Origin of the sequence: Zunongwangia mangrovi (genome assembly GCF_900112105.1) — a bacterium.
Taxonomy (GTDB): Bacteria; Bacteroidota; Bacteroidia; order Flavobacteriales; family Flavobacteriaceae; genus Zunongwangia; species Zunongwangia mangrovi.
On sequence record NZ_FOKV01000009.1, the window covers coordinates 57,672 to 173,014 of the forward strand.

General features: G+C 35.5%; 105 protein-coding genes, 1 other RNA gene and 1 pseudogene (2 of these 107 cut by a window edge). 57 read left to right on the plus strand and 50 right to left on the minus strand.

What is annotated here, in order from left to right; genetic code table 11:
- The 3 genes from BM201_RS15835 to BM201_RS15845 form a co-directional block, all read left to right on the plus strand.
- Positions 1-410, plus strand: the end of a protein-coding gene (locus BM201_RS15835; protein WP_092544380.1) for an L-dopachrome tautomerase-related protein. The gene continues 715 nt to the left of window position 1, outside the view; the window shows 410 of its 1,125 coding nt (coding positions 716-1,125); its start codon lies off the left edge, out of view; it ends in the stop codon at positions 408-410.
- A gap of 97 nt (positions 411-507) precedes the next feature.
- The gene (locus tag BM201_RS15840) at positions 508-924 is read left to right on the plus strand and encodes an organic hydroperoxide resistance protein (protein ID WP_092544382.1); all 417 of its coding nucleotides are present in this window, start codon (positions 508-510) and stop codon (positions 922-924) included.
- A gap of 215 nt (positions 925-1,139) precedes the next feature.
- On the plus strand, positions 1,140-1,580 hold the full coding sequence (locus BM201_RS15845; protein WP_092544384.1) for a MarR family winged helix-turn-helix transcriptional regulator: 441 nt from the start codon (positions 1,140-1,142) through the stop codon (positions 1,578-1,580).
- Positions 1,581-1,658: 78 nt separating this feature from the next.
- Here BM201_RS15845 and BM201_RS15850 read toward each other — a convergent pair whose 3' ends face one another.
- The gene (locus BM201_RS15850) at positions 1,659-3,329 is read right to left on the minus strand and encodes a mechanosensitive ion channel family protein (protein WP_092544386.1); all 1,671 of its coding nucleotides are present in this window, start codon (positions 3,327-3,329) and stop codon (positions 1,659-1,661) included.
- Between the two features lie 77 nt (positions 3,330-3,406).
- Positions 3,407-4,225 carry an AraC family transcriptional regulator gene (locus BM201_RS15855; protein WP_092544388.1) on the minus strand — a complete coding sequence of 273 codons (819 nt, stop codon included), beginning with the start codon at positions 4,223-4,225 and terminating at the stop codon, positions 3,407-3,409.
- Positions 4,226-4,640: 415 nt separating this feature from the next.
- Between BM201_RS15855 and BM201_RS15860 the strand changes: the two genes are divergently transcribed.
- Positions 4,641-5,465: a sugar phosphate isomerase/epimerase family protein gene (locus tag BM201_RS15860; RefSeq protein WP_092544390.1), complete on the plus strand. Its 825-nt coding sequence runs from the start codon at positions 4,641-4,643 to the stop codon at positions 5,463-5,465.
- A gap of 16 nt (positions 5,466-5,481) precedes the next feature.
- Here the strand turns inward: BM201_RS15860 and BM201_RS15865 are convergent, their stop codons facing one another.
- Both BM201_RS15865 and BM201_RS15870 read right to left on the minus strand, forming a co-directional pair.
- On the minus strand, positions 5,482-5,958 hold the full coding sequence (locus BM201_RS15865; RefSeq protein WP_092544392.1) for a nucleoside deaminase: 477 nt from the start codon (positions 5,956-5,958) through the stop codon (positions 5,482-5,484).
- 168 nt (positions 5,959-6,126) lie between these two features.
- Positions 6,127-6,537, minus strand: coding sequence for a hypothetical protein (locus BM201_RS15870; RefSeq protein ID WP_092544394.1), 411 nt, complete (start codon positions 6,535-6,537; stop codon positions 6,127-6,129).
- 325 nt (positions 6,538-6,862) lie between these two features.
- Here BM201_RS15870 and pyrR point away from each other — a divergent pair, with 325 nt between their 5' ends.
- From pyrR to BM201_RS15910, 8 genes are all read left to right on the plus strand, one after another.
- Positions 6,863-7,402 (plus strand): bifunctional pyr operon transcriptional regulator/uracil phosphoribosyltransferase PyrR, encoded by a 540-nt coding sequence (gene pyrR, locus BM201_RS15875; protein WP_092544396.1) that lies wholly within the window; start codon positions 6,863-6,865, stop codon positions 7,400-7,402.
- Between the two features lie 8 nt (positions 7,403-7,410).
- Complete coding sequence (locus BM201_RS15880; protein ID WP_092544398.1) at positions 7,411-8,340, plus strand: aspartate carbamoyltransferase catalytic subunit; 930 nt, start codon at positions 7,411-7,413, stop codon at positions 8,338-8,340.
- 41 nt (positions 8,341-8,381) lie between these two features.
- Positions 8,382-8,714 (plus strand): ribonuclease Z, encoded by a 333-nt coding sequence (locus tag BM201_RS15885; RefSeq protein WP_092544400.1) that lies wholly within the window; start codon positions 8,382-8,384, stop codon positions 8,712-8,714.
- A gap of 44 nt (positions 8,715-8,758) precedes the next feature.
- Positions 8,759-9,664: a ribonuclease Z gene (locus BM201_RS15890; protein ID WP_092544402.1), complete on the plus strand. Its 906-nt coding sequence runs from the start codon at positions 8,759-8,761 to the stop codon at positions 9,662-9,664.
- A 203-nt stretch (positions 9,665-9,867) separates the two neighbouring features.
- Positions 9,868-10,512: a pyridoxamine 5'-phosphate oxidase gene (gene pdxH / locus BM201_RS15895; RefSeq protein WP_092544404.1), complete on the plus strand. Its 645-nt coding sequence runs from the start codon at positions 9,868-9,870 to the stop codon at positions 10,510-10,512.
- A gap of 2 nt (positions 10,513-10,514) precedes the next feature.
- The gene (locus BM201_RS15900) at positions 10,515-11,009 is read left to right on the plus strand and encodes a SixA phosphatase family protein (protein WP_092544406.1); all 495 of its coding nucleotides are present in this window, start codon (positions 10,515-10,517) and stop codon (positions 11,007-11,009) included.
- 2 nt (positions 11,010-11,011) lie between these two features.
- Positions 11,012-13,120: a polyphosphate kinase 1 gene (gene ppk1 / locus BM201_RS15905; RefSeq protein WP_092544408.1), complete on the plus strand. Its 2,109-nt coding sequence runs from the start codon at positions 11,012-11,014 to the stop codon at positions 13,118-13,120.
- The gene (locus BM201_RS15910) at positions 13,117-14,004 is read left to right on the plus strand and encodes a Ppx/GppA phosphatase family protein (RefSeq protein WP_092544410.1); all 888 of its coding nucleotides are present in this window, start codon (positions 13,117-13,119) and stop codon (positions 14,002-14,004) included. Before ppk1 ends, BM201_RS15910 begins: the two co-directional genes overlap by 4 nt.
- An 84-nt stretch (positions 14,005-14,088) precedes the next feature.
- On the opposite strand, the gene miaE is transcribed toward BM201_RS15910, so the two are convergent.
- Together miaE and BM201_RS15920 are read right to left on the minus strand one after the other, a co-directional pair.
- Complete coding sequence (gene miaE, locus BM201_RS15915; RefSeq protein WP_092544412.1) at positions 14,089-14,670, minus strand: MiaE family protein; 582 nt, start codon at positions 14,668-14,670, stop codon at positions 14,089-14,091.
- A gap of 2 nt (positions 14,671-14,672) precedes the next feature.
- Positions 14,673-16,532: a DNA polymerase III subunit gamma/tau gene (locus tag BM201_RS15920; protein ID WP_092544414.1), complete on the minus strand. Its 1,860-nt coding sequence runs from the start codon at positions 16,530-16,532 to the stop codon at positions 14,673-14,675.
- A 446-nt stretch (positions 16,533-16,978) separates the two neighbouring features.
- Between BM201_RS15920 and rnpB the strand changes: the two genes are divergently transcribed.
- Positions 16,979-17,300: RNase P RNA component class A (gene rnpB, locus BM201_RS15925), an RNA gene on the plus strand.
- 59 nt (positions 17,301-17,359) lie between these two features.
- Here rnpB and BM201_RS18365 read toward each other — a convergent pair.
- From BM201_RS18365 to BM201_RS15945, 5 genes and pseudogenes are all read right to left on the minus strand, one after another.
- Positions 17,360-17,965, minus strand: a pseudogene (locus BM201_RS18365) (glycoside hydrolase family 16 protein); the annotation flags it as partial.
- 3 nt (positions 17,966-17,968) lie between these two features.
- Positions 17,969-18,133, minus strand: a complete 165-nt coding sequence (locus tag BM201_RS18260; protein ID WP_245758673.1) for a hypothetical protein — start codon at positions 18,131-18,133, stop codon at positions 17,969-17,971.
- Positions 18,120-18,671 carry an RsmD family RNA methyltransferase gene (locus tag BM201_RS15935; RefSeq protein WP_092544416.1) on the minus strand — a complete coding sequence of 184 codons (552 nt, stop codon included), beginning with the start codon at positions 18,669-18,671 and terminating at the stop codon, positions 18,120-18,122. Before BM201_RS15935 ends, BM201_RS18260 begins: the two co-directional genes overlap by 14 nt.
- Entirely contained in the window at positions 18,672-19,520 is an 849-nt protein-coding gene (locus tag BM201_RS15940) for a DUF3822 family protein (RefSeq protein WP_245758674.1), read from the minus strand. It lies immediately after the preceding gene.
- A complete protein-coding gene (locus BM201_RS15945; protein ID WP_092544418.1) occupies positions 19,471-20,121 on the minus strand; it encodes a hypothetical protein in 651 nt (216 codons plus the stop codon). Before BM201_RS15945 ends, BM201_RS15940 begins: the two co-directional genes overlap by 50 nt.
- A 120-nt stretch (positions 20,122-20,241) precedes the next feature.
- On the opposite strand from BM201_RS15945, the gene BM201_RS15950 reads away from it, so the two are divergent.
- The gene (locus BM201_RS15950; protein WP_092544420.1) at positions 20,242-21,681 is read left to right on the plus strand and encodes an ATP-dependent DNA helicase; all 1,440 of its coding nucleotides are present in this window, start codon (positions 20,242-20,244) and stop codon (positions 21,679-21,681) included.
- Positions 21,682-21,745: 64 nt separating this feature from the next.
- On the plus strand, positions 21,746-22,498 hold the full coding sequence (gene kdsB / locus BM201_RS15955) for a 3-deoxy-manno-octulosonate cytidylyltransferase (RefSeq protein WP_092544422.1): 753 nt from the start codon (positions 21,746-21,748) through the stop codon (positions 22,496-22,498).
- A gap of 105 nt (positions 22,499-22,603) precedes the next feature.
- On the opposite strand, the gene BM201_RS15960 is transcribed toward kdsB, so the two are convergent.
- From BM201_RS15960 to BM201_RS15970, 3 genes are read right to left on the minus strand one after another with little or no spacing between them, the layout of a single operon-like run.
- Entirely contained in the window at positions 22,604-23,917 is a 1,314-nt protein-coding gene (locus BM201_RS15960; protein WP_092544424.1) for a cryptochrome/photolyase family protein, read from the minus strand.
- Positions 23,917-24,615 carry an SDR family NAD(P)-dependent oxidoreductase gene (locus BM201_RS15965; RefSeq protein ID WP_092544426.1) on the minus strand — a complete coding sequence of 233 codons (699 nt, stop codon included), beginning with the start codon at positions 24,613-24,615 and terminating at the stop codon, positions 23,917-23,919. The genes BM201_RS15960 and BM201_RS15965 overlap by 1 nt, the downstream gene beginning before the upstream one ends.
- A gap of 1 nt (position 24,616) precedes the next feature.
- A complete protein-coding gene (locus BM201_RS15970; protein WP_092544428.1) occupies positions 24,617-25,123 on the minus strand; it encodes an SRPBCC family protein in 507 nt (168 codons plus the stop codon).
- Between the two features lie 180 nt (positions 25,124-25,303).
- Between BM201_RS15970 and BM201_RS15975 the strand changes: the two genes are divergently transcribed.
- Complete coding sequence (locus tag BM201_RS15975) at positions 25,304-26,143, plus strand: DUF2911 domain-containing protein (RefSeq protein WP_092544430.1); 840 nt, start codon at positions 25,304-25,306, stop codon at positions 26,141-26,143.
- 130 nt (positions 26,144-26,273) lie between these two features.
- Here BM201_RS15975 and BM201_RS15980 read toward each other — a convergent pair whose 3' ends face one another.
- The 10 genes from BM201_RS15980 to BM201_RS16020 form a co-directional block, all read right to left on the minus strand.
- Positions 26,274-27,245, minus strand: a complete 972-nt coding sequence (locus BM201_RS15980; protein WP_092544432.1) for a Gfo/Idh/MocA family protein — start codon at positions 27,243-27,245, stop codon at positions 26,274-26,276.
- 1 nt (position 27,246) lies between these two features.
- Complete coding sequence (locus BM201_RS15985; RefSeq protein WP_092544434.1) at positions 27,247-28,941, minus strand: sodium:solute symporter family protein; 1,695 nt, start codon at positions 28,939-28,941, stop codon at positions 27,247-27,249.
- Positions 28,942-29,052: 111 nt separating this feature from the next.
- Positions 29,053-31,545, minus strand: a complete 2,493-nt coding sequence (locus BM201_RS15990; protein ID WP_092544436.1) for a PIG-L family deacetylase — start codon at positions 31,543-31,545, stop codon at positions 29,053-29,055.
- A 95-nt stretch (positions 31,546-31,640) separates the two neighbouring features.
- Entirely contained in the window at positions 31,641-32,180 is a 540-nt protein-coding gene (locus BM201_RS15995; RefSeq protein ID WP_092544438.1) for a mechanosensitive ion channel domain-containing protein, read from the minus strand.
- Complete coding sequence (locus BM201_RS18265; protein ID WP_245758675.1) at positions 32,177-32,629, minus strand: hypothetical protein; 453 nt, start codon at positions 32,627-32,629, stop codon at positions 32,177-32,179. The genes BM201_RS15995 and BM201_RS18265 overlap by 4 nt, the downstream gene beginning before the upstream one ends.
- Before the next feature lie 20 nt (positions 32,630-32,649).
- A complete protein-coding gene (locus BM201_RS18270) occupies positions 32,650-33,036 on the minus strand; it encodes a hypothetical protein (protein ID WP_245758676.1) in 387 nt (128 codons plus the stop codon).
- A 249-nt stretch (positions 33,037-33,285) separates the two neighbouring features.
- Positions 33,286-33,885, minus strand: a complete 600-nt coding sequence (locus BM201_RS16005) for a Maf-like protein (protein ID WP_092544440.1) — start codon at positions 33,883-33,885, stop codon at positions 33,286-33,288.
- A gap of 7 nt (positions 33,886-33,892) precedes the next feature.
- Positions 33,893-34,804: a geranylgeranylglycerol-phosphate geranylgeranyltransferase gene (locus BM201_RS16010; RefSeq protein ID WP_092544442.1), complete on the minus strand. Its 912-nt coding sequence runs from the start codon at positions 34,802-34,804 to the stop codon at positions 33,893-33,895.
- Between the two features lie 25 nt (positions 34,805-34,829).
- Entirely contained in the window at positions 34,830-35,339 is a 510-nt protein-coding gene (locus BM201_RS16015; protein ID WP_092544444.1) for a KdsC family phosphatase, read from the minus strand.
- Entirely contained in the window at positions 35,323-36,084 is a 762-nt protein-coding gene (locus BM201_RS16020) for a Rossmann-like and DUF2520 domain-containing protein (RefSeq protein ID WP_092544446.1), read from the minus strand. The genes BM201_RS16015 and BM201_RS16020 overlap by 17 nt, the downstream gene beginning before the upstream one ends.
- Before the next feature lie 127 nt (positions 36,085-36,211).
- Here BM201_RS16020 and ccsA point away from each other — a divergent pair, with 127 nt between their 5' ends.
- Entirely contained in the window at positions 36,212-39,412 is a 3,201-nt protein-coding gene (gene ccsA / locus BM201_RS16025) for a cytochrome c biogenesis protein CcsA (protein WP_245758677.1), read from the plus strand.
- Positions 39,413-39,605: 193 nt separating this feature from the next.
- Here the strand turns inward: ccsA and fumC are convergent, their stop codons facing one another.
- A complete protein-coding gene (gene fumC, locus BM201_RS16030; RefSeq protein ID WP_092544448.1) occupies positions 39,606-41,003 on the minus strand; it encodes a class II fumarate hydratase in 1,398 nt (465 codons plus the stop codon).
- A 186-nt stretch (positions 41,004-41,189) separates the two neighbouring features.
- Here fumC and BM201_RS16035 point away from each other — a divergent pair, with 186 nt between their 5' ends.
- Positions 41,190-41,369 carry a hypothetical protein gene (locus BM201_RS16035; protein ID WP_092544450.1) on the plus strand — a complete coding sequence of 60 codons (180 nt, stop codon included), beginning with the start codon at positions 41,190-41,192 and terminating at the stop codon, positions 41,367-41,369.
- A 116-nt stretch (positions 41,370-41,485) separates the two neighbouring features.
- Here BM201_RS16035 and BM201_RS16040 read toward each other — a convergent pair whose 3' ends face one another.
- The 7 genes from BM201_RS16040 to BM201_RS16070 all read right to left on the minus strand — a co-directional run bounded on the left by BM201_RS16040 (position 41,486) and on the right by BM201_RS16070 (position 49,475).
- The gene (locus BM201_RS16040; RefSeq protein WP_092544452.1) at positions 41,486-44,014 is read right to left on the minus strand and encodes a TonB-dependent receptor; all 2,529 of its coding nucleotides are present in this window, start codon (positions 44,012-44,014) and stop codon (positions 41,486-41,488) included.
- Positions 44,015-44,135: 121 nt separating this feature from the next.
- Positions 44,136-44,510, minus strand: a complete 375-nt coding sequence (locus BM201_RS16045) for a hypothetical protein (RefSeq protein WP_092544454.1) — start codon at positions 44,508-44,510, stop codon at positions 44,136-44,138.
- Positions 44,511-44,540: 30 nt separating this feature from the next.
- The gene (gene arsC, locus BM201_RS16050) at positions 44,541-44,882 is read right to left on the minus strand and encodes an arsenate reductase (glutaredoxin) (protein WP_092544456.1); all 342 of its coding nucleotides are present in this window, start codon (positions 44,880-44,882) and stop codon (positions 44,541-44,543) included.
- A 102-nt stretch (positions 44,883-44,984) separates the two neighbouring features.
- Positions 44,985-46,082, minus strand: a complete 1,098-nt coding sequence (gene prfB / locus BM201_RS16055; RefSeq protein WP_092544458.1) for a peptide chain release factor 2 — start codon at positions 46,080-46,082, stop codon at positions 44,985-44,987.
- A 63-nt stretch (positions 46,083-46,145) separates the two neighbouring features.
- Positions 46,146-47,009 (minus strand): transglutaminase-like domain-containing protein, encoded by an 864-nt coding sequence (locus BM201_RS16060; protein WP_092544460.1) that lies wholly within the window; start codon positions 47,007-47,009, stop codon positions 46,146-46,148.
- A 45-nt stretch (positions 47,010-47,054) separates the two neighbouring features.
- Positions 47,055-47,999 carry an alpha-E domain-containing protein gene (locus BM201_RS16065; protein WP_092544462.1) on the minus strand — a complete coding sequence of 315 codons (945 nt, stop codon included), beginning with the start codon at positions 47,997-47,999 and terminating at the stop codon, positions 47,055-47,057.
- A 9-nt stretch (positions 48,000-48,008) separates the two neighbouring features.
- Positions 48,009-49,475: a circularly permuted type 2 ATP-grasp protein gene (locus tag BM201_RS16070; protein WP_092544464.1), complete on the minus strand. Its 1,467-nt coding sequence runs from the start codon at positions 49,473-49,475 to the stop codon at positions 48,009-48,011.
- Positions 49,476-49,674: 199 nt separating this feature from the next.
- On the opposite strand from BM201_RS16070, the gene BM201_RS16075 reads away from it, so the two are divergent.
- The 3 genes from BM201_RS16075 to BM201_RS16085 all read left to right on the plus strand — a co-directional run bounded on the left by BM201_RS16075 (position 49,675) and on the right by BM201_RS16085 (position 53,722).
- Entirely contained in the window at positions 49,675-52,074 is a 2,400-nt protein-coding gene (locus BM201_RS16075; RefSeq protein ID WP_092544466.1) for a zinc-dependent metalloprotease, read from the plus strand.
- Between the two features lie 18 nt (positions 52,075-52,092).
- Positions 52,093-53,121: a threonine aldolase family protein gene (locus BM201_RS16080; protein WP_092544468.1), complete on the plus strand. Its 1,029-nt coding sequence runs from the start codon at positions 52,093-52,095 to the stop codon at positions 53,119-53,121.
- An 85-nt stretch (positions 53,122-53,206) separates the two neighbouring features.
- On the plus strand, positions 53,207-53,722 hold the full coding sequence (locus BM201_RS16085) for a redoxin domain-containing protein (protein WP_092544470.1): 516 nt from the start codon (positions 53,207-53,209) through the stop codon (positions 53,720-53,722).
- Between the two features lie 119 nt (positions 53,723-53,841).
- Here BM201_RS16085 and BM201_RS16090 read toward each other — a convergent pair whose 3' ends face one another.
- Entirely contained in the window at positions 53,842-54,168 is a 327-nt protein-coding gene (locus BM201_RS16090) for a YbaB/EbfC family nucleoid-associated protein (RefSeq protein ID WP_092544472.1), read from the minus strand.
- Positions 54,169-54,304: 136 nt separating this feature from the next.
- Here BM201_RS16090 and BM201_RS16095 point away from each other — a divergent pair, with 136 nt between their 5' ends.
- The 3 genes from BM201_RS16095 to BM201_RS16105 all read left to right on the plus strand — a co-directional run bounded on the left by BM201_RS16095 (position 54,305) and on the right by BM201_RS16105 (position 58,901).
- A complete protein-coding gene (locus BM201_RS16095; protein ID WP_092544474.1) occupies positions 54,305-56,365 on the plus strand; it encodes a S9 family peptidase in 2,061 nt (686 codons plus the stop codon).
- Positions 56,366-56,454: 89 nt separating this feature from the next.
- The gene (locus BM201_RS16100) at positions 56,455-57,495 is read left to right on the plus strand and encodes a cysteate synthase (RefSeq protein ID WP_092544476.1); all 1,041 of its coding nucleotides are present in this window, start codon (positions 56,455-56,457) and stop codon (positions 57,493-57,495) included.
- A 140-nt stretch (positions 57,496-57,635) separates the two neighbouring features.
- The gene (locus BM201_RS16105; RefSeq protein ID WP_092544478.1) at positions 57,636-58,901 is read left to right on the plus strand and encodes a cysteate-C-fatty acyltransferase; all 1,266 of its coding nucleotides are present in this window, start codon (positions 57,636-57,638) and stop codon (positions 58,899-58,901) included.
- Positions 58,902-58,975: 74 nt separating this feature from the next.
- Here BM201_RS16105 and BM201_RS16110 read toward each other — a convergent pair whose 3' ends face one another.
- Entirely contained in the window at positions 58,976-59,917 is a 942-nt protein-coding gene (locus BM201_RS16110; RefSeq protein WP_092544480.1) for a transporter, read from the minus strand.
- A 107-nt stretch (positions 59,918-60,024) separates the two neighbouring features.
- Between BM201_RS16110 and BM201_RS16115 the strand changes: the two genes are divergently transcribed.
- Genes BM201_RS16115 through BM201_RS16130 form a run of 4 tightly spaced genes read left to right on the plus strand, consistent with a single transcriptional unit; the run spans position 60,025 to position 65,551 of the window.
- Positions 60,025-60,321, plus strand: a complete 297-nt coding sequence (locus tag BM201_RS16115; protein WP_092544482.1) for a DUF4834 family protein — start codon at positions 60,025-60,027, stop codon at positions 60,319-60,321.
- 58 nt (positions 60,322-60,379) lie between these two features.
- Positions 60,380-62,794 (plus strand): YfhO family protein, encoded by a 2,415-nt coding sequence (locus tag BM201_RS16120; protein WP_175487068.1) that lies wholly within the window; start codon positions 60,380-60,382, stop codon positions 62,792-62,794.
- 3 nt (positions 62,795-62,797) lie between these two features.
- Positions 62,798-64,087: a glycosyltransferase family protein gene (locus BM201_RS16125; RefSeq protein ID WP_092544484.1), complete on the plus strand. Its 1,290-nt coding sequence runs from the start codon at positions 62,798-62,800 to the stop codon at positions 64,085-64,087.
- A gap of 3 nt (positions 64,088-64,090) precedes the next feature.
- Complete coding sequence (locus tag BM201_RS16130; RefSeq protein WP_092544486.1) at positions 64,091-65,551, plus strand: oligosaccharide flippase family protein; 1,461 nt, start codon at positions 64,091-64,093, stop codon at positions 65,549-65,551.
- Between the two features lie 103 nt (positions 65,552-65,654).
- On the opposite strand, the gene BM201_RS16135 is transcribed toward BM201_RS16130, so the two are convergent.
- Together BM201_RS16135 and uvrA are read right to left on the minus strand one after the other, a co-directional pair.
- A complete protein-coding gene (locus BM201_RS16135; RefSeq protein ID WP_139219263.1) occupies positions 65,655-66,896 on the minus strand; it encodes a hypothetical protein in 1,242 nt (413 codons plus the stop codon).
- A 171-nt stretch (positions 66,897-67,067) separates the two neighbouring features.
- Positions 67,068-69,857: an excinuclease ABC subunit UvrA gene (gene uvrA, locus BM201_RS16140; protein ID WP_092544491.1), complete on the minus strand. Its 2,790-nt coding sequence runs from the start codon at positions 69,855-69,857 to the stop codon at positions 67,068-67,070.
- A 228-nt stretch (positions 69,858-70,085) separates the two neighbouring features.
- Between uvrA and BM201_RS16145 the strand changes: the two genes are divergently transcribed.
- Together BM201_RS16145 and wrbA are read left to right on the plus strand one after the other, a co-directional pair.
- Positions 70,086-70,670: an RNA polymerase sigma factor gene (locus tag BM201_RS16145; RefSeq protein ID WP_092544493.1), complete on the plus strand. Its 585-nt coding sequence runs from the start codon at positions 70,086-70,088 to the stop codon at positions 70,668-70,670.
- 343 nt (positions 70,671-71,013) lie between these two features.
- On the plus strand, positions 71,014-71,613 hold the full coding sequence (gene wrbA / locus BM201_RS16150) for an NAD(P)H:quinone oxidoreductase type IV (protein WP_092544495.1): 600 nt from the start codon (positions 71,014-71,016) through the stop codon (positions 71,611-71,613).
- A gap of 80 nt (positions 71,614-71,693) precedes the next feature.
- Here the strand turns inward: wrbA and BM201_RS16155 are convergent, their stop codons facing one another.
- A complete protein-coding gene (locus BM201_RS16155) occupies positions 71,694-72,362 on the minus strand; it encodes an endonuclease III domain-containing protein (RefSeq protein ID WP_092544497.1) in 669 nt (222 codons plus the stop codon).
- A gap of 31 nt (positions 72,363-72,393) precedes the next feature.
- Here BM201_RS16155 and bcp point away from each other — a divergent pair, with 31 nt between their 5' ends.
- Positions 72,394-72,843, plus strand: coding sequence for a thioredoxin-dependent thiol peroxidase (bcp, locus tag BM201_RS16160; RefSeq protein ID WP_092544499.1), 450 nt, complete (start codon positions 72,394-72,396; stop codon positions 72,841-72,843).
- 122 nt (positions 72,844-72,965) lie between these two features.
- On the opposite strand, the gene BM201_RS16165 is transcribed toward bcp, so the two are convergent.
- The 6 genes from BM201_RS16165 to porX all read right to left on the minus strand — a co-directional run bounded on the left by BM201_RS16165 (position 72,966) and on the right by porX (position 77,673).
- The gene (locus BM201_RS16165; RefSeq protein ID WP_092544501.1) at positions 72,966-73,346 is read right to left on the minus strand and encodes a DUF4258 domain-containing protein; all 381 of its coding nucleotides are present in this window, start codon (positions 73,344-73,346) and stop codon (positions 72,966-72,968) included.
- Between the two features lie 28 nt (positions 73,347-73,374).
- Positions 73,375-74,574, minus strand: coding sequence for an alanine dehydrogenase (locus tag BM201_RS16170; RefSeq protein WP_092544503.1), 1,200 nt, complete (start codon positions 74,572-74,574; stop codon positions 73,375-73,377).
- A 67-nt stretch (positions 74,575-74,641) separates the two neighbouring features.
- Entirely contained in the window at positions 74,642-75,199 is a 558-nt protein-coding gene (locus BM201_RS16175; RefSeq protein ID WP_245758678.1) for a hypothetical protein, read from the minus strand.
- A complete protein-coding gene (locus tag BM201_RS18165) occupies positions 75,162-75,305 on the minus strand; it encodes a hypothetical protein (protein ID WP_175487066.1) in 144 nt (47 codons plus the stop codon). Before BM201_RS18165 ends, BM201_RS16175 begins: the two co-directional genes overlap by 38 nt.
- A 296-nt stretch (positions 75,306-75,601) precedes the next feature.
- Positions 75,602-76,006, minus strand: coding sequence for a tRNA (adenosine(37)-N6)-threonylcarbamoyltransferase complex ATPase subunit type 1 TsaE (gene tsaE, locus BM201_RS16185; RefSeq protein ID WP_092544507.1), 405 nt, complete (start codon positions 76,004-76,006; stop codon positions 75,602-75,604).
- A 116-nt stretch (positions 76,007-76,122) separates the two neighbouring features.
- A complete protein-coding gene (gene porX / locus BM201_RS16190) occupies positions 76,123-77,673 on the minus strand; it encodes a T9SS response regulator signal transducer PorX (RefSeq protein ID WP_092544509.1) in 1,551 nt (516 codons plus the stop codon).
- A gap of 124 nt (positions 77,674-77,797) precedes the next feature.
- Here porX and BM201_RS16195 point away from each other — a divergent pair, with 124 nt between their 5' ends.
- From BM201_RS16195 to BM201_RS16310, 24 genes are all read left to right on the plus strand, one after another.
- Positions 77,798-79,027, plus strand: coding sequence for an HD domain-containing protein (locus tag BM201_RS16195; protein ID WP_092544511.1), 1,230 nt, complete (start codon positions 77,798-77,800; stop codon positions 79,025-79,027).
- Positions 79,028-79,051: 24 nt separating this feature from the next.
- Complete coding sequence (gene lpxD, locus BM201_RS16200) at positions 79,052-80,080, plus strand: UDP-3-O-(3-hydroxymyristoyl)glucosamine N-acyltransferase (protein WP_092544513.1); 1,029 nt, start codon at positions 79,052-79,054, stop codon at positions 80,078-80,080.
- Positions 80,073-81,473, plus strand: coding sequence for a bifunctional UDP-3-O-[3-hydroxymyristoyl] N-acetylglucosamine deacetylase/3-hydroxyacyl-ACP dehydratase (locus BM201_RS16205; RefSeq protein ID WP_092544515.1), 1,401 nt, complete (start codon positions 80,073-80,075; stop codon positions 81,471-81,473). Before lpxD ends, BM201_RS16205 begins: the two co-directional genes overlap by 8 nt.
- A 6-nt stretch (positions 81,474-81,479) precedes the next feature.
- Positions 81,480-82,265 (plus strand): acyl-ACP--UDP-N-acetylglucosamine O-acyltransferase, encoded by a 786-nt coding sequence (gene lpxA / locus BM201_RS16210; protein WP_092544517.1) that lies wholly within the window; start codon positions 81,480-81,482, stop codon positions 82,263-82,265.
- A 13-nt stretch (positions 82,266-82,278) separates the two neighbouring features.
- On the plus strand, positions 82,279-82,845 hold the full coding sequence (gene efp / locus BM201_RS16215) for an elongation factor P (protein WP_092544519.1): 567 nt from the start codon (positions 82,279-82,281) through the stop codon (positions 82,843-82,845).
- Between the two features lie 68 nt (positions 82,846-82,913).
- Entirely contained in the window at positions 82,914-83,846 is a 933-nt protein-coding gene (locus BM201_RS16220) for a UDP-3-O-(3-hydroxymyristoyl)glucosamine N-acyltransferase (RefSeq protein WP_092544521.1), read from the plus strand.
- Between the two features lie 130 nt (positions 83,847-83,976).
- Positions 83,977-84,342, plus strand: a complete 366-nt coding sequence (locus BM201_RS16225) for a BlaI/MecI/CopY family transcriptional regulator (protein ID WP_092544523.1) — start codon at positions 83,977-83,979, stop codon at positions 84,340-84,342.
- A gap of 6 nt (positions 84,343-84,348) precedes the next feature.
- Positions 84,349-86,496 carry a M56 family metallopeptidase gene (locus BM201_RS16230; RefSeq protein ID WP_092544525.1) on the plus strand — a complete coding sequence of 716 codons (2,148 nt, stop codon included), beginning with the start codon at positions 84,349-84,351 and terminating at the stop codon, positions 86,494-86,496.
- 587 nt (positions 86,497-87,083) lie between these two features.
- Positions 87,084-87,956, plus strand: coding sequence for a succinate--CoA ligase subunit alpha (sucD, locus tag BM201_RS16235; RefSeq protein WP_092544527.1), 873 nt, complete (start codon positions 87,084-87,086; stop codon positions 87,954-87,956).
- A gap of 102 nt (positions 87,957-88,058) precedes the next feature.
- Positions 88,059-91,022, plus strand: a complete 2,964-nt coding sequence (locus BM201_RS16240) for a M16 family metallopeptidase (protein WP_245758679.1) — start codon at positions 88,059-88,061, stop codon at positions 91,020-91,022.
- A 110-nt stretch (positions 91,023-91,132) separates the two neighbouring features.
- Positions 91,133-91,879 carry a 3-oxoacyl-[acyl-carrier-protein] reductase gene (gene fabG, locus BM201_RS16245; RefSeq protein ID WP_092544531.1) on the plus strand — a complete coding sequence of 249 codons (747 nt, stop codon included), beginning with the start codon at positions 91,133-91,135 and terminating at the stop codon, positions 91,877-91,879.
- Positions 91,880-91,965: 86 nt separating this feature from the next.
- On the plus strand, positions 91,966-93,999 hold the full coding sequence (locus tag BM201_RS16250) for a VWA domain-containing protein (protein ID WP_139219265.1): 2,034 nt from the start codon (positions 91,966-91,968) through the stop codon (positions 93,997-93,999).
- A gap of 12 nt (positions 94,000-94,011) precedes the next feature.
- Positions 94,012-94,827: a prohibitin family protein gene (locus BM201_RS16255; RefSeq protein ID WP_092544535.1), complete on the plus strand. Its 816-nt coding sequence runs from the start codon at positions 94,012-94,014 to the stop codon at positions 94,825-94,827.
- Positions 94,828-95,077: 250 nt separating this feature from the next.
- On the plus strand, positions 95,078-95,941 hold the full coding sequence (gene hisG / locus BM201_RS16260) for an ATP phosphoribosyltransferase (protein ID WP_092544537.1): 864 nt from the start codon (positions 95,078-95,080) through the stop codon (positions 95,939-95,941).
- 155 nt (positions 95,942-96,096) lie between these two features.
- The gene (gene hisD / locus BM201_RS16265; protein WP_092544539.1) at positions 96,097-97,380 is read left to right on the plus strand and encodes a histidinol dehydrogenase; all 1,284 of its coding nucleotides are present in this window, start codon (positions 96,097-96,099) and stop codon (positions 97,378-97,380) included.
- Between the two features lie 314 nt (positions 97,381-97,694).
- A complete protein-coding gene (locus tag BM201_RS16270; protein WP_092544541.1) occupies positions 97,695-97,973 on the plus strand; it encodes a GIY-YIG nuclease family protein in 279 nt (92 codons plus the stop codon).
- A 128-nt stretch (positions 97,974-98,101) separates the two neighbouring features.
- Positions 98,102-99,151, plus strand: a complete 1,050-nt coding sequence (gene hisC, locus BM201_RS16275) for a histidinol-phosphate transaminase (RefSeq protein ID WP_092544543.1) — start codon at positions 98,102-98,104, stop codon at positions 99,149-99,151.
- Positions 99,152-99,156: 5 nt separating this feature from the next.
- Positions 99,157-100,296 (plus strand): bifunctional histidinol-phosphatase/imidazoleglycerol-phosphate dehydratase HisB, encoded by a 1,140-nt coding sequence (hisB, locus tag BM201_RS16280; protein WP_092544545.1) that lies wholly within the window; start codon positions 99,157-99,159, stop codon positions 100,294-100,296.
- A gap of 82 nt (positions 100,297-100,378) precedes the next feature.
- The gene (gene hisH / locus BM201_RS16285) at positions 100,379-100,972 is read left to right on the plus strand and encodes an imidazole glycerol phosphate synthase subunit HisH (protein WP_092544547.1); all 594 of its coding nucleotides are present in this window, start codon (positions 100,379-100,381) and stop codon (positions 100,970-100,972) included.
- 43 nt (positions 100,973-101,015) lie between these two features.
- Positions 101,016-101,363, plus strand: coding sequence for a four helix bundle protein (locus tag BM201_RS16290; protein ID WP_092544549.1), 348 nt, complete (start codon positions 101,016-101,018; stop codon positions 101,361-101,363).
- A gap of 49 nt (positions 101,364-101,412) precedes the next feature.
- The gene (gene hisA / locus BM201_RS16295; RefSeq protein WP_092544551.1) at positions 101,413-102,144 is read left to right on the plus strand and encodes a 1-(5-phosphoribosyl)-5-[(5-phosphoribosylamino)methylideneamino]imidazole-4-carboxamide isomerase; all 732 of its coding nucleotides are present in this window, start codon (positions 101,413-101,415) and stop codon (positions 102,142-102,144) included.
- A gap of 227 nt (positions 102,145-102,371) precedes the next feature.
- Positions 102,372-103,127 (plus strand): imidazole glycerol phosphate synthase subunit HisF, encoded by a 756-nt coding sequence (gene hisF, locus BM201_RS16300; RefSeq protein WP_092544554.1) that lies wholly within the window; start codon positions 102,372-102,374, stop codon positions 103,125-103,127.
- Positions 103,128-103,137: 10 nt separating this feature from the next.
- Complete coding sequence (gene hisIE, locus BM201_RS16305; RefSeq protein ID WP_092544556.1) at positions 103,138-103,755, plus strand: bifunctional phosphoribosyl-AMP cyclohydrolase/phosphoribosyl-ATP diphosphatase HisIE; 618 nt, start codon at positions 103,138-103,140, stop codon at positions 103,753-103,755.
- Positions 103,756-104,400 carry a thiamine diphosphokinase gene (locus tag BM201_RS16310; protein ID WP_092544558.1) on the plus strand — a complete coding sequence of 215 codons (645 nt, stop codon included), beginning with the start codon at positions 103,756-103,758 and terminating at the stop codon, positions 104,398-104,400.
- A 131-nt stretch (positions 104,401-104,531) separates the two neighbouring features.
- Here BM201_RS16310 and BM201_RS16315 read toward each other — a convergent pair whose 3' ends face one another.
- From BM201_RS16315 to BM201_RS16340, 6 genes are all read right to left on the minus strand, one after another.
- On the minus strand, positions 104,532-107,282 hold the full coding sequence (locus BM201_RS16315) for a DUF5695 domain-containing protein (protein WP_092544560.1): 2,751 nt from the start codon (positions 107,280-107,282) through the stop codon (positions 104,532-104,534).
- A 96-nt stretch (positions 107,283-107,378) separates the two neighbouring features.
- Complete coding sequence (locus tag BM201_RS16320; protein ID WP_092544562.1) at positions 107,379-108,233, minus strand: pirin family protein; 855 nt, start codon at positions 108,231-108,233, stop codon at positions 107,379-107,381.
- A gap of 82 nt (positions 108,234-108,315) precedes the next feature.
- Positions 108,316-109,059 (minus strand): NYN domain-containing protein, encoded by a 744-nt coding sequence (locus BM201_RS16325; RefSeq protein ID WP_092544564.1) that lies wholly within the window; start codon positions 109,057-109,059, stop codon positions 108,316-108,318.
- An 84-nt stretch (positions 109,060-109,143) separates the two neighbouring features.
- Positions 109,144-110,304 carry a baeRF7 domain-containing protein gene (locus tag BM201_RS16330; protein ID WP_092544566.1) on the minus strand — a complete coding sequence of 387 codons (1,161 nt, stop codon included), beginning with the start codon at positions 110,302-110,304 and terminating at the stop codon, positions 109,144-109,146.
- A 109-nt stretch (positions 110,305-110,413) separates the two neighbouring features.
- Entirely contained in the window at positions 110,414-111,286 is an 873-nt protein-coding gene (locus BM201_RS16335; RefSeq protein ID WP_092544568.1) for a cation diffusion facilitator family transporter, read from the minus strand.
- 141 nt (positions 111,287-111,427) lie between these two features.
- Entirely contained in the window at positions 111,428-112,261 is an 834-nt protein-coding gene (locus BM201_RS16340) for a DUF1853 family protein (RefSeq protein ID WP_092544570.1), read from the minus strand.
- Positions 112,262-112,589: 328 nt separating this feature from the next.
- Between BM201_RS16340 and BM201_RS16345 the strand changes: the two genes are divergently transcribed.
- On the plus strand, positions 112,590-113,297 hold the full coding sequence (locus BM201_RS16345) for a hypothetical protein (protein ID WP_092544572.1): 708 nt from the start codon (positions 112,590-112,592) through the stop codon (positions 113,295-113,297).
- Between the two features lie 55 nt (positions 113,298-113,352).
- A complete protein-coding gene (truA, locus tag BM201_RS16350) occupies positions 113,353-114,141 on the plus strand; it encodes a tRNA pseudouridine(38-40) synthase TruA (RefSeq protein ID WP_092544574.1) in 789 nt (262 codons plus the stop codon).
- Between the two features lie 2 nt (positions 114,142-114,143).
- Here truA and recQ read toward each other — a convergent pair whose 3' ends face one another.
- On the minus strand, positions 114,144-115,343 hold the 3' portion of the coding sequence (recQ, locus tag BM201_RS16355; RefSeq protein ID WP_092544623.1) for a DNA helicase RecQ. 909 nt of this gene lie beyond the right edge of the window; the window shows 1,200 of its 2,109 coding nt (coding positions 910-2,109); its start codon lies beyond the right edge, outside the window; its stop codon occupies positions 114,144-114,146.

Consider the following 115,343-nt stretch of genomic DNA (forward strand, 5'->3'; position numbering starts at 1 on the left):
ACTTCTATTTTAAACCGATTAATAAGCTGAATTTATACAGAATTGAAACCAAATATTTGGCTGATGCTTCCCTTTCTGAAGAAAGTCTCGCAGCAAAAGTTGAAGATCTGGGCGAAGTTGGGATTACGCACGGACTTATAGCCGATAAAAAAGGACGTGTTTATTTAACCAATTCTACCGATTATTCGGTGAAATATTTTGATCCTGAAGATGGGGAAGTACATAATTTGGTACAAGATTCTCGTTTGCTTTGGCCAGATTCTCGTTTGCTTTGGCCAGATTCTTTGGGCATTGGCAACGATGGTTATTTGTATTTTTCGTGCTCGCAATTACAACGCCAGCCGGTTTGGAATGATGGTAAATCGAAAGTAGAATTTCCTTATCAGATTTTTCGGGTAGAACTACCATAAAAAACTTTCAGAGAAGCTTAACACACTTGTTAGGCTTCTTTTTAATATATTTGTATCGTGAACGATTTAATTGTAAAAGATTTTAAAATTTATTATTATGAAAACACAATATCAAACAACTGTTTCTGCCACAGGAGGTAGAAACGGACACGTAAAAAGTGAAGACGGATTTGTAGATTTTGACGTTTTAATGCCGAAAGAATTAGGCGGAAAAGGCGGAGCGACCAATCCTGAGCAATTATTTGCAGCAGGTTATGCAGCTTGTTTTGATAGCGCTTTGAATCTGGTAATAGGGAAAGCCAAAGTAAAACCAGAAGGCGAAACTACCGTAAAAGCAACTGTAGGAATTGGGCCTAACGATGCTGGCGGTTTTCAATTGGCTGTAAAACTTTCGGTAGAAATTCCCGGAGTAGAGAAGGAGAAAGCGCAGGAATTGGTAGAAGAGGCGCACCAGGTTTGTCCTTATTCTAACGCAACTCGCGGAAATATCGATGTAGAATTAGAAGTGATTTAATTCTTTTTTCGTTACCCTAAACCTGCCCGTCCGGCAGGCGGGCTAGATTCAGGGTCTCATCCTGAAATAGTATTATTCAAACTTCTTTGACTTAAGTGTGAAGATGAACTAAACCTCATATTTAAAATTCCCTTTTGGCTTGCGGCGAAAAGGGATTTTTTTTATTACTTTAAAGATTGAAAATTACTACTGAAAACCTCGAAAATCGCTGAAAAATGAGTGAAAAATATGAAGCTTTAAAATTGGATCATCAACTTTGTTTTCCGTTGTATACGGCTTCACGATTGGTTATTCAGCGTTACCAGCCAATGCTGAAGGAGTTGGATATTACCTATCCGCAATATTTGGTTTTAATGGTGCTTTGGGAAAAAGATGAGGTGAATTTAAGTACGATTGCTGAAAAACTTCAGCTACAATCCAACACGCTTACGCCGCTTTTAAAACGGCTACAACAACGCGAACTTTTGGAGCGTAAACGTTCTGAAACCGACGAGCGAAATATCGTAATCACACTTACTAAAAAAGGAAAATCTTTAAAAGACCAAGCTTGTGATGTACCGGCAATGTTGGCTGAGCAACTTCCGTTAGAAGAAGAGGAAGCCAAAGAATTGTACCGATTATTATACAAGATGATCGGGAAAATGAGCGAAAAGTAATTTCAGTAAGAAAATTTCATTCTACTTCAATAAGAAATTCACGATGGAATTCAATTTTTTCTTCCGCAGAAAACTTGTTTAATCTTCAGATTTTCGAGTTTTCACATTGAAACTCGGCGCTTCGTAATCTTTTGGTAAATAATCTTTGGGGATGGTCGTCATATTCCCATCACGCTGCGCACGATAGTGTGGAGACAAAATTTCGATATCCATTTCGTTGCAACAATCCTGAATGTTTTGATGCAAATCTGAATAGATTAACGCCTGTTTATTGGCGTGTTTCGTGTATGCGTTTAGTTGATACGACACATAAAAATCGTCTAAGCTTGTTTGTAAGACAAAAGGTTTAGGCTGTTTTTCAATAAGATTGGTGCGCAAAGCCGCTTCAATTAAAGCAGCATAAACGGTTTTATACGGGATGTCGTAGCCCAAAGTCACCGTGGTATTGATTATTAAACCTTCGCCTCTTTCTTTAGTGAAGGTTGAATAATTCACGGTATTTCCGCTTAAAACTGCTGAATTTGGGATGGTAATTTCTTCGTTTTTGATGGTTTTTAGTCGGGTAACCAAAAGCGTTTTTTCGATCACATTTCCGGTGGTGTTTCCAATATTAATTCGGTCTCCAATTTTAAAAGGTCGCATATAGGTAATCACCAATCCGGCCACCATATTGGCGATAGCAGAAGATGATCCCAGCGAAAGTAACACCCCAAGAAATACAGAAACACCTTTAAAAATCGTCGAATCTGAACCCGGCAAAAGCGGAAAAATCAACACGAACATAAAGGCATACAGTAAAAACCGAATAATGGTAAAAGTCGGCATTGCCCAATCGGGATGAAAACCTGAGATTTGAAGTTTTTCGTCTTCAATTTCAGCAAAAATATATTTTACGGCTTTTACAAAATAGCGCATCACAATAATGATCGCGGCGATCTTAATGATATTGGGGAAATAGTGCCAAATAGCCGTAAAAATTTGTCCGAATGAAGAGAAAATTAGGTCAAACAGGTAATTAGACCAACCTTGTGTAAATTCGAAAACACTAAAAATTAGTGGGAAGAAAATGTAAACCACCAGCAGAATCAAAAACCATTTTAGGATCTTTAAAATGAATAAAATCACATTGAGTTCCTGCTCTGGCGTGATAAACGTGTAGTTGTTATAGGTAAGACTTTTTAGCCATTTGTCTTTTTTACTTTCTATAAAACGGATGCTTCTTTTGTTTACAAATGCAATCAATTTTAAGGCCAGCCAAAGTCCCAAAAGGATAAGCGCAACAAAACCAATTTTTAAAAAGACGTTTTTCGGGATGTATTTACTTTCAGCAATATCAAGATTTGCAGAGATCACTTCAGCATAAAAATTTGCTAATTCCTGCTTTGATTTTTTAGAGCCGATCGTATCAAGATTAGTAATGTTGAGCAGAATTTGACTTCCGTAGATTACCTCTAAACGCTCCTGATCTTTTAAAATCTGAAGTGAATCTTTAGAAAATGTATTGGCATCGATACGCTGAATTCTTTCAGAAATAATACTTGCACGCTCTGCTGCAGATAAATCGCCCGACTTTTGATAGATCGAAAATAATTCTTCATTCGCTTTCCCGATCACCGGGAAACCTTGAGAGGAAAGAACCGTAGAATTGTTAATAGTATTTTCTTTTAAATCCTGAGCATTTAAAATCTCATGCTGCAGACAAAGAAATAAAAGGCTTAAAATGGCTAATTTCGAAAATAGAAAATGCATAAATTTTAAATGATCGATTTTATTTTTCGCCGATCATAATGCGGTAAAAATAGTAAAATATCTTTTAGATCAGCTTTTTAGCATTTTGCCGATTTTGGATGTTTTTTAAGCGTTTTTAAAAGGTGACTTTCATCTGTAAAACCAAATTCTGTTGCGATTTCTCGTTTCGTGTAATTTCCGTTTGATAGACGATTTTTTATTAGTTGAAGCTTATATTGTAAAAGATATTCTCGTAAAGGTACCTTCATGTTGCGCTTAAAAAATTTACCAAAGTAATTCTTCGTGGTATTAAATTCCTGTGCTAAATGCGATAATCTAAGGTTTTTAGGATAGTAAATATTATTGTGGATGTAGTTTAAAACCGGCTCCATTCCTCTTTTTAAACTTTGGGTTTCTGTTTCTTTTGACGAAATAGAGGTATAATTTTCTAATACCTCTAAAATACTTATTAATTGAAAAAATAGAATACGTTCGTATTTATGCCCAGCATTCTGTAAATCTGAAACCACCGCAAATTGTTTAGAAAGTAAATCTTGATCGTTTTTAGATAATTTGATCTTAGCATTTCTTATTTCTCGATTGTCCAAAATCGTTTTGTAGAGCGGAAGGGATTCAGCAGCAATTAACTCATTGTCTTCTTTGAAAAAATCTAGTGTGAATTTGCAATAAATAAACCTGGTTTCATTTTCTATTTCAAATTCATGAGAGTCGTCCGGTCCTAAAAGAAACAGGGCGCCTTTTTCGTATGCAATCTCATTTTTATTGATTTTATGCTTTCCAGCGCCTTTTTCGATAAAAATAAGTTCGTAATGATTATGATTATGCCTGGGATGCGTCCAAACATTCGTGGTAAAATCACTAATAAGAAAGGAAGTAAATTGTTTAAAACGTTTCATAAAGGATGAATCTATTCAGAAAAATAATACAATAATGCTTCTATATGAAGTAATGAAGAGCTCTTAACAAGTATTTAAGAGGTAGAAATAAAAAACCACCTCGGTTAAGGAAGTGGTTTTCAAAACTAAATAATCTAATTAACCAGTTTGGATAGGTTGGTTATGATTATAATAAACAACATAATTTAAATTCGAAAAGGATAATTAATGGTGTGAACTCTAATAAATCCTTCTCATAGCAATTTTCTCCAAAGGTCTTGATATTTCTTGGTTTCGGGTTTGTATAAAACGGATATAAACTGGTATAAATAAGTCAATTCAGGTTAAATATCTGTTAAAGCAAATGTGTAGAATTAACTAGAATCTAACAGCAATTTGAAACAATTGCCTTTACCTTTAATAGAAAATATATAAAATGAATAAGCTAGGAATTTGTTCCTGGACCTTGGGAATATCGGATATTAGAGTCTTAATGGAAAAAGTAAAAACTTTAGGACTTGATGGCGTTCAGTTTAGCGGCGACTGGCGAGATTTTAATGCAGAAGAAGTAAGAGAAGCTGCAGATCTTTTTGATTTAGAAATTTTTGCAATAGATCCTTTTAATTGCGAACCAGCAAATCCAGAGCAGGCAAATGCAACTGCTGCTATAGAATTTTATAAAAATATTATTGATTTTGCGGTAGAAACCAATACGCCATGGGTTACGTTGCAGGGTTTACCAAAATGGACGGCTAATTGTAGCACTAATGAGGAATGTTGGGAAATGCTAGTGCATTGCTGTAAAACTTTGGATGCTTACGCTCAGCTAAAAAAGGTTAAGATTGCTTACGAATGTGTAAATAGATATGAATCCTCGATGATTCATACTGCTGAAAAAGCTAGAGAACTCATAGAAGCTGTAGGGCACCATAATTTTGGACTGATCCTGGATAGTTTTCATATGCATATTGAAGAACCAGATCCTATTGAAGCACTTAAATATTCTAAGGATTTTCTGTTCAGCTATCATATTTCAGATTCTAATAGATCTGGAATAGGTAGGGGGCAGGTAGATTTTGTAAAACATCATGCTGTTTTAGAAGAAATAGGATTTGAGGGTACTATAATGATCGAAGTGGTGCTACCAGAACTAGTACCTACATCTACGCCTAAGAATGATTTGGAAAGAGAACGTTTAGATGAAGAGATTCGCCGAAGCGTAAGAGTTTGGCGAAATCTAAAAGAGAAAAAACATTTATAAAGAAAAAAACCGAATCTTAGTAATCGATTCGGTTTTCTTTTTGATCCCATTTTTCAAATACGGGTAAGCCTTCTTCTCGCAAAATATTAACAAAAGGCACTTTTCTATTATCAATATCCTTATCTAATTCTTCGTATATAAATTGATCGTCAAATCCTATTTTTGCGGCATCACTATGCTTTAAAGCATAATAAACTTTTTTAGGACGTGCCCAGTAAATAGCACCCAAACACATAGGGCATGGTTCGCAACTGGTGTAAAGAATACAGTCTTCTAATTGAAAGGTATTTAGATTTTCACAGGCTCTTCTTATAGCAGTGATCTCGGCATGCGCTGTTGGATCGTTACTGGAAGTTACAATGTTCCATCCTTCAGCAATAACTTCACCGTCTTTAACAACTACGGCCCCAAAAGGCCCTCCGGCACCGGTACTCATTCCTTCTTCTGCTAGCGCAATAGCTCTGCGCATAAACTTTTTGTCATCTTCTGTCATGATCATTTTTTTTCTATACGATCAAAACTAAATAAAAAAGTAGAGTAAAAACTGTACAATTTCGATCTTATGATTATTATAACTTTAAATGATTAGCAGAGATTTTATAAGCATTGATTATTTTAAGTTTAAAATAGCATCTCAGAAAGTATGAGATACGTGTTACTTTTACATAAAATTTTTAGCGATAGAACCAAAATTTGCTGGTAAATTGGCTCCATCGTTTAAAGGAATAATACGAGATAATTGCTCCTGTTGATCTAGAATTAAGAGATATTCTCCGATCAACTGCGCTAAAAGCGTTCTATGCGATTTGCTAAGATGTGCCGTGTTAATTAATATGTAATCATCTTTTGCTCTTAAGAATCTACTACCAATAGGATTCCAAAACCCTTTAACATCTACCTCTCTATCCAGGGATCTAAGCTCTCTCAAAAAAACAGATGATCTATCTTCATCGTAATTTTGTTGAAGGTATTTCTCTATTTCGATAAAATAAAAACTACTTAATAATATTTCATTGGCACGTTTAACAACTCGGGAAAGCTTACGGTTTCCACCATTGTAAATTAATTTCATTTTTGATTTTTTTTGTTAGGATCTATGTTTGGTTTTTTGGTCGAATTATTTTTTTAGTAAAATGAAATAACTGTGTTTAATGTTAAGTAATTTGTAGGGGGGCTTTACTTACTAAAATTACTTTATATCTTTCTGAATATCAAATAAATATTCATTTGTACATAAGAATTGTATTTTCAGTATTTTTTGCTATTATTTATTTTAATAAAGCGATAAAATGATGGTGTAATATTTATTTTTTTGATAAAATCTATGATCTTATTTGATTAGAAGAATCAAAAAATACCTTATTTTTGCTCTCCGAACCTTCATTTCAACCCAGTATATGAGTCAAAAAGTGCTACTTACCGCTAAAGAAGTACAAATAATTTTGCAACGACTGGCTTGCCAGCTTGTAGAAAATCACTCTGACTTTTCTAATACTGTTCTTATAGGGATACAGCCTAGAGGAATATTTTTACTGAATAGACTTCAGGAAATTCTCGAAAAAGAATACCAGATAAACGACCTTAAAACCGGCCAATTGGACATTACTTTTTACCGGGACGATTTCCGTAGAAGTGATAAACCTTTAGAGGCTAATAAAACCAAGATCGATTTTGTGGTAGAAGATAAGCGCGTAGTTTTTATAGATGATGTTTTGTATACAGGTAGAAGCATACGTGCAGCGCTTACAGCAATTCAATCTTTTGGAAGACCTAAGGAAATTGAGTTATTAAGTTTTATCGATCGTCGTTTTAGCAGACATTTACCTATTCAGCCGGATTACAATGGTAGGCAGGTAGACGCCATAAACGAAGAAAAAGTAAAAGTAAACTGGAAAGAAAACGAAGGTGAAGATATTGTTTACCTTATTTCAAAATAATTAGCGTAATGAGCGAATTAAGTGTTAACCACTTACTGGGAATTAAGTATCTGCAAAAATCAGATATCGACTTAATTTTTAATACTGCAGATCATTTTAAAGAAGTTATTAACCGGCCTATTAAAAAAGTTCCTTCATTACGAGATATTACGATTGCCAATCTTTTTTTCGAGAACAGTACGCGTACCCGCCTTTCTTTCGAACTTGCCGAAAAGAGGTTAAGTGCAGATACGATAAATTTTTCAGCAGCATCCTCTTCAGTAAAAAAAGGGGAAACGCTTATCGATACGGTAAATAATATCTTATCGATGAAAGTTGATATGGTGGTAATGAGGCATCCAAATCCGGGAGCCGGAATTTTTCTTTCTAAACATGTAAAAGCGAGTATCGTAAATGCAGGTGATGGAGCACACGAACATCCAACTCAGGCTTTACTGGATTCGTATTCTATACGTGAGCGTTTAGGTGAAGTAGCCGGTAAAAATGTAGTAATTGTAGGGGATATTCTGCATAGCCGTGTAGCACTTTCTAACATCTTTGCACTGAAGCTTCAGGGCGCTAATGTAAAAGTTTGCGGCCCAAAAACATTAATTCCAAAATATATCGATTCTTTAGATGTAGAGGTCGAAACCAACCTTATCAAAGCATTGGAGTGGTGTGATGTGGCAAATATGCTTCGAGTACAGAATGAAAGAATGGATATAAGCTATTTCCCTTCAACTAGAGAGTACACTCAACAATTTGGTTTGAATAAGAAGATTCTAAATAGCCTTAATAAAGAGATCATCGTAATGCATCCCGGACCAATTAATCGCGGCGTAGAAATTACAAGTGACGTTGCAGACAGCGATCAGGCGATCATTTTAGACCAGGTGCAAAACGGTGTGGCGATACGAATGGCTGCGATTTATTTGCTTGCATCTAAAATTAAGCAATAGATTTTTATTAAATTAGTACATCCCATTTCAAAAAGAGGCTAATGAATATTGAAAAGAGAGAAAAATATCTTTTGATTACCGATGATAAAGATTCTATAACCGATTTTACTTCAAGATTAACAACAAATCATCACCAGTTCGAGACTGAAAATGTGGTTGTTGATATCCTAAAATATGGCGCTTTAGAATTAGAGGAGCTTTTAGGGTTCTTAGAACTTTCTACAGTTCATCGTGCCAACAAAAAATCTTTTGTGATCGCTAACGATGCCATTAATATCGATAAGATCCCAGAAGAATTGGTAGTCGTACCAACGTTAAGAGAGGCAGAAGATATTATACAAATGGAAGAACTGGAACGAGAGCTTGGCTTTTAAATTCTTAATTAAATATTCTCTATTTTCTTCCAAAATCGATTTTAATGAAGCTTGATATTTTAGGCTGTTATGCTGCTACTCCACGTTCTCTAACCAATCCTACTTCCCAGGTTCTAACCATGCAAAATCAAATGTTTTTGATTGATTGTGGTGAAGGGACTCAGGTACAGCTTCGAAAAAATAAGATCAAATTCGGTAAAATTGAGCATATTTTTATTTCTCATTTGCACGGCGATCATTTCTATGGATTAATTGGACTTATCTCGACTTTCATGTTGCTTAATCGAGAAAAGGAGCTTCATGTTTACGGCCCAAAAGGAATAAAGGAAGTTATTTTACTTCAGCTAAAACTTTCTAATGCCTGGACGCCTTATCCATTATATTTTCATGAGTTAACTTCAAATAAAGCAGAGAAAATTTACGAGAACGAGAAGCTTTCCGTAGAAACAATTCCGCTTAAACACAGGGTGTATACCAACGGGTTTTTATTCAGAGAAAAAGAAGGGGATCGCAAATTATTGATCGATGAAGCACAAAAATATAAAATCGACGTAGCACTTTTCAAAAGTCTTAAAAAGGGAAAGGATGTAGTTTCTGAAGATGGTAAATTAATAAAGAACGACTTGGTCACAGCACCAGGTGAAGCACCAAAAAGTTATGCGTTTTGTAGTGATACTGTTTTTTCTGAAGAAATTATCCCACAATTAGCCAATATCGACGTTTTGTATCACGAGTCTACTTTTTTACAGGAACAGCTTAAATTAACAGATCCTACCAAACATAGCACCGCAATGCAGGCAGCAACGATTGCTAAAAAAGCGAACGTCAAACAGCTAATTTTGGGGCATTATTCTACTCGTTATCCAGACATTCGATTATTTAAGACTGAAGCTGAAGAGGTTTTTCCTAATGTCGCGTTGGCTGAGGATGGAAAGAGCTTCGAATTTTAATATTTTCAGATCCTTTTTCTGAATTCTTCAAAACCAGTTTATCAAATAAGAAAGCTTGGTTTAAATTTTACTTAAATCCTCATATTGCTCGATTAAAATTTTCGGCTTTATTACTAAAACTCGTAAATTGCAGTAGGCTATTGCTGTGAAGTGCGGTAATAAGCTACAAATGATTACTTGTAGAAAAGCTGAAATATAAAGCGATGAGTAAAGATCTTCAGGATTACAGACAATCTTACGAAAAAAGTGAATTATTAGAAAGTAGTATTTCTAGTGATCCTTTTGAATTATTTGAACAATGGTTTAACGAAACCGAAGCCGAAGGCGGTTCAGGAGAAGTTAATGCGATGACCATGTCCACGATTGGTCTCGATGGTTTTCCAAAATCCAGAGTAGTGCTTTTAAAATCTTATAGCGCAGATGGATTTGTTTTTTATACCAATTTTAATTCTGAAAAAGGAAAAGCTATTGCTCAAAATCCACATGTTTGTTTATCATTTTTCTGGCCTTCTACAGAGCGACAGGTAATCATAAAAGGTCTGGTAGAAAAAGTAGATGAAAAAATAGCAACGAAATATTACCATTCTCGCCCGCGTGGAAGTCAGCTTGGTGCCTGGGCATCACCACAAAGCACTGAAATTGCCAGCCGTGAAGTATTAGAAAATAATCTTGCCGAAGTCGAAGAGAAATATGAAGGGCAGGAAGTGCCAAAACCAGCGCATTGGGGAGGTTATATTGTTAAACCGGTTAGTTTGGAGTTTTGGCAGGGAAGACAAAATAGATTACACGATCGTATTGCCTATATAAGGGAAGATGCTAAATGGAATTCTAAACGTTTGGCACCATAATTATGAAGCGATTAGTTGTTGTAAGGCATGGTAAATCTTCTTGGAAATATGATGTTCCAGATCACGAAAGACCTTTAAAGAAAAGAGCTAAAAAGGATGCTAAAGCTGTTTTGGGTGTTTTTAAAGCTTTTTATCTTCAAAATATAGAAAGCGCAACATTTTGGAGTAGTTACGCTGTTAGGGCACATGAGACCGCTAAGATCTTTAAAAAAGAATTAGAGATAAAAGATAAGGATTTTGAGGTTAAAAAAGCCTTGTATACATTTAGTAGCGGCGATTTAAAAAATATAATTCGAAAGGCGCCAGATTCTATAGAAACCCTGGTTATTTTTTCTCACAATCCTGGCATTACCGGTCTGGTAAATCATTCAGGAGATCAAAAGTTTCATAACATTCCAACTACCGGATTGTGCGTTATAGAGTTCGAAGAAGATCATTGGGATTCTATAAGTACAGGTAAAACTTTACTAAGCCTTTTTCCAAAGAATTTACGTTAAGCATGCAGGAAAATAAATATATAAACAGAGAATTAAGCTGGCTTCAATTTAACACCCGAGTTTTACAGGAAGCTGAAGATGAAACGGTCCCCTTAATAGAAAGACTTCGATTTTTAGGGATTTTCAGTAATAATTTAGATGAATTTTTTAAGGTGAGATACGCAACCGTAAAGCGTATCGATCTTGCAGGTAAGGCGGGTAAAAGTGCACTAGGCGGAATGAAAGCAAGTAAGCTTTTAGAAGATATCACCAAAGTGGTGATAAAACAACAATCTGAAAGTTTAAAGATCTTAGATAAGATTCAGCAACGACTTCGCGACGAACACGGTATCTGTGTGATCAATGAAAAAGAAGTATCTGAGTCTCAACAAAAATTTGTAAAAGATTATTTTCTATCTCATGTTAGCCCTGCTTTAGTAACTATTGTTCTTAACGATTTAGAAGAGTTACCGAGTTTAAAAGATAGTGCCGCTTATTTGGCTGTAACTATGGAAATGAAACCTGTAAAGCCTTCAGGGAAAATTTCTAAACTGGTTAAGGGTGAGAAAAAAGAGCGTAAATATGTACTTATTGAAATTCCAAGAAGTATAGAGCGATTTGTTGTGCTGCCATCAGATAATGAGAAGCAGTATATCATAATTCTGGATGATCTTATCAGGTATAATTTGAATAGTATCTTCAATATTTTTGAATATGAAACTATTTCGGCTCACATGATAAAAATCACCAGGGATGCCGAACTAGATATTGACAGCGACTTGAGTAAAAGTTTTATTGAAAAGATTTCTGAAAGTGTAAAAGACCGAATAAAAGGTGATCCTGTAAGATTTGTCTACGATAAGAATATTGATAAAGAAACGCTTACTTATTTGATGAATAAAATGGGAATCGATCATGCCGATAGTATTATTCCTGGTGGGCGTTACCATAATCGTCGAGATTATATGGGGTTTCCACGATTAGGAAGCAAAGAGCTTCTTTATGATACTAAAGAGGCATTGCCAATTCCCGGGCTTGCTTTGCAAACCAGTTTGATCCAGGGAACCGGCAAAAAGGATCATATGCTTTATGCACCATATCAAAGTTTTTCTTATGTCGTAAAATTCTTAAGGGAAGCAGCTTTAGACCCTAAAGTAAAAACGATAAAAATTACTATTTATAGACTGGCAAAGATCTCTCACATCGCCAGTTCTTTGATCAATGCGGTGAAAAATGGTAAGAAAGTACTGGTGCAGATAGAACTAAGAGCGCGGTTTGATGAAGCTGCAAATATTAAGTATGCCGAACAGATGCAGCGTGAAGGCGTAAAATTGATCTTTGGTGTTCCGGGATTAAAAGTGCACTGTAAAACCTGTGTAATCGAGCGTGAAGAAAACAATGGTAAATTAAAGAAATATGGCTTTATAAGTACCGGAAATTTTAATGAGTCGACTTCAAAGATCTATACCGATTATACCCTTTTTACCGCCAATCAGGAGATACTAAAAGAGGTAAATAAGGTATTCGATTTTTTTGAGACCAATTATAAGGTGAGTAAATACAGGCATTTAATTGTTTCGCCGCATTATACAAGGGCAGCTTTAACCAAGTTGATTCAAAATGAAATTGAAAACCAATTAGAAGGAAAACCTGCTGGTATCAAATTAAAACTGAATAGTCTTTCAGATTATCCAATGATTGATAAGTTGTACCAGACGAGTAGAGCAGGGGTAAAAGTCAAATTGATCGTTAGGGGAATCAATTGTTTAATTCCGGGAGTACCGGGAATGAGCGAGAATATAGAATCTATTAGTGTTGTCGATAAATTTCTGGAACATCCCCGAGTATTTATTTTTGAAAACGCAGGAAATCCTAAGGTTTATATATCTTCAGCAGATCTAATGTCCAGAAACCTGGATAATCGAGTAGAAATTGCCTGCCCAATTTACGATAACGACATCAAACAAGAAGTGATCGATGGTTTTGAAATTAGCTGGAGCGATAATGTAAAAGCGCGTGTTTTTTCAGAAAAACAAAATAATGCCTATCGCAAGAAAACGAAACCAAGAGTGCGTTCACAAGAAGCACTTTACGATTATTATTTAAATAAGAACGAAAATTTTAAGCAGTGATAGTACAAAAGAAATATGCAGCAATAGATATTGGTTCTAATGCCATAAGGTTACTGGTATCTACAATTACTGAAAAAGAAGGAATGGAAACTAATTTTAGAAAAACATCCTTAGTGCGTGTGCCTATTAGATTAGGAGCCGATGTTTTTTTAAAACAAAATATCTCTAAAAATAACCAGGATCGTATGATAGATGCGATGCATGCATTTAGTCTTTTAATGAAGGCACATGGGGTTGAAAAATATAAAGCCTGTGCAACTTCAGCAATGCGAGAAGCCAAAAATGGCGATGCAGTTACAGATGTGATTAAGGATAAAACAGGGATTGAAATTGAGATCATTGATGGTACGCACGAGGCTGCCATCATTGCTGCTACAGATTTACATGCTTTAATCCAGGATGATCATAACTATTTATACGTTGATGTTGGTGGTGGTAGTACAGAATATACACTTTATAGTAATGGAGAATCTATAGCTTCAAGATCTTTTAAAGTTGGTACCGTAAGATTATTGAACGACCTGGTAGAGAACAAAACCTGGCGCGAAATGGAAGCCTGGGTAAAAGAAAATACAAAAGGCTACGAGGATATTAGCTTAATAGGTTCTGGTGGAAATATTAATAATATCTTTAAAACCAGTGGTAAAAAGGATGGCAAACCTTTAAGCCTTTCTTACTTGAAAAAGTATGATGAATTATTAAATAGCTATACCTACGAGGAAAGAATTACTGAGCTGGATTTAAAAAATGACCGTGCAGATGTTATTATTCCGGCATCAAGAATTTATTTGAATTCGATGAAATGGGCTAAAGCTAGCCAGATCTATGTGCCAAAAATTGGATTGGCAGATGGTATAATCAAGTCACTTTATCATTCTAATTAAGATCTCATCTTAGATTTAAAAACAAATAAAGCGGGCATTTGCCCGCTTTATTTGTTTATTCATTGACCTTTCTTACTGCTTTTTTTAACCGTGAATCGTTTCCTTATTTCCTAATCCCTGTATCATTTTTCCTTCAAATTCTAAGAGATCATTCCATTTTTTATCGACCACTTCACGGTCACCATACTTTCTGGCGAATTTTAGGAACATGGTATAATGATTAGCTTCACTTATCATCAGGTTTTTATAAAATTCTGCCAGCTCTTTATCTTCAAGTTTTTCGCTAAGTAATCGAAAACGCTCACAACTTCTTGCTTCTATGAGTCCGGCAATTAATAAGCGGTGAACAAGTTGAGTTTTTCGGCTCCCTCCTTTTGGAAAAAACTTTAAAAGCTGAACAACATATTCATCTTTACGATCCCATCCCATCTCAATACCACGAGCTAAGATTTTATCGTGCACCATTTTAAAGTGCCCCATTTCTTCGCGAGATAATGCGATCATCGCTGTAACCAATTCTGGGTATTCAGGATAATTTACGATCAGAGAAATAGCCGTTGATGCTGCCTTTTGCTCACACCACGCATGATCGATCAAAATTTCTTCAATATTTTTATTGGCAATATCTGCCCATCTGGGATCTGTAGGAAGTTTTAAACCAAGCATAATTATACATCTAGATCAAAAGTTGTTCGTAATTTATCCAAAAGCGGATTTTTCTCTTTCAGCTTATTATATTTTTCTATAGGTGTAAAAACAAATTTTTTCGCTGTCGTTTCATTAACATCGATCACCAATGTGATGGTCGTATTTTTCAATCTGGCTTTTAGAAATCCCATTAATTTATGCTGACCTCTTTCCAGATCAAGCTTCATAGATTCTGCAGGTAATTCCAGATGAATTTCGTTATCATTTTTTAATGTAGGAAGATCTGTTTCTAATATTGAAGCAAGGATTTTTTCTCCCCGTTTTTTCAATTTGTGAACATAGTCGTCCCAGGCGGCTTGTAACTGAGTTTCAGTAAACTTGCCAGTCATCACTGCTTCACGTTCTGGAGCCTTATCTTTTACCTGGGCTTCCAGTTGTTTTTTCTTACGAATACTAGCTAAAGAAAGTCCGGATACTCTTTCTGTTTTAGTATCGGTCTCAGCAACTGGATTTGTTTTAGTGGATTCGTTTTGCTGAGGTTGAGGTTGAACTTCTTTTGCCGGTTCTTCTTTAATTTTATCTTCGGAAGTATTCGGCACTTCTTTACTAAAATACTCCTGATTTGCAGTTGTAGTTTCAGTAGCACAGGTGTCATTTTCTGTACGATTTTCAGCTGAAGGTTGTTGCGCTTCTTTAGGAGCAGTATTGTTTTGCCCATATTCGTTATTCCTGATGATCGATTTTTCTTCTTTCGAGATCGATTTTGCAGGCTGTTCGAAGTGAGAAGCAGGAACTATTTTAGGACTGCTGTTTTTTTTTTCTCCGTCGAAAGTGACAGAGGCAATTTGCATTAAGCAGAGTTCAACTAAAAGCCGTTGATTTCGGCTGGTCTTGTATTTTAAATCACATTCATTAGCAAGGTCGATTGCCTGAAGCAAAAATTGTTGCGAAGTCTTTTGAGATTGTTCAAAATACTTGGTTTTTGTTTGTTCTCCAACTTCTAAAAGCTGAATGGTTCGTTGATCTTTACAAACCAGCAAATCTCTAAAATGTGAAGCTAAACCAGCCACAAAATGATGACCATCAAATCCATTAGAAAGGATGTCGTTAAACAATACCAGTAGTTGCGGAATGTTATTATCCAGAAGTAAATCTGTTACCTGCATGTAGGTATCGTAATCTAAGACATTCAGGTTTTCTGTAACCGCCTGTCGTGTTAAATCTTTTCCACTAAAACTTACTACACGATCGTAGATAGAAAGGGCATCACGCATGGCACCATCTGCCTTTTGTGCAATGATCTGCAGGGCATCCTCTTCAGCATTAACACCTTCCTGTTCCGCAATATATTTTAAATATTCTTTTGCATCAGTTACGGTAATCCTTTTAAAATCAAATATCTGGCAACGCGAAAGAATGGTAGGAATGATCTTGTGTTTTTCGGTCGTAGCAAGGATGAAAATCGCATGTTTTGGTGGCTCTTCTAAGGTTTTAAGAAACGCATTAAAAGCCGAAGTCGATAACATGTGAACCTCGTCAATAATATAGACCTTATAAGTTCCAACTTGTGGAGGAATTCTTACCTGATCGATAAGATTACGAATATCATCAACCGAGTTGTTAGAAGCGGCATCAAGCTCAAAAATATTAAAAGCAAAATCTTCATCTGGACTTTGAGTACCGTCCTGGTTGATCATTTTTGCCAAAATACGGGCACAGGTAGTTTTCCCCACTCCACGGGGACCGGTAAATAAAAGCGCCTGAGCAAGATGATTATGAGCAATAGCATTAGCCAAAGTATTGGTAATTGCTTGCTGCCCAACAACATCCTTAAAGGTTTGTGGCCTGTATTTACGCGCCGAAACTACAAAATGCTCCATCTAACAAGTTTGAACGACAAATATAAAAATAGCCAGCTTAACTTCGAAAATATGAACTAGTATTTATAAACAAATCATCAATTTTATAAAGATGAAATCAAAGCGAATATGCTTCATATTGAATTATATTTGGAAATGTGCTAATTTTAAAATTATCTTCTAAACTAAAGGCTAAGATTATTAACTTTCGAGATATTTTTGTAACAGCTAAAAGCTTAAACTTTTTCTGTGGACCGTAAACTGTAAACTGATCACTTAATAATTAATTTGTTGATACGTTAATTTGAAAATTATCTTCTAAACTAAATGCTAAGATTGTAGGTTTTCAGGGTGTTTTTTTAAGCTGAATGCTGATGTCTAAAAGCTTAAACCTTTTCTGTAAGCCGTAAACTGAGAACTGTAAACTTTTCCCTAAACTTTCAATTAAAATTAGATACATTTGCAGCCAAGCAGGTCGGCCCTATCGCTAAGCTCATATTTGCGGCTTGGAGGAAAGTCCGGACACCGTAGAGCAGCATAGTGGGTAACGCCCACCGGTCGTGAGGCCAGGACAAGTGCAACAGAAAGAATGTACAGGTAATGCTGTAGTGAAACCAGGTAAACTCTATGCGGTGCAATGCCATGTAAACCAACATTATCAAATTGCTCGTTTGTTGTTGGAGGGTAGGCAGCTAAAGGGCTTTGGTAACAAAGTTCTCAGATAAATGACAAGGGCATCCTGATGTATTTCAGGGTGAACAGAATCCGGCTTACAGACCTGCTTTTTTATATACTCTTACATAATCGATCAAATATTCCTGCGGAAATATAGCATCATCGATGTCTCCCGCCCATTTACCACCAAGTGCTAGGTTGATAATTAGGAAAAATGGCTTTTTAAAAGGATTGTTTTTAGTATCTGCGTCCTCGATCTTAAAGGTGTAATACACATGATCGTCGAACGAAAATTGAATTTTTTCTGAATCCCAGTTCATTCCGTAAACATGAAAATCTTCAGTAGGCGAGGGGTCTAAACTTAACTGCCCGCCTTCGCTTTTTATAGTTGATCCTTTACCTTGCGGATAATGTACCGTAGCATGAATGGTATATGGATCTTTCCCCACGAATTCTAAAATATCGATTTCTCCGCTATAAGGCCATTCGATGTCGTGAAAATTAGATCCTAACATCCAAATGGCTGGCCATACGCCTTTTCCCTGCGGAAGTTTAGCACGTACCTCAATTTTACCAAAATTTAGATCGAATTTTTTATGCGTATGTAGACTGGCTGAAGTGTAAAAGGCCTTTTCTGTATTATAACGATAGTTCTGAATATCTGGATCGTATTTCTTATTTCGATATTCTTCTTTTCTGGCAATGATTTTTAGAACATCATCTTTAACGATTGCATTTTTTTTACGTTTCGTATAATATTGCTCTTCCAGATTCCGAATAAATCATAGTTCATGAGTCCATTTATCTTTATCGGGTTTGCCGCGATAATCAAACTCGTCATTCCAAATTAATTCGTATTCCTGAGCATTTATACTCATAGGTAAGAAAGCTAAAATTGTAATTAAAAAATAAAGAATATTAGCTTCAGTATTTTTATTCTTCTTCACTGGTTTCGTAAAAAAATGAAAAAACAGAACCTCCATATCCTCGCTTCTCTACAAAATTTGGGCCACTAGATAGATCGGTATGTTTTCCAGATTCTATAATAAGCATTCCGTCTTCGCTAAGAAGATTATTTTCAAATACGAGCTCGGCTATTTTCAAAAAGTCTTCCGTAGAAAAATCATAAGGAGGATCAGCAAAAATTACATCTGCCTTAATCGGTGCTCGTTCAAGGTATTTAAAAACGTCACTTTTTATCGCTGTTATCGAATAATCTAGTTCGCTTGCGGTTTTTTTGATAAATTTTATACATTCAAAATTACCATCTACAGCTGTGATCGCTTCTGCACCGCGAGAAGCAAATTCGTAAGCGATATTACCGGTACCAGAAAATAGATCTAAAACGCGTAAAGCACTAAAATGATAATGGTTATTAAGGATGTTAAACAATCCTTCTTTTGCCATATCTGTAGTTGGCCTAACGGGTAATTTTTTTGGGGCAATAATTCTTTTGCCTTTGTTACTTCCTGAGATTATTCGCATTTAAAGCGTGTTTAAAAGTATGTATTCTTCAGATCTATTAATATTCCAGCCTTCTTCTATTTCGTGTTCTGTTTCTGAAGATAAAAAAGAAATATGCTCAACGTATTCCTGAAGTAATTTGTATATTTCATTCTCTTTGTGAATTTCACCACCAAGATAAAGCCTGAATTTTTTAGGATCTAATTCTAACTGTTCTGCAGCGAAAAGCAGATAATAAAGATAATCTTCTTTGCTAAAGAACGTAAAGCTATTACATAACAATAATTTCCCGTCTTCAATAATAAATAAATCTAATCGATTTTTGCTATTATGAGTATATACTTTGATGCCTTTAGCATCTTCAAAAGAAAGAAATTTATTTAGCAGAATCGATAAATGGTGAGAATATTCAAATTCACCATATTTTTCAAAAAAGTAGTTGATGATGTTAGTGTAAGGAATATAGATATTCACCATCTCCTTAGTTTCAATTTCATCTACAGCAACAAAATCTGTTTTAAGGATTTTGGTATTAAATTTTAGATAAGAAGCAGCGGCTTCTTCCTTAAACCATTTTTTGGGCACCAGCGTAAAAAGAGTATTGCAAAAGCACAATTTTACCTCATTTACTGGCGATTTAAGTTGTGGTTGTGTGTTATATTCTTCTTCTATCTTTTGAAGAAGATTTACTGGATCCAGTTCTTTTTCAAAGACTTTTTTATGATAATAAACTACTGTATTTGTTTTTGTATTTAGGGTACAAAAAGAAAGTCCATTCAGGCTAACCTGAATGGACAGTTTCAAAAAAGTATTTTCTGGATTATTGGTCACCATATGTTTGTGGCCAGTTTCCGGTGGTTTTAATTTCATCCATAGAACCAACACTTATGTAACGACCATTAACTTCTTCTACAGATTGTGCCTGGTTTTCCATGTTAATCATTTGTTTGTCTTGATCAAATAAAACTACACTTTTAGCAACTTTCGCTTCAAAAACAGGAATCTTATTATCTCCTTTTTGAATGCTACCAGCTTCTAACTCGATCTTAGCATCTGTCCCTTCAGTAGGAACATTAATCATATTAGTGTAACGATCACGATCTCCTTTGTATAAAGAATCTTTTACAGATACGAAGTCTAGAGTATCGATAAGTACTTTTTCTATATACTCGTCGACACCGTAAGTTGCTTTGTATTCTTCATCTAATACTGTAGTATCTCTACGTTGAGTAATAGCAAACTCTGCAGTATCAATAAATTGTACAAGTTTATCAAAATCACCTTCAAAATCACCAACGATTTCTTTGTGAGCAAGCTCTGCTGCTCGTATATCTTTTAGGTGTTCAATTACTTTAGGGTAACGTTGTTCTTTAACCTTGTTAAATTGAATTGGTCGGTATACAGCATCAAAAGTTAACCAAGCCAGGAAAGCTATAACCGCCCACAATAGTAATTGAATTACAAGTCTCATGCTTCTAAGAAATTAATTTAAGTTATTAGAGTTATACGACAAATCTACAATTTTTTTTTATTCGCAAAAGTTTCTTGCCTAAAAATCCATGATTATCTTTGGTTTTTTAAGGATTCAGCTATGGAAAAACCGAATGTTTCAGCATTCTATAAAATATTGATTAATGATTTAGGTTTCCAACCCCGTGCAAAACAGAATATTGCCTTACAGCAGTTAGCCCAGTTTGCGGTAGAGGGAACTAATGACGATCTTTTTTTGTTAAAGGGCTTTGCAGGAACTGGAAAAACCACAATTATTAGTGCTTTTGTTAAAAACCTATGGAAAATTCGGAAATCTGGCGTTTTAATGGCGCCAACCGGGCGTGCTGCAAAGGTAATTGCTAATTATTCGAAAAGAGAAGCTTTTACGATCCATAAGAAAATCTATTTTCCGAAGAAATCTGGGGCAAGCGGAATTCATTTTGTTTTACAACCTAATAAGCATAAGAATACCATTTTTATTGTAGACGAAGCTTCTATGATCGCCGATCATCCAGGTGATTCCAAAAATTTTGATAATGGATCTTTGCTGGATGATCTAATGGAATATGTTTATAGTGGCCATAAATGTCAGTTGATTTTCATTGGAGATACGGCGCAGCTTCCACCGGTAAAAATGGATATGAGTCCGGCCTTAGATCAGGATAAATTACGCACCGGATTTTTTAAGGAAGTTGGTCATATTCAGTTAGATGAAGTGGTAAGGCAAAGTGAAGAGAGTGATATTTTGCATAACGCAACTTTAATCAGGGAGGCTATTCGTGAAGAATTTTACGAAAGCTTCAAGTTTGAGCTTGGTCCAAAAGCAGATGTTATAAGGCTGGTAGACGGTTACGAGATTATGGAAGCGATCCAGGATGCTTATCATACTTTAGGGAACGAAGAAACCAGTATTATCGTAAGATCGAATAAACGAGCCAATCAATATAATCAGCAAATTAGATCCCGAATTCTGTTTCAGGAGGAAGAAATTTCTGCCGGGGATTATTTAATGGTGGTTAAGAATAATTATTTCTGGGTAAAACCAACTTCAGAAGCTGGTTTTATTGCGAATGGAGATATTGTAAAGGTTTTGGAAATTTTTGCGATAAAAGAACTTTATGGTTTTCGTTTTGCTGAAGTTTCTGTCCAGATGGTCGATTATCCAAAAATGCGTCCATTCGAAACGGTGGTGATGTTAGATACGCTAACCAGTAACACTCCATCACTTACTTTTGAAGAGTCCAATCAACTCTACCAGGAGGTAATGAAGGATTATGAAGACGAAACGGCCAAATACAAGAAGTTTTTAAAAGTAAAGAACAACAAATATTTTAATGCGTTACAGGTTAAATTCTCGTATGCTATTACCTGCCATAAAAGTCAGGGTGGTCAATGGAACACCGTTTTTATAGAACAACCTTATTTGCCTAATGGCGTGGGGAAAGAATACCTTCGCTGGTTATACACAGCGGTAACGCGTGCAACCGATAAATTATATTTAATTGGTTTTAAGGATGATTTCTTTGTTGCAGAGGATTAACTAAATTTAAACAGACTGACTGTCTTTAAAAGCTTATTTTAGAAAAAACTAATCAATATTTTTGATGAAAGAAAAACTTAAGATCGTCGCGATGATTCCGGCAAGATATGAAGCTTCTCGATTTCCGGGGAAATTAATGCAGGATCTAAACGGAAAACCAGTAATTCAAAGAACTTACGAAGCTGCTAAAAATACCGGACTTTTTGACCAGGTGTATATCGTGACCGATAGTGATCAAATATTTCTTGCTGCTTCTAAATTTGGCGGTAAAGTTATAAGAAGTAAAAAAGAACATGACTGCGGAAGCGACCGTCTTGCAGAGGCCGTTCATGATATGGATGTAGATATTGTTGTGAATGTGCAAGGTGATGAGCCATTTATCGATAAATTAAGCTTAGAGCGATTACTGAATGTTTTTCAGGATGATGATGCGGCAAGTATCGATCTTGCTTCATTAAAAGTAGCAATACAGGATAGCGACGAAATTACCAATCCTAACAATGTAAAGGTAATTACAGATCATAATGATTATGCGTTGTATTTTTCCAGATTTCCTGTTCCTTATCCCAGAAATACAGATATCAAGGTGATTTATTACAAACACATTGGTATTTATGCGTTTAGAAAACAAGCACTTTTGGATTTCTATAATTTGCCGATGCTGCAATTAGAGAATGCTGAAAAAATTGAGTGTATTCGTTATTTAGAATATGGTAAGAATATAAAAATGGTAGAGACTGAAATGCAAACCATTGGGATAGACACTCCTGAAGATTTAGAGCGAGCAAAAAAATATCATCAATCTTTAGAAAATTAGATTTAAGCTGAAAAAAATAGAAGCTAAAATTCTATAAAAACGGCCAGTATTTTAGAATACTAGCCGTTTTTCTTTGGCAATACAGAACATATTACTAACTAACAATTAATTGTTGCTCACTGCTGCTTTGTAAGTAGAAAGGGCACGTTCTCTGGCTTCTTTATGATCTACCATTTTTTCAGGATAATCGTCGGTGCCAAATTCTTCAACCCATTCTTTTATATATTTTTTTTCTTTATCAAATTTATCGATTTGTGTCGTAGGATTAAAAATTCTAAAATAAGGAACCGCATCTACACCGCTTCCGGCAACCCATTGCCAGTTTCCTACGTTGGAGGACATTTCGTAATCCAGAAGTTTTTCAGCAAAATAAGCTTCTCCCCAACGCCAATCGATTAGCAAATGCTTGCACAAAAAGCTTCCTACCAACATTCTAACCCTATTGTGCATAAAACCAGATTTATTTAATTGGCGCATACCAGCATCTACAAGTGGAAAACCTGTTTTCCCTGCTTTCCATTTTTCAAACTCATCTTTATTATTTCTCCATTTTATATTGTCGTATTTGCTTTTAAATGCATCGGTAACGGTAGAAGGATTGTGATAAAGAACCTGCATAAAAAACTCTCGCCAAACTAGTTCTTGTAAGAAGGTCTTGTTACTTTCATTATTAGCTTTCTTAACCATTTTTCTAACGCTCACAGTACCAAATCTAAGATGCGGACCTAATCGGCTTGTGCCATCTTTTGCAGGGATATTTCTGGTACCTTCATATTCCTGAATAAGCGTTGGCGTAGTATCGAAATTGGGCACTTTCAATGAAGATTTTTTAAATCCAATATCGCTTAAACTTAAGTTTGGTAGCCGGGTGTTTTTGATAAGATTATCTAAATACTGACTAGTATAGTGTATTTTGAGATCGATATCTTTAAAATGTTGCATCCAGGTTTTCATGTAGGGTGTATACACTACATAAGGATCGCCATCACCTTTTACAACCTCGTCTTTTTCAAAAATAACCTGATCTTTAAAAGTCTCAAATTCAGCATCATTTTCTTTCAATAATTTCTGAATTTTTTCATCACGGTCTTTAGCGTAAGGCTCGTAATCGCGATTGGTAAATACTTTACCAACATAATAATCTTTAAATAACTCTTTGAAGACTTCTTCAGGTTTACCATGATACATAGCCAGAGATGAACTATGATTATCCTGAAGCTCACTTCTCATATCCTGTAGCGTTTCAAAAATAAAGGTCACTCTTGCATCATCTTCAGGTAAGCTATCTAAAATTTCAGGATCAAATATAAAAATTGGTAAAACCGGATGATTTTCTTTCAAGGCAGCCAAAAAACCTACATTGTCGTCTAATCTTAAATCTCTACGAAACCAAAATATATTTATTTTGTCTTTACTCATTACGAAATGTTTAGTGTTGAAAGTCCGCCGTCTACACCAAGAATTTGTCCTGTGATCCAACTACTTTCTTCACTTAATAAAAATGCGGAAATATTTGCAATATCGGCTGTAGTTCCTACACGTTTTAGTGGGTGACGCTGATCCATCTTTTCCTTTTTCTTTTCGTTATTCAGAAGCTTTTCAGCAAGTGGAGTATCTGTTAAAGAAGGGGAAACTACGTTAACTCTTAAACTAGGGGCATACTCGGCTGCCAATGATTTAGCGAAACCTTCTATAGCACCTTTTGCTGCCGCCACACTAGTATGAAATGGCATACCTACTTTTACCGCCACACTACTAAAAAATACCAGGCTAGCCTGATCTGCCGATTTTAATTTCGGCATTAAAGCATTTACAACGTTAATTAAACCAAAGAAATTGAGTTGCATTTCCTCTTCAAAATCTTTCGGTTTAAGCATTTTAAAAGGTTTAAGATTTATACTTCCCGGGCAGTAAACGAGTCCGTCTAATTTTTCAGGAAGATCAAGAGAAGAAATATCATCTTTCAATACATCGAATTCAAAATGTGTAATATCTAGTTCTCCAAGATCAGCTTTATTCCTTGAAGCCACATAAATATTATGCTCTTGGTAAAGTTTTTTAGCAATTTCGAATCCAATTCCGGTAGAACCTCCAATAAGTAGAATATTCTTTTCCATATTAGTTTAATATATCTTGTTTAAGTGTAGCATCTTTATTTTGTTGTGGTGCTTTATATTCTCCAAAGAGCTCGACCAATTTCTTTTTACGATACGCAAATATTTCTTCAAGTTTAGGTTTCACCATAAAAGGATGCGCCAAATTTCCCAATTTCCCCATAGGTAGTTTGTAATCTACAATGTCTTCCATCTCTACACCGCCTTCGATTTCTTTAATAAAATGTTTGTGATGCCATAAAGTATAAGGTCCAAATCGCTGTTCGTCCACAAAATATTCGCCTTCTTTTACATGAGTTATTTCGGTTACCCATTTCGTTTTAATACCGGCAATTGGTGTCACGATATATTGAATGATCTGACCTTCGAACATTGGGCGATCGCCACCCGAAGTGATATCAAATCCCATATAATCTGGAGTAATAGTTTTAAGATTTTTAGGATCAGACAGAAAATCCCAAGCCTGTTTTTTAGAAATAGGAAGTTTTTGGAACGTATGAATTTGGTACATTTAGTATCGTTTTAAGATTTGAATAAAATTACGATTCAAAATGTTTAATTAAAAATTATATTAGTTAAACAAATTGTAAATGATAATAGTTCATTACTATTTTTCGGTCATAAAATGGAATCTAAATTAATTTTCAATGCTAATGTTGCTATCTTTAACAAAACTTAATCTTACGCAATAATGAAAAAACTACTACAATTATTTATTTTAATTTTAGGTATATCTGTATCTGCACAAATACAGGCACCGCAACCAAGTCCGTCTGCAAAAGTAGAGCAGGTGGTAGGTTTAACAACTGTAACATTAGATTATTCTCGTCCTGCTATGCGAGGTAGAACAATCTTTGGGGACTTAGTACCATTCGGTGAAATTTGGAGAACAGGAGCTAACGAAAACACGGTTATCGGTTTTTCTGATGATGTAGAAATCCAGGGACAAACTTTAAAAGCTGGAAAATACGCTATTTATACGATTCCAAATAAAGATAGCTGGGATGTAATGTTCTATAAATCGACCAACAACTGGGGGAATCCTCAAAACTGGGATGATAATATGGTTGCTTTAAAAGCAAAAGCTGAGGTTGTTGAAATGCCAATGGAAATGCAAAGCTTTACTATTCTTATCGATGAGCTTGCAAACGACGGCGCAAACTTAAATTTCTTATGGGAAAATACGGTAGCTTACCTTCAATTTTCAGTACCTACAGATGCTAAAACTATGGCTAGTATCGATAGAGTAATGAGCGGTCCTGGAGCAGGCGATTTTTACGCTGCGGCGGCTTATTATCATGATGCCGATAAAGATTTGAACAAAGCTTGGGATTGGATCAATAAAGCTATTGAAGCTAATCCAAATGCTTACTGGATGCTAAGAAAGAAATCATTGATCGCGGCAGATCTTGGTAAAAAAGATGAAGCGATTGCAGCTGCAAAAAAATCTTTAGCTGCTGCTGAAAAAGCCGGCAATAAAGATTACGTAAAAATGAACAAAGATTCATTAGCAGAATGGGGAGCTAAATAATTAAACTCTAAAACATACAATATCAAAAAAAAGCTGTTCGGGAGAACAGCTTTTTTGATTTATTGGCACCGCCAAATGGTATAATACTACGAGGCTTGCCCCGAGGTAGTTTACTATAGTGTCGATATTATCAATATTCTAAACCAATTTTTTTCCGAACGCTATCCAGCATTTCGATGAGTTCTAAACTTTTAGCAAAAGTCATTTCTGTACTTTCTTTTCTGCCTTCCAATAACATTTGACCTACATGTTCGGCTTCAAAATTATATCCATTTGATGCAACACCAAATTCCTTTGTGAAACTTTCATTTTCAGTAGTGATCACGACCGAGCTTGGCTGGTGAAATCTTGGCTTTATATAAATTTCAGCCTTTTCTAATTTTATGGTAGCTGAGACTTCAGTAGTCTTATCTACAGAACTATAAAGCTCGGCTTTTACATTTTCAGGGTATATAAATGTAGCGTGGCATCGAGCATCAACATCGGTTTTGGTCATTTTAGCCGTAGCTTCGATTTTTTCTGGCTTCCCTAAAAAGCTTAGCGCAGCGAAAATGGGATAAATTCCTATGTCCAGTAGACTACCGCCTCCTAAAGATTTGTTGTAGATCCTACTTTCAGCATTAAAAGGTGCATCGAATCCAAAATCGGCTTCCATCGAAAGAACTTTACCGTATTTCCCAGATTTGATAATTTCAGTAGTATATTTAAAATGAGGAAGAAAATGAGTCCACATAGCTTCCATTAAAAATATATCCTGTTTTTGTGCAAAATCGATCATTTCTTTTACCTGATCTTTATTCATGGCAAAAGGTTTTTCACACAAAACAGCCTTCTTATGCTTCAGGCAAAGCAGCGTATGCTCGTGATGAAAGACATGAGGAGTCGCAATATAAATTGCATCTACTTTAGGATCATTAAGCATTTCGGTATAACTTCCGTAGGCTTTATCGGCGCCCATTTCTTCCGAAAAAACCCTGGCTTTTTCTAAAGAACGGCTGGCTGCTGCATACAAATTAGCATTCTCAACATGCTCTAATCCTAAAGCAAATTTTTTGGCGATCTTTCCCGGTCCTAAGATGCCCCAGTTTATTTTTTTACTCATTTTATGCGTTTTTAGGTTGAATTCTGGTCATTTGCAGTAGCAATGCAATACTAATTACTAAAAGACAGCCCAGAACGTTTAACCATAGGTAAGGTAGAATATCGAAAAAATAAACTGCGATTACAATTATTTGGGTAATTATTGCTGAAATAAAAACAGCATTACTTTTAACGAATTTGATAAAAAAGGCAAGTAAAAATATACCCAGAACGTTGCCGTAAAAAATAGAACCAATAATATTGACAAGCTGAATTAAATTATCAAAAAGATCGGCCACGCTGGCAAAAATTATCGCCAAAGCGCCCCACATTAGCGTAAACCATTTTGATGCTTTTAAATAATGATTTTCATCTTTATCTTCTTTAATATTTCTGCGATAAATGTCCATTGTGGTGGTCGAAGCCAACGCATTAAGTTCTGATGCGGTTGAGGACATTGCAGCACATAAAATTACCGCCAGTAAAAGACCAATAGCACCTCGCGGCAGATTATTCAGTATAAAATGGATAAACACATAATCTTTATCATTGCTCTCGGCATTGGTTTTTGCCGCGTCGATAAACATTTTTGCTTTTTCTCGATTTTCAAACTCCTTATTTGTTAATGCTGACAATTGATCTTTAAATTGCTGATTTTCGGTTTCAGAAATATTATCGAGTTTATCAGCATAATTTAAAGTCAGTTTTTGCTTTTGCTCCTGAAGTTCACGGTGTGTTATCATTAGATCTTCGTACTGCTGGGCATAATCTGAATTTAAAACCGCCTCAGTTGCTGCTGGATTGAAGTTTAGCGGAGTATCATTAAATTGATAGAAAACAAAGACCATTACCCCAACAAGTAAAATGAAGAATTGTAATGGCACTTTCAGGAATCCGTTAAAGATCATTCCAAGCTGACTCTCCCTTACGCTTCGTCCAGAAAGATAGCGCTGTACCTGGCTTTGATCTGTACCAAAGTAAGAAAGGGATAAAAATGTTCCACCAATAATTCCGCTCCAAAAAGTATAGCGATTATTAAAATCGAAGGAAAAATCCAATACATTCATTTTGCCTTCGCTTCCGGCAATTTCTAAGGCTTTAGTAAAAGTTATATTTTCAGGGAGATAATATAGTATGATAAAAAAAGTAGCGATCATTCCTGTTAAGATCACCGCCATTTGTTGTTTGTGCGTTACACTAACAGCTTTTGTTCCTCCAGAAACCGTATAGATAATTACCAGTACGCCTATCAATAATGTAAGTGTAGTAAGATCCCAACCTAAAACTGCAGAAAGGATAATCGCCGGTGCGAAAATTGTAAGTCCTGCCGCCAATCCGCGCTGAATTAAAAACAATAAAGCGGTTAAAACTCGTGTTTTCTGGTCGAATCTGGATTCTAAATACTCGTAAGCGGTGTAAACTTTTAATCGGTGATAAATAGGAATAAAAACGATACAGATAATAACAATAGCGATAGGCAGCCCAAAGTAAAACTGAACAAATCCCATCCCGTCATTAAAAGCCTGTCCCGGTGTAGATAAGAATGTTATAGCACTGGCTTGTGTTGCCATAACAGATAATCCAATTGTCCACCATTGGGCATCGTTACCACCTTTTATAAAATCCTGTACGTTTTTACTACCACGGGATTTGTAAACACCATACCAAACAATCGAACTTATGGTAACTATTAAAATTATCCAGTCAATTAATTGCATGTTAGGCGAAAGATTTCATTATAAAATAAAAGGCAATAATATAGATAGCGTTAGCAATAAGCACTGCGGTGTAACGCATTTTCCATTCGTATTTCTCTGGCTTTTCTTCCATTATTTTCCTAAAGAAAGCAAGTTAGCAAAAAGGCGATACGATCCTGCAACTCCAGCAGGAAATTGTCTAAAGAAACTTAACCCGGTATACACATAATATCCTTTGCCATATTTAGTCACTAAAAGACTACCTTCTGTAGATCCTTCATTTTTATCGTGCATCGATAGAACAGTGCTGTAATTTACGTCCCAGGTGTGCGGAAAATACAATCCGCGTTCTTGCACCCAGCCCTCAAAATCGCTTTTGGTGATTTTATTTGGCGAATTTAAAACAGGAGAATCTGGAGCTACAAAATTAACTTCAGCATCTTCTTCAGTCACACGATCATAAGATAATTTGAACGGAAAAGGTCCAATTTGGCTTACCGTAATTCCGCGATCTTTATTGTATTGAGAAACCAACGTTCCGCCATTTTCAACATATTTCAATAATTCGTCATTCTTATAGCGAAGTTCTTCTAAAACATTATAGGCTCTAACTCCGGTAACCACAGCATCATAATTTGCTAGAGATTCCGCAGTGATCGTTGCGGGGTTAAGCACACTTACCGTATATCCAATTTGGCGTAAACTTTCTGGAACTACATCACCTGCACCAGCAATATATCCAATATTTTCTCCTTTTTTCTGAATATCGATCTTTGCCAATTTCAGTTTAGAAGGCACTACTAAAGTTTGTGTCGGGATATGAGGATAATCGATCGTGATAACTTCATCTTGGTATGTTTCTCCTGAAGTTTCAAAAACTGGATTCACCCATATTTCACTTTGTGCTGAAGGTGGCGTAATTTTAAAAGTATAGGTAATACTGCTTCCTTTCTGCGGAAGATTTACTGCTTCAGATCTTGGTGATGTTTGCCATCCTGAAGGTAAATTTAATTTTAGTGTTCCCTTGGTATTATCTTTTTCAGCAGTAACTTTTATCCTGATGTTTTTACTTTCCTGATTAGGGAAAAGAATCACATCGTCAAGAAATCCAACAGATACCGGCGGAATAATCTCAAAATTCTCGTAATTCTCACCTGTTACATTATCATTGTATTTATAAACGATCTCTTTTTCAAACGGAATAGAAGTACCGGTAATATTGATCTTAAATGTTACGCTGCTGGTATGCGGAGTTTCTGGTTTCCCAATGAGTTTACGGTCGTCTACACGATACATTCCCACGGTTCCTTCTTTATTTAACCAATAAGGCGAAGTATAAGAAGCATCTTTAGGAACTTTATATTCAAAAGATTTTTTCCAGTCTTCATTATTGCGAAGAACAGTAGCGATCTCTTCAATACGATTTTGCGGATTTAGAGCGATAGATTTTAATTCAACTTCAGCATTACTACGATTTATAGCTTCAAGATTGAGACGTATATGATCACCCGGAGAAACAAATTCTGAATTTGATACCGCTTCAAGATAAAGCCCGGCACAAGCTTCGATGATCGATTTTATTTCTTCAGATTTAATGCTTTTCCAGTGCTCGTCTTCTAATTCCTGAATTAAACTATAAGCTTCTAAAAGCTGCGGTAAACTTGAAGAAGGATTGGTAAAGTCGAAATTCTGCTGTACATCACCCAAAATTTCACCAATTTCAGCTCCCCCTTCAACACGTGTCCAGCTGGTGTTTATTCCCGAAAAAACATCTTCTCTTGAAGCTGGTTGAGAACCTTTAACAAGCTCTAAAAATTCCATTTCACTACCACGAGAACCGGTGCTTCCAAATCCTTGTGATTGATGCTGACTACGACTTAGCGAGGCAATTTCAGGATTAGAAAGTCCTTTTAAAGGAAAATACACTCCGGTGTCAAAAGTCAGGTATTTTTCATCTTTAGTCGCTTCTCTAAACGCCTGCTGATTGCTAAAAAACCACGAGGAAGTATTAAAGAACATTCGCTCTGGTTGCCAGGTGCTGGTATATTTTAGTTGATCTGGATAAATAGATTTGTCTTTGGTAATATCGAAAGCTTCAACACTTAAAATAGCCGAAGACGTATGGTGACCATGCGTGGTTCCCGGCGTACGATGGTCAAAACGATTAATAATTACATCGGGTTTAAAATTTCTTATAACCCAAACCACATCGCTTAAAACTTCGTCTTTATTCCATGTTTTTAAGGTTTCATCAGGATTTTTAGAATATCCAAAATCATTGGCTCGGCTAAAAAATTGTTGTCCGCCATCAATACGACGCGCAGCAAGAAGCTCCTGAGTTCTAATTAAACCTAATTGCTCTCTAATTTCCGGGCCAATAAGATTTTGGCCACCATCACCTCTTGTTAAAGAAAGATAAGCCGTTCTTGCATGTTTTTGGTTCGAAAAATAAGAGATTAGTCGAGTATTTTCATCGTCTGGATGTGCTGCCAGATATAAAACCGAACCTAAGAAATTCAGTTTTTCGATCTTTTCGTAAATCTCTGATGCACTTAGCTTTTGGGGTGCCTGTGCGTTTATGTTAGTTGATAAGAATAATAATAAAAAGGGTAGGATTTTGCGCATTTTTATGCCGTATTTTAAACAAATCCAAATATAAAGTTTTTACCGTGCTAATGGTAGTGTTTTATACCGAATTCTATAAAATAGCAAGTTAAAACTTATAGCGCATTTTTGCCTTCGTCCAAAAAAACATCTTTTTGTACTAAAGAAACTGCTTTTTGTAAAATAAGGTTATTCGGGTAGGTGATAAGTTCGCCATCGTCTGTTCTTAAATGAAGATGGAAAGCTTTAATATCCTCAATAAGGGCTTCAATTGGCATATCTTTATCATGAATTCTAATTTTGTCACCAATTTTATAAGGGAAGTTAAAGAACATGATTATTCCTGAAGTAATATTGCTAAGGATCGACCAAATTGCAAATAGCGCAACGCCAATAACCGCAAATACCGAAGAGAAAATTAAGGCCAGATCGCCAAGATCCATTCCCCAAACAATGGCCAGTAAAAATATAGCGATAATTACGATTAAAATATTAATGTATCGAAACATTAATCGAATCCTTGTAATATGAATTTCGCCTTTGTCTCCAATACGTTTGGCTGTTTTTTTAAGAATGATATTGATAACCAGTAACACAATTAGCGTAAGAATTGTGTAGAATAATTGGTAGGTGTAGGTTAGTTCCAGAATCTTCATTTTTCCAATCCTAATTTTTCGCGCAAAGATAGGTCATTCTTACCATTTTTATTCCAATAATCGATCTTTAGGCGCTTATTTTTTATAGCTTTTGTAGTAAGCATTTTAGCATTTTCTCCGCTGCCAGAGGGAGTGATCTCTTCCCACTTTTCGATCTCGAATGGAAAATCTTTCTGATAAAATATCTTTAAAGTTCGGTTTAGATCAGGATAACTTAATGTGTATGTAGAAAGTGAATCTTCGGTAGCTTTTTTTGCTGAAACCTTATAAGCTTTTGCTTCCCGATGATTTAGTTTTAGAAATTCAAAAGAGGGGATCATATCTATTTTCCCGGTTGGTAATTCCGCCGGATCGATGCGTATTAAATTCCAAATTTCGTTTTCTAAATGCGCTTTTGGAAGGTTGAATTGTTTATCGGCTTCACCTTCAAAATAAGAATGAGAATTCATTTCGAAATGAGTGCGATTGTTTAGCTGAATAAACTGTTGCCCGCACCATTCCTGGATCGAAGCTGAAACTTTTGTAGCGTGACCTCTTCTTTATGTAGCGGAAAAAAACTGCTCTCCATTATCGAATATGGATAAATACCGGTAATAAATTCTTTGGTGCTATTCAGTTTTAAAACCGGGAAAGTTCTTTCTGAAGTTTCATTGGCTTTTACCTGCTCTTCAGGAAGAAAATCTTCTTTTACAAAGATCTTTATGGCGGTTCCTTGACGCATTTCGCCATAACGCGCCTGTTCCAGGTCGTAAGAGGTAATTTCAGCAGTACCATCAAACCAATATTCTTTAAATTCCGAAGATAATTTTCGGTCTTTTGGTGGATCCGGGATTTTATCACATCCAATAAAAATCAAGAAGAGTATTAAGGCGAATTTGGATATTTTAAGTATCTTTTTTTTCTTTTAAAAATAAACAACTTTAATATTCATTTTCAGCTTTTTAAAAGCGAAACAAGTTTTATTAGCACCTTTAAAAGGTATAAAACACTGAAGCCTGCCTAGAAATTAAAAATTTGATTCCAATGAATGTTTCAGCGCTTGGCCCGAGGTAGTTTACTCAAGATAAACTTCAGATTATTGAAATTCAGTAATCGCGTAAAAGTTTTAAATAGAAGCCAGTTTAGTTAGAGTTTCATAAACCAAATGCGTTGGTAGGCCAACCACGTTAAAATAACTCCCTTCGATATGCGTGATTCCAATAAAACCAATCCATTCCTGAATGGCGTAAGCGCCAGCTTTATCAAAAGGTTTGTAATTAGAAACATAAAAATCGATCTCTTCTTCGGTAAGATCTTTAAAGGTTACTTTGGTTGAAGAATGAACAATTTCCTGAACTTTTTCCTTGTTTTTTAAAGTCGTAAAACAAACCGAAGTTTCAACGCTATGTGTTTTTCCAGAAAGCGATGCGATCATTTTTTTTGCTTCTGCTGCATCTTTAGGCTTCCCCATCGCAACACCATCGTTACTCACAATCGTGTCGCTGGTAATTAAGATTTGATCTTTGCTAAGATCATCAAAAGCTTCAGCCTTTAGTTTTGCAAGATAATCGGTGATTTCTGTACCTTTTAAATGTTCTGGGTAAACTTCATTTACCGGCCTAACATCAGCAATAAAAGGGATATGTAAATCTTTAAAAAACTCTTGTCTTCGCGGAGAACCCGAAGCCAAAATGATCTGTTTATTTTTTAAAATTTCATTCAGCATAAAAAAATCAGGACATTAAATATTCTGGAAATCCTAAAGAGAGCAATCCAAAAAATAGCATGCATTTTAAAATAAGACTAAATTTTGAATAATCTTTTTTAGAATTTGCTTTTAAAATTCCGGCGACTAAAGCAAGTAGGGGAGCAATGATAAATACCAGTGCATAAACTACGGCTTTTGTATTACTGTAAAGGTCTTCGCCTAAAAAAATGATACTAAAAATTAATAAAATAAGGCAAAAGATAAAAACGAACATATTGGTTCTCTTTTGCCCAATAAGCAGTGGTAAGGTATTGCTTTGCGTTTTGTAATCGCCATTAATGTCTTCCTGGTCTTTTATGATCTCTCGTACAAAATTCAGCAACATTGCATAAAGTGAATAATAGACTAAAATATTAAATAATAAGCGCTGATTTTGGATGTTTTGGGAAGTGATTTCTGGATAAAGATCAAAGATAACTGGTAGTAAAACCACCAGACCAACCAGGAAACTAATCACTAAATTCCCTACAATTGCAATATGTTTTAAATATGTGGCATAAAGGTAGAGGAGGGCAGAAGTGAAAATAAAAATCGCAGAAAATGCCGGCGATTCGATAATGTTGGCGATATAAAAACCAATCCCCACACCAATAATATTGAGTGCAAAAAACAGGTTATAAGCCGATTTTTCACTAATCTTTTCTCGTATCACCAGTCGCTTGGGAGCGTTAATACGATCTGCCTCGTAATCAAGAATATTATTAATAACATAACCCGATGCTGCGATGCAAACGACTGCAATGATCAGCAAAATAAATTGGGTATTACTTAGCGCTGTACTGGCATCGAACTGGTTAAAAAAACCAAACCGAATAAGCAATAGACACAAAGCTATAAACAGCAAATTGCCATATCGTATCAGTTTTAAATATGGCATAAAATATCTTTAACGTTGTTTAGATTTATTGTTCTATCCATTTACCCTGTACTTTCATCACCTGTTCTATCACATCGCGAGCGCAACCATCGCCACCATTTTTGTGAGAAATATATTTAGAAACTTCTTTAACCTCTGGCACAGCATCTTGCGGGCAGGTTGGTAAAGCAATCAATTTCATGGGATACATATCTGGAATGTCATCGCCCATATAAAGTACATTTTCTGCCTTAATATCGTAAATATCAAAAAACTCGTCTAGTTGTTCTACTTTATCATCGATGCCAAGATAAATATCAGTAACTCCCAATTCTCCTAATCTGGTACGCACACCTTCATTTTTTCCTCCAGAAATGATACATACGGTATAACCTGCTTTTACTGCCTGTTTAAGTGCATATCCATCTTTAACGCTCATGGTTCGTATTAAATCGCCTTCTGTGGTTACTTGTACAGATCCATTGGTTAACACGCCGTCTACATCAAAAACAAAAGTAGTGATGTCGTTTAGATATTCTTTATAACTCTTTTCCATAGCTTTTTAGTATTGCTTCAGATATTGTTTTATATAATTTTTGTTGGTCTTCTTCTAAATATTGTAAATGCGCTGCCATTGTTTCTTTATCGTTTCTTCGGGCAGGGCCAGTTTGTGCTTTTTTAGGAGAAACTTTCTCGATCTTCTGAAAAGTTTCTGCTATTAAAGGTTTTAAAATATCAAATGGGATTTGATGCTTCTCGCAAATTTCAGAAGCCGTTGCGAACATAAAATTACTGAAGTTATTTGCAAAAACCGCGGCTACATGCGATATTCTACGTTGTTCAGATGAAATTTTATAAACCGAAGCTGAAATTTGTAACGCCAGCTGTTTAATCTTCTCTAAGTTTTCTTCGGAATTTGCCTCAATGCAAATCGGAATTTGTTGAAAACCGACTTTTTTTTCTCTGGAAAAGCTCTGTAGAGGATAAAAAACACCAAAATTGTGATGTTCAGCTAAAACATTAATATCTATAGCGCCTGAAGTATGCAGAACGATTCCGTTTTTTGGTTTTAATTTTGAAGAAACTTCAGCAATAGCATCGTCTTTTACCGATATTAGATAAAAATCGGCCTCTTTTATTTCAGCAATCAAAGTGGTGGTAGCAACTTTATCTGCAAAATCGGTCAATTTTTCCTGGCGATGATTAAAAACCTGGACGATTTCTACAGCTGTACTGGCTTTAAAAACCCTAAACAGGTGATAAGCAAGGTTTCCGGCGCCAAGAAGTACGACTTTCATCATTTCGCTAAATTATTAAAAAAATAACTCAGGCAAAATTAACATTTGAAACCAGATATTGCTTGGATTTAAGACTTATTAACTAATACAAAATCCTTAAATTTGCAGCCATTTCAAAGATTATTTCTTCATGCAGAAAAAAATTGCTTCTGTCATATTTTCCACACGTATCATGGCAGTGTTGTTCGTCGTTTTTGCAATTGCAATGGCGTTAGGAACATTTATCGAAAACTGGTATAGCATAGAAACAGCTCGTTTAATGATTTATAATACCTGGTGGTTTGAAGCCATAATGGTGTTTTTTCTTATCAATTTTTTAGGAAATATTAAACGATACAATCTACACAAAAAAGAAAAGTGGTCATCACTATTATTACACCTTTCTTTTATCCTTATTTTAATTGGTGCTTTTGTAACACGATATATTAGTTACGAAGGTGTAATGCCAATTCAGGAAGGCGAAACCACGAATAAATTTCTTTCAGAAAAGACTTTTTTTACCTTTTTTCTTGATGGGGAAATAAATGGCGAACCAAGACGTAGAGTCCTTCAGGAACCGGTTTTATTTGGGCCTGAGTACGACAACGAATATGTGTTGAATACCGATTATAATGGCCAGCCGGTAAAGTTTGAACTTACTAATTTTATCTACGGAGCTGAAGAAAAACTGATTGAAAATCCTAACGGCGATAATTATCTAAAAATAGTTGAAGCTGGGGGAGGTTCACGTCACGATCATTATTTAAAAGAAGGAGAAGTAAGTAGTATCCATAATGTTTTATTTTCTCTGAATAATAAGACTGAAGGGGCTATAAATATTCAGCTGACTAATGATGGTGAGTATTTGATCGAATCTCCTTTCGAAGCCGATTATATGCGAATGGCAGACCAAAAGCAGGGGAATCTGGTAGCAGATTCTATTCAGCCATTAATGCTAAGGTCACTTTACACAATGGGGAATATGCAGTTTGTAATTCCAGATCCTGTAGTAAAAGGAAGTTACGATGTAGTAGCTACCCCTCAGAAAGAAAAGAATCAGCCAGATGCGGTAAGTCTAAAAATAAGCAGTAATGGCGAAACAGAAAATGTGACCTTAATGGGCGCAAAAGGTCTTGCCACAGAGCCAAAAAAAGTAAATGTGGGAGGATTAGATATTTATCTTAATTATGGTTCTAAAGAAATGGAACTCCCATTTTCCTTAAAACTGAACGATTTTATTGCTGAAAAATATCCCGGAACAGAGAATAGTTATTCTTCTTTTAAAAGTAAGATCGAAATTATCGAAGAAGGAAAAGAACCAAGACCTTACGAGATCTATATGAACCATGTATTGGATTTAGAAGGATATCGTTTTTTCCAGTCTAGTTTTATGCCAGATGAAAGCGGAACGGTACTTTCTGTAAATCACGATTTTTGGGGAACCTGGATCACCTATATTGGTTATTTCTTATTATATATTGGTTTAATGTGGATCATGTTCGCTAAAGGTTCGCGATTTGGAAATATAAAAGTAATGCTGGATAAAGTAAAAGCTAAGCAAAAAACTTTAGGGCTAATTTTAGCGATTTTCGGGACTACTTTTGGCGCTTTTGCTCAGGAAACTCAAGATGATCATTCGCATATACAAACTACACAGGAGCAACTGGATTCTGTAATCATGGCAAATGCTGTAAGCAAAGAACATGCAGCTAAATTTGGAAGATTAATCATTCAGGATGCCGGTGGGCGAATGAAACCTGCCAATACTTTTTCTTCGGAATTATTAAGAAAGCTAAGTAAAAAAGACGATTATAACGGACTGAATTCAGATCAGGTTTTCTTATCGATGACCGAGAGTCCGTTTTACTGGTACGACATTCCACTTATTTATGTGAAAAAATACAATGATAGTATTCGTCACATTGCAGGAGTGCCAGAAGAGAAAAAATATTTGAGTCTGCTCGACTTTATGGACGATGAGGGGAGTTATAAACTATCACCCTATTTGCAGGAAGCGTACAGAGCACCGGTACCAAACCAGTTCCAAAAAGATTTTATAGAAGCAGATAAGCGTGTAAATCTTTTATGGCAGGCTTTAGATGGGAATATTCTAAGAGTTTTTCCTGTACCGGGAGACGAGAATAACAAATGGGTTTCTCATAAAGAGGCTCAGGATTCTGGGATGCTAAAAGGAATGGATTCGGTTTATACAAAGCAAATCATTCCACTTTACATGAATGCTTTAAAATTGGCAAGACAAACAGGTGATTACGAGCAAGCCAATAAATATTTACAAAGCATAAAAGATTACCAGAAGAAGTTTGGAGAAGAGGTAATGCCTACAGATAAAAAAGTAGAGGCTGAAATTTTATATAATAGATACGATATTTTTAGAAACCTGTTTTGGATGTATATGCTAGCAGGTTTAGTAATGTTGGTGTTCGTGGTAGCACAAATCTTAAAAGATCGTAAGGGCATTAGAATGATAATCAATGTCTGTACAGTAGCCATTATTATCTTATTTATTTTACATACCGCAGGATTAGGTTTTAGATGGTATATTTCTGGTCACGCACCCTGGAGTGATGCTTACGAATCTATGATCTACGTTGGTTGGGCGACCATGTTTTTTGGATTAGCCTTTGGTAGACAAAGTAAATTAACGATTGCTTCTACAGCATTCGTGGCTTCGATGATCTTAATGGTAGCGCATTGGAACTGGATGGATCCTGCAATTGCCAACCTTCAACCCGTTTTGGATTCTTATTGGTTAATGATCCACGTATCGGTTATTGTAGGAAGTTACGGGCCGTTTACTCTAGGAATGATTTTAGGAGTAGTTTCCCTGCTTTTAATGATCATGACTACAGAAAAGAACAAAAAGCGTATAGAACTAAGTATTCGAGAAATTACCATAGTGACAGAAATGGCATTAACAGTAGGATTGGTAATGCTTACTATTGGTAACTTTTTGGGTGGCCAGTGGGCTAACGAGAGTTGGGGACGTTATTGGGGCTGGGATCCAAAAGAAACCTGGGCGTTAATTAGTATTATGGTCTATGCTTTTGTAATTCACATGCGTTTGGTGCCAGGTTTAAGAGGTCGATGGACTTTCAACTTTATGGCTGTTGTTGCGTATGCTTCGATTATGATGACGTATTTTGGTGTGAACTTTTACCTTACAGGATTGCATTCTTATGCCAGTGGTGATAAAGTAATTACCCCAACATTTGTTTATTATGCAGTGCTTGTAGTTGCAATATTAGGTGCAGTTTCTTATTGGAGATATAGCGTTCATTACAAGAAGAAAGCTAAGAAAGAGATCAAAGAGAAAAAAGAAGAACGAATTTAATTGGCACCGCCAAAGGCTATTATACTCCGAGGCTTGCCTCGAAATTGAAAAATTGTTTCTAGTGAATGCCTCGTGGGCTTGCCCCGAGGTAGTTTACTTAATCATTATTTCTACAGAATTGAATATAAAAAAGGCTGTCTAATTTAGACAGCCTTTTGATTTTGTATAAAATTGAAGCTAATTTTATAAAAGCTTATTTTAAGCTACCAACCATATCTTTTGGTTGAACCCACTCATCAAATTCATCTTCAGTAAGATATCCAAGATTTACAGCTTCTTCTTTTAGCGTTGTACCATTCTTGTGTGCAGTTCCGGCAATTTCAGCAGCTTTGTAATATCCAATTTTGGTATTTAGAGCAGTGACCAACATTAAAGAGTTATTTAAATGCTCCTGAATTCTTGAATGGTTTGGCTCGATTCCCTGAGCACAATTTACATCAAAAGAAACGCAGGCATCACCAATAAGTTCTGCACTTTGTAATAAGTTAGCAGCCATTACAGGTTTAAAGACGTTAAGTTCAAATTGTCCTTGCATTCCGCCGGCGCTAATAGCTACATCGTTGCCAATTACCTGAGCGCAAACCATTGTTAAGGCTTCACACTGTGTTGGATTAACCTTTCCAGGCATAATAGAAGAACCAGGTTCGTTAGCAGGAATATTAATTTCTCCAATTCCGCATCGAGGTCCACTGGCGATCATTCTAATATCATTACCAATCTTATTTAAAGAAACGGCTATTTGTTTTAAAGCAGAATGAGTTTCTACTAATGCATCGTGAGCCGCAAGAGCTTCAAATTTATTAGCTGCAGAGGTAAAAGGTAGGCTGGTAAATTCAGCGATCTTTTCTGCAACTTTTACTGCATAACCTTCAGGAGTGTTAAGTCCGGTTCCAACAGCCGTTCCACCTAGAGCTAATTCTCCTAGGTGAGGTAATGTATTTTCTAAGGCTTTTATTCCGTAGTCTAACTGCGCAGCATATCCACTAAATTCCTGCCCTAGGGTAAGCGGAGTAGCATCCATAAAGTGGGTACGACCAATTTTTACTACTTCTTTAAATTCTTCAGATTTTTTCTTTAAAGTATCTCTAAGTTGTTTTACTCCCGGAAGAGTAACCTCGATCACTTTCTTATAAGCAGCGATATGCATTCCGGTAGGGAAGGTATCGTTAGATGATTGTGATTTATTTACATCGTCATTTGGCTGAAGAGTTTTATCACCTTCTCCAATAGTTTTACCTGCGATTTGGTGGGCACGGTTTGCGATTACCTCATTAACATTCATGTTAGATTGTGTACCACTACCAGTTTGCCAGATAACCAAAGGAAATTGATCGTCGTGCTTTCCTTCTAAGATTTCGTCACAAACTTTACCAATTAGATCTCTTTTCTCTTCAGCTAGAACACCTAATTCGCAATTGGTATAAGCAGCAGCCTTTTTAAGATAAGCAAAACCATAAACGATCTCTAAAGGCATGCTAGCCGCAGGACCAATTTTAAAATTATTACGAGAGCGCTCGGTTTGTGCACCCCATAATTTATCTGAAGGAACTTTAACTTCCCCCATGGTATCTTTTTCTATTCTAAAGTCCATAATTTAAATATTGATTGTTACACAAATTTAAGGTATCACGCACTTTTACGGTATAAAAAAGCTTTAAAATTGGTTGAAAATGAATGATATTATTTATTGTTAATAGGATTGTTCAAAAATTCGTAATTTAATTGTGATAGCCATTTTATAAATTTTATCTTTGTAATCCAAATACTGAAAATTATGATGTTCGAATTCGATCAATTTCTGGGTTTTTTGGCGTTTTTAACGATCCTTACTATGGGATTTTGGTTAATGATCTTCCTTACAGCGGTGATCGTGCCGTATTGGTTAGGAGGTTCGATCATGGATCTTATTAAAGAGAAGAAAGCTAAACGAAAAGCTGCCAAAGAACAAAAAGCATAAAAAAAGGGACTTTTAAAAGTCCCTTTTTTTATGTCCTGTTTTTTCTCGATATAAAGTCGATTTGCGATTGATCGAGATAGTTTCCTGAAAACCAAACACAGGAAAAATGAAGGAGATTAAAAATCTCCTTCCATATCATCATCATTCATATCTCTATTCTCTCTTCTTTGCTGATTCTTTTGTTGGTTGAATCTGTAGATCAAAGATACGTTGATTTGGCGTTGTCTCCACTGAAACTCGCTATACTGGGTAAACATATCTGTAGTTGTAGTTCCCTGTCTTTTTCTTGAATTTAAAAGGTCACTTACGTTTGCAGATATTGTAGCGTTGTCGTTAAAGATATCTTTACTAAGTGCAAGATCGATAGATAGCATTCCATCTCTTTGTCCCTGGATCTCGTCTGATGGTCCCATGTAAAACGCATTTGTTTGCCATTCGATACCAAGTGGTAAACTTACTTTAGAGCTAAATCTACCAAACCAGCTATTGTTTTCCTGGCTATAGCTTTGTCCTTCGTATTCCCCATCAATGTTAAACTGGAAGAAATTAAAACTACCGTTTAAACGTAACCAGTCTGCTGGGTTATAAAGCAAACCAAATTCAGCTCCAATTCTATCATTTGTACCAAGGTTAATAGGTAATGTTCTAATTACTTCAACCTCTGTATTATTAGGTCCTGAAATCGTGATGTTATCCTGAACTCTTTGGAAAGCATCAGTCTCTCTCTGGAAATATACAGAAGAAGTAAGTGTTAGTTTTTCCCATCTTTTTAGATATCCAAGATCGAATGCATTAGAAAATGCAGGTTGTAAATTAGGATTTCCCTGGAAGATGTTAGTTCTACTATTTCTTGAAGGGAAAGGATTAATAAACCATCCACGTGGGCGATTGATCCTTCTGTTATATCCTAAAGTAATATTTTCCTGTTCCCCTAATTCGTATATAATGTTTACGGTAGGAAAGAGACCTAGATAGTTATTATCAAAATCTGTATTAATCTGAAAACCGAATTCTTCACGTAATTCTGCTTCGGTTAATTCTGAATCGATGTTTCCCTTAAGATTGGTGTTCTCTAAACGTAAACCTAAAAGAAAGCTGAAATCACCGAATTTTGAACCATACTGAGTGTATAATGCTTGAACATTTTCAGTATAATCAAAAATATTTGTTTGATTTTCATTGATAGCAAGAACTCCATTATCGTTCTCCTGGCGCAATTCGTAATCTGTTACCGTGTTTTCAAAGTTACCGCGATATCCAGCTTCAAATTGAGAATTCTCACCAAGTGGCAAAACATAATCTGCCTGAAGTAAATATTCTCTTTGTTCTTCTAAAGTATTGGTTTCTTCTCGAGGAACATTAATTTCATCTCGACCAGTATTATTATTATCTACAAGCTCGTTGATAAAAGCTGCCTGCTCTTCATTATCGATGTCATATTGGAAATCTGCAGTTAGCTGGTGACCTTCGTCGTTAAATTTATTGATATAATTTACAGCAAACTGGTAACTCTCATCTTCTTCGGTCTCTAACTCGGTTCTTGTAGTCCCTAATCGCTCTTCACCATTCAGAAAATAATCGTTGATGTTTGTAGTAAGATCTTCATCATCACCATTTCTATAGAAAATAGAACCTGTGATCGATGATTGATCGTTAATGTAATATTCTAAACCTAAATTAGTATTGAAACCTTTGTTTTCACGATCCATATCTCGATCTTCGATGTTACGGTCGTAATTTATATCTTCTAAAAGAGGAATTTCTCTTTCTTCAAAATATTCAGTTTCGTTATATCCATTTCCAGGGCTTTCTCTGTAACGGTATCCTGTGGTATTAAAAAGGTTGAACTTTTCTGTACGATAGTTGATGTTTGCAGAAGCTCCGGCATTTGCAGGATCACCACCAGTTAAGGTAAGGGAACCATTAAAACCTAATGTTTTGTCTTTTCTAAGAATGATGTTAAGGATACCGGCAGTACCTTCAGCATCGTATCGTGCAGAAGGAGACGTAATTACTTCTACACGCTCGATCGCATCTGCAGGAAGCTGACTTAATACATCTGTAGAACCAAAACCAGCCATTGCTGAAGGTTTCCCATTAATTAAGATTCTAACATTTTCGTTACCTCTTAAACTAATTCCTCCTTCTACATCTACAGAAACAGATGGTACGTTATTTAAAGCGTCACTAACTGTCCCACCGGCAGTAGTAAGATCTTTACCAATATTGTATATTTTTTTATCTAATCTTACATCAACCTGGGTGGTTTCTGCACGAACAACAACTTCATCAAGACTCGCTGAACTTACTCCTAAGGCAATGGTGCCAAGATTTAGATCTGAGTTTACTGTTCTATTTTTAAAGATTTTACTTTCGTAGGAGATAAATTCTACTTCAATATTGTAGGTCCCTTTTGCAACTTCGATGGCAAAGTTACCATCGATATCTGTAACTCCTCCGGTTACTTTGCTTGGATCATTGACGTCTGTTATACTTACCGTAGCATATTCTAGCGGAACTTCAAGATCATTATCAATTACTTTACCCGATATGGTATAATCTGCACTCTGCGCAAAAAGAGTGATGTTTAGGCTTAGGAAAAATAAAAGCGCTAAACTTTGTCTAAAATTAAATTTGGCGGTCATTAAAACTTTTTCTTGTATGACCGCCTATAATCAAAAAGGTTTAAAGCCTATTGGTTAAACTTGCGTTAAAGAAGCCCGTAAAACCTGTTAAATAGGTGCTTTAGTGGTTGAACCTCAAAGCCTAAGATTTTTTTCGAATTTCTTTATTTATGTTAAGATATTTCTCGAACTGTTCTTTAGATAAAAGCTTCCCTAAATTGCGGTGTTCTGCTTTCTGGATACCTTTAAGCTTTCTCACCTGTGCAATAGGATTCATACTACTATTAATGATCTCGTTCTTCTTGATCGTATATTCGATAATTAGATCTTCCATTTTAGAAGTTTGTTTTTCATCTAAAAATAAACGGTCTTTCCATAATAAGGCAAGCTCTTCAGCGATGTCCTTTATTTCTTCCCGGCTTTTTTTGTTCATATAGATCTGTGAAGCTACAAATCCTGCAACAAGCATTCCTGCCAGGCTTATTAATGATATTCTTTGGTTAAGTGTAAGTTTCATGCTTTAGGTTTTTAATTAGGAGTTGCTCAGTTAGACTATTTTCTTAATATCTTCTGGAGGTCTTCCTACAACAGCTTCGGTTTCATTTTCTACGATTGGCCGTTCTATTAATTTAGGGTTTTCCACCATAATTCGTACCAATTCGTTTTCACTAAGATCTTTATCTTTAAAGTTCTCTTTCCAAATCTTCTCGTTTTTTCTAACTAACTGAATCGCAGTCATATTCAGTTTGATTAGTAAGGCTTTTAATTCGTCTTCAGATAGAGGCTCTTTTAAATATTCTCTTACCTGAAATTCTTTGCCCGAATTTTCTACAATTTCTAACCCCTCTCTGGATTTTTTACATCGGGTATTATGATAAATTGTAACCATATTTATTTCTTTTATTTAAAATAAACAATTTTAATTTTAGTCTGTATTATGATGAAAAACTAACGTATTTGCTATATAAAATACTATTATTTTTTAACAAAATCAATCTTCATCCTTTTGTCCCATCATCATTAGATAAGCTTTTAAGAATTGATCTAAATTTCCATCCATTACACTATCTACATTTCCGGTTTCTTCAGCCGTTCTAACATCTTTTATTAGTTTATAAGGATGCATTACATAATTTCTAATTTGCGATCCCCATTCTATCTTCTTTTTACTGGCTTCAATATCTTCTCGTTGCTCGCGTTGCTTTTCAAGCTCTATTTCGTAAAGCTGTGATCTAAGCATTTGCATGGCACGATCGCGGTTGTCGTGTTGTGATCTTGTTTCTGAACAGGAAATTTGAATTCCGGTAGGGTGGTGAACCAATTGAACCTTTGTCTCAACCTTATTTACATTTTGGCCACCGGCACCACTGGATCTTGCTGTTGTGATCTCGATATCTGCCGGATTAATTTCAATTTCTATCCTATCGTCTACCAAAGGATATACATAAACAGAAGCAAATGACGTATGCCTTTTCGCATTACTATCAAATGGCGAAATACGAACTAATCGATGTACACCATTTTCACCTTTAAGCCAGCCAAAAGCATAATCGCCTTCAATTTCCAGCGTTACGGTCTTTATTCCTGCCACATCACCTTCCTGGTAGTTAAGCTCTTTTATTTTAAAGCCCTGCTTTTCTGCCCACATTAGGTACATACGCATTAGCATTTGTGCCCAGTCACAACTTTCAGTTCCGCCTGCTCCTGCGGTTATTTGCAATACTGCACTTAGATCGTCACCTTCTTCAGAAAGCATGTTTTTAAACTCCAGTTCTTCAATGATATTCAGTATTTTCTCGTATTGTTTTACAACATCTTCTTCTTCAGCTTCATCTTCATTATAGAACTCTAGCAAAACCTGTAATTCTTCTAATCCACTTTTAGCAGACCTGTAATCATTCACCCATTTTTTCTTCCCTTTTAGGGTTTTCATGAATTCTTCAGCTTCAGACGGATTGTCCCAAAAACTGGGATCGAAAGTTTTTTCTTCTTCATTCTGAATTTCAATGAGCTTTTGTTCAATATTTAAATGAACTTTTAATTTATCTATTCGTGTTGCTATATCTTTTACCTGATCGGTAGTTATCATATATCTGAATTTAGTGCAGTATAATTCTTTTTGAGTAATTTAAATTTGAAGAATTTGTTAATTCTATTGCTGGGCATTTTGTTGTGCGTGCACTTCTACACTATACTTCGTGTGATTTTTTCCTGAAGTATAAACAATTCCTTTAATGGGGGGGCAATCTGAATAATCCTTACCATCTGCCACTTTAATATGATTCTCTGCAGCAATGAGGTTATTAGTTGGATCGAAGCCAACCCATCCACAACCTGGTATAAACGCTTCTGCCCAGGCATGCATTTGGGAATCGCCAAAATAGCCATTTCCCTGATGTAAATATCCTGAAATATATCGTGTAGGAATACGATATGAACGTGCGATTGCGCAAAATAAATGCGTGAAATCCTGGCAAACGCCTTGTTTTTCTTCTAAGATCATATCAAGGTCGGTATCTACATCGGTAACATCGGTCTTAAAACTAAAAATATCAAAGATCCAATTGTTTAGATTTTTCAGGTTTTCAAAAATGGATACCTCTTCATCGTAAACAAAGTCTATTTCGTGGGATACAGGAAGTTTAGTAAGTGTAGTAGACTTTAGAAATGCTGAATGTTCTACCTTAAAATTTAAGGAATTAAGTTCTGAAATTTCTTCCTCGATACTAAGATCACTCGTTTTTTCGAATGGATTGAACTGATCTTTTATTACATGAAATTCAGCCTCAAAATCGATAGATTTAAAGCGTTTTTTTGGATGAACTCTAAAGGTTTCAAATCCGTATCCATTAATAGATTTTTCTACCGGAATATGCAGGGAATTCTTAAACTCTGAACTAATGACCTGCTGAGATTTAGCATTTAAAGGGGCAATTAAAAATTGCCATAAGGCCTCGTCTACAAAATTCTCGTAGGTATTGGTTGCTGCATATTTTATGACGTAGTTTAGTGCCATGTTATAAAAATGAATGCGAATTTAAAGATTCTGGGCCTTATTCATTCATAAAAAATACTCAATTTCTATTTTTTTTGCAATGTCATTTAAGGTGTTTAGTATTTTTTCGATAAAGCCTTGCAGATCCTCTTCTATTTCTTCGATCAATTTAAACTCATATTCTGCGCGTACTTTTCCCACAAGAAATTCAGCCGAGTTCTTATCTGGAGTTTTCGATTTTGATAGATCGCTTATATGCCTGCTTACCTGATTTAAGCTATTCATTATCGATCTTGGACAATTTGGATTCAGAATTAAAAATTCTAAAGTGATTAAACTACGAGGTGCTTTTTTATAATATCGCCTCATCATATCATACGATTCGGCACATTTTAGCAGAGTTGTCCACTCATAGCTATTCTTTAAATGATCACCGTAACTGCCGCCGGCTAGATTCGCGTCGTTATATTTTGCGTTGATGATCCTAATGATTTGTGTTGCACGTTCGATATTTATGCCCAGCATAATAATACTGTAAACATCATCGTGTAAAAGCGTCCCTCTAATTTTTCCTCTTAAAATAGAAGTAGATTCGGCTACATGAACAGTAAATTCATACAGGCCGCTTTTCATAAATTTTTCAGGGGAATAATTTAGCGTGTAATGGTAAAACTTATTTAGAGATTCGTATAATTCCGTAGAAATTAGATCCCTGGCGCTATTGGCATTTTCCCTGGCATATTGTAGGTAATTGATTATAGAATCTGGCTTTTCTTTATTAAGGGCAATATCAAACAAAACCTGACCCTCATCAAGTTCGATATTAGGATCTGTTACAGGATCGCTTGCCATAAAAAGCATAGATCTAAGTACAAATTGTCGAGATTGTGAAAGCTCGTTTGGAGCATCCAGAGACGAAAAGTAGTTTACATTTAAATATCGCGCTACATGTTCAGATCTTTCTATATAGCGCCCCATCCAGAAGAGGTTATTGGCAACTCTTGCTAACATAAATTTTGTTTATTTTTTTAATACCCAGGTATCTTTAGAACCACCACCTTGTGATGAATTAACGATAAGATTCCCTTTTTTAAGTGCCACGCGGGTTAAACCGCCTTTTAAAACAAAGCTTTTATCTTTTCCTAGCAGGCAGAAGGTTCTAAGATCTACGTGCCTTGGTTCAAAACTTTGACTGTCTTCTATGTAGGTTGCATGTACAGAAAGAGACATGATAGGTTGGGCAATGTATTTTCTGGGGTTTTCTTTTATAACCGCTTTTACTTTTTCGATTTCGGCTTTGGTTAGTTTATTTCCAATCGAAATTCCGTATCCTCCAGCTTCGTCTACCGGTTTAACAACCAGCTTGTCGATATTTTCTAAAACATATTTTAATTCATCTGGGCGATTACAATGGTAGGTGTGAACATTATTCAAAATTGGCTCTTCTCCAAGATAATATTTTATGATCTGCGGCATGTATGTGTAAATAGCCTTGTCATCTGCGACACCAGTTCCGGGTGCATTTACTAGGCAAACATTACCCAGTTTATAAGCTGCAAGTAGGCCGGGAACGCCTAGTGTAGAATCTGGTCTAAATTCTAACGGATCCATAAAAATATCGTCGATCCTTCTATAAATAACATCTACTTTTTGTGGACCGTTGATCGTTCGCATATACACAAAATCGTTTTCTACAAAAAGATCGCGACCTTCAACAAGTTCAACTCCCATTGCTTTGGCCAAGTAAGAATGCTCGTAATAAGCCGAATTGTAAATTCCCGGAGTAATAACCACACAAGTTGGATTATCCACACCCTGAGGTTTTACAGATTCCATGATTTCTAAAAGATTTTCAGCATAATCTGTAACCGTATGTGTTTGGTAATGATTAAAAACTCCGAATAACGCACGTTTTAAAGCAGTACGATTACAGATCACATAACTTACTCCAGAGGGGCATCTAATATTATCTTCTAAAACATAATAATTTCCATCTGAATGTTTAATTAGATCTGTTCCACTAATATGGTTGTAAATTCCTCCAGGCGGATTTAAACCCTGCATCTGGTCTAAATAGTTAGCCGAAGAATTAATAAGATCTAAAGGAACAATTCCCTGCTTTAAGATCTTCTTGTCGTGATAAATGTCCCAAAGAAAATGATTTAGTGCTTTGCTTCGCTGTAAAACACCTTTTTCAATATGGCTCCATTCTTTATGATCTATAATTCTGGGGAATAGATCGAACGGAAAGATCTTCTCTTTGGTTTCATGTTCACCATAGACCTGAAAAGTAATTCCCTGATTAAAAAAAGAGGCTTTTGCTTTTTCATTCAATCTTGCGTAATCCTGGATGGAATGTTCGCTATAAAGATTTAGAAGCGTTTTGTAAACTTCTTTTACTTCATCGTTTTTGGTAAAAATTTCGTCGAATAAATGATTATCTCTTTTATAAGACGAAAAGCTTGGTTGGTTAGTGTTAAGCTTCATAAGAACTTATTTTCATTTAAAATACAGAAAATCTTTAGTTTAGGCTGTAAATATTTAATATTAATAAGCTTGCTGAAGTTTCATTTTCGTAAAAATAGCAGGACTTTTAAATTGAATTATTAGAAATAGGCTTACCAGACTAAAAATCCTTTTTAATCGATCTAAAAAAATTAAATTTGAAAACATCTAAACTACCCTTATGAAAAAATTACTACTACTTGTATTACTGTTTTCACAGAATATATTCTGTCAATTCCTAGATAAAAAAGAAGATCTAAAGAAATACGAAGGTTATTTTGATTTCTATTACGATGCTAAAACCGACGAGATCTACCTTGAAGTAGATAAATTAGATAGTTTGTTTTTGTACAATCACGCATTGAGAAGCGGAGTAGGAAGTAACGATATAGGATTAGATCGTGGTCAATTAGGAGGCGCTTCAGTAGTGAAATTTCAACGTGCCGGTGATAAATTATTATTGGTTGAACCTAACCAAAGATATCGTGCAGTAACCGATAACGAACTGGAAAAGCAAAGTATCGAAGAAGCTTTTGCAAAATCTGTGATCTATGGTTTTGACATTAAAGAGGAAAAAGATGATACGTTTATTATCGATCTTACGCCTTTTATTATGGAAGACGCACATGGTGTTGCAGAGCGTTTAAAACGTGGTAACTACGGAAGTTATAAAGTAAGTAAAAATAAAAGCGCCTTACAATTAGATAGAACCAAAGCATTTCCTAAGAATGTTGAGTTTGAAAGTTTACTGACGTTTGAAGGTTCTCCACAAAGCGGAACAGTAAGAAGTGTTGTGCCAGATGCAGCTAATATTAGCGTTATTCAGCATTATTCTTTTGTAGAATTACCAGACGATAAATATGAAAAACGACTTTTTGATCCTCGTAGCGGAGTAAATTCAATTTCGTATTACGATTATGCATCACCGGTTTACGAACCAATTTTAAAAAGATATGCTGTTCGTCACCGATTAGAAAAGAAAAACCCGGAAGCCGAAGTTAGTGAAGCAGTAGCGCCAATAATTTATTATTTAGATCCTGGTACGCCAGAACCTGTTCGATCTGCGCTTTTAGAAGGAGCAAGTTGGTGGAACCAGGCTTACGAAAGTATAGGTTACAAAGATGCTTTTCAGGTAAAAATGTTACCGGCAGATGCAGATCCGCTAGACGTTCGTTATAACGTGATTCAATGGGTACACCGATCTACACGTGGTTGGAGTTATGGTGCCAGCGTTGTAGATCCAAGAACAGGAGAGATCATTAAAGGACACGTAAGTTTAGGAAGTTTAAGAATTCGCCAGGATTTTATGATCGCCCAGGCTTTGCTTAATAAACCTTTTGCTGAAAGTGACGAAAATCATGAGAAAATGATGGAAATGGCGATTGCAAGAATCCGCCAGCTCTCGGCTCACGAAGTTGGTCACACTTTAGGTTTTGCGCACAATTTTGCAGCCAGTGTAAGCGATAGAGCTTCAGTGATGGATTATCCACATCCGCAATTCAGCATTGAAAATGGAGAAATTACCACTGCAAATGCTTATGACACCAATATTGGAGAATGGGATAAATTGATCGTAAAATATGCATATTCTGATATTCCGAAGGAAACTTCAGAAAGAGCCTATTTAAATTCTGTTATTCAGGAAGCTTACGATCAGGGAATTCAATTTATAAGTGATCGTGATGCCCGCCCGCAAAATGGAGCCCATGTAAACGCACATTTATGGGATAACGGAAAAGATGCTACGGCAGAATTAAATGACGTTCTTGAAATTCGTGAAAAAGCGATAGCAAATTTTTCTGAAGATAATTTTAGAACTAACGAACCATATTCGGTTTTAGAAGATGTTTTTGTGCCTTTATATTTCTTCCATCGTTATCAAACTGAAGCGGTAAGCAAATTAGTTGGTGGTTTAGATTATAATTTTGCCGTTAAAGGTGGTGCTGAAAAAGTGGTTGCAACTTTATCGCCAAAACGTCAAAAAGCAGCTTTAGATGCTTTAATCAAAACTTTAAAAGCAGAAACCTTAGCTATTCCGCAAGAAAAATTAGCGCTTTTCCCACCAAGAGCTTTTGGTTACGGGAGATCGCGCGAATCCTTCAAAAGTAATACGGGAGTGGCGTTCGATGCTTTGGGAGCACCGGCCACAGCAAGCGATATGACCTTAGGATTATTACTGAACCCGGAGCGTATGGCCAGATTGATTCAGCAAAAATCATTAGATAAAAAGCAACTAGGCTTAGAGGATCTACTTGAAAAATTAATCGCTGAAACTATCCAATATCAGCCTAAAGATTCTTATTTGCTTGCAGCACAATACACTATAAATTATAATGTGCTACAGCATTTATTTAACTTAGCCGCAAGTAAAAAGAGTACGCCATTGGTGAAAGCTGAGGTTAATTACCAGTTAGCCGAATTAGAAGACTGGTTAGAGGAGCAGGACGATGCCATTTATGAGCAAATGTTAGAAGAAATAGAACTGTTTTTTGATAAACCGGGAGAATTTGAACCAATGCCAGATGCACCTAAAATTCCAGATGGTTCGCCAATTGGGAGTTTTATGTGTACAGGATTATAGAAAAACCACATAGATTTTATGAGCGAAATAGATTTAAGAAGTGACACGGTAACAAAGCCAACCAAAGGAATGCTTAAGGCGATGATGAATGCCCAGGTTGGTGACGATGTTTACAAAGAAGATCCTTCGGTTAATGCATTAGAAGAAAAATTAGCCAAACTTTTCGGGAAAGATGAGGCTTTATTTTTTCCTACCGGAAGTATGGCCAACCAGGCAGCGATAAAGTTGCATACACAACCTGCCGATCAATTAATTTGTGATAAATGGGCGCATGTTTATAATTACGAAGGTGGTGGCGCTAGTTTTAATAGTGGCGTAAGTTGTAAACTTATAGATGGTCATCGTGGGATGATCACTGCTGCGCAGGTAGAAGAAAATATAAATCCGCCAGATTTTTATCATAGTCCGCTTACTACTTTAGTTTGCTTAGAAAACACAACCAACAAAGGTGGTGGCGCTTGTTACGATATTGAGGAAATCAAAAAAATAAGAAAAGTTTGTAATTCGCATGGTCTTGGTTTGCATTTAGATGGCGCAAGATTATTTAATGCTTTGGTGGCAAAAGGAGAATCGCCAAAAGATTATGGGAAGCTTTTTGATACAATTTCGGTATGTCTTTCTAAAGGATTGGGAACGCCAATGGGATCTGTGTTAATAGGCAACAAAGATGTTATGAAAAATGCGATGCGCGTTCGTAAAGTTTTAGGAGGCGGAATGCGCCAGGTAGGTTTTATGGCTGCAGCCGCAATTTATGCTTTAGATCATCATGTAGATCGTTTAGCCGAAGATCATAAAAGAGCTGCTGAAATTGCTGAAACCCTTAATGCACAATCTTATATTGGTGAAGTAGAGCCGGTTGAAACCAATATTATTATTTTTAGTTTGAAGAGTGCTTCCAATGAAGAGAAATTCAATAAAATACTTCAGGAAAATAATATCAGTATAAGTGCCTTAGGAAAAGGAAAGTTAAGAATCGTAACGCATTTAGACTATACTGAAGAGATGCACCAAAAATTCCTTTCGGTTTTAAAGAATATCAGCCTTTAGTTAATCTTAACGCAAGCTTACAAAGCTTTTAATACAATTTTCACTCATTAATTTTTAGCTTAGAAAAAACAAAAAGCTATTGATAATGAAAAATGTATTGCCAAGAAAAGAAGCGCCGCAATTAAGAGTACAAACAACAAAAGGAGTAGAGTGGAATCTTAAAGACGAGAATCCTGAAAACTTTACAATGATTGTTTTTTATCGCGGAATTCACTGCCCGGTTTGTAAGAAATATTTAACCGAGTTAAATTCTAAGATTTCTGAATTTCAGGAAAGAGGAGTAGATACTATTTGCATAAGCGCAAATACTGAAGAATTAGCGAAAAAAACAGTAGAATCCTGGGATATCGATAAACTAAATATTGGTTATGGTTTATTAACTGAAGACGCCAGAAAGTGGGATCTTTATATTTCTGAAGGGATAAATGATAAAGAACCAGATGCCTTTTTTGAGCCTGGATTATTCTTAATTAAGCCAGATAATTCGGTTTACGCAGCGAGCATACAATCCATGCCATTTGCCAGGCCAGAGTTTGATGCAGTTTTGAAGGCTGTCGATTTTGTGCTGGATAAAAGTTATCCGGCTAGAGGGGAAGCCTAATTTTCTCAGAAAAAAAGAACTAAAAAAACCTGCAATATCAACATTGCAGGTTTTTTTATATGATTTTTAAAAATGATCAAAAATCTAATATCTCAAATCTATTTTTAATTTCAAAAATCTTACTTAAACATATCGCCAAGACCAGGAATATCTGGCATTCCGTCTTTTGCAGCTGCTCCAAGCTCTTTTTCATTAATATCTGAAGCTTTTGCGATAGCTTTGTTAAGTGTAAGCACTAAATAATCTTCTAGTTGCTCTTTATCTTCCAAAAGTTCATCAGCAATATCGATACTTTTCACTTCGCGTGCCGCAGAAACGGTTACTTTTAATAGTCCGTCGCTAGATTGCTCATCAATAAGCACTGTTTTTAGGCGTTCTTTTGTTTTTTCTACATTGTCCTGGGCTTCTTTGATCTTATTCATCATACCCATCATATCTCCAAACATAGTCGGTTCCTTTTTTAGTTAGAATTACAAAACTAGTAAAATCTAAGCTTAAGTTGTTCTAAGAAATTGTGAATCTGTGATTACAATTTTAGATTTGAAGCCTTACCTTTGCCAACATTAAAAAATTGAATTGATTTTGAATAAAGAAGTGCAGCCACCAAAGGCTAGAAAAATACCTGCAGAATTAACGATTCACGAGGATATTAGAGTCGACAATTATTACTGGATGAACGATCGTGAAGATCCAGAGGTAATTGCTTACTTAAATGCCGAAAATGAATATAATGAGAAGCAAACTGCGCACACCAAAGATTTCCAGGCAAGTTTGTTTGAAGAAATGAAGGCGAGGATCAAGGAAGATGATCAATCTGTTCCTTATCGCTTAAATGGGTATTGGTATATCACGAGATTCGAAAAAGGTGGAGATTATCCAATATTTTCAAGAAAAAAAGGAACTCAGGAAGCGCCAGAAGAAGTGATGTTTAATGTAAACATCATGGCTGAAGGTTTTGAATATTATCGTTTAGGTGGTTTAAATGTGAGCCCCGATAATAGAATGGTCGCTTTTGGAACCGATACGGTAAGCCGTAGAAAATATACCATCCAGATCAAGAATTTGGAAACCGGGGAATTGTATCCGGAAAAAATAGAAAATACCACCGGTGGTTCTACCTGGGCTAACGACAATAAGACTTTATATTATACTAAGAAAGACGAGCAGACCTTGCGAAGCTTTCAGATCTATAAGCATATTCTAGGTACAGATCCTGCAGAGGATGAATTGGTTTTTCAGGAAGATGATGAGACCTTTAATACTTATGTTTATAAGTCGAAGTCTAAAAAATATATCATCATTGGTTCGCATAGTACTTTAACTACGGAATACCGAGTTTTAGAAGCCGATAAACCTGAAGGTGAATTTAAAGTGATTCAACCAAGAGTACGCGGATTAGAATACAGTATTTCACATTTTGGCGAGTATTTCTATATTCTAACCAATAAAGACGAAGCCCAGAATTTTAAGTTGATGAAAACATTAACTTCAGCTACAGAGATGGAAAACTGGGAAGATGTGATCGCACATCGTGAAGATGTTCTTTTAGAGGATATCGATATTTTTAAAGATTTCCTGGTTATTGGTGAACGTAAAAACGGACTTAATGAAATAAGAATTATTCGGTGGGACGAAAGTGAAGATTATTTTATTCCGTTCGATAACGAAACCTATACGGCTTATACTTCTATAAATCCAGATTTTGATACAGAGGTGCTTCGTTATACCTATAACTCGATGACTACGCCAACTTCAGTAGTAGATTTTAATATGGTTACTAAAGAAAAAACCGTGTTAAAAGAACAGGAAGTTTTAGGCGGAAAGTTTGATAAAGAAAATTATACTTCAGAACGTATTTGGGCCACAGCTGAAGATGGAACAAAAGTTCCTGTTTCGTTAGTTTATAGAAAAGGAATTAAAAAGGATGGAACTAATCCTTTACTTCAGTATGCGTATGGATCGTACGGTTCTACAATCGATCCTTACTTTTCAACAGTAAGATTAAGTTTATTGGATCGTGGTTTTGTGTACGCGATCGCGCATATTCGCGGCGGTGAATATTTGGGGCGAAATTGGTACGAAGACGGTAAACTTTTTACCAAACGAAATACATTTACAGATTTTATAGACGTTTCTAAACATCTTATTGCAGAAAATTATACTTCCGAAGAAAATTTGTTCGCTATGGGAGGATCTGCAGGAGGTTTATTAATGGGAGCGGTAATTAATATGGCGCCAAAACTTTACAAAGGAGTAATTGCTGCAGTTCCTTTTGTAGATGTAGTAACAACCATGTTAGATGATAGCATTCCTTTAACCACTGGTGAATATGACGAGTGGGGAAATCCTAACGAAAAAGACTATTATGATTATATGCTATCCTATTCGCCATACGATAATGTAGTTGCTCAGGATTATCCTAATGTGTTGGTAACTACAGGTTTGCATGATTCGCAGGTACAATATTGGGAACCAGCAAAATGGGTAGCCAAATTACGCGAATTAAAGACAGATAATAATCTATTATTATTGCATACAAATATGGATACCGGTCATGGTGGGGCTTCAGGAAGGTTTGAAGCCTTAAAAGAAGTGGCAGAAGAATATGCATTTTTATTCGATTTAGCCGGAATTAAGGAATAATTAAAAAAATTTGCCTTAACTTTGAACGGTTTTGAAACATTTTTCCCGGCTTTAAAAAAGCCAACCTTAAAACGTAAAGAACTTCATTTATGAAAGAAGATTTGCAGGTGTACGATAATGTTCTACAACTTATAGGAAAGACACCGCTAGTACAGCTTAATAAGATCACTGAAGGTTTCAAAGGAGATTTCTACGCTAAAGTAGAAGCTTTTAACCCGGGGCACTCTTCTAAAGATCGAATTGCTTTATATATTATTGAAGAAGCAGAAAAAAAAGGAATATTAAAACCCGGAGATACCATTATCGAAACAACTTCTGGAAACACAGGATTTAGTATCGCAATGGTTAGCCAGGTTAAAGGTTACGATTGTATTCTTGCCGTAAGTTCGAAGGCGTCGAAAGACAAGATCGACATGCTTAGAACGATGGGAGCAAAGGTTTATGTATGCCCAGCCCACGTAGCAGCAGACGATCCAAGATCTTATTACGAAGTTGCTAAAAGACTTCATAGAGAAATAAAAGGTTCTGTTTATATCAATCAATACTTCAACGATCTAAATACAGAAGCGCATTATAGATCAACCGGTCCAGAGATCTGGAACCAGACAGAAGGAAAGATCACTCACCTTATTGCTTGTAGTGGTACGGGAGGTACAATTTCTGGAACTGCAAGATATTTAAAGGAGCAAAATCCAAATGTAAATATTATTGGGATCGATGCTTATGGTTCAGTATTAAAAAAATACCACGAAACCAGAGAGTTTGATTCTGAAGAAATCTATCCATACAGAATCGAAGGTTTAGGGAAGAATTTAATTCCAACAGCTACAGATTTTGATGCAATAGATCGTTTTGTTAAAGTTACTGATGAAGAAAGCGCGCATACCGCTAGAGAACTTGCAAAAACTGAAGGAATGTTTGTAGGTTATACGAGTGGAGCTGCAACACAGGGAGTAAAACAATTGGCTGATGAAGGCGAATTTGATGAAAACTCGAGAGTAGTTATTATGTTCCCAGATCACGGAAGTCGTTATATGAGTAAGATCTATAGCGATGATTGGATGGAAGAGCAAGGCTTTTTTGATACCAAAAATGAAGCTGAGGTTAAAGCAATAGAATTTATAAAATAATATTTTGCATTATTTTTTAAATAAATAATAATTTAAAGCATCCTTAGCTAAGGATGCTTTGTTTTTTAAAAGCTATACAAAATACTTTGTAGAATTGAACCGAATTTCAGTATTTTTGCGGTTCGTATAAAAAAATTTCAATGAGAGATCTGTTTGATAAAATATACAAAGATAAAGGGCCATTAGGAAAATGGGCAGAGCAGGCAGAAGGATACTTTGTATTCCCAAAGCTGGAAGGACCTATTTCTAATAGAATGAAGTTTAGAGGGAGAGATGTGATCACGTGGAGTGTGAACGACTATTTAGGTCTTGCAAATCACCCAGAGGTAAGAAAGGTAGATGCCGAGGCTGCAGCCGAGTGGGGCTCTGCTTATCCAATGGGAGCAAGAATGATGAGTGGTCATACTAGTTTGCACGAAAAACTTCAGGACGAGCTGGCTTCTTTTGTACACAAGCAGGCTGCTTATCTTTTAAACTTTGGATATCAGGGAATGGTATCTACGATCGATGCACTAGTATCTAAGCAAGATGTTATAGTATATGATGTAGATGCTCATGCTTGTATTATCGATGGTGTTCGTCTTCATTTAGGACAACGCTTTACCTACAAGCATAACGATATGGAAAGTATCGAAAAGAACTTGCAAAGAGCTACAAAAATTGCAGAACAAAGCGGTGGAGGAATTCTTTTGATTTCTGAAGGTGTTTTTGGAATGCGTGGTGAGCAGGGAAAACTTAAGGAAATTGTAGAGCTTAAGAAGAAATATAAATTCCGTTTGTTCGTAGATGATGCTCATGGTTTTGGAACTTTAGGAAAAACAGGAGCAGGAGCAGGAGAAGAGCAGGGAGTGCAGGATGATATCGATGTGTACTTTGCTACTTTTGCTAAATCTATGGCAAGTACCGGTGCATTTATTGCTGGAGATAAAGAAATTATCGACTATTTAAAATATAACCTAAGATCACAGATGTTCGCCAAATCACTGCAAATGCAGTTAGTAATTGGCGCACTTAAACGTCTTGAAATGCTTAGAACAAGACCAGAGCTTAAAAATAAGTTATGGGAAAATGTGAACGCGCTTCAAAACGGATTAAAAGATCGTGGTTTTGATATTGGAACAACACAAAGTTGTGTAACTCCGGTTTACCTTAAGGGAAGTATTCCTGAAGCAATGGCGCTAGTAAAAGATCTTCGTGAAAATTACGGGGTATTCTGTTCTATAGTTGTATATCCGGTAATTCCAAAAGGATTAATATTATTAAGAATGATTCCTACGGCTTCTCATACTTTAGAGGATGTAGAAGAAACTTTAGTAGCTTTCTCTTCAATTAGAGAGCGTTTAGAGAATGGTACTTATAAAAGATTATCAGCTTCTGTAGCTGCCGCAATGGCAAATAAAGCTTAAACAGAAATCTCAATATTATATAAAAAAACCGCTATTAAATAGCGGTTTTTTTTATGCTTTCATTTTATTGAATTTTAAAAATCATACTGTTGCTGCGTTCTGGCTTTTCTTTGATCCCCGTCTTTAGAAAGGTTTTTAAATTCGGTATCCTTATGGAAATTTAATCGTACAGATAATCCTGCCTGTACCTGCCATCTGGATGGCGTATTTTTTATATTGGTTAATCCTGCAACATCTATTTGTAAATAATCAGTTAGAAGATACGCACCGCCCGCTCTAAAAATATCATCAGCATAAAGATCACCAATAATCGCTTGATATTCCCCAAAAACTGCAAGTTTAGGGTTAAAGGCATGGGTTAGTGTACCTATGAACTCGTAATTAGAATAAGTTTCAGTAAACTTTTCTGCCGTGAAATTCATTACCCAAACCCATCTACCCCAGTTATGCTGAGTAATAAGTGTTACTTGCGGAGTATATTTATTTTCTCCTTCAAAACGATAAGGATTGTCTTCCTGTAAAGTAATGTTAGCTCCTCCATAAAGAGAGATCGCCGGAATTAATCTACGCCAGTCAAATCTTTGGTTAGCATCCCAACTTTTTAGATTAACTTCTCTGCGGTTATCTCCATTTTTATAAGGATCGTATAATAATAGTTTTGCACCAAAGGTGTTAAATGGAAAATTATTTCTTTCATAAACGCGATTTTGGCCTCCCTGAAAAATTGTTGTTTCTTCAGATTGATATCTACCCTGTATGCTTAATTCTAAAATATCGGTTAGAAGTCCGGCTCTAATCATGTAATTTGCACCATAAAGATCGGTATCTGTCTGTCTAAGCTCGTGCGTGTCGTTACCATAAAATCCACCTGCTTCTAATTGGTAAACTCCCGTTCCTACGGCAAAAGCTCCTTGCGATTGTCCTGGTCTATTAGAGTTAATAGTTTCGGTGAATTGCGCATTTGTAATCGCTGTACCAGCAAAAAAAGTAAGTGCCAGTGCCTTTAATTTATGCATAGATATTGGGTTTTTCTACTCAAATATAATTGAATTTATTGTTTATTTAAGAACCTTAGATTCCAATTCTAAAGCTTAATTTCTATTTTTGCTAAAATTAGAATTTTATGTTTCATGCAGATTTTAGCGGAGTAATAAAAACGATACTTATTGTTTTGTTAGTATACTTCGGTTTTAAAATATTGCTTAAGTACTTTGGGCCAATCTTGCTTAAGTATGCGATGAAGAAGATGGGGAGAAAGTTTGAGCAGCAGTTTAGTCAGCAATTCAATGGAGCTCAGCAAAAAGCTCAAAATAAAAATACCAGCCAGGAGGGGAATTTTAGTATAAAAAAGAAGCCACGAAATCGTAGAAAATCAAACAAAGAGGTTGGTGAGTATATCGATTACGAAGAAATTGATTAATTTCGGGATTCTTAAATATGTGCGTTTCCTTATTCAGGGAACAAAAAATAATCTGTAAATGGCTAAATTAAAACAGTTTTTTCCTCATCTTCTGGTTTTACTGGGATTTGTGGTTATCGCTCTTTTTTATTTTAATCCGGTTTTAAAGGGAAAAGAAATCTTTCAAAGTGATATTGTTCAGTACATAGGGATGGCTAAAGAACAATCTGATTTTAGAGCAGAAACTGGCGAAGAACCATATTGGACAGATGCTGCTTTTGGTGGGATGCCAACCTATCAATTAGGAGCTTATTACCCACACAATTATATTAAAAAATTAGATTCGGTTTTACGATTTTTACCAAGACCCGCAGATTATCTGTTTCTTTATTTTATAGGATTTTATATCCTGCTGTTATGTCTAAAAATCGATTATAAATTAGCCTTTCTTGGTGCTATAGCTTTTGGGTTTTCGACTTATTTTATCATTATTCTTGGTGTAGGCCATAATGCAAAAGCACATGCTATTGCTTATATGCCAATGGTTTTAGGCGGAATTATCCTCACCTTTAGACAAAAACTAATAGGTGGTTTTAGTTTGCTTGCTACTGCGATGGCTTTAGAAATTCAGGCGAACCATTTTCAGATGACTTATTATTTGTTGTTGCTGGTTATCGTTCTTGGAATTGTTTATCTAATTGATGCTTTTAAAAAGAAAAAACTTCCGCAGTATTTTAAAGCTTTAGGTGTAATGATAGTTGCAGTTATCCTGGCGATAGGAACTAATGCAACTAATCTTATTGCGACACAAGAATATACAAGCCATAGTACTCGTGGCGATACCGGTTTAACGATTAAACCAGATGGTAACGATAAACCTGAAGTTGGTTTAACCTATGATTATATTACCGAATATAGCTACGGAATATCAGAGACTTTAGATCTTTTTATTCCTGGTTTTATGGGAGGAAGCGGTGCTGAAGATGTAGGCGAGGATTCTGAATTATATTCTGAATTGCAAAAAATGGGAGCATCTCCTATTCAGGCAAAGAATTTTACTCAAAATGCACCAACTTATTGGGGACAACAACCTATTGTCGCCGGCCCAGCATACATTGGTGCCACCATTATATTTCTATTCGTTTTTGCGCTATTTTTAATTAGAGGGCGATTAAAATGGTGGGTTGTTGGCGGAACTATACTTACACTTTTACTTTCCTGGGGTAAGAATCTTGGATTTTTTACTGAATTCTTTATCGATTATGTACCACTTTACAATAAGTTTAGAGCGGTTTCTTCGATTCAGGTGATCGTAGAACTTTGCGTTCCGTTATTAGCGATCGTTGGACTATCCTGCCTTTTTGCTAATAAACATACCAAAGAAGAAAAAATAGAAGCGCTTAAATGGAGTTCGATCGTAACTGCAGGATTGGCTTTAGTTTTAATTCTTTTCAATTCGGTTTTATTTGATTTTAGTGGTCTTCGTGATGCACAATTACGTCAGCAATTAGGGATGGATCTAATGAATGCCCTAAAAGAAGATCGCCAGTCGATGCTTGTTGGTGACGCTATTCGAAGTTTTATTTTTGTCGCACTAAGTGTTTTTCTTATCTGGTTTTATCTTCAGGAAAAAATATCTAAAAAACTTATAATTGGAGGTTTTGCACTCCTATTTTTAGCCGATCTAGTTCCGGTGGCAAGACGCTATGTAAACGGAGACGATTTTGTAAGTGCTCGCAAAATGGAGCAACCTTATCAGCCAAATTCGGCCGACCAGCAAATTATGCAGGACACTTCAAGATATCGAGTTTTCGATCTTAGTGGTGATCCTTTAACCAGTTCCAGAGCTTCTTATTTTCACAATAGTATTGGTGGTTATCACGGTGCTAAACCGGGTAGATTACAGGATCTATACGATTTCTATATTTCACAAAATAACATGAAGGTTTTAAACATGTTAAATGTGAAGTACTTTATTATCCCTACTGAAAATGGTGTTCAGGCACAGCAAAACCCGGGAGTTTACGGCAATGCATGGTTTGTTAGAGATGTAGAATGGGTAGACGATGCAAATGCTGAAATATTAGCCATTAAAGAAACAGATCTAAAAGATGCTGCCATTATCGATAAGCGTTTTAAAGGCGATATAAAAATGGACTTTGTTTACGATGAAGTTGGAACGATCGAACTGGTTAGTGAGCAACCAAACGAATTGGTTTATAAAACAAAAGCTTCTATCAGGCAATTAGCTGTTTTTTCTGAAATGTACTATCAACCAGGATGGCAGGCTTATATAGACGGTGAAAAAGTAGATCACGTTCGTGCAGATTATGTACTTAGAGCGATGAATATTCCGCAGGGAGAGCATACGGTAACTTTTAAGTTTGAGCCAGAAGTAATTCAAACCGGGGGAACTATTGCTTTAGCAAGTACGCTTGTTTTGGTGATTCTTATCGTGGGCGGATTTGTTTTTGCCTATCGCAAAAAAGCCTAGTTTATGAAAAAAGTGCTGATCATTACCTATTACTGGCCGCCGGCTGGTGGTCCCGGTGTTCAGCGCTGGTTGAAATTCGTTAAATATCTTAGAGATTTTGGAATCGAGCCTGTGGTTTATATTCCTGATAATCCTAACTATCCTTTGGTAGATGAATCTTTTTTAAATGAAGTCCCGGAGGATATCGAGATCCTTAAGCAACCAATTTTTGAACCTTATAAATTAGCTTCTTTTTTATCCAAAAAGGATACGAAAACTATTAGCTCTGGAATTATAAAGCAGAAGGAAAAGCAAAGTTTTATGCAGAAACTTATGCTTTACATTCGGGGGAATTTTTTTATTCCGGATGCCAGAAACTTTTGGATAAAACCATCGGTCAAATTTTTAAAATCATACCTTAAATCGGCCAATATCGATACTTTGATCACAACAGGGCCGCCGCATAGTTTGCATCTTATTGGTTTAGGTTTAAAAAGAGAACTTCAACTGCAGTGGATAGCCGATTTTAGGGATCCGTGGACGCAAATTGGCTATCAAAAAGAGCTGAAACTCACTAAAAATTCTGCTGAAAAACATCAAAGATTAGAAAGCGAAGTTTTGAACTCGGCCGATAAGATCATCACCACGAGTTTTACTACCAAAAAAGAATTTGCTTCAAAAACATCGAAAACCATTGAAGTTATCACTAATGGTTTTGATTCGAATTTAGATGAATCTACCGCATTATCGAAATTAGATGAAAACTTCAGTATTTCTCATATTGGTTCATTGCTTTCAGGAAGAAATCCTAGCTCACTTTGGAAGGTTTTAGCTGAAATTTCCGCAGAAAATAGAGATTTCAGAAATGATTTTAAATTGAAGTTATACGGAGCGGTTAGTGATGAAGTGGTGCAAAGTATTACTAAAGCTGGTTTGGATAAGAATTTGCTTTTAGGAGGTTATATTAGTCATTCTGAAGCTTTAATGATTCAAAAATCATCTCAATTATTACTGTTAATTGAAATAAATTCCGAAGAAACTAAAGGTATTATCGCCGGGAAATTATTTGAATATTTGGCCGCAAAACGTCCAATATTGGCTTTAGGACCAGTAGAATGGGACGTAGCGAAGATCATAGAAGAAACAAGCTCAGGAGAAAGTTTTCTGTACCAGGAAGAATTGGCGCTAAAAGAATATATTTTAAGATCTTATCAAAAATATCGGGAAAACAAATTACTTTCGAATAGCAAAAATATCGGGAATTATCACCGTAAAAACCTCACAAAAAAGTTAGCGGAATTGATCAAAAATTAGTGTATGGGCGTGATTATTAACCAGTCGGTCAAAAATATGATGACCACCTATGCGGGTTTTGGGCTTGGTGCGTTAAATACGCTTTTTTTATATACTTATTTTCTAGATCAGCAGTATTATGGATTGGTAAGCTTTCTTCTTTCTGCTGCAAATTTAATTTGGCCATTTATGGCTTTTGGCGTTCATAGCACCATCGTAAAGTTTTTTTCCAGTTATAAAACAAAAGAAGAAAAGGATAAATTACTGAATCTGGCGTTGATTTTGCCTTTGGCGATTTCACTTATTCTAGGTCTAATTGGTCATTTTACCTATGAATTTTTACTGGATTATTTTTCTGACGGAAATGAACTGGTAAAACCTTACGTGTGGCTTATTTATCTTTTGGCGCTTGCAACGGCGTATTTCGAGATCTTTTTTGCCTGGGCAAAGATTTATTACAAAAGCGTTTTTGGTAATTTTATGAAAGAAGTGGTGCACCGATTAGGGACTACGATTTTACTATTTCTAGTTTATTTTGAAGTGCTGGAAGCCGATAATTTTATGTACGGGGTAGGAGTAGTGTTCTTTTTTCGATTACTGGTGATGGGCGCATACGCTTTTAAATTACACAGACCTTCTTTAAAATTTAGCTTTCCTTCTAATTTAAGTAGAGTTTTAAAGTATACCGCTCTAATTCTAATCGCAGCATCGGTCGCAACTGCTTTACTGGATTTAGATAAGGTGATGATCGAATCTTATTTGCCTATCGAGAATGTGGCGATCTACGGAATAGGAATTTATATTGCTACTGTAATTTCGGTGCCGCAAAAAGCGATGCATCAAATCACTAATCCCATAACTGCAGAATATTTAAATACCCGGAATTTCAAAAAACTTGAAGATTTATATAAAAAAAGCTCGATCAATTTATCGATTATTAGCTCGCTTATTTTTATCCTTATTATTACCAATGTGCATACGCTTTACGAACTAATTCCTGAAGAATATTCGCTAAGTATTTTGATCGTGCTTTTGATTTCCCTGGTAAAACTTTACGACAATATTTTAGCGATAAATAATAGTATACTTTTTAATTCAGATTATTATAGATTGGTGTTGGCAATCGGAGTTTTGTTGGTGATTTTGGCCTTTTTACTGAACTTATTTTTTATTCCAAGATTTGGAATAGAAGGTGCTGCGATGGCTACTTTTATCGCTTTTTTTATTTACAATACTTCAAAGATTATCCTGGTTCAGAAGAAATTTAAAATGAATCCTTTTACGAAGCATAGCGTTCTGTTATTTGGTTTAAGCTTTGTTTTTACCCTTTTATTTTATTTTTGGGAGTTCCCGATTCATCCAATTTTAAGTATAGCTTTAAAGGGCGGAATTACTTCAATTTTATATATTTCTGCTATTTACTTTTTAAATTTTTCCGAAGAAATAAATGCAATGCTAAAGTCGATTTTAGCTAAATTCAGATAAGATTTTTTTCAGTATAGATTCAAGAGTTCTAAAAAAGAAAACCCCCGGGCTTTCGCCGCTGGGGGTTTTCCAACTAACCAACCAAAAAATTAAATTATGAACTCTAATCTCTACTTCTCACATTTCGTGCCGAACTTTGAGAGCGTGTAGATTTTTTTATATTACTGTTTGATCTAGAGCTTCTTGCAGAGGTGTTTCGACTTCTGCTTTGTGTCGCTCTTTTCACTTGTTTTTTCTGAGTAGGACGCTGAGTATTTACTGATCTCTGCGTTCTGGCATTATTTTTTGCTCTAGAATTTTGCACCGCTGCCTTTCTTTGATTTGCAGAAGTAGTATTTCTATTGCTAGCTGAAACTCTGTTTGTATTTGCTCTTTGCGTTCTATTATTGCTTGTAGTGGCTCTAGTATTTCTACTTTGCTCTACCGCTTTTCTATTCGATATTACCGCATTATTAGAAGATCTATTGTTTCTATTATTTATCGTTTTACTTCTATTATTAGCACTTCTATCGTTTCTAGCACCAATTACTACATTATCTCTTTTTCGAGAACTAGTTGCTCTATTTACGTTTCTTCTGCTATTTGATCTATTAGCATTTCGGGTTCTTGTTGCTACATTACTACGTCTGGCACTAGTGTGATTAGATCGTATTTCTCGTTTTTGTGCAACTCTTCTTCCACGGTTATAACTTCTCACTTTTTGCCCAGGTCTGTAAAAATTCTTGTAGGCTTTTTGGTGATGGTGTGTGTTATAATAGTTTACGTGGTTTACGTAAGTGATTCGGTTTGGTTGATAATAGGCTCTATAAGGTCTATTAAAAACAATACTAAATCTAGCTCGTGGTCTTCTATAATATCTGTGCCAAGGGCGATAAACATAGTTACGATTGTATGAATTAATATAACCTCTATATCCAGCGATTCTATGATAAGGATCGTATCGAACAAATAGGTTTCCTACACTTACTACATATCCATATCTATCGTAATCGATGATGATATTACCAGCCTGTGTGATTCTACCGTAATAATCGTAATATATCGGAACTTCTTCAATCTGGATAACAGCACCGTAATCATCGTACTGGATATATGGGTCGTAATTATAACCTGAGTTAAAACTTATGTTTACGTGAGGTACAGATATATTTACAACACTAGATCTTCTAAATGCGGGGTTATAATAGAAGTCAAATTCTCCATTTGGATAAACTGAAAATTCAACACCACCTTCGGTAAAAATGAAGGATTCATTATAGCCATATCTGCTCGCAGTTTCATCGGCTTTGGCAATACTTACCAGTCCTAGAAACAAAATCGAAAATATTAAGGAAAATTTTTTCATGGCTTTATTTTTAAATTAATATTGAAGTAGTAGCTATCTACATCTTAATAGAAACAAAGCGCATGCCAAAAAAGAAAAAGGAGCCTTTTAGAGGCTCCTGTAAGTAAATTTATAAGATTTGCTAAAACGAGTTAATGTTTTGAACTCTAGTAATTTAAAAATTAAAGTAAATTATTTTAGTTTAGGCTTTAGATAGGTCGCCGTATACGAATCTTTGCTCTTTACAATTTGCTCTGGTGTTCCCTGTGTAACCAGGTATCCACCGTTTTCACCACCTTCTGCACCTAGATCGATTACATAATCTGCACATTTTACCAAATCCATATTATGTTCGATCACGATCACGCTATGACCTTTATCGATCAAGGCATTAAAGGATTTTAATAATTTCTGAATATCATGAAAATGAAGTCCGGTTGTTGGCTCATCAAATATGAATAAGGCTTTATCTTTAGTATTACCTTTTACCAAAAATGAAGCTAATTTAATACGCTGCGCTTCACCACCAGAAAGTGTAGAAGAGCTTTGTCCTAACTGAACATAACCCAAACCAACATCTTGTAAAGGCTGAAGTTTATTAGCAATTTTATTTTCATTATGCTCGTCGAAAAAGTCGATCGCATCGTCGATCGTCATATTCAGGATGTCATCAATATTCTTTTCTTTGAACTTAACTTCCAGAATCTCTTTCTTGAATCGTTTACCATCACAAGCTTCACATTGCAAATGAACATCTGCCATAAACTGCATTTCGATGGTTACTTCGCCTTCACCTTTACAAACTTCACATCGCCCACCATCTACATTAAAAGAAAAATGTTTTGGCTTATATCCTCTAATTTTGGATAATTTCTGAGAAGAAAATAGATTTCTTATATCGTCATAAGCTTTGATGTAGGTTACGGGATTAGATCTGGAAGAACGACCAATAGGGTTTTGATCCACAAATTCAACCGAACCTAGATTTTTAAAGTCTCCTTTTATATCGCTAAACTGGCCAACTTTTTCGCCATAACCACCCAGTTGTTTTTGTACAGCTGGATAAAGTAATTTTTTAACCAACGTACTTTTACCACTACCAGAAACTCCTGTGATCGCTGTAAATATTCCCAGTGGAAACATCACATCGATATTTTTTAAGTTATTTTCTCTGGCACCAAGAATGTTTATTTCTTTTGTCCATTTTCGACGTTTACTAGGAACTTCAATACGTTTTCTATCGTTTAGATATTGCGAGGTAAGCGAATCTGATTTTAAAATCTCTTTTAAAGTTCCTGTCGCTACCACATGGCCGCCGTTAGTACCGGCTTCTGGACCAATATCTATTATTTCATCTGCCTCTTTCATGATGTCTTCATCATGTTCTACCACAATTACGGTATTGCCAAGATCACGAAGATTTTTAAGTACGCCAATTAAGCGTTCTCCATCTCTTGGATGCAAACCAATAGATGGTTCATCTAAAATGTACATAGATCCTACAAGACTACTTCCTAAAGATGTGGCAAGGTTTATACGTTGTGACTCCCCACCAGAAAGTGTATTCGATTTTCTATTCAGCGTTAGATAGTCTAAACCAACTTCAGATAAAAAATTGAGTCGGTTATTAATTTCAGTAAGTAATCGTTTAGCGATCTGTGCGTCGTGTTCGTTTAACTCAAGGTCTGCAAAGAAAGCTCTTGCTTTATCTAAAGGTTTAACAACAAGCTCGGTAATACTTGTGCCGTTTATTTTAACGTATTCTGCTTCTTTACGAAGCCTTTTTCCCTGGCAGGTCGAACATTTTGTTTTACCACGATAACGAGAAAGCATAACTCGATTCTGAATTTTATAAGCTTTACTTTCCAGGAATTCGAAGAATTGATTTAGCCCTTCGAAATATTTATTACCGTTCCAAACTAAATCTTTTTGATCCTGAGTTAATTCGAAATAGGGTTTATGAATAGGAAAATCGAATTTATGCGAATTATTTACCAGTTGATCGCGATACCAGCTCATGCTCTCGCCACGCCATGGATAAATTGCGTTGTCGTAAATTGAAAGTCCGGTGTTTGGAATCACCAAATCTTCATCTATACCAATAACATCACCGTATCCTTCACATTTTGGGCAAGCACCATAAGGATTATTGAAACTGAATAAATGCACATTAGGTTCCAAGAAACTCATTCCATCCAATTCAAATTTATTGCTGAAGTGATGTAACTTGTTGTCTGAAAGTGTTTCTATGTAAAGTTCTCCTTTTCCTTCAAAAAAAGCAGCTTCAATAGCATCGGCTAAGCGATTAAAGAAATCTTCATCATCTTTTTTGATCACACGGTCTACAACCAAAGATGTATTTTCTGGCTTCGCTTTGCTAAGATCTGCTTCATCGATACGTAAAACTTCATCGTCAACTTTTATTCGGCTATATCCCTGCTGAGCAAGAATCTTAATTTTTTCATCGAGATCTCGACCTTCTTCAACATAAATAGGAGCGAGGAGAAGCAATTTGGTGCGATCTGGAAATTCCTTTACAAAATTAACAACATCGGTAACCGAATCTTTTTTTACTTCTCTACCCGAAACAGGAGAATAGGTTTTACCAATCCTGGCATATAGTAATTTTAGGTAGTCATAAATTTCGGTAGAAGTCCCTACCGTAGATCGTGGATTTGTAGAATTTACCTTTTGTTCTATGGCAATAGCCGGAGCAATTCCTTTTATGTAATCTACTTTAGGTTTGTTCAGCCTCCCCAAAAACTGCCTTGCATATGAAGATAAGCTTTCTACATATCGTCTTTGCCCTTCAGCATATAAAGTATCAAAAGCTAAACTGGATTTACCAGAGCCCGAAAGCCCGGTGATCACTACCAGTTTGTTACGAGGTATTACAACATTTATATCTTTAAGATTGTGCAATTTTGCACCTTTAATGATAATGTTTTCTTTGGGGTTTATCTTTTCTAAGTCAGTATTCATGTTCACTTTCTAGCAATAAGTATGCAAAGGTACTCAATCTAAAGCAGTGCGAAAAGCCATTAAAATCCTATAGTATTGTTAAAATTTTAAGCTTTTATTTGTATTTCTCAAATTTAGTTTACTATATTTGGAACCGAACTCAAAAATAGAATTGCCTATAGTATACTGTTACTTTTATATCTAAATAACCTAATCTAAGACAGGGCCTTGCCCTTTAAAAGTAACTGTATGGAAAAAACTAAGGTAACAGATGCCGTTTTGGTTAAAGATTACATTAACGGAAACGAGCTGGCTCTCTCAGAACTTATTCGTCGTCATCACCACAGAATTTACAGTTTCATTTATTCCAAGGTATTTGACAAAGATATTGCTGAAGACATTTTTCAGGACACATTCATCAAAGTCATCAATACATTAAAACGAGGAAAGTATAACGAAGAAGGTAAATTTTTACCGTGGGTAATGCGAATAGCCCATAATCTTGTGATCGATCATTTTAGAAAAAACAAAAGAATGCCCAAATTCGATAATAGTGGGGATTTTAATATTTTTTCAGTCTTAAGTGATTCTGGTTTAAATGCTGAAAAGCAAATTATAAAAGACCAGATCGAGAGTGATTTACGTGAAGTAATTAGAGAACTTCCTGAAGATCAATTAGAAGTTTTAACAATGCGAATCTATAAAGAGATGAGTTTTAAAGAAATTTCTGAAAGAACAGGAGTTAGTATAAATACGGCTTTAGGCCGCATGAGATATGCACTTATCAATTTAAGAAAGATCATCGAAAAGCATAATTTAGTTTTAACAAATTAAGTTTATACTATTCCCTAGAATCCTGCGTTATTAAGTTATAAATCATAATAGCGTAATTAATGGGGAACCTTTACTTTGAAAAAACTTCGAAAGAAGAAAAACTAAAAAATTTGAATCCTAAAGAAGAAACAATCAAGTTTCTATTAGATTATTCAAAAGCCTTAAAGGTCTTACCTGGCGAAAAGGAAGACTTTGAGATGCTTCTAAACTAAAAACTTAAGCCTGCTGAAAAGCAGGCTTTTTTTATCACTATTATATTCATTTTGGACAGAATTATAAAAATTTTAGAATTTGTTTTTCTGTAGCTCTCTTCTAATAAGTTTAAATTAGAAAAAAATGAATTATGGAAAATGTAAAACTAGCTATAATCTATTATAGCTCAACCGGAACCAACTATCAATTATCGAAAGCAGCTGAAGAAGCAGCGAAAGATCTCGGAGTGAAAGAGATCAAATTTTTAAGGGTAGAGGAGACCGTTCCAGAAGATATTATTAAAACCAATGAAGATTGGTTAAAGCATTATAACGCTACAAAAGATGTACCTGTGGCATCTGCTGATGACCTGGATTGGGCAGATGCTATTATCTTTTCGGCGCCAACACGTTATGGTAATTTACCATCACAATTTAATAGTTTAATGGATACTACCGGGCCGCTTTGGCAAGAAGGGAAGTTAGTAGATAAGGTAGTAAGTGCAATGACCAGCGCGGCAAATCCACACGCCGGACAAGAAGGAACATTGCAATCAATCTATAAAGCGATGATGCACTGGGGAGCAATTGTTGCAAATCCAGCATTTACAGATCCTATTATTTTTGAAACAGGAGGAAATCCATACGGCTTTAGTGTTGTGGCAGGAAAAGAATTAGACGAAAAAGACAAAAAAGCCATTAAAGCTCAGGTAAAGCGAACATTAAGTGTTACTGAAAAAATAAAGGCTTAAAACCACCAATATTGATAAACTAAAAAGCTCCGATTATTCGGAGCTTTTCAATTTTGTAGAAATTGAAACTGCCTCAAAAATTATTTCCTCTTTTTGGCCAATTTTGCCTCGTATTCATTGATAACCGATTTTCGGCCAATTGTTTTGGTAATAATATCCTTTTCAAGATTCCATCCTCTGGCTGGTGAGTATTGCCTACCGTACCAAATGATTTGTAAATGAAGATCATTCCAAAGATCCTTCGGGAATAATCTTTTAGCATCTTTTTCAGTCTGGTCAACGTTTTTTCCGTTAGAGAGATTCCAACGATACATCAATCGGTGAATATGAGTATCAACCGGAAATGCAGGAACATTAAAAGCTTGTGACATTACTACACTTGCCGTTTTATGCCCAACGGAAGGCAGACTTTCCAAGGCTTCAAAATCTGCAGGAACCTGTCCATTATATTTTTCGAGGAGAATTTCTGAAAGTCCGTGTATTCCTTTAGATTTCATTGGTGATAATCCGCAAGGTTTTATGATTTCTCTAATTTCCTCAACACTTAGTTTCACCATTTTTTGAGGCGTATCGGCCACTTCAAATAAAAGCGGAGTAATTTGATTCACCTTAACATCGGTACTTTGGGCAGAAAGTAAAACAGCAATTAATAATGTGTAAGGATCTTTATGATCTAACGGAATAGGAATTTCAGGATAAATATTTTGTAAAGTATCAATTACAAATTGCACTTTTTGCTGTTTGTTCATAAAGCTTTAATTTTAGGCAAAAATAAGAATTATGACGACATTAAAAGCAGGAGATAAAGCACCAGAATTTGCGGTAGAAGATCAGGATGGCAACGAAGTAAAACTTTCAGATTTTAAAGGTAAGAAACTAGTTTTATTTTTCTATCCAAAAGCAAGCACGCCTGGATGTACGGCAGAAGCTTGTAATCTTAGAGATAACTGGGAAGTTTTTAAGGAAAAAGGTTACGCAATATTGGGAGTAAGCGCAGATTCTAAGCGTAGACAAACAAACTTTAAGACGAAGAACGAACTTCCTTTTCAGCTTTTAGCAGATGAAGAAAAAGAAGTGATAAATGCTTATGGCGTTTGGGGACCTAAAAAGTTTATGGGTAAGGAATACGAAGGGATTCACCGTACTACTTTTGTAATAGATGAAGAAGGTAAAATAGAGGAGGTGATCGGTAAAGTAAAAACCAAAGATCACGCTGCCCAGATTCTATAATTTCCGAATAAGTTTTTTTCGGAATTAATTCTGAAGAACTTTCAAATAATGCCTGCTGAATTTGTATAATTTTGGCAGGCTTTTTTTTGGCATCACCAAAGGGGATAATACCTCGAGGTTTTTTATTTTTCCGAATAAAAATCAACTTCCTGGATCGTAGCGATACTGTCGCAATTTTCAACTTTAAATTGAATTGGTTTTGTTGCAGTTTCACCTGAAATCAGGTAAACATTACAAGAATCCCTATCGGTAATACTTTCACCAAAATGAACTTTACCATTTTCTAAAATTGAAGAGATATTGCTGGTATCGATCTTATTTTCAGTAAAGAATTTCATCGCGTTAGCATCAAAATGACGCTCTTTAACTCGAATACTTTTTAAAGTTCGGGCGTTTGGAAAATACGAACAACTTGTTTTTTTACCACTTAAAAAGAAAATGAGAATAATAATTCCCATAAAAAGTCCCACTGAAAAATATCCAAGACGCTGAAAAATATTCATAGAAAATAGCTAAAATCGATTCTGGAGATCAGAAAATCAAGAGATTAATATCTCGATAAGTAAGATCGAACCAGTCTGCAATAGATTTGTTGGTTAAAACTCCGTGGTAAAAATACAAACCATTTCGCAATCCGCGGTCAAAACGAAGCGTGTTTTCTAATCCGCCTTCTTCGCCAATATGCAATAAATAAGGAGTAAAAATATTACTTAAGGATAACGAACTCGATCTTGCATATCGTGAAGGAATATTTGGAACACAATAATGAATTACATCATGTTTGGTAAATATCGGTTTTTCATGGCTCGTAATTTCGCTAGTTTCAATACAGCCACCAACATCGATACTTACATCGATTGCTACTGCGCCACGTTTCATTGAAGCCACCATTTCTTCGGTTACTAAAACCGGCGAACGGTTGTTCCCACGCACCGCACCAATAAGCACATCACATCGCTTAAGGGCTTTTGACAAATTTTTAGGCTGAATAGTACTGGTGTAAAAAGTTTGTCCCAAAGCCGATTGAAGGTTTCTTAGCTTGGTGATCGAGCTATCAAAAACTTTGATATTAGCGCCAAGCCCAATAGCAGATCTTGCAGCAAATTGGCCAACTGTTCCAGCACCAAGAATAACAACTTCTACTGGTGGAACGCCACTTATATTACCAAATAATAGTCCGTTTCCATCACCATTATTACTCATAATTTCTGAAGCAATAAGCACAGAAGCCGTACCGGTAATTTCGCTTAAAGCCCTAACTATTGGATAACTGCCATCGTCGTCTTTAATAAATTCAAAACCAAGAGCAGTAATTCTTTTAGAAGCTAGTTTTTGAAAATAAGCTTTACTCTGTGTTTTTATTTGAAGCGCAGAGATTAATATAGTTTGTGGGTTCATCATCTCCAATTCAGAGATGGATGGCGGCTCAACTTTTAAAATTGTAGGACAGGAAAATACTTTTTGAGTGTCTTTGGTGACTTCTGCACCAGCATCTGAATAATCTTTATCGCTGAAATTAGCATAATTCCCGGCACCAGATTCTATCATTACGCGGTGGCCATGAGCAGTTATAGCTCCAACTGCATCTGGACTAAGGCAAATACGCTTTTCCTGGTATGAGGTTTCTTTAGGAATACCTATAAAAAGCTCTCCTTTGTTTTTGAAAATTTCAAGTTTTTCTTCCTGTGGAATAAGCTCTTCTTTAGTAAAAGGAGAAACCTGTTTGGACATAATTATCTTTTCAGCTGATTAGAAAAGTTAAATTACAATTATTTTTGAAAAGGCAAGAAGAGATTTTCTAAAGTTTAGCGTAATAATCTTCATCGGTTGTATTAGACTCTTTAAGGTCTTCCATTTCTTCTAGATCCTTTTGAGAAACAGGAGAGAAAACTGAAATATTGGTTTCCTCAATTTCACTAAGGTCAATACCATAAATTTTGTCGAAGATCTTAATTCGGATTAAATATACAATGGATATAATGATGATAAAAAATGGCGCCAAATATATGAGCTGGTTTGTATCCATAGGATTTATATTTAAATAAATATCCTGATATAAAGCGGTAACCAATTGATAAGCATACATGATAGTGGGAACGAGTATTGCATGATACCACCAGTGTTTACATGTAAAGAACCAGATTAATAGTAAGGTAAGCGGAGTAATTTTACCAAAGTAAGTCCACATGGCCGTCATTACATTTTCGTAATAATTACTCTGGTATGTAAAAAAAGAATTTTCCCAAACGGGCCCGTTTGGGAAAATTTCATATAAATAAAATAAATATGGTGAAAATGCTATTATAATAGCAAGTATACTACCCGTTAACAGGAATTTTGATCGTTGATCTATCAACGGCTTGTTTTTTGATCGGGTCTTGTCCATTGTCATCAGATGTTGAAGTTACGAAAAAAGATGCTCCAAAAATAGCTGCTCCGAATAATAATGCTTTTAATTTCATAATAGTAGGTTTTGTTTTGTTCTTATTAAAATTTTTAAATCGTATTTCGTTTTCTGATACAAACGTACTACGAGATAACCTACGATTAGTAATTACATTAATTGTACTTTTGCGCTCGCTTAGGAGAATCTATGTTTTTTCGTGTTTTTTTTATTATTCTATAATTTTTTAACTATTATGCTTAAAAATTTTAACTCTTTGGGCTATATATAGATTTTATTATAAGCAAATCTATAAAAATTTATGTCCAGAATGCCCATAATTATTGTTCCAAATATAACTATATTCACATTTCTTTAACTTAATTTTAACACTCTCGTTTCGAAATCTTTTTTCTCTAATTCCAATTTTTGATGATCTGTAGGGATTAAATTCTGGATTTTTTGTGGCCATTCTATAAATTTCCAGCCATTTTGATCTAGATAATCTTCAAATCCTATATCATAAGCCTCATTTTCATCTTCAATTCTATAAAAATCAAAATGAAATATTTGTTCGTTTTCAGATCTGTATTCATTTACAAGCGAAAAAGTCGGGCTTGCTACTCGATCTTCAATATTTAATTTTTTTACAAGATTCTTGATTAGGGTAGTTTTGCCAGCACCCATTTCTCCGTAGAAAAGAATTGTTTTGCTTTTGGCATGCCTCAAAATGAATTCAATAGCCTCATCGATATTCGATAAACGGTATTCAAACTCCATGATTAACAAAAAATTTAGTATACAAATATATCAAAAAAAAACCTGATACGACTATCAGGTTTAATTTCAAAGGCTTGTAAGAATTGACGTGAAAGAAAATTCTTGCGGAATTTTCCCTATTTAGGCGAAAGAACGCTAAATGGAATGATCATCTCTTCTAAGGACACCCCGCCATGTTGATAGGTGTTACGATAATAACTTACGTAATGATTATAGTTATTAGGATAAGCGAAAAATAAGTCACTTTTAGCAAATATGAAGGAACTACTCATATTTATGGTAGGCAGATGTAAGGATTTTGGTTTTGTAGCTGCTAAAACATCCTTTTTCTCGTAGGTTAAACTTTTGCCTGTTTTATATCTTAGGTTTAAACTGGTGTTTTTGTCGCCTATTACTTTACTAGGATTCTTCACGTTAATCGTACCGTGATCTGTAGTAATAATTAATTTAAAGCCCAATTGCTGTGCTTGCTGAATGATTTCTAAAAGTGGAGAGTTCTTAAACCAGCTCTCTGTTAAAGATCGATAAGATTTATCATTAGAAGCCAATTCTTTAATAACTTCCATTTCGGTCTTAGAGTGCGATAGCATATCCACAAAGTTGTAAACCACCACGGTTAGGTCGTTATTCTTTTGAGTTTTGAAGTTATCGACTAGTTTTCTTCCGGCTTTAAGATTACTTATTTTATGATACTCGTGCTTAATATCTTTTCCCAGTCTTTTTAATTGTTCAGCTAAAAATTCAGCTTCAAAATTATTTTTCCCTCCTTCTTCGGTATCATTTTTCCAATATTGTGGATACAATTTTTCCATTTCACTAGGCATTAATCCAGAAAAAATGGCGTTACGTGCATATTGCGTGGCTGTAGGTAAGATACTGCAATAAGGTTGTTCTTTTTCTTTTTTATAATAATTGGAAACAATAGGCTCAAAAGCTTTCCATTGGTCATATCGTAAATTATCAACGACTACTAATAGCGTAGGCTGATCTTTGCTAATTTCAGGAAGAATTTTTCTTTTGAATAATGTATGCGACATCGTAGGAGCATCTTCACCATCTACAAACCATTCAGGATAATTTTTATCGATAAACTTACAAAATTGGGTATTTGCTTCCTGCTTTTGGGTTTCCAGTATTTCGAACATACTACTATCTTCGATATTTTCTAGCTGAAGTTCCCAATAGATAAGACGCTGGTACATTTCTGTCCAATCTTCATAAGTATTAACGTTCATCAGATCCATCGCTATTTTTCTGAATTCCTGCTGATAGTTTGATGTCGTCTTTTCTGAAATTAGTCTGGAATGATCTAAATTCTTTTTTATTGAAAGTAGAATTTGGTTAGGATTTACCGGTTTGATAAGATAATCGGCGATTTTAGAACCTATGGCTTCTTCCATAATATATTCCTCTTCACTTTTCGTGATCATTACTATAGGAATATTGGCTTGTTTCTCTTTAATTTCAGAAAGGGTTTCAAGACCTGTTAATCCTGGCATGTTTTCATCCAAAAAAACAATATCAAATCGTTCTTCATCTATTTTATCAATAGCCTCTGTACCACTTTGGCAGGTAGAGACCTCGTAGTTTTTAGATTCAAGAAATAAAATATGAGGTTTTAAAAGGTCGATTTCGTCATCTACCCATAATATTTTGATCGTATTCATGTTCGGTTAAATTTATAAGCCGGTTAAAAATTTATATTTTTAATAAATATTGATTCTTTTGGTTATAAAATGATTCAAAAGAAGATCAATGTTTACATTTGTTCTATCATTAATTTAATAAAGCTTGGCTTCACAAAACAAACTCAAGATTTTAAACGATCCAATTTACGGATTTATTACCATACCTAATCAGCGTATCTTTAACATCATCGAGCATCCGTTCTTCCAAAGATTACGAAGAATTTCACAAATGGGATTATCATATTTGGTATATCCTGGCGCTCATCATACCAGATTTCATCATGCTATTGGTTGTGTGCATCTAATGCAGAAGGCTGTGCGAGTACTTCGTTATAAGGGAGTTGAGATAAATGAAGATGAAGAAGAAGCTTTACAAATTGCTATTTTATTGCACGATATTGGGCACGGGCCTTTCTCGCATGCCATGGAGCATAGCATTGTGGAAGGGGTAGATCACGAGTCGATTTCACTTCTTTTTATGAAAGAATTGAATGCTGTTTTTAACCAAAGTTTAACGCTCGCTATCGATATCTTTACCGGCAAATATCCGCGAAAGTTCATGCATCAACTAATCACAAGTCAGTTAGACATGGATAGGCTGGATTATTTAAAAAGAGATAGTTTTTATACCGGAACTACAGAAGGAAACGTAAATAGCGATCGATTAATTACGATGCTAAATGTTGTGAATAATGAATTAGTGATCGAAGAAAAAGCAATTTATTCTGTAGAAAAGTTCTTAGTAGCCAGAAGGTTAATGTACTGGCAGGTGTATTTGCATAAGACCAGCATGGTGGCCGAGCAGCTTTTAATACGAGTGCTAAAAAGAGCTAAAGAATTAATTGCTGAAGGTTCCAATCTTAACGCAAGTTCTGCTTTAAGTTATTTTTTGAATAATAAGGTAACCGAAAAGAGTTTTGATACAGAAACACTGAAGATCTTTTCCTGTTTAGATGATTACGATATCGTTTTGGCTATGAAAGAATGGGTGAATCACGAGGATTATGTATTAAGTAGCTTATGTAAGATGGTGATTAACCGTGATCTTTTAAAAGTGAAGATCAAGAAAAAGAAACCGGCCACTGCCAAGATCGAGAAGCATTTAAAGAATCTAAAGGAAAAATATGATCTCGCAGATAAGGAGGCTTCCTATTTTGTATTTACCGGGGAGATTTCAAATTTAGCCTATACCCGGGAAAAAAATAATATCAATATTCTTCATAAAAATGGGAAAATAAACGACGTTATAAAGGTTTCAGACCAGTTAAACCTAAAAGCATTGTCTAAAACAGTGACGAAATATTATATATGTTACCCCAAGTCTAAACATTAACTCATTTTTTTTACTTTTGCCAGAATGAAATTTAAAGCATCACAAATAGCCGAAATTCTCGAGGGGACCATCGAAGGGAATCCCGATGCAGAGGTTTCAGAATTGGCTAAGATCGAAGAAGGAAAAGAAGGATCGCTTACCTTTTTAAGTAATCCAAAATATACATCATATATATATAGTACCCAGGCTTCAGTTACCATCGTAAATGATAGTTTTGAAGCAGAGCAACCTGTAAGCACAACATTAATCAAAGTAAAAGATGCCTATAAGGCCTTTTCTACTTTATTAGAATATTATAACCAGGTAAAACTTCGTAAGAGCGGAATAGAGCAACCAAGTTATATTTCAGATTCTGCGAAATATGGCGAAGATATTTATCTTGGCGCATTTACCTATTTAGGAGAGAACGTAAAAATAGGAAAGAACGTAAAAATTTATCCCTATGCTTATGTAGGTGATAATACCATAATTGGAGATAATTCTACTCTTTTTGCAGGAGTTAAGGTATATTCTGAAACTGTTATAGGTGAGAATGTAACTTTACACGGTGGCTCAATTATAGGTGCCGATGGTTTTGGATTTAGTCCTAATGAAAAAGGAGAATATTCCAAAGTGCCACAAATAGGAAATGTTATAATTGAAGATAACGTAGATATTGGTGCGGGCACAACGATCGATAGAGCAACATTAGGATCTACGATCATAAGAAAAGGTGTGAAATTAGATAATCATATCCAGATCGCCCATAATGTAGAAATAGGTGAAAATACCGTTATTGCAGCGCAAACAGGTGTTGCAGGCTCTACAAAAATTGGAAAGAACTGTATCATTGGTGGGCAGGTTGGAATTGTTGGTCACATCACTATTGGTGATCGTGTAAAGATTCAGGCACAAAGTGGTATTGGCCGAAATGTAAAAGACGATGAAGTTTTACAGGGGTCACCAGCGATAGGATATTCAGATTATAATAAATCCTTTATTCATTTTAAAAACTTACCAAAAACTGTTGATCTATTGCATCAGTTAGATAAAAAAGTAAATAAGAATGGCTGAAAAAGTATTGAAGCAGCAAACTATTCAGAATGAAGTTTCCTTAGAAGGTGTAGGGCTTCATACCGGGAAACAAGTAAAACTTACCTTTAAACCGGCTCCCGAAAATACCGGTTATGTTTTTAAACGTGTAGATCTTGAAGGAGAGCCAATTATCGAGGCTGATGTAAGTTATGTAACCGATACTAAAAGAGGGACCAACTTAGAGAAGAATGGTGTTAAGATTCAAACTTCAGAGCATGTACTTGCTGCCTGTGTTGGTTTAGAGATCGATAATATTATTATTGAGCTTAACGCCTCAGAACCTCCAATTATGGATGGTTCTTCTAAATATTTTGTGCAGGCTTTAGAAGAAGCAGGAATAAAAGAACAAGAAGCCGATAAGGATGAGTATGTAATTAGCGAGGTGATCTGCTATCGTGATGAAGCTTCAGGTAGTGAGATCGTAGTAATGCCTGCAGATACTTATAAGGTGACAACCATGGTCGATTTTGGAACTAAAGTTCTTGGAACGCAAAATGCTTCTATAGAACATGTTTCAGAATTCAAAGACAATATTTCAAACGCCAGAACATTCAGTTTTTTGCATGAAATTGAAGCACTTTTAGAACACGGACTAATAAAAGGTGGTGATCTAAATAATGCGATCGTTTATGTGGATAAGGAAATAGGTGAGGAGACGCTAAAAAAATTAAGGGTAGCTTTTAATCGTGATGAAATTTCTGTAAAACCTAACGGGATTTTAGATAATCTTACCCTGCATTATCCTAATGAAGCAGCAAGACATAAATTATTAGATGTTTTAGGAGATCTTGCACTTGTAGGAACAAGAATTCGTGGTAAGGTGATCGCAACAAAACCGGGGCACTACGTAAATACTGAATTTGCTAAGAAACTGGCGAAAGTCATTAAAGAGGAAAAGAGAAATAAGGTTCCTAAGATCGATTTAAATTCTAAACCAATAATGGATGTTAACGATATTATGGATACGCTTCCGCATCGTTCTCCGTTCTTATTGGTCGATAAGATCTATGAGCTTACAGATTCTACTGTTGTTGGGGTTAAAAATGTGACCATGAACGAACCATTTTTTGTTGGTCACTTCCCAGGAAAACCTGTAATGCCGGGTGTTCTACAGGTGGAAGCAATGGCACAAACCGGTGGAATCCTAGCCTTAAAATCTGTACCAGATCCAGAAAATTATCTTACGTATTTCATGAAGATCGATAATGTAAGATTTAAGCAACAGGTTGTACCAGGTGATACGCTTGTCTTTAAATTAGAACTTTTAGCGCCAATACGTAGAGGAATTTGCCAAATGCAGGCTTATGCTTATGCAAATGGTAAACTAGCTACAGAGGCTGTGCTTATGGCACAAATTGTAAAATCAAAATAAAGAAGAATGAATCAACCTTTAGCATATGTGCATCCAGGAGCGAAGATCGCCAAAAATGTAGTGATCGAGCCGTTTGCAACGATTCATAATAATGTGGTGATTGGTGAAGGAACTTGGATAGGTTCTAATGTTACCATAATGGAAGGTGCACGTATTGGTAAAAATTGTAGTATTTTTCCTGGTGCGGTTATTTCTGCGATTCCGCAGGATAAAAAATTTGATGATGAAGATACAGTGACCATCATTGGTGATAACACAACGATTAGAGAATGTGTTACCATCAACAGAGGAACTACAGATCGTATGAAAACAGTGATTGGTCAAAATTGCTGGATCATGGCGTATTGCCATATTGCTCACGATTGTATTGTAGGTGATAACTGTATTTTTTCAAATAACAGTACACTTGCAGGACATATAAATGTGGGAGATCACGTAGTTTTAGCAGGAATGGCAGCGATACAGCAATTTTGTAGTATTGGTAAGCATGCCTTCGTGACTGGAGGATCTTTGGTTAGAAAAGATGTACCGCCATTTGTAAAGGCAGGTCGTGAACCATTATCTTATGTAGGTATTAATTCTATTGGTTTAAGACGAAGAGGTTTTACTACAGAAAAGATTAGAGAGATTCAGGATATTTATCGAATCTTATATCAGAAAAATTTAAATAACTCTCAGGCTGTAGCTATTATTGAAGCAGAGATGCAGGCTACAGCAGAGCGTGACGAAATATTAGAATTTATTAAAAACTCTCAGCGAGGTATCATGAAGGGATACTTCAGCAACAACTAAACATTAAAAGGAAATGGCAAATACGAGTGATATTAGAAACGGACTTTGTATAAGATACAACCACGATATTTTTAAGATTGTTGAATTTCTTCATGTAAAACCAGGCAAAGGTCCTGCTTTCGTGAGAACTAAACTTAAGAGTGTTACGACCGGGAAAGTGATCGATAATACATTTTCCGCAGGACATAAAATTGATGACGTTCGTGTAGAAACTCATAAATATCAGTTTTTATATCAGGATGGTGAATTTTATCACTTTATGCATGTAGAAGATTACACGCAAATTCGTCTTTTAGAAAGCGCTTTAGATATGCCGCAATTGCTAAAAGAAGGTGAAGTGCTTACCGTAATTATCAATACTGAAGATAATATGCCACTTTCTACAGAAATGCCTGCAAGTGTGGTGTTAGAAGTAACTCATACAGAACCTGGAGTAAAAGGAAATACGGCAACCAATGCAACTAAACCTGCAACAGTTGAAACAGGAGCTGAGGTAAATGTTCCGCTTTTTATAAATGAAGGAGACAAAATTCGTATCGAAACCGAAAAAGGTACTTATAAAGAACGAATTAAAGAATAAGCTATATAGCGAATAATTGAAAAAGGAAAGGTATTTTTATCTTTCCTTTTTTTATATTTAATATTTATATGAAATTTCCACAAACTCATAGCTTAGAACAAATTGCGACTATTATTTCCTGCGATTTTGTAGGAGATAAAAATTTTCCGGTAGAAGGGATTAATGAAATTCATGTAGTTACACCTGGAGATGTTGTATTTGTAGACCATCCAAAATATTATGATAAAGCATTAAAATCTGCAGCAACAATTATTTTAATCAATAAAGAAGTTGAATGTCCTGAAGGTAAAGCACTTTTAATTTCAGACGATCCTTTTAGAGATTTTAATAAGCTTGCAAAATACTTTAAGCCCTTTCAAAAAGCCGAAAAATCAATTTCAGATTCCGCAGTAATAGGAAAAGGAAGTCATGTTCAACCTACTGCTTTTATTGGAAATCATGTAAGTATTGGTGAAAACTGTATAATTGGCGCAAATGTTACCATTAATGATCATACTGTGATTGGAGATGATGTAATTATCCAGTCGGGAACCGTAATTGGTGGCGATGCATTTTACTACAAAAACAGGCCAGAAGGTTTTGATCGTTTACTTTCCAGCGGGCGCGTGGTGATAGAAAATAACGTTGAAATTGGTTGTAATTGTACTATCGATCGTGGTGTGAGCGGGGATACAACAATAAAAGAAGGTGCTAAATTAGATAACCTTATCCAAATTGGGCACGATACGGTAATTGGCAAAAAATGTCTTATCGCTTCTCAGGTAGGTATTGCCGGTTGTGTGGTTATTGAAGATGAAGTTACCATTTGGGGACAGGTTGGTATTGCTAGTGATTTAGTAGTCAAAAAAGGAACGGTGGTAATGGCACAATCGGGTGTTACGAAGACTTTAAACCAGAATGTTTATTGGGGAACACCTGCAAGAGAGGTGCGCTCTTTTCTAAAAGAGCAAGCTTACATTAAGCAGTTACCAGAATTTATACAGTCTTTTAAAAAGGAATAATAAGCCATAATTTCATTCAAATCTAAACCGTCATAAAATTATGGCGGTTTTTTGTTAAATATGAGTTCTATGTTTGTAGAAGTAAAATATAATTCTACATTTGTAGAAGTTATTCTAATATTGTAGAATTATGAAACTTTCGAACGCAGAAGAAGAATTAATGCAAATTTTATGGAAGCAAAAAAAAGCTTTTATGAAAGATCTAATCGATGCTTATCCAGAACCAAAACCAGCTAATACTACTGTCGCTACTTTATTAAAACGAATGCGCGATAAGAACTTTGTAGATTTTGTGCAATATGGTCGTTCCAGAGAATATTTTCCTCTTGTTAAGAAGAGCGATTATTTCTCAAAACAAATGAACGGACTAATAAAGAATTTCTTTAATAATTCGGCTGCGCAATTTGCTTCTTTCTTTACTGAAGAAACAGATCTATCTGAAGATGAGTTAAAAGAACTCAGAAAAATTATAGACGAAAGAATCAAAAATCAATAATAGCCTATGCTTTTTTATATTCTAAAATTTACCGGTTGTCTTTTGGTTCTATATTCGTTTTATAGATTATTCTTAGAAAACGAAAAAAATCATGAGTTTAAGCGATTTTACTTATTGTTTGCGCTGGTAGCCTCTGTGATTATTCCGCTAATTACCATAACTTATAAGGTAGAAGCCCAGACCATCGAGCAAACCGGGATTTTGTTGCCAGAAACCATCACTAATGTAGAAGAAGTTAAAACAACTTCCTGGAAAGATCATCTTCCGGCCATATTATGGAGTGTTTATAGTATTGGTTCTGTGGTTTTTTTGATACGATTTCTGAAGAATCTTCAGTATTTAAAAAAACTTATTCAGCAATGCGAAAAAGTAAAAGAACCACTAAGCACAAAGATTTTACTGCCATTTCAACAAATTCCGTATTCATATTTTAGATATATTTTTGTAGATAAAGAGGCTTTCAAAACCAATAGTATTCCGCAGGAAATTTTAAAACACGAAGAGGCACACGTACATCAAAAACATACGCTGGATTTATTGATTTTGGAGATTTTACAGATCATTTTTTGGTTTAATCCGCTATTTATTTTCATCAAAAAATCAATACGCTTAAATCACGAATTTCTGGCAGATGAAGCCGTTTTAAATCAAAATATTAGTGCATTATCATATTCAACATTATTACTAAACAGCTCGTTTGGAAAACATCAGTCCGCTATGACGAGTTCATTTAAACATTCATTAATCAAAAAACGAATCGTTATGATTTCAAATTCATTTTCAAAAAAGAGAGTAGGGCTAAAACTTGGATTTTTAGTGCCTGTTCTATGTTGCTGTATTTATTTTTTCAATAATGATATTGTTGCTGAAACTATACAGCAGGAATCGCCTATTGTTACTGAAACTTTGAACGCGTTTACGCTAAAAATTCACGGTGAAAAGATCGAACTGAATGGGGAGCAGGTGCTGCTAGAAGAATTTGCTTCGAAATTAGATAAAATTACTAATCAATATCCAGATAAAGATTTACTGAAAAATAATGTGCGCTTAGATCTAAAAAACGTTCCTGAAGATTTTAAAAAGAAAGTAGGCAAGGAATATCTTAAAACTCATTATTACCAGGTGATGAAGAAGAATTCAAGAAATACTTCTTTGTTTCCTTCAGGTGTTCCAGTTCCACCAGCTCCACCAGCGCCACCAATGCAAATTTCGGGAAGAAGCGGGACTTCGTACATCACCACAGATAGTCCTACTAAACAACAAATTAAGGAATGGAAAAATAAAGGCTATACTTTTTATTTTGATAATAATCCAATCTCAAAAGAGAAGCTTGATGCTATCGATTTAAATACGATAAGTCTCTATTCTAAGCAGATTGATGAGACAGGAACTAAAATATATCTGAATACGGTGTATTCGCAATATTCTAAAAATCCACCTTCAAAATCGCTATTATCAGATCAAAATTTGAAGATTTATGGACAAATTTTTATAGACGGCAAGGAAGTTTCAAGAAAGAAAGTAAAGGATTATTCGGCGCAGGATTTTAAGGCCTATTGGATCGTTAAAGATGGAAAGTTACCTACTAACGAGCGCTTAATTTTAAAACTTTCTACGGAAGAAGTTCCTGAGGTTGTTGAAGAAGTAGAAACTATAGAGATAATTGAAGATAAGCCACAGTCTCCGCCAAGTCCAAAAGCTCCTGAAGTTATCGAGGTAATAGAAGATGTTCCCGAACCACCAAAACCAGAAATAATAGAAGTTGTAGAGGACGTTCCAAATCCTCCAGCTCCGCCAAAACAGCCTGAAATTATTGAAGTAATTGAGGTTGTAGAAGATGACGCTTCTATATCTAATGAAAAAGAAGTTATCGAGGTAGTTGAAGAAGAACTAGGGATGGAGATTAATAATCCAGAGCAGGAAAAATCGGTTAAAGAATTAATTAAAGATTATAATGGTCAGCTAAAAAAAGTAAAGTCACTTTTGCCAGAAGGGTATCCCATGGCGTATTTTAAATTAGAAAAAAAGGAACAGGATAAAATTTTGAAAGAGTACAACAAAATGTTTACGATCTATATTCTTTTGCAAAAACAAGGGGCTGAGAAGCAAGTTGATCGTACGCCACCGCCACCACCGAGTAGGGAAAAAAAATAATTCAGATATTTTCAGATTTTAATAAAGAAAGGTGATTTTGTGAAGTCATCTTTCTTTTTTGATTAAACAAAATCTTAGTGTTTGCTAGAATTCAATAAATGTTTATTTAACATTTTTAAATAATTTTCAATTTTTCTAAATAATTGCTCTATGAAATATTGAATTCTTAAGGCTAAACCGATTAGTTAAGGATAATCTGTTAAAATTATTTTATTAACTTTTGTTTAGCCTGTTTTTTGGTTTATATTAACATAAATTTGATATTGATAATATGCCTTAAGAAATGGACCGTATTCTTTTAATTATGATCGCTTTAGAAGTAGTTATAGCAATACTACTGATTATGATTTTTATTCAAATTAAAGCTACTTATTTTCAGGATATCAAAAAAGAAAAACGGATCTATCGCATCCTTAATGATCTTATAAAAAGGAAAAGAGGCTTCTAACTTTTAAACTTTAAAAGTATAGAATCTACGGTCTTGTCTCTTTATACAGTTATTTGTAAATCACTGAATAAATATCAAAAAAGCTTTATGTTTTATCTTTAAAAACATATTTTTGTGTACGTAATTACAAAAAATACTTATGAGCGTTTTAGTAAATAAAGATTCAAAAATAATAGTGCAGGGATTTACCGGTAGTGAAGGTACTTTTCATGCAGAGCAAATGATAGAATATGGTTCCAACGTTGTTGGAGGTGTGACTCCGGGTAAAGGAGGTCAAACTCATTTGGATAGACCGGTGTTTAATACAGTTTCAGATGCTGTAAAAGAAACAGGAGCAGATGTTACGATCATCTTTGTGCCGCCAGCCTTTGCTGCAGATGCAATTATGGAAGCTGCAGATGCCGGGATTAAAGTAATCATTACTATTACCGAGGGTATTCCTGTTTCAGATATGGTTAAGGCTTCAGATTATATTAAAGGCAAAGATTGTCGTTTAATTGGTCCTAACTGTCCTGGTGTTATCACTCCGGGTGAAGCTAAAGTTGGAATTATGCCAGGTTTTGTTTTCAAAAAAGGAACTGTAGGTATCGTTTCTAAATCTGGAACTTTAACTTACGAAGCTGCAGATCAGGTTGTAAAAGAAGGTTTTGGGATTACTACAGCAATTGGAATTGGTGGAGACCCTATTATTGGAACGACTACCAAAGACGCGGTAGAGCTTTTAATGAACGATGATGAGACTAAAGCTATCGTTATGATCGGTGAGATTGGTGGACAGTTAGAAGCTGATGCTGCTAAGTGGATTAAAGAAAACGGTAACAAAAAGCCTGTTATTGGATTTATCGCTGGAGAAACTGCTCCTGCTGGTAGAACAATGGGGCATGCTGGTGCTATTGTAGGTGGTAGCGAAGATACTGCCCAAGCTAAGAAAGCGATCTTAAAAGAAAACGGAGTTCATGTTGTAGATTCTCCTGCCGAGATTGGTAAAAAAGTTGCCGAGGTTCTTGGATAAAAGTTAAAATTTAAGATAATTTTAAATAATTTTAGTCCGTAAGCGTTATATGCTTACGGACTTTTTTATTTTTATACATATTTATCAATCAAAACTTTAACTATGAGGAATTACTATCTACCTCTCATGGCAGTCCTTTTCTTGGCGGTTGCCTCCTGTAAAAAAGAGCAGGGAGAAAATGAAAAAACTCACACCGATGCTAACGGATTTTCTTACGAAACTTTTGAGGATGATCCCACCGGTTTACGCTTGTATACATTGGATAATGGTTTAAAGGTTTATTTAAGCCGAAATAATGAAGAACCTAAGATTCAAACCTTAATTGCTGTTCGTGCCGGTTCTACTTACGATCCTGCAGATAATACTGGGCTTGCGCATTACTTAGAACATATGGTGTTCAAAGGTACCAGTAAAATAGGAACTCAGGATTGGGAAACAGAAAAAGTACTTTTAGATTCCATTTCAGATCTTTACGAAAAGCATAAAGCCACAACAGATCCTGAAGAGAAAAAAGCAATTTATCGCCAAATCGATTCGGTTTCACAGGAAGCTTCAAAATATTCTATCGCTAACGAATATGATAAAATGGTAAGTTCTTTGGGAGCCGAAGGTACCAATGCTTTCACTTCAAATGAACAAACGGTTTATGTGAATAAAATTCCGTCTAACGAATTAGATAAATGGCTCACCGTAGAAAGCGAAAGGTTTAATGAGTTGGTGCTGCGTTTATTTCATACCGAATTAGAAGCGGTTTACGAAGAGTTTAACCGCGGGCAGGATAGTGATTCCAGAAAGCAATATTATGCAGTTTTAGAAGGTCTTTATCCTACGCATCCTTATGGTACACAAACTACTTTAGGGAAATCTGAGCATTTAAAAAATCCATCGATGGTGGCCATTCATAATTATCACGATAAATATTATGTACCAAATAACATGGCTGTGATCCTTTCGGGAGATTTAGAATTTGATACTACGATTCAGAAGGTGAATGATGCATTTGGTGGTTACGAGTCTAAAGAAGTTACGCATCCAACTTTTCCTGAAGAGCAGCCTTTCACTGCGCCTATTGAAAAAGAGGTATTTGGGCCAACGTCAGAATCTGTTTATGTCGCTTTCCGTACCGATGGTGTTGGTAGTAAAGATCAAAAAATCGTTTATCTTATCGATTATATTTTGGCAAATTCACAGGCGGGTTTAATAGACTTAGATCTAAACCAAAAGCAAAAGGTTCAGCAGGCTTCTTCATTTACCAATTTCGATAATGATTATGGGTTCCATTTATTATACGGAATGCCAAAGGCAGATCAATCTTTAGAAGAAGTGAAGGATTTGTTACTTGCTGAAGTAGAAAAGATTAAAAATGGAGAGTTTGAAGATTGGTTAATCGAAGCGGTAATTAACGATTTAAAGTTGTCTGAGATTCGCCAATATGAAAATGCATCTTCTGTAGCTTATGCACACATGGATGCTTTTATTCATTTTCAGGATTGGCAGGAAATAGTAGATTTTACTGAGGATCTTAAAAGTATTACCAAAGAAGAACTGGTGAATTATGCAAACGAGCATTATAAAGATAATTATGTAGCAGTTTACAAGCGCTTGGGTGAAGATCCAAATATTGCTAAAGTTGAAAACCCGGGAATTACTCCAGTTCAGTTAAATCGTGATAAGCAATCTGAATTTATAACCGAATTCAATAAAACGGAAGCACCTGCTCTAACTCCGCAATATGTAGATTATGAAGAAGCGATCAAAAAAGAAGAGACAGAAAATGGATTGCCTGTTTCTTATATTCTAAATGAAACTAATGATCTTTTTAACCTGTATTTCATTTTTGATATGGGACAGGATAACGATAAAGAAATTTCATTAGCTACCGGATATTTAGATTATCTAGGTACAGATAAATATACTCCTGAAGAATTGAAGCAGGAATTTTACAAACTTGGTATCAATCATTTTGTAAGTTCAGGTTCAGATCAGATTTATGTTGGGATTAGTGGGTTAAAAGAGAATTTACCTAAAGGCTTAGAATTGTTAGAGCATCTTTGGGAAAACGCAAAACCTAATCAGGAAACTTACGAGAAATACGTAGCATCTATAATGAAAGGTCGCGATGATGCCAAAACTCAAAAAGGAAATATTCTTTTTAATGGTTTGCTTAATTACGGTAAATACGGTGAAGATTCTCGTTTGCGTAATATTTATACTGAAGCCGAATTAAAAGCTTTGGATCCTGCTGAATTAGTAGAAAAAGTAAAAGATCTACGTAATTACAAACAACGTGTGCTTTACTACGGAAAAGATCCAGATGCAGCAGTAGCTGCGGTGAGCGAAAAGCATAGTGTTCCAGAAGAACTTAAAGATTATCCTGAAGCTAAAGTTTATACTGAACTTGATACTGGAGGTAATGTATACTTTGTAGATTATGATATGGTACAAAGCGAGATGATGTTCATTACGAAAGGAGATAATTTTAATGCAGATGAAATGGCGGCTACACAATTATTCAATACGTATTTTGGTAGCGGTTTATCATCAATCGTATTTCAGGAAATAAGGGAATCCAAGTCTTTAGCTTATTCGGCTTACTCGAGCTATCAAATGGCTTCAGAAATAGATAAACCTAACTATACGATGGCCTATATCGGTACACAAGCCAATAAAATGCCACAGGCAGTAGATGCAATGATAGAATTAATGACCAACATGCCTGAAGCAAAAGAACAGTTTGAAGCGGCTAAAGAGGCTACACTTAAGAAGATAGCAGCAGATCGTATAACAAAAACAAGCATCTTTTGGAGTTACGAAAGTTTAAAAGATCGGGGCATAGATCACGATATGCGTAAAGAAATGTACGACGCTATTAAGGATATGAGTTTCGATGATTTACAAAGCTTTTTTGATAACAATATAAAAGGCCAGGATTACAATGTTTTGGTAATCGGGAATAAAAAAGATGTAGATATGCAGGCCCTTCAAAAATTAGGAGAAGTAAAAGAACTTGATATCGATTACTTATTCAATTACGAGAAAAAAGAAGATCAGGATCTAAAATTGTAATTCAGAATAAAGAAAAATTAAAGACCTCCTTGAAAAAGGAGGTTTTTTTATACCTAAACAATGCTTATTCTTATCTTTGGCGAAGATTAATCTAACTTACTATAATACATATGAAATTATTAGAAGGTAAAAATGCTATCGTAACCGGTGGAAGCCGTGGTATTGGTAGAGGTATAGCAAAAGTATTTGCAGAGCATGGTGCTAATGTTGCATTCACTTATAACTCTTCTGAAGAAGCAGCTAAAGAGCTGGAAAACGAGCTTTCTGAAACCGGAGTAAAAGCTAAAGGTTATAAATCTAATGCGGCCGATTTCGAGCAGGCTCAGGAATTAATCAAAAATGTAGCTGAAGACTTTGGCGCTATCGATATTCTGGTAAATAATGCCGGGATCACAAAGGATAACCTGCTAATGCGCATGAGTGAGGAAGATTTTGATCGCGTGATCGAGGTAAATCTTAAGTCAATATTTAATATGACCAAAGCGGTACAGCGTACTATGCTTAAACAACGTAAAGGAAGCATCATTAATATGAGTTCTGTTGTTGGAGTTAAGGGAAATGCTGGCCAGGCAAACTATGCAGCTTCTAAAGCTGGTATTATTGGTTTTAGTAAGTCTATGGCATTAGAGCTTGGTTCTCGTAATATTCGTACCAATGTGATCGCTCCTGGTTTTATCGAAACTGAAATGACCGAGAAATTAGACGAAAAAGTAGTGCAGGGATGGAGAGATAATATTCCTTTAAAACGTGGTGGTACGCCAGAGGATATCGCAAATGCCTGTGTATATTTAGGTAGTGATCTTAGTGCGTATGTTACCGGCCAGGTGCTAAACGTGGATGGCGGAATGCTTACCTAAGCAATTGAAGAAGTTCGTACGTTGTTTTTCCAATTGTGGTTGGTAGAATCTTAATATTCTCTTAAATTACAACCCAAAACCGATTAATGACGATACTAAGCATAATATATATAACCCTGGCTGCATGCGTTGCGCTAGGGTTTTCTTATTTTCAATATTATGTGAAGTCTAAGCGTAACGGGAAGGAACTTTTGATCCTTTTTATTTTACGTGCTTTAAGCGTTTTTACGCTTCTTTTTTTATTGATCAATCCAAAGATCAAATCGGTTTTTGTTGAACGGGAAAAGCCAGATTTGGTACTCACTTCAGATAATTCTGAGTCAATTTCTCACCTTAATCAGGAAAATAATTTAGCTGAAATTGCTTCATTTTTCAATCAAGATGAAGAAATAAATGAACGTTTTGATGTTCAAAATATAAGTTTTGGGAGTGAAATTTCTACTAAAGATTCAGCCGACTTTAGTGCAAAACAAACCAATATTTTTAAGGCATTAGATGCTATAAAATCGAGCTTTAAAAAGAAGCAAAATGCGACGATTTTAATGACCGATGGTAACCAGACTTTAGGTAGGGATTTTCAATATTTTAGTGCTTTAAAAAACCAAAAGATCTTTCCGGTGATTCTTGGAGATACCACAAAATTTCCAGATCTAAGCATCTCAAAATTGAATGTAAATCGATATGCTTTTCTTGAAAATAAGTTTCCGGTAGAAGTTTTTGTAAATTATTCGGGTTCAAAAAATGTCGCTTCAAGATTTATAATATCGACTAATGGGAAGACAGTTTTTTCTGAAGATGTCAATTTTTCAGAAGAAAACAGGTCGGTTAGAATAGAGGCAAACTTACCAGCTTCGCAATTGGGAACACAAACTTATTCCGCAGAAATTCTTCCGTTAGAAAATGAAAAGAATACGGTCAATAATCAAAATAACTTTGCAGTTGAGGTGATCGACGAGCGAACTTCGGTTTTAATATTAAGTAGTATTGCGCATCCAGATCTTGGCGCTCTTAAAAAATCTATCGAAACTAATAAACAGCGAAAAGTTGCGGTAAAATACACTAGCGAAAATAATGTAAAATTAAATCAATATCAGTTAGTTATATTTTATCAACCAAATAATAACTTTAACAATTGGTTTGAGTTGATCGACGAGGCTAATTTAAACTATTTTATCATAACTGGAACTAAAACTAATTGGAGTGCAGTTCAAAAATCATTGCCATTTTTATCGAAAACCGGTAGTAATACTGAGCAGGATTTTTATGCAGAAATAAACCCGAATTTTAACCAATTTCAGTTTGAGGATATCGGATTTTTAGATCTTCCCCCTCTTCAGGATAAGTTTGGGGATCTGAAAATTGATACCGATTTTGAGACTTTACTCTACCAAAATATCGAAGGTGTTAGTACCAAAGATCCTTTATTGATGATTGCTAAAAATAACGATAGAAGTTCAGCGGTTTTGTTTGGTGAGAATATCTGGAGATGGCGAACTAAGATTTTCGTGGAGAATCAAAGCTTCGAAAAGTTCGATAACTTTATTGGCGGCTTGATTCAAAATCTATCTTCAAAAAAGAAAAAAGAGCGCTTAAATATCGAATATGAATCTTTCTTTTATTCCAACGAAATTGTAAAATTTGACGCTCAATTTTTTGATGAAAATTATCAATTCGATCCTAATGCGAATCTTCAGATCGAACTAAAAAATGACAGTTTAAATTCAGCATTAGATTCAAGATTTTTATTGCGAAATAATTTCTATCAGGTTAGTTTTAATGATCTTCAACCCGGGGAATATCGCTTTATTGTTTCCGAAGAAAATTCAGGAATAAAGAAGTCCGGTAAATTTTCCGTAATTTCGTTCAATGTAGAAGAGCAATTTTCTTCAGCGAATTTTTCGAAACTAAAAAATCTGGCTGATAAAAATGAAAGTCAGGTTTACTTCCCCGATCAACTGGAAAATTTAAAATCTGAACTTTTAAACGATAATCGTTTTTCGATCATAAGAAAAGAAAGCACCAAATCCCAGCCAATAATCGAATGGTATATTTTGTTATTTATCTTAGTCGGGTTGTTGGCAGGAGAATGGTTTTATAGAAAATATAAAGGTTTAATTTAACATCAAATATTAATGGAAAGATTACCCAAAATTGCAATACCAATTTTTATAGGATTGGTTGTTTTAATCATATTTATTTCAAAATCTACAATAACCATTGGCTCTGGTGAAGCGGGAGTTTTATATAAAACTTTTGGAAACGGAGTAGTTATAGATGAGCCACCTTTAAACGAAGGTTTTCATTGGGTGTTACCCTGGAATAAAGTTTTTGTTTACGAGGTAAGACAGCAATCTTTAGATGAGAAAATGACGGTTTTATCTTCAAATGGGTTGGAGATCAAATTAGATGCTTCGGTTTGGTTTCAGCCGGCTTACGACGATTTAGGAAAATTACATAAAGAAAAAAGTGAAGCTTATATCGAGCGATTACTAAAACCTGCACTACGATCTGCAACTCGTGCCGTGGTTGGGCGTTATAATCCAGAGCAATTATATTCTAGTAAGCGTGAAGCGATTCAGGAAGAAATTTTAGAGGAAACACAAATTCTTTTAAGAGATCAATACGTTCAGGTAAATGAAGTTTTGGTAAGAGACGTATCACTTCCTCCTACGATCAAAGAAGCTATTGAGCGTAAATTGAGACAGGAACAGGAATCTTTAGAATATGAATATCGTTTAACTAAAGCCGAGCAGGAAGCAGAACGCCAACGTATCGATGCTGAAGGTAAAGCACGTGCAAACCGTATTTTAAGTGAGTCTTTAACTGAAAAGGTATTAATGGAAAAAGGAATCCAGGCCACTTTAGAATTAGCGAAATCTGGTAATGCTAAAACTGTAATCATTGGTTCTGGAGAAGACGGATTACCACTGATTTTAGGAAATAACTAAAATTTATCTTAGAAATTTTAAATTCTGATTTTGAATTTTAAAATTAATACTTAGATTTGCTTCCATAATGAGAACAATACAATTACATCACCATCATCATATTTACTACTGCGCTCAGGCGAGGTAAATTTGATATGTGGTAATGTTAAGCATATTTAGAAACCCGTTTGAGCTACTCAAACGGGTTTTTTATTTGTTCAAATTTGACAACTGAAATTAAACTAAGCACTAAAAATAAAATGCTTTTGTGATGAAAAAAGAAAAACTAAGGATCGCAATTCAAAAATCTGGACGCCTAAATGAAGATTCTCTTAAGATCTTAAAAGACGCCGGGATTTCGATTGATAATGGAAAAGAGCAGTTAAAAGCTTCGGCACGTAATTTTCCGGTAGAAGTTCTTTATTTAAGAAATGGTGATATTCCGCAGTATTTAAGAGATGGCGTGGTAGACGTTGCAATTCTTGGGGAGAATGTGCTGGTAGAAAAAGGAAAGGATATTATTCGAGGAGAGAAATTAGGATTCTCGAAATGCCGAGTTTCACTAGCGGTGCCAAAATCTGTAAAATATAATGGAATTGAGGATCTTGAAGGAAAGAAAATCGCGACCAGTTATCCAAATACGGTTAAAGAATATTTAGCTGAAAAGGGAATTTCAGCCGATCTTCATATCATTAATGGCTCTGTTGAAATTGCACCAAATATTGGTTTGGCCGATGCGATTTGCGATATTGTTTCCAGTGGAAGCACGCTTTTCAAAAACAATTTGAAAGAAGCTGAAGTAATGCTGAAGAGTGAGGCGATTTTGGCCATTTCACCACAGATTTCTGAAGAGCGTCAGCAAATTTTAGATCAGCTGCAATTTAGATTGAAATCGGTTTTAAACGCACGTACTTCAAAATATATCTTGCTAAACGCACCAAACGATAAGCTAGATGATATTATCCGACTTTTGCCAGGAATGCGTTCTCCTACCGTTTTGCCATTGGCAGAAGAAGGATGGAGTTCGATTCATACGGTAATTAACGAAGAGCGTTTTTGGGAAGTGATCGACGAATTAAAACAACACGGCGCAGAAGGATTGCTTGTAGTACCAATTGAGAAGATGGTGTTGTAAATTTAGATGTTAGATCGTTTCGCTGTTAGAATTTAGAATATAGACTAAAGAAATAAAAATCAGGATTTATTTTGAATGCTAAATGTTGAATTAAAAGCTGACAGTTGAAGGCTGAAAGCTAAAAACTAACAACTGTAAACCGTAAACTGAAAAAAATGAACAAAATATATAATCCTTCAAGATCTGAATGGGATGCTGTTTTAAAACGGCCGACCAAAACCGTAGATGATATTGAAGACACGGTAAACCAAATTTTTGCTGAAGTAAAAGCTAAAGGAGATGCAGCGGTAGCAAAATATACCGATATGTTTGATGGGATTAAGCTTGAAAACACCTTGGCAACTTCAGAAGAAATTGCAGCTGCAGAAGCTGAAATTTCAGAAGAATTAAAATCTGCCATTCTTTTAGCAAAAAAGAATATCGAAAAATTTCATGCAGCCCAGAAAACCGAGAAAGTTGAAGTTGAAACAACTAGCGGAGTAAAATGCTGGCAGGAAAAAAGACCTATTCAAAAGATCGGATTATATATTCCTGGCGGAAGCGCACCTCTATTTTCAACAATTTTGATGTTGGCGGTACCGGCGGCAATTGCAGGTTGTAAAGAAATCATACTTTGTACGCCGCCAAATAAAGAAGGAAAAGTTCATCCAGCTATTTTATACACCGCAAATTTATGCGGAGTAACAAAGGTCAATAAGATTGGCGGGATTCAGGCGATTGCAGCGCTCACTTTCGGTACCGAGACCGTTCCCAAAGTGTATAAAATTTTTGGTCCTGGGAATCAATTTGTAACGGTAGCGAAACAGTTGGCAACTCGGCATAATGTTTCGATCGATATGCCGGCAGGTCCATCAGAATTGTTGGTAGTTGCAGACGATTCGGCTAAACCAGCTTATGTCGCTTCAGATTTGTTGAGTCAGGCAGAGCATGGAGGTGATAGTCAGGTGATCTTAGTGTCGACCTCAAAATCATTTTTAGATGAAGTAGAGGTAGCTGTTGAAGATCAATTATCAGCGCTTCCAAGAAAAGCCATTGCAGAAAAAGCGATCGAGAACTCAAAACTGATCTATGTTGAAAATAATGAAGTTGCTTTAGGTTTGATTAACGAGTATGGCCCAGAGCATTTTATAATTTCTACTGAAAATAATGAATTTTACACTAAAGGGATCATTAATGCCGGTTCCGTATTTATAGGTAGTTACACGCCTGAAAGTGCCGGAGATTATGCTTCGGGAACAAATCATACACTTCCAACGAATGGTTATGCAAAGCAATACAGCGGTGTAAACCTGGATAGTTTTATGAAGAGTATGACGTTTCAGCAAATTTCAGAAGAAGGAATAAAAAGCATTGGTCCCGCAATCGAGTTAATGGCCGACGCAGAAGGTTTACAAGCACATAAAAATGCAGTGACTTTGCGATTGAAAGATTTGAGTTAACGTGTTAACTAGATTTTAGATCGCTTCGCTGCTAGAAGTTAGAATATAGACTAGAAAAAACAGGATGAGTATTTATTTTGAATGTTTATTGTTGAAATTTGAATGAGTTACTTTGGTCATGCTGAACTCGTTTCAGCATCTCATTTGAGTGAGAAAAAATGATGATGAGATCCTAGATCAAGTCCGGGATGACCAATCGAGTTGTCATGCTGAACCTGTCCGTCCGGCAGGCAGGGGCTTGTTTCAGCATCTCATCAAGTTTGTGAGGAGTTTGAAGATTTCGAAGTAGTGCGAGTTGTAATTAACTAAGTGAAATGAAAAAATCGTTTGTATATATTCTAACTAATAAATACAGGACAGTTTTTTACACGGGTGTAACAAACGATTTAAGAAGGAGAATTTCCGAGCATAATAACGGAACGGGAAGTAAATTCACTGAGAAATATAAAACTAAAGATCTAATTTATTTTGAAGAGTTTAATGATTTTAATCAAGCAGTAGCTAGAGAAAAACAGCTTAAGAACTGGAAAAAAGAATGGAAGTTAAATTTAATTAAATCTTTTAATCCGAAATTGCAGACATTAGAATATTAATTTTGAAAACGGTTGTCATGCTGAACTTGTTTCAGCATCTCATCCAGTTGAAACCAAGCATGATGAGATCCCGGATCAAGTCCGGGATGACGAATAGAAAAAAATAAACTGAAAGCCATAAAACAAAAATGCCCACCAATATAAACATACATAACCTTGTTCGGGAGAACGTGAAGAAATTGAAACCATATTCTTCCGCTCGTGACGAATATAAATCAACAGGAACCGAAATGGTTTTTCTTGATGCCAATGAGAATCCTTATCAAACCGATGTAAACCGCTATCCAGATCCGCATCAAAGAAATGTAAAATACGAGCTGGCAAAGATCAAAGGTATAAAGCCACAGCAAATCCTGTTAGGAAATGGTAGTGACGAGGTTTTAGATTTGTTGTTCAGGGCGTTTTGTGAGCCGGGAAAAGACAATGTGATCACGCTTCCGCCAACCTACGGAATGTATAAAGTGCTTTCAGAAATTAACAATATCGAAAATAGGGAAGTGCTACTTTCGCAGGATTTTGAACCACAGGTTTCAGCGATATTAGATAAATCTGATGCGAATTCTAAACTTCTATTTCTTTGTTCGCCAAATAATCCTACGGGGAATACCTTTTCAGAAGAAAAAGTAGAAGAATTGCTTCAAAAGTTCAACGGCTTGGTAATTATTGACGAGGCTTATATTGATTTTTCAGGAAAAGAAAGCTGGTTAAACAGGCTTCAGGAATATCCAAATTTGGTGATTACGCAAACACTTTCTAAAGCTTACGGTATGGCAGGAATCCGATTGGGAATCTGCTGTGCTTCCGAAGAAATTATCGAGATTTTAAAGAAGATCAAACCTCCTTATAATGTAAATGAATTAACGCAGCAACGTGCTTTAAACCGAGTTTTGGATGTTAAAAATGTGGAGAATGAAGTTGCCGATATTCTAAAAGGTAGAGAAGAATTATTTAAGGTATTGCTGGAAGTTTCTTATGTTGAAAAAATCTATCCATCAGACGCGAATTTTATTTTAGTGAAAGTCGATAATGCGACGGCCAGATACAACCAATTGATCGAAAAAGGAATTGTAATTAGAAACAGAACCACACAACCGCTTTGCGAAAATACCCTTCGTTTAACCGTGGGAACCACTCAAGAAAATCAAAAATTAATTACCGCTTTAAAAAGCCTAATCTAATTAAAATGCAAAAAGTTTTATTTATAGATCGTGACGGAACGATTATCCTGGAGCCCGAAGATTACCAGGTAGACAAGTTAGAAAAACTGGAGTTTTACCCAGAATCATTGTTCTATTTATCGAAAATCGCCAAAGAATTAGATTATGAATTAGTGATGGTAACTAATCAGGATGGTTTGGGAACTGAGATTTATCCTGAAAATCAATTTTGGCCGATTCAGAATTTTGTGGTAAAAACCTTCGAAAATGAAGGAGTGAAATTCAGTGATATCTTAATAGATCGGACTTTTGCAAAAGATAACCAGCCTACCAGAAAGCCAAATACAGGTTTGTTGGAAAGAAAATATTTGAATTCCGAGGCCTACGATATGGCAAATTCGATTATGATCGGTGATCGTATGACCGATATTGAGTTTGCTTATAATTTCGGCGGAAAAGGAATTTTTATCGATACCCACGAAGATTTAGCGACCGACGAATTGAAAAATGATGTTTCTAAACTGAAGGAAACAATAGCACTGAAAACTTCCAGCTGGAAAGAAATTTATGAGTTTTTAAAACTGAAAGATCGTACTGCTGAAATTGTAAGAAAAACCAACGAAACTGATATTAAGATCAAGCTGAATCTTGACGGCACCGGGGAAGCAGAAATTTCTACCGGGATTGCATTTTTTGATCATATGTTAGATCAAATTGCTCGTCATGGGCAAATGGATTTGGAGGTAAAAGTAGATGGCGATCTTGAAGTAGATGAGCACCACACGATCGAAGATACCGCAATTGCTTTGGGCGAAGTATATGCAAAAGCTTTGGGGAATAAATTAGGAATCGAGCGATACGGATTTTGTTTGCCAATGGACGATTGCTTAGCGCAGGTCGCGATCGATTTTGGTGGCCGAAATTGGTTGGTTTGGGAAGCCGATTTTAAGCGTGAAATGGTTGGAAAAATGCCAACAGAAATGTTCTATCATTTCTTTAAATCATTTACCGATGGCGCTAAGGCAAACCTGAATGTAAAAGCAGAAGGAACGAACGAACATCATAAGATCGAAGCGATTTTTAAAGCCTTTGCGAAAGCGATAAAAATGGCAGTAAAAAGAGATACAGAGAAAATGATCTTACCTTCAACAAAAGGAATGCTTTAATAGTATTGAGAATTGAGTATAGAGTAGTTAGTAGCTAAACTCAATACTCAATACTCAATTCTAACTACTAACTACTATAGAAATGAAAATAGCAATTATAGATTACGGCGCGGGAAATATTCAGAGTATCAAATTCGCAGTAAAACGACTTGGTTTTGAAGCTGTGCTTACAGATGATGCTGAAGAAATAAAGTCGGCAGATAAGGTGATCTTTCCGGGAGTAGGAGAGGCGAGTAGTGCGATGAAGATGCTAAAGTCAACCGGATTAGATAAAGTCATTCCGCAGCTCAAGCAACCAGTTTTGGGAATATGCCTTGGGATGCAATTGATGTGTGAATATTGTGAGGAAGGAGATACGCCAGGATTATCGATTTTTGATGCGAAAGTGGTGAAGTTCGATAATACAGTTAAAGTGCCGCAAATTGGCTGGAATCAAATTTACGATCTACGATCAGATCTGTTTGAAGGCGTGAACGAAAAAGAATATGTGTATTTGGTGCATAGCTTCTACGTGAAGGAATGCGAAGAAACGATTTGTTCTACGCAATACGGAGTAGAATATACTTCAGCAATCAAAAAGAATAATTTCTATGGTGTACAATTTCACCCTGAAAAAAGCAGCAAAGCCGGAGAAAAGATTTTGGAAAACTTTTTGAAGTTAGAATTACGAAGTTAGAAGTACGGAATAAGATTCTTGAATTAGGAAAACAAAAAATATCATGTATGATTTAAAAGAAAGAACTAAAAAGTTTGCAATTGATGTTTGGTCGTTGTGTTCCCATATACCTAAAAATAGAGAGTTCGATGCTTATGTGAGGCAGCTTATTAGATGTTCTAGTTCTGTTGGAGCAAATTATAGAGCTGCCAGAAGAGCTAAATCTAACGCAGATTTCATAAATAAATTAAAAATTGTGGAAGAGGAAGCTGATGAGTCGATGTACTTTTTAGAATTACTGGAAATAGTTTATCCTAAGGAAAAAAGTAAAATAAAAGAGTTACACGCAGAAGCTAATGAATTAGTAGCTATAATTGTATCATCGATAAACAGGGCAAGAAAAAATAATTAAAATGTGTAAACCTAACTTCCAACTTCTAACTTCTAAATTCTAACTTTAAATGCGTTTAATACCAGCAATAGATATAATAGACGGAAAGTGCGTAAGACTTTCTAAAGGTGATTATAACACCAAAAAGGTATATAATGAAAATCCGCTTGAGGTTGCAAAATCTTTTGAAGCTTACGGTATCGAGTATCTTCATTTAGTAGATCTTGATGGTGCAAAATCGAAGCATATTGTAAACCATAAGATTTTGGAAACAATAGCTTCAAAGACCAATCTAAAAATTGATTTTGGTGGCGGATTAAAAACCGATAAAGATCTCGAAATCGCTTTTGAATGCGGAGCGAAACAAATTACCGGTGGAAGTATCGCCGTTAAAGATCCGGAGACTTTTAAAAGCTGGTTAGAAAAATTTGGTTCAGAAAAGATCATTTTGGGCGCGGATGCGAATAATGAAAAAGTTGCTGTAGGCGGATGGTTAGAGGAATCTGAGAAAGAATTGATTCCATTTATTTCTGCATATCAAAAAGAAGGCGTAAAGTATGTAATTTGTACTGATATTTCTAAAGACGGAATGTTACAGGGACCTGCTTTCGATCTTTATGATCGTATTTTAAGAGAGAATCCAGAAATCAATTTAATAGCTTCGGGAGGAATATCGAAATTCGATGAATTATTAGAACTTTCTGAATTAGGATGCGAAGGAACAATTATCGGAAAGGCCATCTATGAAGGAAGAATCAGCTTAAAGCAATTAGAAAACTATATTCTAAACGACGGACAGTAAATTAGATTTTAGAACGCTATGCTGTTAGAAGTTAGATTTAAGAGATTAGACCTAAGAACCAAAAATCAGGTTTTATTTTAAATGCTAAATGCTAAATTTTGAATTTTGAATGAAATGCACTAAGATTTCTCGACTTTATTTCATTACGCTCGAAATGACAAATAATTGAAAAGTAGCTGAAGGCTAAAAGCTGACTGCTGACAGCTAAAAAACCGTAAACTAAAAAAATGCTAACAAAAAGAATAATTCCCTGCCTGGATATAAAAAACGGAAGAACCGTTAAAGGGATTAATTTCGTTGATCTAAGAGATGCTGGTGATCCGGTTGAACTTGCCGCAAAATATGCTGAAACGGGCGCAGACGAGCTTGTTTTTCTGGATATTTCAGCGACAGAAGAACGTCGTAAAACTTTAGCGAATCTTGTTTTGCGAGTGGCAGAAAAAGTAAATATTCCGTTTACGGTGGGCGGCGGGATTTCTTCCGTAGAAGATGTTGATATTTTGTTGAAGAACGGTGCAGATAAGGTGTCGGTAAACTCTTCCGCAGTAAAAAATCCAGATCTAATTAATGAGCTTTCTCAAAAATTTGGTGCGCAATGTATCACTGTGGCTATCGATGCGAAACAGGTAAACGGTCAGTGGATCGTTCATTTAGTTGGTGGTAAAGTACCAACCGAACTCGATCTTTTCGAATGGGCGAAAGAAGTAGAACAGCGCGGGGCAGGAGAAATTTTGTTTACATCGATGAATAATGACGGTACTAAAGATGGTTTTGCTAATATTGCACTCAAGAAATTATCTGAAGATCTAAATATCCCGATCATTGCTTCGGGCGGTGCCGGTAATATTCAGCATTTTGTGGATACATTTAAAGAAGGAAAAGCAGATGCGGCTTTGGCAGCAAGTGTTTTTCATTTTAAAGAAATAGAAATTCCAGATCTTAAAAAAGAACTGGCAGACCAGGGAATTCCTGTAAGAATATAAAATTATAGAGATGAATATCGATTTTGATAAAAATAGCGACGGATTAGTACCAGCAATTATTCAGGATGCAACTACGAAAAAAGTTCTGATGTTGGGGTATATGAATGAAGAAGCCTATTTAAAAACGAACGAAACGAAGAAGGTTACTTTTTTTAGCCGAACTAAAAATCGTTTATGGACCAAAGGAGAAGAAAGTGGAAACTTTTTGCACCTGGTTTCTATAAAAAATGATTGCGATAATGATACGCTTTTGGTGATGGTGAATCCGCAGGGACCAACCTGTCATAAAGGAACCGGTACTTGTTGGGGCGAGGAAAACGAAGCTTCTTTTGGATTTTTATCAGAATTAGAGGGAATTATTGGGCAGCGTAAAAAAATGAGCGAAGTTGAACCTGAATTGCGTGAGGATAAAGACTCGTATGTGGTTTCTCTTTTTGATAAAGGAATCAACAAAATCGCTCAAAAAGTCGGCGAAGAAGCTGTTGAGGTAGTGATCGAAGCCAAGGATGATGATGAAGATCTTTTCCTTAACGAAAGTGCAGATTTGCTGTTTCATTACCTAATTCTTTTAAAAGCAAAAGGCTACGGATTAAAAGACATTTCTAAAGTTTTAGAGGCAAGACACTAAATGAAGCTGTACCGGGAAACGTATAAATCTGAGGCGCAGGTCGTTTTGTTTATCAACGGCCAGTTTCCTGAAAAAATGCCTTTGCTAGATGGATTTGAGAAGATTTACTGTACAGATGGCGCATATTCCAAGCTTTTGAAAAATGGAATTCAGCCAGATTTGGTTTCTGGTGATTTCGATTCTTTAGCAGTTTCTGAAATTAAAGCCAAAACCAAGATTGTAGAAACTCCAGATCAAAATGCGACAGATTTCGAGAAGATTTTAAAGATTATTATCGAAGATGGTTTTAAAAGTGTTGCGGTTTATGGGTGTAGCGGCTTAGAACAAGATCATTTTTTAGGGAATTTAAACTCGATGCTGAAGCATAAAGATGAAATTGAAATTCGCTGTTTTGATGATTTTGGCTTTTATTTTTTTGCTGAAAAAAATATCGAAATTATCGATTTTCAGGATGAAATTATTTCACTATTTCCTTTTCCTGAAGCCAAAAATATCTATTCTGAAGGTGTAAAATATCCTCTAAACGGTGAAAATCTAAGTATTACCACCAGAATCGGAACCCGAAATACAATTACGAGCGAAAAAGTACACTTAAAGTTTACTTCAGGTAATTTACTGGTGTTTGTGCAATCAAAACAGGCTTAAAAACTTCTAGTTTTAAATAAGGAAACTAAAAATAGCAAGGTTTTGATGCCGTTTTTAGTTTTTTCTATTCTCTTCTCTTTACTGAAATTGGATAGTTTAGATGCAGATTTCAAAATTCTATTCTACAATCCTTAAATCTTCATATTGATTTTATGGCTGCTTTTAGAAATTGGTAAAATAGCTATCCAATATTCGTTAATTTTCCTCACTTTTATTTTTTTGCTATCGATAGTGATTACTGGTTCTTTTTCAGTTTTTATTTTAAGCTGAGTTGAATGTGTATCGCTGCTTCTGTTTTCAATAATGAAGTCAATCACATCAAGTTTCTTTGAAACTTTGATAGGCTCTAAGCTTGAAAAGCCGTCACGATCTAGCTCGATTCTAAAATTCTTTTCAGTATTAATAATGGCAAACTTTTGGTTAATGCCATCTGCTGCGAAAACTTCAAAAGAGTCGACATTTGTTTTTAATTTTCCGCCGTAAGCAATCCAGTCAAAAAGCGGATCTTTAGCCAAAATAGTAATTGCCATTCGTTTTATTGCGCCCATACCAAGATCGGCTTCACCATCATAATACCAAGGGCCACGCGGAGTTTTCTTTTTAATCCAGGTATCTTCGTACTGCGAAGACATAAACGCCCAACCTAAAGCGCCATCATTTTCTTCTCCAGGATACCAATACCCGTAATTATTTTCACTGGTTCCCGTATTCATTAAGGCGTACGAACTTAGATAACTTGCGTATCCCAATTGAAGCCAGTCGAAAGGATCTTCAGAAAAATTAAGAGCATAATCTAAAATTCCCCAGCCGCCCATTCTGGCCATATAAGAAAGTGTATGCGTATCTGAAGATGCGGTAAAATCTGATCCTAATAAGTAATATTTAGTTTCTAACCAACCGCGGCAGGCAAGATTTGCATATAGTTGTTTATCCATAAACGCCCGTGAATCTGCTTTTTCAACTTTTGGGTGAGAATACCATTTTTCTAATTTCTTATCAAACCATAGATTTTCGTCTGTTGGCATCTCGTGGGTAGCGCCATATTTCGCGACAGCATAGCTGGTTTCAAAAGCAGTTCTATCAGTACTGTATTCAGATCGAAAGGGATATTTATCATCGTACACAAAATACTTCACCTTTTTTTGCCATTCACTTTCCAGATATTCAGCATCCTTTTTTCGGTTTTCTTCATTTAAAACGTCGATAAGATCTAGAATAAAAAGTTCGTTATAACATCCCCATTTGTAGGTTTCGTACCAGGGTAGGATTTCGTAAGGATAGTTAAAATAAGCTTTAGCTGTTTGGTAAGCACGCTCCAGGTATTCATCGGCATCTGCATAAGTGCTCATTTCAGGATACATTTTTGTGATTAGATACATATTGTAATACAACATCACGATGTGCGGATAATCGTAAGAACGCCAGATATTCATTTTATCAAGATTGCTGTTTTTTACGCCAGCTCTTAATACGGGATCACGATCTACATACCAATTTGGCGTTCCGTAAATTCCGTAAGGATAGGGTTCTTCTTTATCTGTTCGCTGCAAACCGCCCCAAACAAAATTCTCGATATAATATTCTAAAGATTCGATTTCCTTTTTATCGGGATAAACACTGTTTTTTGAAGCTACATAAGGCGCCTTACAAAGTGCAGGATCGTCACTCGCCAAAACATAACCCCACCAACCGGTATAACCATCATTATTATCTGGCCCACGCAACTGCTTATTTTTCATATCGTAGATAGAGTAGAGTCCGTCGTACCATTTTTCGGTTTTATGCTGCTGTTTGTTGGTGATAAAATCGCTTCGTTTTTTTACCAAAGTCTCCAAATCTTCGGTTACAAAAAACTCTAAGTACGTTTTTCGATTTTTGTCGAAATAAATACTGAGTTTATTTTCACCGAGTTTCTGAAAGTTTACTTCATAAATAAAATGATCCTTTTTAGGTTCGCTTAAAAAACTGATTTTTGTTTCTGAAGGAAATTCAGCAATAATAGAATCGATTTTAGTTTTAGTATGTAAGGAAAATTTAGCAGGTTGATTTGCCGGAATCGTCATCCCCGGAACTACTCGAACATCGATAAGATCATTTTCATAAATACGTTCTCGAAGCGCATCGTAAGATTTCGCGCTTTTGAGATTGAAGGAATACGAAATTGTATCGCCATTTTCGCCTTTTGGAGCTAATTGTGCTGAAGTTTGCGGCTGTCGCCAGGTTCCATTTTTAGTTTCTTCTTTTGTTTTTGCTGAATGAATAAACGCCAGATAATTACCACGTTCAGATTTAAAGTATTCTAATTGCGTCCCTGGATTTACACTGAACAAATAATAGGGAGGTTCACCATTGGGTTTGGTGAAATATAAAAAAGAACCATCACCAGAAATATAATGATGTTTGGTAAAATTCTGTTCAAAAATTTCATTTGGATTCCCGCCACCAGGTGCTCTCCACGGAAAATTTACCGCCAAATCACCAATCTTAACAGGAAACTGCATTTGGTTAATGATATCGATCTTCCAGTTGAGTCCGTTTTCATTTAAACTAAACGTTTGTCTGGTTTCAAAAGGCATCCCACTTTCATAATCAGAATAAACAATCGTGTTACTATCATTTTCAACCAGTTTGCAAGCACCATAAGGTTGCAGCCATTCACCATTACCGATTTTGTAAGAAATAGCGAGGTTTCCTAAAAGCTTTCCGCCAGGAATTAAATTGGCGTCGTGGGGATCTTTGGTGTTTTTAAAAAGATGAATTCCTCTTTGGTTAAAATTAAGCTGATAATTTCCAGCGGTAATTTCATTTTCCTGTAGGGAAAACGTGAAAAAAGGAATTAGAAAAAGTAGAAAGAAAAGGAGAGAGGATTTAAAAAGGCTCATTCAATTATTTTTAGAGAAACTTAGAAATCTAAATTTTATAAAAATAATTAGATGAGCCTGGGCAAATATTAGCCGTATTTTATAGTATGTATGCGATTATTCTGTCCAACGTCCCATTTTACCGGCCTGAAAATCCTGGTAAGCTTCTTCGATTTCCTGCATGCTGTTCATCACAAAAGGACCGCGAGCCACTACTGGTTCTTCAAAAGGAGTTGCGAAACCGAATAATAAAATACTTTCTTCTTTTGCTGAAATTTGAAGTTTTGGATCGTCATTTTTAAATTCAGCTAAATGTCTTTCTTTGATTTCGGTGCCGTTTACTTCAAGGTTTCCTTTGATAACATAAAAGAAAATATTTTTGGTAACCGGAATTTCAAGTTCTAAGTTAGCATCTGCCTCAAAAAATAAAGTAGATAGATTAATATCGGTAAAGGTCTCAAAAGCGCCTTTTACGCCAAGAAATTCACCAGAAACTATCTGAGCTTTTACTTTTTTATCTTCGGAAAATGCTACTGGAATTGCATCTTTCTGCAAGCCAATATATTTAGGTTCGGCCATCTTATGTTTTGCCGGAAGATTTACCCAAAGCTGAAGAATTTCAAGATCTCCGCCTTTCTTTTTAAACTCTTCTGAAGAAACTTCAGCATGAATAAGTCCGCTTCCTGCCGTCATCCATTGTACGCCACCACTTTCGATCACGCTACTGTGGCCACCAGAATCTTTATGAGCGATATCACCATCTAAAATAAAAGTCACGGTTTCCATCCCGCGATGCGGGTGTGGCCCAAATGGGAGTCCGTTATTATTTTCAGGATAAACCTGCGGACCGTGATGATTTAGAAAAATAAAAGGATCTATCATTTGCAGGCTTGCTGTTGGGATTGGAGAATAAGTTACCAGATCGCCAATTGGACGCCATTCTGCCTGATGTATTTTCTTGATGCTACGCATATTCTTTTTGTTTCTAAAGTAAAAAAAGATGTGATTTTTTATCGAATTTCGACCTTCAAATTAGCTAACATACAAGTTAGTGCTAGTCTTTATTACGCACAAAAATGAGTTTGAATTTGCTGTTGTTATTGTTTTCGCGAGATTCAATTTCGAATTGATCTATAGAAGCGATCATTGGCGTAAGTTTTTGATAGCCGTAGTTACGAGAATCGAAATTAGGTTGCTTTTTTTGGAGTAAACTCCCCACATCGCCCATAAATGCCCAGCCATCATCATCTGCAACATCAGAGATGGTATTCGATATAAATTTGATCACACGAGGTGTTAATCGGTCTACGCTTTGTTTTTTATTCGACTTGCCTTTTACAGCACCAGGCTGTTCTTCTTCCTTGTCTTTATTTTTTAAGATTTCAAGATAAATAAAACGATCACAGGCAACGATAAAAGGATCTGGTGTTTTCTTTTCGCCAATACCAATTACATTTTTACCGGCTTCACGCAAACGAGTAGCTAAACGTGTGAAATCACTATCACTGGAAACCAGACAAAATCCGTCTACTTTATTAGAATATAAAATATCCATCGCATCGATGATCATGGCAGAATCTGTTGCGTTTTTTCCCTGTGTATAACCATATTGCTGAATAGGGCTAATAGCGTTTTCCAGTAAAACCGATTTCCATTTAGAAAGATGCGGATTCGTCCAGTCACCGTAAATACGTTTGATGGTAGGATTACCATGTTTTGCGATCTCTTCCATCATTTCTTTAACGTACGCCGATGGAATATTATCACCATCAATAAGTACAGCCAGATTATTGTCCATGTATTTAAATTTATGTAAAGGTAAAAATTAAAAAGAAGGGTGACCGTTTTTGATCACCCTTTACTTAATCAAATTTTGCTAATATTAGCTGCTAAATCTATATAGTGCATTAAGCTTTTCTTTTTTATTCGGCATAAACTGATGCTCTATCAAAAACACTTCTCCGCCCTGTTTTATAACATTTGCTACGGCATGGTTTAACAATGAAGAATTATCTAGTGACTGTTCGTTATGCTTTTCTATTTTCATATTATCTGGACTATATGTACCCCAAAGTTCTTGACGATTTTCAACAAATAAAGTATCTACTTTTCCTTGCTGAATGGCCGGAAAAATATCTCTAATATCTGCGGAAGCAAGATCGGTTCCCTCATTTTCTTTAAAAGCATTCATTTTTTCATCGAGCTTTCTTCTCATTTCTGGCTCTAATAGATTTAAAGCTTTAGCATGAAGATCGAGCATCGACAAATCTGCCGGATTTCCCGGAACAGATTTTTCATATAATTTATTATACGTATTGGCTTCTTTATATATAGGGAATAAAGAATCGTCACAAGCAACTATTAATCTAATATTATCTTGTTCCAATAAATCATGAATACCCTGATCGATTGCCCTGAAATATAATTTTATTTCTTCCAGGCGATTGCGCTCATTCGCCCCATGGCCATGATAAACCGGCGTACCGCTGTTAGGATTTTGAGTTTTAAACTGCAAAGCTTTTTCTTTATAGTCAAAGCCTACGCGTTCTTCGAGTCTTTCTGGGGTAAGATCTTCGATGTCAACTTTTCCGATACTATATTGGGTGGCTTCAAATAAACTCACCTCTTCTAACTGAAGTGAAAGTAAGTAAAAACGTTCGTCTTTATTGTAAAGAGGAACTAAAGGTTTAATATAAAATTCATTCATTACATAAACCGAGGCTTCAAAATTAATGGGAACGGTATAGTATTTAAAGAAATCTTCAGAAGCAAATATTGCCAAACCATCAGATTGATTTCTCCAAAATTCTGGATCATTAAGTAATGATTCTATTCGACTGGCTATTTTTTGTAAAGCTTCATCAGAAATATTTCTTTCCTTAAGCGTTTTTTCGGCTTGCTGCCACTGTGATTTTAAATGCGTTTGATCCTTTTTTTCCAATACATCTTTACCCCCTCGTTCAGTAGGAATAAAAATTGAAACACAAAGTTTACCACTATAATCTATTAGTTTATGAAATTCTTCTTTCTTAATAAGTGACATAATTTTTCTTTTTTGGTTTCTTTCTAAATTAATTTAAAAAGAAGGCTATTCAAAAAAAAGACACTTAAGGTCTTACTAAATATTTCCTAAGAATTATTAAGAAAGCTGGTTAATCTACAGGTTCTACATGAATAAGAACATCAGCAATTTCTGGGATGTCCTGTAGCATTTTGTCTTTTACCTTGTGTGCAATGTCGTGCCCATCTTTTACGCTCATATAACCTGCTACGTTGATATGTAAATCTACATGAAATGTCATTCCGGTTTTGCGAACAAAGCATTTTTCGGTACCTAAAACACCTTTTACGCTATAGGCCGATTTACGAATATCTTCAATAAGATCGTCGTACATATGCTCGTCCATAATTTCACCAAGTGCCGGTCTTAAAATAAGGTAAGCATTAAAAAGAATAAATCCTGAAGCCACTAAAGCCGCCCAATCATCGGCACTTTCGTAACCATCGCCCATTACTAACGCAATTGAAATTCCTACAAATGCAGTTAGAGAGGTAATGGCATCGCTGCGGTGGTGCCAGGCATCTGCTTTTAGTGAGGAGCTGTTGGTTTCTTCACTTTTTTTAGAAACAAATCGATAGAAAAATTCTTTTATAGCGATAATAATTGCCAGTACAATTAACGTGTAAGGCTCTGGAACTTCATGCGGAGTCCTAATATTTTCAATACTTTCGTAAGCGATCACAGTGGCCGAGACAATTAAAAAACCAACTACCGCAAAAGTGATTAATGGTTCTACACGTCCATGACCGTAAGGATGATTGTCATCGGCTGGTTTAGCCGCATACCGTAAGCCAACAAGTACTAGGAAAGAAGAAAAAACATCGGCAGTAGATTCAATAGCATCGGCAATTAGCGCATAGGAATTTCCAAAAAAACCAGCCAGGAATTTAGCCAAAGCCAGGCATCCATTGCCTGCAATGCTTAAATACGATGTTCTTATGGCTTCTTTTATTTTCTCGCTCATTTTTAAAAGTAGGAGGGCAAAGGTACAAGCAAAAGCGGTATTGCGTAAATTTTTGTGTCATTTTTAATTGGCACCGCCAAAGGGTATAATATCCCGAGGTAGTTTACTCAACATTACTTTTTTAAAAATTAAGGGTAGATCTTACCACCAAACTACAAAGAATCGTTCGAAAGTGTCTTTAGTCTTCATCCATAAGAGCGGCGATCTTTTTTGCTGAATAAAAGATCTAATCTGCGGAAATATCTCTGAATACGACAACCAAATATCGTTCTTAGCCGGATCTACAGGCCAAAATTGTTTGCTGGGACTAAAGAATTTTGATTGATTGAATTCGTCTGATTCAAATTCTGGAAAATGAATCCAGAATCCGATTATACAATCATTATTAATTGAAGAAAATGAATTATACTGAAGTTTCCTTGGAACAAATAAGTTTGCCTTATAACACACTTGCTGGGATATCGATCTTGTAGAAATATGCTTAGAGTTTAGGATTTGTTTCGTCTCGCTGTTGTGAAGAAGTGGAAGTTGCCTGGTTTTAAGTTTCTCCACTTTTTCTAGTAAAGAATCTTTACGATTAGGACCAATCCATCGGGCTAATTCTTCTTTATAGCTAGGATCATAAACATAGAATTTATAAACCAATTCTATATGGATTAGTTGTCCTGTATCTTTTTCTTCTACAATAAAATCTAATTCACCTAATGTTTTTTTATGCTGAATGATCTGAAGGTTGCTAATTCTTAGATCATACTTTTTGGAATGCTGAATTTGAAATTCAAAAAAACGTTCGGCTCTTTTTCCAAGAACAAAAATACGATCAACTTTTTCTGCAATTTCAAATTGATCTTTTGTAGCCGGAAATCTATCAGATAGCGCAAAGATCTGAAGATCAGAAGCCGCGTCTTTTTCCTTCCAGATAGAGGGAGTTTTTAGAAAACCTGATATTTCATCTAAAAGTGTGATAATTACAATTTAAAATTTTCTTCAAAATTGAAACGTTTTAGCTATTTTAGACATATATTTTAACAAATTATTAACCATTTAAAGCTGTCTATGCTAATCATCTGCTGAAGTCCTGTAAAGTCTATTTTCTTCAAAATGAAGCATTAGTTATTCTTTGTTTTACGATATTTTTATTGAAATATTCCCATATAATTAAGGTAAATATTGATGAATGTCTTGATTTTGTATTGGAATTTAGTTAAATTTAAGAGAATTGACGAAAAATATTTTAATAGAAATTTGACCATAATTTATTTAAACATGAATTCTTTGAGAAATCTTGAAACCTTGTATAGTTATGCGTTATTTTTACATTATAATTTTGATTCTAGTTAATTTACCCTTGTATTCTCAGGTGGGTGTAGGAACAGAAGATCCACAAGCTACTTTAGATCTAAACGGAAACATGAAAATTAGAACTGTTGATGAAGCCTCAACTTTAAACGACAGTCTAAAATTTTTAGTACGTGATATCTCTTCAACTGGAGATTATGAAGTTAAGGAAGTATCGGCAGAAAATTTGTTTAATTCTGCCTCTATTTTTTCTGCACAAAATGATGGAGATTGGAATTTGCTAAGTGCAACTGTATTATCTAGTTGGAGAGCTATAGATCTTACCAGTGCAGATACCAGAATTGGAGATTCCAGTCTACTAAATAACGGAGTTTACACTGCGCCACAGTCAGGTATCTATAAGATTCATTTCGAAGTCCAAATGGAATCTGGAATCAGTTTATCTGTTTTTGGAGGTAAAAGTTTGGCGTTAATAAAAAATGGAAGTAGTATCTGGGAGCGAAAATATTTTGATGCCGTTAGAGCTTCAGTATTAGTAACAACTATTGCAGCAATTCCAGTCACTTCTACTAGTTTGCATACTCTAATTGAATTAGAAAAGGACGATACGGTCACATTTGCAATGAGTAGTGGTTTACTTGATGCATCAGTTTTAGGTGATGCTAAAGTTTTATTACAAGTTTATAAAATAGGCCAAATCCAGAGCGATTAAACTCAAACTTTAGGCTAATCAAATAAACTCTGCTATTTTTGAGCAAAATCCAGAAATGCAGAGAATTCGGTATTATTATCTTATTAAAGTTCAGTATTTAGGTTATCGCTTACATGGCTGGCAAAAGCAGCCAAACCTTAAAACCGTAGAAGGTTTGATCACCAAAACCCTGCGCTATGTTATGCCAGAGGCCAAATACAAAATACTGGGTTGTAGCCGTACCGATGCAATGGTGTCTTCTAATGGTTCTGCTTTCGAGCTTTTTTTAGACGAAGAACCACTAGAAAATTTAGAAGAGTTTTTAGCGCTTTTCAATCTTAATCTTCCCCAGGATATCCGTGTTACCCATATTGAAGAAGTAGATGCGAATTTCAATATTATTCAGCATTCAAAGATTAAGGAATACGCTTATTTATTTTCCTTCGGAAGTAAAAACCATCCGTTTTGTGCTCCATTTATGGCTAACTTTCAGTTTGATCTGGATATCGAACTCATGAAGAAAGGTGCACAACTTTTTAATGGTACGCATAACTTCAGGAATTACTGTGTTCGGGTTTCAGAAAAAAGTACGTTTGAGCGAGAAATTTTAAAGGCTGAAATTGTCGAAAATCAACTTTACACTGCGAATTTTTTTCCGAAGCAATCATTTATATTCCATGTTCACGGAAAAGGTTTTCTACGCCACCAGGTTCGTTTAATGATGGGTGCTATGATTCAGCTTGGTCGAGGTGAATTCACCTTAAAAGACATCGAAAATAGTCTTTTAGAAGGGAACGATCACTTGCAAATGAACTATAGTGCGCCAGCAAGCGGACTTATCTTAAACGACATGCAATTTGAATAATATTAAGCTTCATTTTCGATGATTTTGAGGGCAATTTTTATGTCATTGTATGGTATTGCTTCTTCAAAATGTTCGAAATACGGCTTTAATTTATCAGGATCGCCCAATTCTTTTTTTGCTTTTTTAACCGCTTCAAGATCAGCTTTACTAATAAATTGGTTTAGATCGATATCTTCACCTTCATCGTAGAGTTTTAGAAGATGTGACATGATGGTAATTTCTGATAGTTCACGTTCCTTCGCAATTTCTTCAGGAGTTTTTCCTTCAGCATAAAGCTCGCCGGTAATTTTATAGGTTTTGCCTTTCTTTTGTGTTTTACGCGTGCGTTTTTGTTTAGAAAAAGATATGATCTCTTTGATAAAACGATAGCCATATTCTTCCATTTTCTTTCGTCCAACTCCGTTGATCAGCATAAAATCATCATCGGTCATTGGTCTGGCGCGCTCCATTTCTTTAAGCGTAGCATCGTTAAAAATAAGGTAAGCCGGAATTTCTTCTTCACGGGCAATTTCTAGCCTAAGTAGTCTAAGTTTCTCAAAAAGTGAATTTTCAGCAGTTGTTTTTTCTGAAGTTTTCCCAGTAGTTGCCGTTTGTAACTTGCGATCTGGAACTTTTGCCAGATGCACTTTTTTTCCTTCAAAAAGCACTTCTTTAGCGTGCTTCGTTAATTTTAATGCATTTCCTTGATGAAAGGCAATTTCAGCATACCCCAGATTTATAAGTTGTAAAATGTATTGTTGCCAGTTATTCCAGGAGATATCCTGGCCAATTCCGTATGTCTTTAAGCGATCATAATTTTTAGATAAGGTTTGCTCGTTTTGGCTACCTCGTAAAACATCTACTACAGTGGTAATTGGTTCCTTTCCTTTTAAACGATAGATGCAGGATAAAGCTTTTTGCGCTGCTACTGTGCCATCGAAAAATTGAGGCGGATTTTTACAAATATCGCAGTTCCCGCAATCCTCTTGTTTGATCTCGCCAAAATAACTCAGTAATATCTTTCTGCGGCAGGTTAGCGCTTCAGCATATTGCTTCATGCGGTCTAACTTAGCTACCTGGATATCCTTATTTTTAGTGTTTTCAGCAAAACGCTGTAATTGCACAACATCTGCATAACTATGAAAAAGCAAGGTGTCAGATGGTAAGCCATCACGACCTGCACGACCAATTTCCTGATAATAACCTTCCAGATTTTTAGGCAT

Excerpts from the sequence above, each read along its gene's own strand:
- BM201_RS15840 (WP_092544382.1), top strand. The coding sequence starts at position 508 with ATGAAAACACAATATCAAACAACTGTTTCTGCCACAGGAGGTAGAAAC.
- BM201_RS15845 (WP_092544384.1), top strand. The coding sequence starts at position 1,140 with ATGAGTGAAAAATATGAAGCTTTAAAATTGGATCATCAACTTTGTTTT.
- BM201_RS15850 (WP_092544386.1), bottom strand. The coding sequence starts at position 3,329 with ATGCATTTTCTATTTTCGAAATTAGCCATTTTAAGCCTTTTATTTCTT.
- BM201_RS15855 (WP_092544388.1), bottom strand. The coding sequence starts at position 4,225 with ATGAAACGTTTTAAACAATTTACTTCCTTTCTTATTAGTGATTTTACC.
- BM201_RS15860 (WP_092544390.1), top strand. The coding sequence starts at position 4,641 with ATGAATAAGCTAGGAATTTGTTCCTGGACCTTGGGAATATCGGATATT.
- BM201_RS15865 (WP_092544392.1), bottom strand. The coding sequence starts at position 5,958 with ATGACAGAAGATGACAAAAAGTTTATGCGCAGAGCTATTGCGCTAGCA.
- BM201_RS15870 (WP_092544394.1), bottom strand. The coding sequence starts at position 6,537 with ATGAAATTAATTTACAATGGTGGAAACCGTAAGCTTTCCCGAGTTGTT.
- pyrR (WP_092544396.1), top strand. The coding sequence starts at position 6,863 with ATGAGTCAAAAAGTGCTACTTACCGCTAAAGAAGTACAAATAATTTTG.
- BM201_RS15880 (WP_092544398.1), top strand. The coding sequence starts at position 7,411 with ATGAGCGAATTAAGTGTTAACCACTTACTGGGAATTAAGTATCTGCAA.
- BM201_RS15885 (WP_092544400.1), top strand. The coding sequence starts at position 8,382 with ATGAATATTGAAAAGAGAGAAAAATATCTTTTGATTACCGATGATAAA.
- BM201_RS15890 (WP_092544402.1), top strand. The coding sequence starts at position 8,759 with ATGAAGCTTGATATTTTAGGCTGTTATGCTGCTACTCCACGTTCTCTA.
- pdxH (WP_092544404.1), top strand. The coding sequence starts at position 9,868 with ATGAGTAAAGATCTTCAGGATTACAGACAATCTTACGAAAAAAGTGAA.
- BM201_RS15900 (WP_092544406.1), top strand. The coding sequence starts at position 10,515 with ATGAAGCGATTAGTTGTTGTAAGGCATGGTAAATCTTCTTGGAAATAT.
- ppk1 (WP_092544408.1), top strand. The coding sequence starts at position 11,012 with ATGCAGGAAAATAAATATATAAACAGAGAATTAAGCTGGCTTCAATTT.
- miaE (WP_092544412.1), bottom strand. The coding sequence starts at position 14,670 with ATGCTTGGTTTAAAACTTCCTACAGATCCCAGATGGGCAGATATTGCC.
- BM201_RS15920 (WP_092544414.1), bottom strand. The coding sequence starts at position 16,532 with ATGGAGCATTTTGTAGTTTCGGCGCGTAAATACAGGCCACAAACCTTT.
- BM201_RS15935 (WP_092544416.1), bottom strand. The coding sequence starts at position 18,671 with ATGCGAATAATCTCAGGAAGTAACAAAGGCAAAAGAATTATTGCCCCA.
- BM201_RS15940 (WP_245758674.1), bottom strand. The coding sequence starts at position 19,520 with ATGAAATTAAAACCACCGGAAACTGGCCACAAACATATGGTGACCAAT.
- BM201_RS15945 (WP_092544418.1), bottom strand. The coding sequence starts at position 20,121 with ATGAGACTTGTAATTCAATTACTATTGTGGGCGGTTATAGCTTTCCTG.
- BM201_RS15950 (WP_092544420.1), top strand. The coding sequence starts at position 20,242 with ATGGAAAAACCGAATGTTTCAGCATTCTATAAAATATTGATTAATGAT.
- kdsB (WP_092544422.1), top strand. The coding sequence starts at position 21,746 with ATGAAAGAAAAACTTAAGATCGTCGCGATGATTCCGGCAAGATATGAA.
- BM201_RS15960 (WP_092544424.1), bottom strand. The coding sequence starts at position 23,917 with ATGAGTAAAGACAAAATAAATATATTTTGGTTTCGTAGAGATTTAAGA.
- BM201_RS15965 (WP_092544426.1), bottom strand. The coding sequence starts at position 24,615 with ATGGAAAAGAATATTCTACTTATTGGAGGTTCTACCGGAATTGGATTC.
- BM201_RS15970 (WP_092544428.1), bottom strand. The coding sequence starts at position 25,123 with ATGTACCAAATTCATACGTTCCAAAAACTTCCTATTTCTAAAAAACAG.
- BM201_RS15975 (WP_092544430.1), top strand. The coding sequence starts at position 25,304 with ATGAAAAAACTACTACAATTATTTATTTTAATTTTAGGTATATCTGTA.
- BM201_RS15980 (WP_092544432.1), bottom strand. The coding sequence starts at position 27,245 with ATGAGTAAAAAAATAAACTGGGGCATCTTAGGACCGGGAAAGATCGCC.
- BM201_RS15985 (WP_092544434.1), bottom strand. The coding sequence starts at position 28,941 with ATGCAATTAATTGACTGGATAATTTTAATAGTTACCATAAGTTCGATT.
- BM201_RS15990 (WP_092544436.1), bottom strand. The coding sequence starts at position 31,545 with ATGCGCAAAATCCTACCCTTTTTATTATTATTCTTATCAACTAACATA.
- BM201_RS15995 (WP_092544438.1), bottom strand. The coding sequence starts at position 32,180 with ATGAAGATTCTGGAACTAACCTACACCTACCAATTATTCTACACAATT.
- BM201_RS18265 (WP_245758675.1), bottom strand. The coding sequence starts at position 32,629 with ATGAATTCTCATTCTTATTTTGAAGGTGAAGCCGATAAACAATTCAAC.
- BM201_RS16005 (WP_092544440.1), bottom strand. The coding sequence starts at position 33,885 with ATGCTGAATGAAATTTTAAAAAATAAACAGATCATTTTGGCTTCGGGT.
- BM201_RS16010 (WP_092544442.1), bottom strand. The coding sequence starts at position 34,804 with ATGCCATATTTAAAACTGATACGATATGGCAATTTGCTGTTTATAGCT.
- BM201_RS16015 (WP_092544444.1), bottom strand. The coding sequence starts at position 35,339 with ATGGAAAAGAGTTATAAAGAATATCTAAACGACATCACTACTTTTGTT.
- BM201_RS16020 (WP_092544446.1), bottom strand. The coding sequence starts at position 36,084 with ATGATGAAAGTCGTACTTCTTGGCGCCGGAAACCTTGCTTATCACCTG.
- ccsA (WP_245758677.1), top strand. The coding sequence starts at position 36,212 with ATGCAGAAAAAAATTGCTTCTGTCATATTTTCCACACGTATCATGGCA.
- fumC (WP_092544448.1), bottom strand. The coding sequence starts at position 41,003 with ATGGACTTTAGAATAGAAAAAGATACCATGGGGGAAGTTAAAGTTCCT.
- BM201_RS16035 (WP_092544450.1), top strand. The coding sequence starts at position 41,190 with ATGTTCGAATTCGATCAATTTCTGGGTTTTTTGGCGTTTTTAACGATC.
- BM201_RS16040 (WP_092544452.1), bottom strand. The coding sequence starts at position 44,014 with ATGACCGCCAAATTTAATTTTAGACAAAGTTTAGCGCTTTTATTTTTC.
- BM201_RS16045 (WP_092544454.1), bottom strand. The coding sequence starts at position 44,510 with ATGAAACTTACACTTAACCAAAGAATATCATTAATAAGCCTGGCAGGA.
- arsC (WP_092544456.1), bottom strand. The coding sequence starts at position 44,882 with ATGGTTACAATTTATCATAATACCCGATGTAAAAAATCCAGAGAGGGG.
- prfB (WP_092544458.1), bottom strand. The coding sequence starts at position 46,082 with ATGATAACTACCGATCAGGTAAAAGATATAGCAACACGAATAGATAAA.
- BM201_RS16060 (WP_092544460.1), bottom strand. The coding sequence starts at position 47,009 with ATGGCACTAAACTACGTCATAAAATATGCAGCAACCAATACCTACGAG.
- BM201_RS16065 (WP_092544462.1), bottom strand. The coding sequence starts at position 47,999 with ATGTTAGCAAGAGTTGCCAATAACCTCTTCTGGATGGGGCGCTATATA.
- BM201_RS16070 (WP_092544464.1), bottom strand. The coding sequence starts at position 49,475 with ATGAAGCTTAACACTAACCAACCAAGCTTTTCGTCTTATAAAAGAGAT.
- BM201_RS16075 (WP_092544466.1), top strand. The coding sequence starts at position 49,675 with ATGAAAAAATTACTACTACTTGTATTACTGTTTTCACAGAATATATTC.
- BM201_RS16080 (WP_092544468.1), top strand. The coding sequence starts at position 52,093 with ATGAGCGAAATAGATTTAAGAAGTGACACGGTAACAAAGCCAACCAAA.
- BM201_RS16085 (WP_092544470.1), top strand. The coding sequence starts at position 53,207 with ATGAAAAATGTATTGCCAAGAAAAGAAGCGCCGCAATTAAGAGTACAA.
- BM201_RS16090 (WP_092544472.1), bottom strand. The coding sequence starts at position 54,168 with ATGTTTGGAGATATGATGGGTATGATGAATAAGATCAAAGAAGCCCAG.
- BM201_RS16100 (WP_092544476.1), top strand. The coding sequence starts at position 56,455 with ATGAAAGAAGATTTGCAGGTGTACGATAATGTTCTACAACTTATAGGA.
- BM201_RS16105 (WP_092544478.1), top strand. The coding sequence starts at position 57,636 with ATGAGAGATCTGTTTGATAAAATATACAAAGATAAAGGGCCATTAGGA.
- BM201_RS16110 (WP_092544480.1), bottom strand. The coding sequence starts at position 59,917 with ATGCATAAATTAAAGGCACTGGCACTTACTTTTTTTGCTGGTACAGCG.
- BM201_RS16115 (WP_092544482.1), top strand. The coding sequence starts at position 60,025 with ATGTTTCATGCAGATTTTAGCGGAGTAATAAAAACGATACTTATTGTT.
- BM201_RS16120 (WP_175487068.1), top strand. The coding sequence starts at position 60,380 with ATGGCTAAATTAAAACAGTTTTTTCCTCATCTTCTGGTTTTACTGGGA.
- BM201_RS16125 (WP_092544484.1), top strand. The coding sequence starts at position 62,798 with ATGAAAAAAGTGCTGATCATTACCTATTACTGGCCGCCGGCTGGTGGT.
- BM201_RS16130 (WP_092544486.1), top strand. The coding sequence starts at position 64,091 with ATGGGCGTGATTATTAACCAGTCGGTCAAAAATATGATGACCACCTAT.
- BM201_RS16135 (WP_139219263.1), bottom strand. The coding sequence starts at position 66,896 with ATGAAAAAATTTTCCTTAATATTTTCGATTTTGTTTCTAGGACTGGTA.
- uvrA (WP_092544491.1), bottom strand. The coding sequence starts at position 69,857 with ATGAATACTGACTTAGAAAAGATAAACCCCAAAGAAAACATTATCATT.
- BM201_RS16145 (WP_092544493.1), top strand. The coding sequence starts at position 70,086 with ATGGAAAAAACTAAGGTAACAGATGCCGTTTTGGTTAAAGATTACATT.
- wrbA (WP_092544495.1), top strand. The coding sequence starts at position 71,014 with ATGGAAAATGTAAAACTAGCTATAATCTATTATAGCTCAACCGGAACC.
- BM201_RS16155 (WP_092544497.1), bottom strand. The coding sequence starts at position 72,362 with ATGAACAAACAGCAAAAAGTGCAATTTGTAATTGATACTTTACAAAAT.
- bcp (WP_092544499.1), top strand. The coding sequence starts at position 72,394 with ATGACGACATTAAAAGCAGGAGATAAAGCACCAGAATTTGCGGTAGAA.
- BM201_RS16165 (WP_092544501.1), bottom strand. The coding sequence starts at position 73,346 with ATGAATATTTTTCAGCGTCTTGGATATTTTTCAGTGGGACTTTTTATG.
- BM201_RS16170 (WP_092544503.1), bottom strand. The coding sequence starts at position 74,574 with ATGTCCAAACAGGTTTCTCCTTTTACTAAAGAAGAGCTTATTCCACAG.
- BM201_RS18165 (WP_175487066.1), bottom strand. The coding sequence starts at position 75,305 with ATGAAATTAAAAGCATTATTATTCGGAGCAGCTATTTTTGGAGCATCT.
- tsaE (WP_092544507.1), bottom strand. The coding sequence starts at position 76,006 with ATGGAGTTTGAATACCGTTTATCGAATATCGATGAGGCTATTGAATTC.
- porX (WP_092544509.1), bottom strand. The coding sequence starts at position 77,673 with ATGAATACGATCAAAATATTATGGGTAGATGACGAAATCGACCTTTTA.
- lpxD (WP_092544513.1), top strand. The coding sequence starts at position 79,052 with ATGAAATTTAAAGCATCACAAATAGCCGAAATTCTCGAGGGGACCATC.
- BM201_RS16205 (WP_092544515.1), top strand. The coding sequence starts at position 80,073 with ATGGCTGAAAAAGTATTGAAGCAGCAAACTATTCAGAATGAAGTTTCC.
- lpxA (WP_092544517.1), top strand. The coding sequence starts at position 81,480 with ATGAATCAACCTTTAGCATATGTGCATCCAGGAGCGAAGATCGCCAAA.
- efp (WP_092544519.1), top strand. The coding sequence starts at position 82,279 with ATGGCAAATACGAGTGATATTAGAAACGGACTTTGTATAAGATACAAC.
- BM201_RS16220 (WP_092544521.1), top strand. The coding sequence starts at position 82,914 with ATGAAATTTCCACAAACTCATAGCTTAGAACAAATTGCGACTATTATT.
- BM201_RS16225 (WP_092544523.1), top strand. The coding sequence starts at position 83,977 with ATGAAACTTTCGAACGCAGAAGAAGAATTAATGCAAATTTTATGGAAG.
- BM201_RS16230 (WP_092544525.1), top strand. The coding sequence starts at position 84,349 with ATGCTTTTTTATATTCTAAAATTTACCGGTTGTCTTTTGGTTCTATAT.
- sucD (WP_092544527.1), top strand. The coding sequence starts at position 87,084 with ATGAGCGTTTTAGTAAATAAAGATTCAAAAATAATAGTGCAGGGATTT.
- BM201_RS16240 (WP_245758679.1), top strand. The coding sequence starts at position 88,059 with ATGAGGAATTACTATCTACCTCTCATGGCAGTCCTTTTCTTGGCGGTT.
- fabG (WP_092544531.1), top strand. The coding sequence starts at position 91,133 with ATGAAATTATTAGAAGGTAAAAATGCTATCGTAACCGGTGGAAGCCGT.
- BM201_RS16250 (WP_139219265.1), top strand. The coding sequence starts at position 91,966 with ATGACGATACTAAGCATAATATATATAACCCTGGCTGCATGCGTTGCG.
- BM201_RS16255 (WP_092544535.1), top strand. The coding sequence starts at position 94,012 with ATGGAAAGATTACCCAAAATTGCAATACCAATTTTTATAGGATTGGTT.
- hisG (WP_092544537.1), top strand. The coding sequence starts at position 95,078 with ATGAAAAAAGAAAAACTAAGGATCGCAATTCAAAAATCTGGACGCCTA.
- hisD (WP_092544539.1), top strand. The coding sequence starts at position 96,097 with ATGAACAAAATATATAATCCTTCAAGATCTGAATGGGATGCTGTTTTA.
- BM201_RS16270 (WP_092544541.1), top strand. The coding sequence starts at position 97,695 with ATGAAAAAATCGTTTGTATATATTCTAACTAATAAATACAGGACAGTT.
- hisC (WP_092544543.1), top strand. The coding sequence starts at position 98,102 with ATGCCCACCAATATAAACATACATAACCTTGTTCGGGAGAACGTGAAG.
- hisB (WP_092544545.1), top strand. The coding sequence starts at position 99,157 with ATGCAAAAAGTTTTATTTATAGATCGTGACGGAACGATTATCCTGGAG.
- hisH (WP_092544547.1), top strand. The coding sequence starts at position 100,379 with ATGAAAATAGCAATTATAGATTACGGCGCGGGAAATATTCAGAGTATC.
- BM201_RS16290 (WP_092544549.1), top strand. The coding sequence starts at position 101,016 with ATGTATGATTTAAAAGAAAGAACTAAAAAGTTTGCAATTGATGTTTGG.
- hisA (WP_092544551.1), top strand. The coding sequence starts at position 101,413 with ATGCGTTTAATACCAGCAATAGATATAATAGACGGAAAGTGCGTAAGA.
- hisF (WP_092544554.1), top strand. The coding sequence starts at position 102,372 with ATGCTAACAAAAAGAATAATTCCCTGCCTGGATATAAAAAACGGAAGA.
- hisIE (WP_092544556.1), top strand. The coding sequence starts at position 103,138 with ATGAATATCGATTTTGATAAAAATAGCGACGGATTAGTACCAGCAATT.
- BM201_RS16310 (WP_092544558.1), top strand. The coding sequence starts at position 103,756 with ATGAAGCTGTACCGGGAAACGTATAAATCTGAGGCGCAGGTCGTTTTG.
- BM201_RS16315 (WP_092544560.1), bottom strand. The coding sequence starts at position 107,282 with ATGAGCCTTTTTAAATCCTCTCTCCTTTTCTTTCTACTTTTTCTAATT.
- BM201_RS16320 (WP_092544562.1), bottom strand. The coding sequence starts at position 108,233 with ATGCGTAGCATCAAGAAAATACATCAGGCAGAATGGCGTCCAATTGGC.
- BM201_RS16325 (WP_092544564.1), bottom strand. The coding sequence starts at position 109,059 with ATGGACAATAATCTGGCTGTACTTATTGATGGTGATAATATTCCATCG.
- BM201_RS16330 (WP_092544566.1), bottom strand. The coding sequence starts at position 110,304 with ATGTCACTTATTAAGAAAGAAGAATTTCATAAACTAATAGATTATAGT.
- BM201_RS16335 (WP_092544568.1), bottom strand. The coding sequence starts at position 111,286 with ATGAGCGAGAAAATAAAAGAAGCCATAAGAACATCGTATTTAAGCATT.
- BM201_RS16345 (WP_092544572.1), top strand. The coding sequence starts at position 112,590 with ATGCGTTATTTTTACATTATAATTTTGATTCTAGTTAATTTACCCTTG.
- truA (WP_092544574.1), top strand. The coding sequence starts at position 113,353 with ATGCAGAGAATTCGGTATTATTATCTTATTAAAGTTCAGTATTTAGGT.